112 protein-coding genes, 7 tRNA genes and 1 other RNA gene (2 of these 120 only partly in view) are annotated in these 113879 nt (G+C 54.5%); 47 read left to right on the plus strand and 73 right to left on the minus strand.

All coding sequences use genetic code 11. The features are described from left to right. A protein-coding gene (gene xylB / locus AC07WB_RS13355) for a xylulokinase (protein WP_494940652.1) crosses the window boundary here: on the minus strand, positions 1–311 show its 5' portion. It extends 1159 nt beyond the left edge of the window; 311 of the gene's 1470 nt are visible here — the first part of the coding sequence; its start codon is at positions 309–311; the stop codon falls past the left edge of the window. A gap of 10 nt (positions 312–321) precedes the next feature. Next, on the minus strand, positions 322–1716 hold the full coding sequence (dalD, locus tag AC07WB_RS13360) for a D-arabinitol 4-dehydrogenase (RefSeq protein ID WP_345828894.1): 1395 nt from the start codon (positions 1714–1716) through the stop codon (positions 322–324). 195 nt (positions 1717–1911) lie between these two features. On the opposite strand from dalD, the gene AC07WB_RS13365 reads away from it, so the two are divergent. Then, positions 1912–2859: a sugar-binding transcriptional regulator gene (locus AC07WB_RS13365; RefSeq protein ID WP_494940653.1), complete on the plus strand. Its 948-nt coding sequence runs from the start codon at positions 1912–1914 to the stop codon at positions 2857–2859. A 58-nt stretch (positions 2860–2917) separates the two neighbouring features. Here the strand turns inward: AC07WB_RS13365 and hisP are convergent, their stop codons facing one another. The 15 genes from hisP to AC07WB_RS13440 all read right to left on the minus strand — a co-directional run bounded on the left by hisP (position 2918) and on the right by AC07WB_RS13440 (position 17129). Beyond that, positions 2918–3691 carry a histidine ABC transporter ATP-binding protein HisP gene (gene hisP / locus AC07WB_RS13370; protein ID WP_097096579.1) on the minus strand — a complete coding sequence of 258 codons (774 nt, stop codon included), beginning with the start codon at positions 3689–3691 and terminating at the stop codon, positions 2918–2920. A gap of 8 nt (positions 3692–3699) precedes the next feature. Continuing rightward, complete coding sequence (locus AC07WB_RS13375) at positions 3700–4416, minus strand: ABC transporter permease (RefSeq protein ID WP_097096578.1); 717 nt, start codon at positions 4414–4416, stop codon at positions 3700–3702. After that, positions 4413–5099 carry a histidine ABC transporter permease HisQ gene (locus tag AC07WB_RS13380; protein WP_097096577.1) on the minus strand — a complete coding sequence of 229 codons (687 nt, stop codon included), beginning with the start codon at positions 5097–5099 and terminating at the stop codon, positions 4413–4415. Before AC07WB_RS13380 ends, AC07WB_RS13375 begins: the two co-directional genes overlap by 4 nt. Before the next feature lie 191 nt (positions 5100–5290). Next, positions 5291–6073: a lysine/arginine/ornithine ABC transporter substrate-binding protein ArgT gene (argT, locus tag AC07WB_RS13385; RefSeq protein ID WP_097096576.1), complete on the minus strand. Its 783-nt coding sequence runs from the start codon at positions 6071–6073 to the stop codon at positions 5291–5293. A 278-nt stretch (positions 6074–6351) separates the two neighbouring features. Beyond that, positions 6352–6921 (minus strand): UbiX family flavin prenyltransferase, encoded by a 570-nt coding sequence (locus tag AC07WB_RS13390; protein ID WP_345828892.1) that lies wholly within the window; start codon positions 6919–6921, stop codon positions 6352–6354. A gap of 116 nt (positions 6922–7037) precedes the next feature. Then, the gene (gene purF / locus AC07WB_RS13395) at positions 7038–8555 is read right to left on the minus strand and encodes an amidophosphoribosyltransferase (RefSeq protein WP_097096574.1); all 1518 of its coding nucleotides are present in this window, start codon (positions 8553–8555) and stop codon (positions 7038–7040) included. A 36-nt stretch (positions 8556–8591) separates the two neighbouring features. Beyond that, complete coding sequence (cvpA, locus tag AC07WB_RS13400; RefSeq protein ID WP_064739347.1) at positions 8592–9077, minus strand: colicin V production protein; 486 nt, start codon at positions 9075–9077, stop codon at positions 8592–8594. 251 nt (positions 9078–9328) lie between these two features. Then, positions 9329–10078, minus strand: a complete 750-nt coding sequence (dedD, locus tag AC07WB_RS13405) for a cell division protein DedD (protein WP_494940654.1) — start codon at positions 10076–10078, stop codon at positions 9329–9331. After that, the gene (gene folC / locus AC07WB_RS13410) at positions 10068–11333 is read right to left on the minus strand and encodes a bifunctional tetrahydrofolate synthase/dihydrofolate synthase (protein WP_494940655.1); all 1266 of its coding nucleotides are present in this window, start codon (positions 11331–11333) and stop codon (positions 10068–10070) included. Before folC ends, dedD begins: the two co-directional genes overlap by 11 nt. A gap of 184 nt (positions 11334–11517) precedes the next feature. Beyond that, a complete protein-coding gene (gene accD / locus AC07WB_RS13415) occupies positions 11518–12426 on the minus strand; it encodes an acetyl-CoA carboxylase, carboxyltransferase subunit beta (protein ID WP_097096571.1) in 909 nt (302 codons plus the stop codon). A 132-nt stretch (positions 12427–12558) separates the two neighbouring features. Next, a complete protein-coding gene (locus AC07WB_RS13420) occupies positions 12559–13212 on the minus strand; it encodes a DedA family protein (RefSeq protein ID WP_097096570.1) in 654 nt (217 codons plus the stop codon). A gap of 36 nt (positions 13213–13248) precedes the next feature. Further along, positions 13249–14055: a tRNA pseudouridine(38-40) synthase TruA gene (gene truA, locus AC07WB_RS13425; RefSeq protein WP_097096569.1), complete on the minus strand. Its 807-nt coding sequence runs from the start codon at positions 14053–14055 to the stop codon at positions 13249–13251. Beyond that, positions 14055–15065, minus strand: a complete 1011-nt coding sequence (locus AC07WB_RS13430) for an aspartate-semialdehyde dehydrogenase (RefSeq protein WP_007889262.1) — start codon at positions 15063–15065, stop codon at positions 14055–14057. The genes truA and AC07WB_RS13430 overlap by 1 nt, the downstream gene beginning before the upstream one ends. A gap of 102 nt (positions 15066–15167) precedes the next feature. Then, positions 15168–16292, minus strand: coding sequence for a 4-phosphoerythronate dehydrogenase PdxB (gene pdxB, locus AC07WB_RS13435; protein ID WP_494940656.1), 1125 nt, complete (start codon positions 16290–16292; stop codon positions 15168–15170). A gap of 57 nt (positions 16293–16349) precedes the next feature. Further along, the gene (locus tag AC07WB_RS13440; protein ID WP_345828883.1) at positions 16350–17129 is read right to left on the minus strand and encodes a helix-turn-helix domain-containing protein; all 780 of its coding nucleotides are present in this window, start codon (positions 17127–17129) and stop codon (positions 16350–16352) included. Positions 17130–17223: 94 nt separating this feature from the next. Between AC07WB_RS13440 and AC07WB_RS13445 the strand changes: the two genes are divergently transcribed. Beyond that, positions 17224–18129, plus strand: a complete 906-nt coding sequence (locus tag AC07WB_RS13445; protein WP_494940657.1) for a DMT family transporter — start codon at positions 17224–17226, stop codon at positions 18127–18129. 112 nt (positions 18130–18241) lie between these two features. Continuing rightward, on the plus strand, positions 18242–19273 hold the full coding sequence (flk, locus tag AC07WB_RS13450) for a flagella biosynthesis regulator Flk (RefSeq protein WP_097096565.1): 1032 nt from the start codon (positions 18242–18244) through the stop codon (positions 19271–19273). Here the strand turns inward: flk and AC07WB_RS13455 are convergent. Continuing rightward, on the minus strand, positions 19270–19713 hold the full coding sequence (locus AC07WB_RS13455; RefSeq protein WP_494940658.1) for a rhodanese-like domain-containing protein: 444 nt from the start codon (positions 19711–19713) through the stop codon (positions 19270–19272). The genes flk and AC07WB_RS13455 overlap by 4 nt on opposite strands. Positions 19714–19799: 86 nt before the next feature. Between AC07WB_RS13455 and pdxR the strand changes: the two genes are divergently transcribed. Further along, on the plus strand, positions 19800–21236 hold the full coding sequence (gene pdxR / locus AC07WB_RS13460; RefSeq protein ID WP_494940659.1) for a MocR-like pyridoxine biosynthesis transcription factor PdxR: 1437 nt from the start codon (positions 19800–19802) through the stop codon (positions 21234–21236). On the opposite strand, the gene AC07WB_RS13465 is transcribed toward pdxR, so the two are convergent. Both AC07WB_RS13465 and fabB read right to left on the minus strand, forming a co-directional pair. After that, positions 21199–22380, minus strand: coding sequence for an arabinose transporter (locus AC07WB_RS13465; RefSeq protein WP_097096562.1), 1182 nt, complete (start codon positions 22378–22380; stop codon positions 21199–21201). The genes pdxR and AC07WB_RS13465 overlap by 38 nt on opposite strands. A 273-nt stretch (positions 22381–22653) precedes the next feature. Then, positions 22654–23874: a beta-ketoacyl-ACP synthase I gene (gene fabB / locus AC07WB_RS13470; protein WP_097096561.1), complete on the minus strand. Its 1221-nt coding sequence runs from the start codon at positions 23872–23874 to the stop codon at positions 22654–22656. A gap of 155 nt (positions 23875–24029) precedes the next feature. On the opposite strand from fabB, the gene mnmC reads away from it, so the two are divergent. Continuing rightward, positions 24030–26042, plus strand: a complete 2013-nt coding sequence (gene mnmC / locus AC07WB_RS13475; protein ID WP_494940660.1) for a bifunctional tRNA (5-methylaminomethyl-2-thiouridine)(34)-methyltransferase MnmC2/FAD-dependent 5-carboxymethylaminomethyl-2-thiouridine(34) oxidoreductase MnmC1 — start codon at positions 24030–24032, stop codon at positions 26040–26042. 29 nt (positions 26043–26071) lie between these two features. Here mnmC and AC07WB_RS13480 read toward each other — a convergent pair whose 3' ends face one another. From AC07WB_RS13480 to prmB, 6 genes are all read right to left on the minus strand, one after another. Then, positions 26072–26353, minus strand: a complete 282-nt coding sequence (locus tag AC07WB_RS13480) for a YfcL family protein (protein WP_007889229.1) — start codon at positions 26351–26353, stop codon at positions 26072–26074. Positions 26354–26385: 32 nt separating this feature from the next. Continuing rightward, entirely contained in the window at positions 26386–26931 is a 546-nt protein-coding gene (locus tag AC07WB_RS13485; protein WP_097096560.1) for an elongation factor P hydroxylase, read from the minus strand. 67 nt (positions 26932–26998) lie between these two features. Then, positions 26999–27796: a sulfite exporter TauE/SafE family protein gene (locus AC07WB_RS13490; RefSeq protein WP_097096559.1), complete on the minus strand. Its 798-nt coding sequence runs from the start codon at positions 27794–27796 to the stop codon at positions 26999–27001. A 136-nt stretch (positions 27797–27932) separates the two neighbouring features. Next, positions 27933–28760 (minus strand): penicillin-insensitive murein endopeptidase, encoded by an 828-nt coding sequence (mepA, locus tag AC07WB_RS13495; RefSeq protein WP_370659794.1) that lies wholly within the window; start codon positions 28758–28760, stop codon positions 27933–27935. Between the two features lie 5 nt (positions 28761–28765). Beyond that, positions 28766–29851: a chorismate synthase gene (gene aroC / locus AC07WB_RS13500; protein ID WP_494940661.1), complete on the minus strand. Its 1086-nt coding sequence runs from the start codon at positions 29849–29851 to the stop codon at positions 28766–28768. 46 nt (positions 29852–29897) lie between these two features. After that, complete coding sequence (gene prmB, locus AC07WB_RS13505) at positions 29898–30830, minus strand: 50S ribosomal protein L3 N(5)-glutamine methyltransferase (RefSeq protein ID WP_494940662.1); 933 nt, start codon at positions 30828–30830, stop codon at positions 29898–29900. A 159-nt stretch (positions 30831–30989) separates the two neighbouring features. Between prmB and smrB the strand changes: the two genes are divergently transcribed. Beyond that, positions 30990–31538, plus strand: coding sequence for an endonuclease SmrB (smrB, locus tag AC07WB_RS13510; RefSeq protein ID WP_097096556.1), 549 nt, complete (start codon positions 30990–30992; stop codon positions 31536–31538). A gap of 46 nt (positions 31539–31584) precedes the next feature. Here the strand turns inward: smrB and sixA are convergent, their stop codons facing one another. The 4 genes from sixA to AC07WB_RS13530 form a co-directional block, all read right to left on the minus strand. Beyond that, positions 31585–32067 (minus strand): phosphohistidine phosphatase SixA, encoded by a 483-nt coding sequence (gene sixA / locus AC07WB_RS13515; RefSeq protein ID WP_494940663.1) that lies wholly within the window; start codon positions 32065–32067, stop codon positions 31585–31587. Positions 32068–32262: 195 nt separating this feature from the next. Then, on the minus strand, positions 32263–34392 hold the full coding sequence (fadJ, locus tag AC07WB_RS13520; protein ID WP_494940664.1) for a fatty acid oxidation complex subunit alpha FadJ: 2130 nt from the start codon (positions 34390–34392) through the stop codon (positions 32263–32265). Then, the gene (fadI, locus tag AC07WB_RS13525) at positions 34392–35702 is read right to left on the minus strand and encodes an acetyl-CoA C-acyltransferase FadI (RefSeq protein ID WP_494940665.1); all 1311 of its coding nucleotides are present in this window, start codon (positions 35700–35702) and stop codon (positions 34392–34394) included. Before fadI ends, fadJ begins: the two co-directional genes overlap by 1 nt. A gap of 167 nt (positions 35703–35869) precedes the next feature. Beyond that, positions 35870–36166 (minus strand): YfcZ/YiiS family protein, encoded by a 297-nt coding sequence (locus AC07WB_RS13530; protein WP_494940666.1) that lies wholly within the window; start codon positions 36164–36166, stop codon positions 35870–35872. 358 nt (positions 36167–36524) lie between these two features. Between AC07WB_RS13530 and fadL the strand changes: the two genes are divergently transcribed. Next, positions 36525–37811, plus strand: a complete 1287-nt coding sequence (gene fadL, locus AC07WB_RS13535) for a long-chain fatty acid transporter FadL (protein WP_097096552.1) — start codon at positions 36525–36527, stop codon at positions 37809–37811. A 46-nt stretch (positions 37812–37857) separates the two neighbouring features. Here the strand turns inward: fadL and mlaA are convergent, their stop codons facing one another. Genes mlaA through ccmA form a run of 10 tightly spaced genes read right to left on the minus strand, consistent with a single transcriptional unit; the run spans position 37858 to position 45613 of the window. Further along, positions 37858–38625 (minus strand): phospholipid-binding lipoprotein MlaA, encoded by a 768-nt coding sequence (gene mlaA / locus AC07WB_RS13540; protein WP_494940667.1) that lies wholly within the window; start codon positions 38623–38625, stop codon positions 37858–37860. 35 nt (positions 38626–38660) lie between these two features. Continuing rightward, positions 38661–39872: a c-type cytochrome biogenesis protein CcmI gene (ccmI, locus tag AC07WB_RS13545; RefSeq protein WP_097096550.1), complete on the minus strand. Its 1212-nt coding sequence runs from the start codon at positions 39870–39872 to the stop codon at positions 38661–38663. After that, entirely contained in the window at positions 39872–40327 is a 456-nt protein-coding gene (locus AC07WB_RS13550; protein ID WP_400456596.1) for a cytochrome c-type biogenesis protein, read from the minus strand. The genes ccmI and AC07WB_RS13550 overlap by 1 nt, the downstream gene beginning before the upstream one ends. After that, positions 40324–40881 (minus strand): DsbE family thiol:disulfide interchange protein, encoded by a 558-nt coding sequence (locus tag AC07WB_RS13555; RefSeq protein ID WP_097096548.1) that lies wholly within the window; start codon positions 40879–40881, stop codon positions 40324–40326. The genes AC07WB_RS13550 and AC07WB_RS13555 overlap by 4 nt, the downstream gene beginning before the upstream one ends. Further along, entirely contained in the window at positions 40878–42836 is a 1959-nt protein-coding gene (locus tag AC07WB_RS13560) for a heme lyase CcmF/NrfE family subunit (protein WP_494940668.1), read from the minus strand. Before AC07WB_RS13560 ends, AC07WB_RS13555 begins: the two co-directional genes overlap by 4 nt. Further along, positions 42833–43318: a cytochrome c maturation protein CcmE gene (gene ccmE, locus AC07WB_RS13565; RefSeq protein WP_097096546.1), complete on the minus strand. Its 486-nt coding sequence runs from the start codon at positions 43316–43318 to the stop codon at positions 42833–42835. Before ccmE ends, AC07WB_RS13560 begins: the two co-directional genes overlap by 4 nt. Further along, the gene (gene ccmD / locus AC07WB_RS13570) at positions 43315–43545 is read right to left on the minus strand and encodes a heme exporter protein CcmD (protein ID WP_345828859.1); all 231 of its coding nucleotides are present in this window, start codon (positions 43543–43545) and stop codon (positions 43315–43317) included. Before ccmD ends, ccmE begins: the two co-directional genes overlap by 4 nt. Then, positions 43542–44282 (minus strand): heme ABC transporter permease, encoded by a 741-nt coding sequence (locus tag AC07WB_RS13575; protein ID WP_097096544.1) that lies wholly within the window; start codon positions 44280–44282, stop codon positions 43542–43544. Before AC07WB_RS13575 ends, ccmD begins: the two co-directional genes overlap by 4 nt. A 57-nt stretch (positions 44283–44339) precedes the next feature. Further along, the gene (gene ccmB, locus AC07WB_RS13580; protein ID WP_097096543.1) at positions 44340–44999 is read right to left on the minus strand and encodes a heme exporter protein CcmB; all 660 of its coding nucleotides are present in this window, start codon (positions 44997–44999) and stop codon (positions 44340–44342) included. After that, positions 44999–45613 carry a cytochrome c biogenesis heme-transporting ATPase CcmA gene (ccmA, locus tag AC07WB_RS13585; RefSeq protein WP_345828856.1) on the minus strand — a complete coding sequence of 205 codons (615 nt, stop codon included), beginning with the start codon at positions 45611–45613 and terminating at the stop codon, positions 44999–45001. Before ccmA ends, ccmB begins: the two co-directional genes overlap by 1 nt. A 244-nt stretch (positions 45614–45857) precedes the next feature. Between ccmA and AC07WB_RS13590 the strand changes: the two genes are divergently transcribed. Together AC07WB_RS13590 and AC07WB_RS13595 are read left to right on the plus strand one after the other, a co-directional pair. Beyond that, positions 45858–46772 carry a formate/nitrite transporter family protein gene (locus AC07WB_RS13590; protein WP_097096541.1) on the plus strand — a complete coding sequence of 305 codons (915 nt, stop codon included), beginning with the start codon at positions 45858–45860 and terminating at the stop codon, positions 46770–46772. An 87-nt stretch (positions 46773–46859) separates the two neighbouring features. Next, positions 46860–46934, plus strand: a tRNA-Arg gene (locus AC07WB_RS13595). Between the two features lie 134 nt (positions 46935–47068). On the opposite strand, the gene AC07WB_RS13600 is transcribed toward AC07WB_RS13595, so the two are convergent. Continuing rightward, the gene (locus AC07WB_RS13600; protein WP_345828852.1) at positions 47069–47938 is read right to left on the minus strand and encodes a helix-turn-helix domain-containing protein; all 870 of its coding nucleotides are present in this window, start codon (positions 47936–47938) and stop codon (positions 47069–47071) included. A 181-nt stretch (positions 47939–48119) separates the two neighbouring features. On the opposite strand from AC07WB_RS13600, the gene AC07WB_RS13605 reads away from it, so the two are divergent. After that, positions 48120–49019: a DMT family transporter gene (locus AC07WB_RS13605; RefSeq protein WP_494940669.1), complete on the plus strand. Its 900-nt coding sequence runs from the start codon at positions 48120–48122 to the stop codon at positions 49017–49019. 38 nt (positions 49020–49057) lie between these two features. Here the strand turns inward: AC07WB_RS13605 and AC07WB_RS13610 are convergent, their stop codons facing one another. Beyond that, positions 49058–49297 carry a hypothetical protein gene (locus AC07WB_RS13610; RefSeq protein WP_097096538.1) on the minus strand — a complete coding sequence of 80 codons (240 nt, stop codon included), beginning with the start codon at positions 49295–49297 and terminating at the stop codon, positions 49058–49060. A gap of 269 nt (positions 49298–49566) precedes the next feature. Between AC07WB_RS13610 and AC07WB_RS13615 the strand changes: the two genes are divergently transcribed. Then, positions 49567–50784: an L-lactate MFS transporter gene (locus AC07WB_RS13615; RefSeq protein WP_097096537.1), complete on the plus strand. Its 1218-nt coding sequence runs from the start codon at positions 49567–49569 to the stop codon at positions 50782–50784. Positions 50785–51068: 284 nt separating this feature from the next. Then, positions 51069–51221 (plus strand): hypothetical protein, encoded by a 153-nt coding sequence (locus AC07WB_RS13620; protein WP_494940670.1) that lies wholly within the window; start codon positions 51069–51071, stop codon positions 51219–51221. Between the two features lie 67 nt (positions 51222–51288). On the opposite strand, the gene AC07WB_RS13625 is transcribed toward AC07WB_RS13620, so the two are convergent. From AC07WB_RS13625 to AC07WB_RS13640, 4 genes are all read right to left on the minus strand, one after another. After that, positions 51289–51570 (minus strand): putative periplasmic lipoprotein, encoded by a 282-nt coding sequence (locus tag AC07WB_RS13625; protein ID WP_097096536.1) that lies wholly within the window; start codon positions 51568–51570, stop codon positions 51289–51291. A 251-nt stretch (positions 51571–51821) separates the two neighbouring features. Further along, positions 51822–52625 (minus strand): hypothetical protein, encoded by an 804-nt coding sequence (locus AC07WB_RS13630; RefSeq protein WP_494940671.1) that lies wholly within the window; start codon positions 52623–52625, stop codon positions 51822–51824. 9 nt (positions 52626–52634) lie between these two features. Beyond that, a complete protein-coding gene (locus AC07WB_RS13635; protein ID WP_097096534.1) occupies positions 52635–53087 on the minus strand; it encodes a universal stress protein in 453 nt (150 codons plus the stop codon). A gap of 7 nt (positions 53088–53094) precedes the next feature. Further along, entirely contained in the window at positions 53095–53880 is a 786-nt protein-coding gene (locus tag AC07WB_RS13640; protein ID WP_097096533.1) for an IclR family transcriptional regulator, read from the minus strand. A 151-nt stretch (positions 53881–54031) separates the two neighbouring features. On the opposite strand from AC07WB_RS13640, the gene AC07WB_RS13645 reads away from it, so the two are divergent. The 3 genes from AC07WB_RS13645 to ypdK all read left to right on the plus strand — a co-directional run bounded on the left by AC07WB_RS13645 (position 54032) and on the right by ypdK (position 56941). Next, a complete protein-coding gene (locus AC07WB_RS13645) occupies positions 54032–55633 on the plus strand; it encodes an MFS transporter (RefSeq protein WP_494940672.1) in 1602 nt (533 codons plus the stop codon). 5 nt (positions 55634–55638) lie between these two features. After that, positions 55639–56667, plus strand: a complete 1029-nt coding sequence (locus AC07WB_RS13650; RefSeq protein ID WP_494940673.1) for an HlyD family secretion protein — start codon at positions 55639–55641, stop codon at positions 56665–56667. A 202-nt stretch (positions 56668–56869) separates the two neighbouring features. Continuing rightward, positions 56870–56941 carry a membrane protein YpdK gene (gene ypdK, locus AC07WB_RS13655; RefSeq protein ID WP_099686956.1) on the plus strand — a complete coding sequence of 24 codons (72 nt, stop codon included), beginning with the start codon at positions 56870–56872 and terminating at the stop codon, positions 56939–56941. A 41-nt stretch (positions 56942–56982) separates the two neighbouring features. Here the strand turns inward: ypdK and alaC are convergent, their stop codons facing one another. After that, positions 56983–58218, minus strand: a complete 1236-nt coding sequence (alaC, locus tag AC07WB_RS13660; protein WP_097096530.1) for an alanine transaminase — start codon at positions 58216–58218, stop codon at positions 56983–56985. Positions 58219–58336: 118 nt separating this feature from the next. Further along, a complete protein-coding gene (locus tag AC07WB_RS13665) occupies positions 58337–58861 on the minus strand; it encodes a GNAT family N-acetyltransferase (RefSeq protein ID WP_097096529.1) in 525 nt (174 codons plus the stop codon). Between the two features lie 427 nt (positions 58862–59288). Between AC07WB_RS13665 and AC07WB_RS13670 the strand changes: the two genes are divergently transcribed. Together AC07WB_RS13670 and AC07WB_RS13675 are read left to right on the plus strand one after the other, a co-directional pair. Next, on the plus strand, positions 59289–60980 hold the full coding sequence (locus AC07WB_RS13670; protein ID WP_494941073.1) for a LytS/YhcK type 5TM receptor domain-containing protein: 1692 nt from the start codon (positions 59289–59291) through the stop codon (positions 60978–60980). Further along, positions 60977–61702 (plus strand): LytR/AlgR family response regulator transcription factor, encoded by a 726-nt coding sequence (locus AC07WB_RS13675; protein ID WP_345828839.1) that lies wholly within the window; start codon positions 60977–60979, stop codon positions 61700–61702. Before AC07WB_RS13670 ends, AC07WB_RS13675 begins: the two co-directional genes overlap by 4 nt. A gap of 32 nt (positions 61703–61734) precedes the next feature. Here AC07WB_RS13675 and glk read toward each other — a convergent pair whose 3' ends face one another. Continuing rightward, positions 61735–62700 carry a glucokinase gene (gene glk, locus AC07WB_RS13680; RefSeq protein WP_097096526.1) on the minus strand — a complete coding sequence of 322 codons (966 nt, stop codon included), beginning with the start codon at positions 62698–62700 and terminating at the stop codon, positions 61735–61737. 160 nt (positions 62701–62860) lie between these two features. After that, entirely contained in the window at positions 62861–64513 is a 1653-nt protein-coding gene (locus AC07WB_RS13685) for an alpha-keto acid decarboxylase family protein (RefSeq protein WP_494940674.1), read from the minus strand. Between the two features lie 214 nt (positions 64514–64727). On the opposite strand from AC07WB_RS13685, the gene mgrA reads away from it, so the two are divergent. Together mgrA and AC07WB_RS13695 are read left to right on the plus strand one after the other, a co-directional pair. Continuing rightward, complete coding sequence (gene mgrA / locus AC07WB_RS13690; RefSeq protein WP_494940675.1) at positions 64728–65717, plus strand: L-glyceraldehyde 3-phosphate reductase; 990 nt, start codon at positions 64728–64730, stop codon at positions 65715–65717. Positions 65718–65876: 159 nt separating this feature from the next. Then, entirely contained in the window at positions 65877–66233 is a 357-nt protein-coding gene (locus AC07WB_RS13695) for a DUF2502 domain-containing protein (RefSeq protein WP_345828835.1), read from the plus strand. A gap of 45 nt (positions 66234–66278) precedes the next feature. Here AC07WB_RS13695 and AC07WB_RS13700 read toward each other — a convergent pair whose 3' ends face one another. After that, positions 66279–67520: an Nramp family divalent metal transporter gene (locus AC07WB_RS13700; RefSeq protein ID WP_097096522.1), complete on the minus strand. Its 1242-nt coding sequence runs from the start codon at positions 67518–67520 to the stop codon at positions 66279–66281. Between the two features lie 367 nt (positions 67521–67887). Here AC07WB_RS13700 and AC07WB_RS13705 point away from each other — a divergent pair, with 367 nt between their 5' ends. Continuing rightward, on the plus strand, positions 67888–69078 hold the full coding sequence (locus AC07WB_RS13705) for a NupC/NupG family nucleoside CNT transporter (protein ID WP_097096521.1): 1191 nt from the start codon (positions 67888–67890) through the stop codon (positions 69076–69078). Positions 69079–69313: 235 nt separating this feature from the next. Here the strand turns inward: AC07WB_RS13705 and AC07WB_RS13710 are convergent. After that, positions 69314–69389, minus strand: a tRNA-Ala gene (locus AC07WB_RS13710). A gap of 45 nt (positions 69390–69434) precedes the next feature. Further along, positions 69435–69510 (minus strand) — tRNA-Ala (locus tag AC07WB_RS13715). A gap of 351 nt (positions 69511–69861) precedes the next feature. On the opposite strand from AC07WB_RS13715, the gene AC07WB_RS13720 reads away from it, so the two are divergent. Continuing rightward, entirely contained in the window at positions 69862–70650 is a 789-nt protein-coding gene (locus AC07WB_RS13720; protein ID WP_097096520.1) for a formate/nitrite transporter family protein, read from the plus strand. Between the two features lie 111 nt (positions 70651–70761). Continuing rightward, positions 70762–71115, plus strand: coding sequence for a YfeC-like transcriptional regulator (locus tag AC07WB_RS13725; protein ID WP_008102134.1), 354 nt, complete (start codon positions 70762–70764; stop codon positions 71113–71115). A gap of 40 nt (positions 71116–71155) precedes the next feature. Here AC07WB_RS13725 and gltX read toward each other — a convergent pair whose 3' ends face one another. Then, positions 71156–72577 (minus strand): glutamate--tRNA ligase, encoded by a 1422-nt coding sequence (gene gltX, locus AC07WB_RS13730; RefSeq protein WP_494940676.1) that lies wholly within the window; start codon positions 72575–72577, stop codon positions 71156–71158. Positions 72578–72849: 272 nt separating this feature from the next. Between gltX and AC07WB_RS13735 the strand changes: the two genes are divergently transcribed. From AC07WB_RS13735 to AC07WB_RS13760, 6 genes are all read left to right on the plus strand, one after another. Next, positions 72850–72925: transfer RNA gene (locus AC07WB_RS13735), tRNA-Val, on the plus strand. Between the two features lie 52 nt (positions 72926–72977). Next, a tRNA-Val gene (locus tag AC07WB_RS13740) sits at positions 72978–73053 on the plus strand. 41 nt (positions 73054–73094) lie between these two features. Continuing rightward, positions 73095–73170, plus strand: a tRNA-Val gene (locus AC07WB_RS13745). Positions 73171–73174: 4 nt separating this feature from the next. Next, positions 73175–73250: transfer RNA gene (locus tag AC07WB_RS13750), tRNA-Lys, on the plus strand. A 42-nt stretch (positions 73251–73292) separates the two neighbouring features. Next, a non-coding RNA gene (locus AC07WB_RS13755) (RtT sRNA) lies at positions 73293–73429 on the plus strand. Positions 73430–73600: 171 nt separating this feature from the next. Next, entirely contained in the window at positions 73601–73933 is a 333-nt protein-coding gene (locus AC07WB_RS13760) for a FlxA-like family protein (RefSeq protein ID WP_494940677.1), read from the plus strand. Here the strand turns inward: AC07WB_RS13760 and AC07WB_RS13765 are convergent. Continuing rightward, positions 73930–74850 carry a LysR family transcriptional regulator gene (locus tag AC07WB_RS13765; RefSeq protein WP_345828828.1) on the minus strand — a complete coding sequence of 307 codons (921 nt, stop codon included), beginning with the start codon at positions 74848–74850 and terminating at the stop codon, positions 73930–73932. The genes AC07WB_RS13760 and AC07WB_RS13765 overlap by 4 nt on opposite strands. 102 nt (positions 74851–74952) lie before the next feature. Here AC07WB_RS13765 and AC07WB_RS13770 point away from each other — a divergent pair, with 102 nt between their 5' ends. Further along, positions 74953–75954, plus strand: coding sequence for a bile acid:sodium symporter family protein (locus tag AC07WB_RS13770; RefSeq protein ID WP_097096516.1), 1002 nt, complete (start codon positions 74953–74955; stop codon positions 75952–75954). A 28-nt stretch (positions 75955–75982) separates the two neighbouring features. Here the strand turns inward: AC07WB_RS13770 and AC07WB_RS13775 are convergent, their stop codons facing one another. The 3 genes from AC07WB_RS13775 to zipA all read right to left on the minus strand — a co-directional run bounded on the left by AC07WB_RS13775 (position 75983) and on the right by zipA (position 79264). Further along, a complete protein-coding gene (locus AC07WB_RS13775; RefSeq protein WP_097096515.1) occupies positions 75983–76204 on the minus strand; it encodes a DUF3820 family protein in 222 nt (73 codons plus the stop codon). Position 76205: 1 nt separating this feature from the next. Next, positions 76206–78224, minus strand: coding sequence for an NAD-dependent DNA ligase LigA (ligA, locus tag AC07WB_RS13780; protein ID WP_494940678.1), 2019 nt, complete (start codon positions 78222–78224; stop codon positions 76206–76208). A gap of 68 nt (positions 78225–78292) precedes the next feature. Then, positions 78293–79264 (minus strand): cell division protein ZipA, encoded by a 972-nt coding sequence (gene zipA, locus AC07WB_RS13785; RefSeq protein ID WP_345828822.1) that lies wholly within the window; start codon positions 79262–79264, stop codon positions 78293–78295. A 217-nt stretch (positions 79265–79481) separates the two neighbouring features. Between zipA and cysZ the strand changes: the two genes are divergently transcribed. The 5 genes from cysZ (at position 79482) to crr (ending at position 84428) form a co-directional block, all read left to right on the plus strand. Further along, complete coding sequence (gene cysZ / locus AC07WB_RS13790) at positions 79482–80240, plus strand: sulfate transporter CysZ (protein WP_097096512.1); 759 nt, start codon at positions 79482–79484, stop codon at positions 80238–80240. A 140-nt stretch (positions 80241–80380) separates the two neighbouring features. Then, positions 80381–81352, plus strand: coding sequence for a cysteine synthase A (gene cysK / locus AC07WB_RS13795; RefSeq protein WP_345828818.1), 972 nt, complete (start codon positions 80381–80383; stop codon positions 81350–81352). A gap of 388 nt (positions 81353–81740) precedes the next feature. Continuing rightward, the gene (ptsH, locus tag AC07WB_RS13800; RefSeq protein WP_007889063.1) at positions 81741–81998 is read left to right on the plus strand and encodes a phosphocarrier protein Hpr; all 258 of its coding nucleotides are present in this window, start codon (positions 81741–81743) and stop codon (positions 81996–81998) included. Between the two features lie 157 nt (positions 81999–82155). Then, complete coding sequence (gene ptsI / locus AC07WB_RS13805; protein WP_097096510.1) at positions 82156–83883, plus strand: phosphoenolpyruvate-protein phosphotransferase PtsI; 1728 nt, start codon at positions 82156–82158, stop codon at positions 83881–83883. A gap of 41 nt (positions 83884–83924) precedes the next feature. Continuing rightward, a complete protein-coding gene (crr, locus tag AC07WB_RS13810) occupies positions 83925–84428 on the plus strand; it encodes a PTS glucose transporter subunit IIA (RefSeq protein WP_097096509.1) in 504 nt (167 codons plus the stop codon). A 100-nt stretch (positions 84429–84528) separates the two neighbouring features. Here the strand turns inward: crr and AC07WB_RS13815 are convergent, their stop codons facing one another. From AC07WB_RS13815 to AC07WB_RS13865, 11 genes are all read right to left on the minus strand, one after another. Beyond that, positions 84529–85890: an ATP-binding protein gene (locus AC07WB_RS13815; RefSeq protein ID WP_097096508.1), complete on the minus strand. Its 1362-nt coding sequence runs from the start codon at positions 85888–85890 to the stop codon at positions 84529–84531. After that, positions 85887–86567 carry a response regulator transcription factor gene (locus AC07WB_RS13820; RefSeq protein ID WP_097096507.1) on the minus strand — a complete coding sequence of 227 codons (681 nt, stop codon included), beginning with the start codon at positions 86565–86567 and terminating at the stop codon, positions 85887–85889. Before AC07WB_RS13820 ends, AC07WB_RS13815 begins: the two co-directional genes overlap by 4 nt. 165 nt (positions 86568–86732) lie before the next feature. Then, positions 86733–87614, minus strand: coding sequence for a cysteine synthase CysM (cysM, locus tag AC07WB_RS13825; protein WP_345828799.1), 882 nt, complete (start codon positions 87612–87614; stop codon positions 86733–86735). Positions 87615–87685: 71 nt separating this feature from the next. Further along, positions 87686–88774: a sulfate/thiosulfate ABC transporter ATP-binding protein CysA gene (cysA, locus tag AC07WB_RS13830; protein ID WP_097096505.1), complete on the minus strand. Its 1089-nt coding sequence runs from the start codon at positions 88772–88774 to the stop codon at positions 87686–87688. Continuing rightward, positions 88764–89636, minus strand: coding sequence for a sulfate/thiosulfate ABC transporter permease CysW (cysW, locus tag AC07WB_RS13835; protein ID WP_494940679.1), 873 nt, complete (start codon positions 89634–89636; stop codon positions 88764–88766). The genes cysA and cysW overlap by 11 nt, the downstream gene beginning before the upstream one ends. Then, positions 89636–90469 (minus strand): sulfate/thiosulfate ABC transporter permease CysT, encoded by an 834-nt coding sequence (cysT, locus tag AC07WB_RS13840; RefSeq protein ID WP_097096503.1) that lies wholly within the window; start codon positions 90467–90469, stop codon positions 89636–89638. The genes cysW and cysT overlap by 1 nt, the downstream gene beginning before the upstream one ends. Further along, complete coding sequence (locus AC07WB_RS13845) at positions 90469–91485, minus strand: sulfate ABC transporter substrate-binding protein (RefSeq protein WP_494940680.1); 1017 nt, start codon at positions 91483–91485, stop codon at positions 90469–90471. Before AC07WB_RS13845 ends, cysT begins: the two co-directional genes overlap by 1 nt. A gap of 242 nt (positions 91486–91727) precedes the next feature. Then, positions 91728–92624 carry a Dyp-type peroxidase gene (locus AC07WB_RS13850; protein WP_097096501.1) on the minus strand — a complete coding sequence of 299 codons (897 nt, stop codon included), beginning with the start codon at positions 92622–92624 and terminating at the stop codon, positions 91728–91730. 98 nt (positions 92625–92722) lie between these two features. After that, positions 92723–93337 (minus strand): RpoE-regulated lipoprotein, encoded by a 615-nt coding sequence (locus tag AC07WB_RS13855; RefSeq protein WP_494940681.1) that lies wholly within the window; start codon positions 93335–93337, stop codon positions 92723–92725. Between the two features lie 63 nt (positions 93338–93400). Beyond that, on the minus strand, positions 93401–93862 hold the full coding sequence (locus AC07WB_RS13860) for a DUF2919 domain-containing protein (protein WP_097096499.1): 462 nt from the start codon (positions 93860–93862) through the stop codon (positions 93401–93403). Continuing rightward, positions 93862–94287, minus strand: coding sequence for a GNAT family acetyltransferase (locus tag AC07WB_RS13865; RefSeq protein WP_097096498.1), 426 nt, complete (start codon positions 94285–94287; stop codon positions 93862–93864). The genes AC07WB_RS13860 and AC07WB_RS13865 overlap by 1 nt, the downstream gene beginning before the upstream one ends. Before the next feature lie 211 nt (positions 94288–94498). On the opposite strand from AC07WB_RS13865, the gene amiA reads away from it, so the two are divergent. Both amiA and hemF read left to right on the plus strand, forming a co-directional pair. Beyond that, positions 94499–95356, plus strand: a complete 858-nt coding sequence (gene amiA, locus AC07WB_RS13870; RefSeq protein ID WP_097097670.1) for an N-acetylmuramoyl-L-alanine amidase AmiA — start codon at positions 94499–94501, stop codon at positions 95354–95356. A 47-nt stretch (positions 95357–95403) separates the two neighbouring features. Next, on the plus strand, positions 95404–96315 hold the full coding sequence (hemF, locus tag AC07WB_RS13875; RefSeq protein WP_494940682.1) for an oxygen-dependent coproporphyrinogen oxidase: 912 nt from the start codon (positions 95404–95406) through the stop codon (positions 96313–96315). Positions 96316–96347: 32 nt separating this feature from the next. Here the strand turns inward: hemF and maeB are convergent, their stop codons facing one another. Beyond that, on the minus strand, positions 96348–98627 hold the full coding sequence (gene maeB, locus AC07WB_RS13880) for an NADP-dependent oxaloacetate-decarboxylating malate dehydrogenase (RefSeq protein WP_494940683.1): 2280 nt from the start codon (positions 98625–98627) through the stop codon (positions 96348–96350). A gap of 342 nt (positions 98628–98969) precedes the next feature. Here maeB and tal point away from each other — a divergent pair, with 342 nt between their 5' ends. From tal to ampH, 3 genes are all read left to right on the plus strand, one after another. Further along, positions 98970–99920 (plus strand): transaldolase, encoded by a 951-nt coding sequence (gene tal, locus AC07WB_RS13885; RefSeq protein WP_097096495.1) that lies wholly within the window; start codon positions 98970–98972, stop codon positions 99918–99920. A gap of 69 nt (positions 99921–99989) precedes the next feature. Further along, positions 99990–101999: a transketolase gene (tkt, locus tag AC07WB_RS13890; protein WP_494940684.1), complete on the plus strand. Its 2010-nt coding sequence runs from the start codon at positions 99990–99992 to the stop codon at positions 101997–101999. Between the two features lie 146 nt (positions 102000–102145). Next, positions 102146–103315 carry a D-alanyl-D-alanine-carboxypeptidase/endopeptidase AmpH gene (gene ampH, locus AC07WB_RS13895; protein ID WP_097096493.1) on the plus strand — a complete coding sequence of 390 codons (1170 nt, stop codon included), beginning with the start codon at positions 102146–102148 and terminating at the stop codon, positions 103313–103315. Positions 103316–103407: 92 nt separating this feature from the next. Here the strand turns inward: ampH and AC07WB_RS13900 are convergent, their stop codons facing one another. Continuing rightward, positions 103408–104481, minus strand: a complete 1074-nt coding sequence (locus tag AC07WB_RS13900; RefSeq protein WP_097096492.1) for a DUF1176 domain-containing protein — start codon at positions 104479–104481, stop codon at positions 103408–103410. Between the two features lie 490 nt (positions 104482–104971). Here AC07WB_RS13900 and AC07WB_RS13905 point away from each other — a divergent pair, with 490 nt between their 5' ends. From AC07WB_RS13905 to AC07WB_RS13940, 8 genes are read left to right on the plus strand one after another with little or no spacing between them, the layout of a single operon-like run. Further along, entirely contained in the window at positions 104972–105802 is an 831-nt protein-coding gene (locus AC07WB_RS13905) for a DeoR/GlpR family DNA-binding transcription regulator (protein ID WP_097096491.1), read from the plus strand. Between the two features lie 12 nt (positions 105803–105814). Next, positions 105815–106798: a substrate-binding domain-containing protein gene (locus AC07WB_RS13910; protein WP_097096490.1), complete on the plus strand. Its 984-nt coding sequence runs from the start codon at positions 105815–105817 to the stop codon at positions 106796–106798. 2 nt (positions 106799–106800) lie between these two features. Further along, a complete protein-coding gene (locus AC07WB_RS13915) occupies positions 106801–108306 on the plus strand; it encodes a sugar ABC transporter ATP-binding protein (RefSeq protein ID WP_494941074.1) in 1506 nt (501 codons plus the stop codon). Next, on the plus strand, positions 108299–109288 hold the full coding sequence (locus AC07WB_RS13920; RefSeq protein WP_345828786.1) for an ABC transporter permease: 990 nt from the start codon (positions 108299–108301) through the stop codon (positions 109286–109288). The genes AC07WB_RS13915 and AC07WB_RS13920 overlap by 8 nt, the downstream gene beginning before the upstream one ends. A gap of 15 nt (positions 109289–109303) precedes the next feature. Beyond that, entirely contained in the window at positions 109304–110353 is a 1050-nt protein-coding gene (locus AC07WB_RS13925; protein ID WP_097096488.1) for an ABC transporter permease, read from the plus strand. Beyond that, complete coding sequence (gene alsE / locus AC07WB_RS13930; protein ID WP_345828784.1) at positions 110353–111045, plus strand: D-allulose 6-phosphate 3-epimerase; 693 nt, start codon at positions 110353–110355, stop codon at positions 111043–111045. The genes AC07WB_RS13925 and alsE overlap by 1 nt, the downstream gene beginning before the upstream one ends. Further along, positions 111042–111935, plus strand: coding sequence for an allose kinase (gene alsK / locus AC07WB_RS13935; RefSeq protein ID WP_494940685.1), 894 nt, complete (start codon positions 111042–111044; stop codon positions 111933–111935). Before alsE ends, alsK begins: the two co-directional genes overlap by 4 nt. After that, positions 111935–112897 (plus strand): ribokinase, encoded by a 963-nt coding sequence (locus AC07WB_RS13940; protein WP_345829859.1) that lies wholly within the window; start codon positions 111935–111937, stop codon positions 112895–112897. Before alsK ends, AC07WB_RS13940 begins: the two co-directional genes overlap by 1 nt. 96 nt (positions 112898–112993) lie before the next feature. On the opposite strand, the gene nudK is transcribed toward AC07WB_RS13940, so the two are convergent. Beyond that, positions 112994–113572 carry a GDP-mannose pyrophosphatase NudK gene (gene nudK / locus AC07WB_RS13945; protein ID WP_097096484.1) on the minus strand — a complete coding sequence of 193 codons (579 nt, stop codon included), beginning with the start codon at positions 113570–113572 and terminating at the stop codon, positions 112994–112996. Positions 113573–113719: 147 nt separating this feature from the next. Next, a protein-coding gene (napC, locus tag AC07WB_RS13950) for a cytochrome c-type protein NapC (protein WP_097096483.1) crosses the window boundary here: on the minus strand, positions 113720–113879 show its 3' end. 425 nt of this gene lie beyond the right edge of the window; the window shows 160 of its 585 coding nt (coding positions 426–585); its start codon lies off the right edge, out of view; it ends in the stop codon at positions 113720–113722.

Here is a 113879-nt window from a genome sequence, read left to right on the forward strand (position 1 = left end):
GCGCTGCGCGTGTCATTCCACAGGATGCAGGGCCGCAGTACATCCCCCTGCGCATCCAGCAGCACTGCGCCATGCATTTGGCCTGATAAACCAATGGCACGAACCTCGCTCCACGTTTGTGCCGCCTGCTGACGCAATCCAGCGATCACCTCGCCACAGGCTTGCCACCAGCGCTCAGGATCCTGCTCAGCCCAATGTGCGTGCGGACGCTGCACGTGCAGCGTGGCATGGTTAGAGGCAACGATCTCGCCCTGCGTGTTGATGAGAAGTGCCTTAAGTTCCGAGGTTCCAATATCAATGCCGAGATACATAATGCACTCCTTACACTGCGGCTAGCGCGCGTTCTGGCTGTTTTAGCCACTGCTGTAAATCGGCAACGCTGCGCGTGACCAGCGCATGGAAAGCTTTGTCCTGCGCCAGCTCGCCGAACAGCGCGCTATCGCTGAGGAACGCGTTAAGCGCATCGGCACGAGCAAACTGCTGACGCAGCGCGTCCGCTTGCAGCATGCCATCCTGATATTGATACGGCAGTGCATCGCTGGCCCAGCGCTGCAGGAACAGGAAAAATAGTGCCGGTAATACTGCGGTGGCCGCCGGCTCTGCACCGCGCTGATAGCATTCACGCAGCGTTGGCGTCACCATGCCGGGGATTTTCGACAGGCCATCGGCGCCAACGCGCTGGTTGGTGTCTTTGATGTAGGGATTGCTGAAGCGCGCCAGAACCACGTCGCGATAGTCGGCCAGATCCAGCGGGCTGGGTGACAGCGACGGCATTACGTCCTGCGTGACATAGTCATACGCCAGTTGATAAATCGCCGGCTGACGCGTGCTGTCATCAATATAATTAAGACCGATCAGCGTACCGGCCCAGGCAATCGCCGCATGCGTGGCGTTGAGGATACGAATTTTTGCCTCTTCCCACGGCAACACGGAATCGACGAGTTCAACGCCAACCTTCTCCAGCGCCGGACGACCGGCAATAAAATCATCTTCGATCACCCACTGAATAAAGGATTCAGCCATCACCGCTGCGCCGTCGTCTTTGCCGGTGACGGCTTTTACGCGCTCAGCCACATCCGGCGTAGGACGGGGTGTGATGCGATCGACCATGGTATTCGGCGAGGTCGTGTTTTCACGCACCCAATGAGCCAGAGCGTGATCGCCTTTTGCTGCAAGAAACGCGAGAAAGCCGTGACGAAAACGTTCGCCGTTATGACGTAGATTGTCGCAGTTGAGCAGCGTAACCGGAGCACCGCCGTTGGCAACACGCTGTGCGAGAATGCGCGCCAGCGCACCATAGATAGTGCGGATATCGCCTGTTACGTCGGCCTGTACATCACTCTGCGTGAGGTCAAGTTCATGTTCTGGCGTCAAGTAGTAACCCGCTTCGGTGACGGTAAAGCCAATGACCCGGGTTTCACTCTTTGCACCCTGATCAATCAGCGCGCTGATGTCGCTGTCCCACGGCAGGATTTTGCGCAGCGACGTAATGGTTTCATAGGCGCGCTCGCCTTCTGGCGTAACGGTTTCCAACACGTATTCGCCCGCTTGCGCAGAGAGTTGGTTCAGCAGCGGCGCGGCATCCTCACGGATATTACCGAGTGCAATACCCCAGCTGTCATCGCCCTGCTCACGTAATTTATGCAGGTACCATGCCTGATGCGCACGATGAAATGAGCCTGCGCCGATATGCATCCACACTGATTTACTGGTCATATTCGCCTCAAAGTAAACATTTGCCACGATTAAGGGCATTTGCCCGACGGCGTGTAGCATAGTGCCTGCGGCAAAGATCATTCTGGGAGCTGAATCACAATTAAAACTTTTGCTCGATTTTAGGGCTTTTGCTCAATTAACACTTATCCTCTCTCTCGCGTTAACATGGCATATCGTTTTTGGCGGAACAGCGTGATGAGCAGAGAAGAGAAAAAACAAGAACTGGCGGCACGCGCGGCCTGGATGTATTACGTCGCGGGCGTGACGCAGCAGGAGATTGCACGCGCGTTGGGCTTGTCGCGTCAGGTGGCGCAGCGCCTTGTCTCAAGCGCGCGTGAGATGGGTATGGTGAGCGTGAAAATTGATCATCCGGTGACGCATTGTTTGCATCTGGCACGCGAGATTCAGGATAAGTTCGGCCTGACGCTATGCCGCGTGGTGCCCTCAGCCAATCTCGACGAGGATGCCATCCAGCAGATGCTGGCGGTAGAAGGCGCTGCTGTAATGTCGCAATACATTAATGACGAGCAACCGCAGGTATTTGGCATTGGTTCCGGTAAGACATTACGTTCGATGATCGATGCATTACCTTGGGTAGAACGGCCGCAGCATCAGTGCGTATCAATGATTGGCGCAATTGCGCGGGATGATTCGGGCACACGTTACGATGTACCGCTGAAGATGGCGGAGAAAATGCAGGGCAAGTATTTCTTTATCCCGGCACCGCTGTATGCCGATACCCCCGAAGATAAGGCGATGTGGATTCAGCATCAGGTGTACCAACGCGTGACGTTGCGCGCACTGCAGGCGGATGTGGCGTTTGTTGGCATTGGTGAGGTTCAGCCCGGATGCCCGCTGCATGCCGAGGGCTTTATTACCGATACGCAAGTGGCAGCGCTTAACGCGCGCGGCGTGGTTGGCGAAATGCTCGGGCACTTTTTCAATCAGCAAGGTGAGCGCGTGTTGGGTGAAACTGATGAGCTGCTCACCAGCGTACTGTTGGAGAGCCGAACGCAGCGGCAGATTATCGGCTTTGCCGGCAGCGAGCGTAAGTATCCGGCAATACGTGCCGCACTGCAGGGTGGTTGGGTATCAGGTTTGGTGACCGATGAGGATACCGCGCTGAGATTGCTGCGGGATTGAACCGGTGCGCATACATGCGCACCTACGAAGTAGGGTCGCCATTCATGGCGACCAGGAATTACTTCAACGATCCCTTCAAGAACTGCTGCAAGCGCGGGCTTTTCGGGTTACCGAACAGCTCATCCGGCGTGCCCTGCTCTTCAATCTTACCCTGATGCAGAAAGATCACGTGATTAGAGACATGACGAGCAAACTCCATCTCGTGCGTCACCACCACCATGGTTTTGCCCTCTTCGGCCAGCTTCTGCATGATGCGCAGCACTTCGCCGACTAATTCTGGATCCAGCGCCGAGGTCGGTTCGTCAAACAGCAACACTTCTGGTTCCATCGCCAGGGCACGCGCAATGGACACACGCTGCTGCTGGCCGCCGGAGAGATGTACCGGATATTTGGCGCGCGCGCGCGCATCAATACCGACCTTATCCAGATATTTAACCGCACGCTCGCGCGCTTCTGCCTTGCTCAGTCCTAGCACCTGAATCGGCGCCTCGGTGACGTTGTCCAGCACCGTCATATGGCTCCACAGATTAAAATGCTGAAACACCATGGTCAGGCGCGTGCGCAACATGCGTAACTGTTCTTTATTGGCCACTTTCAGCTGACCATCGGTATCACGCACCAAATTGATCTGCTGATTGTTCACCGCAATCGTGCCTTCACTCGGTTTCTCGAGGAAGTTAATGCAGCGCAAGAAGGTACTTTTCCCGGAACCCGACGAGCCAATAATGCTGATCACATCGCCGGCATTAGCCTGCAGTGACACACCTTTGAGAACTTCATGTTCACCGTAACGTTTGTGCAGTTCGGTAACGCTTAATTTATTTTCAGCCATAGTAATACTCAATGCGATGAAGAGGGTTTTACGTGCGCGAGGAAGCGTTGCTCAGCTTTGCGGAACACGCTAATCAGCCCGTAAGAGATAATCAGATACAGCACCGCCGCGATGCCAAACGCGGTAAACGGCTGATAGGTCGCCGAGTTGATATCGCGCGCGATTTTTAACAGATCCGGCACCGTGGCCGTGAACGCCAGCGCAGTGGAGTGCAGCATCAGGATCACTTCATTACTGTAAGCCGGCAGCGCCGTGCGCAGAGCCGAGGGCAGAATAATGCAACGATAGAGTTTAAACGGCGAGAAGCCGTAAGCACGCGCCGCTTCGATTTCCCCATGCGGCACCGAGCGAATTGCACCGGCAAAGATTTCGGTGGTATAGGCGCAGGTATTCAGCGTGAACGCCAGCAGCGTACAGTTCAGCCCACTGCGGAAGAAGGCGTTTAGCAACTCGTTGCCTTTCACCACTTCCAGCGTGTACATCCCAGAGTAAAACACCAGTAGCTGCACATACAGCGGTGTGCCGCGGAACACATACGTGAACAACCATACCGGTGTGGAGATAAAGCGGTTGGAGGAGACGCGCGCAATCGCCAGCAATACCGCAAGAGAACCGCCGATCACAACCGAAAGAATCAATAACCACAGCGTAATTGCAATGCCGGTAAAACGATAACCATCGGTCCAGAGCAGCTGCTTCCAATACTCCTGAATAATCTCAATCATAGCTCGGCCCTTTTCACACCCACCGTGTAGCGGCGCTCAAGCCACCACAGCACGCCGTTCGACAGCGTGGTAAACACCAGATAAATCACCCCCGCCACAATCGCGAAGTAGAACGGTTGCCAGGTACTTTTGCCTGCCAGCTGCGTGGCTTTCACCACATCTTCCAGGCCCAGCAGCGAGACCAGCGCGGTCGCTTTCAGAATGACCTGCCAGTTATTGCCGATGCCCGGCAGCGCAAAACGCATCATTGCCGGGAACAGAATACGACGGAAGGTTTGCGAGCCGGTAAAGCCGAAGGCGGTGGCTGCTTCGATCTGCCCTTTCGGCACTGCCAGAAACGCACCGCGAAAGGTTTCGGTGAAATAAGCGCCGTAGATAAAACCAAGCGTGATAATACCGGCGACCATCGGGTCGATATCAAACTGGGCCAGCCCCAGCGCATCGGTCAGTGTATTAAGTGCGATCTGCAATCCGTAGAAAATCAGCAGCATCAACACCAGGTCGGGCACACCACGAATTAAGGTGGTATAGCCTTCAAACAGCATCGCCAGCGGGCGATTGCGGGAAAGTTTGGCACCAGCGCCAATCAGGCCGAGCACCACCGCCAGCAGCACCGAGCTGAGTGCCAGCTCTAGCGTCACAAGGGTGCCCTTAAGGATTACATCGGAATAGCCATACAACATGGTTCAATCCTGTCGTGAGGAAAATGTAAAATTACCGCCTAATGCAAAGACGGCACTGACCAAGACATTCGAGTCGCAGGAAGGCGGCAAGTGTATGAATTCCCCGGAGCTTATACAAGTAAGTGACCGGGATGAATACACGTTGCCAACGCTCCTGCGGCTTGAAGGGCGACGGTCAGGAGACAGGATAATTAATCGCCGTAGACATTAAAGTCGAAGTACTTTTTAGCAATCTTGTCGTAGGTACCGTCTTTACGCATCTCGCCAAAGGCTTTATCGATCGCCGCCTTCAGGTCTGCATCATCTTTACGCAAACCCATACCGGTGCCGACGCCAAAGATTTTATCGTCTTTGACCGCTGGGCCGGCAAAGGCATATTTCGCACCGACCGGCTGCTTGAGGAAGCCTTCACTCGCCTGCACTTCATCCTGGAACGCAGCATCGATACGACCGGCATTCAGATCCTGGTAGACCAGATCCTGGTTAGCGTATGGCGTAACGGTGACGCCTTTCGGCTGCCAGTACTGTTTTGCATAGGTTTCCTGCGTGGTGCCCTGCAGCAGACCGATGTTTTTGCCTTTCAGCGATTCAATGGTTGGCTGCAGCGTTGAACCTTTTGGCGCCACTAAACGCGCATTAGCCGCATACAATTTCTCTGAGAAGGCAATCTCTTCCTGACGCTTCTCGGTGATAGAGAGAGAAGAGATGATGGCGTCAATTTTCTTCGCCTTCAGCGACGGGATCAGCGCATCGAAATCACTTTCCACATAAGTACATTTAGTCTTGATACGTTTACAAATTTCGTTGGCCAGATCGATATCAAAGCCAACCAGCTGGCCCTGCGCGTTCTTGGATTCGAATGGCGGATAAGTCGGGTCAGTTCCGATGCGCAGCGTCTGTGGTACAGCAGCGAATACACTCGCGCTACTTGCCATTGCCAGCATCAGAGAAAGAGCCAAAACTCGCTTTTTCATAGGTAACCCTCAAGTGAAGTGCTTATTGTTATGTGGTGCGTGATGTGTTGGTTTGCGCTCTAAGATGTGCACGTTTCATGCCAGTTCTGCTAATCGGCTAAAGCGTAAACAGGCGCGCTAAATACTCCGCCGGTAAGCGGCGCAAGCACTTAGTTTGTGAGGGAAATATAACAGCGGTGTAAGGAAGAAAAAGCGACATTGTTAACTTTTGGTGCACAAGATGCACGAAGAGTGATCGCGCACGCGAAATTGCACACAGTCAGTGCATTAATGCACCATTATGCACCGCTCCAGCGGGTGAAAAGATCTTCCGGTAGCTCAATATCAAACTGATCCAGCACGCGATTGACGGTTTGATCGACTAACTCACTAATCGATTGTGGGCGATGATAGAACGCCGGTACGGGCGGCATAATAAGCGCACCGAGTTCAGCTGCCGTGGTCATCATGCGCAGATGCCCCAGATGCAGCGGCGTTTCGCGCACGCACAGCACCAGCTTACGCTGCTCTTTCAGCACCACATCTGCCGCGCGCGTCAGCAGGCTATCGCTGTAGCTATGCACAATACCGGAGAGCGTTTTCATCGAGCACGGCGCAATTGCCATGCCGAGTGTTTTATAGGAGCCGGAGGAGATGCTGGCGGCAATATCGCGCACGTCATGCACCACATCGGCCATCGCTTGCACCTCGCGCAGGGTGAAATCGGTTTCCAGCGCCAGCGTTTGACGCGCTGCGGGGCTGATCACTAAATGGGTTTCCACTTCCGCCAGCGGTTGCAGCACCTGCAACATGCGCACGCCGTAGATTGCGCCGCTGGCGCCGGAAATACCAATGATCAGTCGTTTCATAATTCAGCCTTGCCCGTTCAGATTGCGGCAATAATAGCGGCTACCTGAGCAAAAATACAAAAACAAACAGGGCGGGATTGCGCCCGCCCTGCCGTTACTCTGCCACAACGTGAAGCTTAGCCTTCGTTGTGCAGCTCTAAACCTTCTACTTCTGTCTGACGCGCAATGGCTTTGGAATCGTCGTTACGCAGCGACTGGAGATATTCAAGGTACTGCTGATCAACATCTTTGGTGACGTAAATGCCGTTAAATACCGAGCACTCGAACTGGGCGATATCAGGGTTTTCTTCACGCACCGCTTCGATCAGATCGTTCAGATCCTGGAAAATCAACGCATCGGCTTTAATCAGCTGACGAATCTCTTCCACTTCACGGCCGTGAGCGATGAGCTCGGTTGCGCTTGGCATATCGATTCCGTAGACGTTCGGGAAACGAATTTCCGGTGCCGCAGAAGCGAGGTAAACGCGTTTCGCACCCGCTTCGCGGGCCATCTCGATAATCTGCTCTGAGGTGGTACCGCGTACGATGGAATCATCCACCAGCAACACGTTTTTATCGCGGAACTCGGCACGGTTAGCGTTGAGCTTACGGCGCACCGCGCTGCGGCGCAGCTGCTGGCCCGGCATAATAAAGGTACGGCCAACGTAGCGGTTTTTCACGAATCCCTGGCGATAAGGCTTGTCGAGGATGCGCGCGATTTCCAGCGCGATATCGGTGGAGGTTTCGGGAATGGGAATCACCACATCGATGTCCAGATCTTCCCACTCGCGGGCAATTTTCTCACCCAGCTTGGTGCCCATGCGCACGCGCGCACTGTACACCGAGATTTTATCGAGGAATGAATCCGGACGCGCAAAGTAAACGTACTCGAACAGGCAAGGATTAGTTTTCGGGTTTTCTGCACACTGGCGGGTAGACAGCTGGCCCTGCTCGGTGATGTACACCGCTTCACCCGGCGCAACGTCACGAATGAACTCGAAGCCCAGCGTGTCGAGCGCGACACTTTCTGACGCCACCATATATTCGGTGCGGCCATCAGCGATGACGCGCTTGCCCAGCACCAGCGGACGAATACCGTTAGGATCGCGGAAGGCGACCATACCGTGCCCGATAATCATAGAAACGACCGCGTAAGCGCCGCGCACCTGCTGATGCACTGCCGCCACCGCAGCAAAAATGTTGTCGGCTTCCAGCGGGTAATGCTGAAAACGGTCCAGCTCCTGCGCGAAAATGTTCAGCAGGATTTCGGAATCTGAGGTGGTATTAACGTGACGGCGGCCCGTTTCGAACAGCTGTTTGCGCAGTTCATGCGCGTTGGTCAGGTTACCGTTGTGCGCCAACGTTATGCCATACGGGGAGTTCACGTAGAAGGGTTGCGCTTCAGAGGCGCTCGAGCTGCCTGCCGTAGGGTAGCGTACATGGCCAATCCCGATGTTGCCCTGCAGACGCTGCATGTGGCGCGCTTCGAACACATCGCTTACCAGACCGTTGGCTTTACGCAAACGGAAGCAGTTAATAGCATCGATGGTACAAATGCCGGCGGCATCCTGCCCGCGGTGCTGAAGCACCGTTAACGCGTCATAGATTGACTGGTTTACTGGCATAAAACCGGTGATACCAACAATACCGCACATATTGTCATTTCCTCATTAGCCGCACTCCCGATGGTGTCACCGGGGTAAAAAACTCGACGTGCTTTTCAGGTAATCAAAAAACCACCTGATGATGTAACTGAACTGGGGAATAAGCTGCGACTGTTGCCAGTCCGGGCTTTTGGAAAAGCCGGTGAATGTATCAAGGAAGAAAAGCATAGCAGACACTATCAGCACGCCACGCAACGCCCCGAAACAGACCCCCAACACCCTGTCGGTTCCCGACAAGCCAGTTTTCTCAACCAGCGAGCCGATCACATAGTTCACGATGGCCCCCACAATCAGGGTGGCCACGAATAACACCGCGATGGCGATGCCGTTGCGAACCAGTTCGTCGTCAAAACCTGTAAACCAGACGGCAAGGTAGGCGTAATAATGACTGGCGACAAAAAACGCGCATCCCCAGGTAACGAGAGATAAGGCTTCACGGACAAACCCACGAATCAGGCTGACCAGAGCCGAAAAACCAACTACCGCAATAATGACGTAATCAATCCAGATCATGAACTCTTCCAGCCCAGTGCTATCGCACCCCCTGCATCCAGTTCGGGGCGCATTCTAACAGAAAAAGAAAACGTTTGCGTAGGGTTTTCCGGTTCTGTATCCGTAAAAAGGGCGATGAAAAAAACTTTCCTCGCCCCGTGTGTTATCAGCAATTTAAGATACTGATATTTAATGATTTTATTTCCGCGCTTCGCTACAAAAATTTTGTAAAGCCGCGCCTTTTTCTGCTATCGGCGCGGCTTATCAGCGCCCTATCGCGCGCTATAAGGTTTCACCACCCCACCCAGACCTGAGATGCTTTGCAGCTCGCTAAGAGAACCTTGCAGCTTCGCTTTGTTAGCATCCGGACCGACATAAATGCGGGTAATTTGCCCCTGCACCGGCGATGACGGAACGGTAAAGGCGCGATAGCCGGAGAGACGCAGCTGCGCCACAATCTCGCTCACTTTCGCGGCGTTCTTTAACGCACCCAGCTGTACGACATACGCCTGCCCCGTCGGCGCAGCTGTCTCACTCTGCTTCGGCGTTTCTGCCGGTTTTGGCTGCTCAACCGGTTTCGGCTGCTCTACCGGCTTCGGCTTCGGTTGCTCCACCGGTTTTGGCTTCGGCTGTTCTACCGGCTTTGGTTTCGGCTGCTCGACCGGTTTTGGCTTCGGCTGTTCTACCGGCTTCGGTTGCACCTGCTGATGTACCGGTGGCGGCGTCACTACGCTTGGCTCGGTATTCTGCGTCGGCTGCGCGCTGCCGCTGGTGGCAGTTTTGCCGCTCGCCGGGTTCTGCACCGCGCCTGCACCTTCCGGTGGCTGTGCCGGTAAAGGCTGTGTCACCGGTGGAACCATTTCACTGTCCTGCTGGTCGTCAGGCTTCGGCACCAGCGGAATAGCGGCGAACTCTTCTTTGTAATGCTTTTTCTTACCGTCTAGCAGGCCAGGCAAGACGATGACACCAATCGCCACCAAAATGACCGTACCGACTAAGCGATTTTGAAACTTACTTGCCACTGCCGTTCTCCGCTGCCATCGATTCCATAACCTGCGCTACGGTGTGGAAAGACCCACACACCAGAATCACATCTTCAGGACGCGCCTGCTGACGCGCCGCTTGCCAGGCTGCCTCAACGTTGCTGTAAGACGTTCCATTTTTCAGATGAGCCATGAGCTCATCAGCGGTTGCACCACGCGGACCGTCAAGCGGCGCGCAGTACCAGCAATCAACCTGTGGCGCCAGCGCGGCCAGCGTACCGGCGATATCTTTGTCATGCAGCATACCGACCACCGCATGCACCTTGCCACGCAATAGCTCAGCGGCCAGACGTGAAGCCAGATAATAAGCGGCATGAGGATTGTGCGCCACATCGAGAATCACGCGCGGCGATTCGCTCACGGTCTGAAAACGACCGGGTAAAATAGCGCGTGGCAGATGCTGGCGAATGATCGCTTCACTGACGTTCAGGCCCGATGCACGCAGCGCGGTAAGCGCAGTCGCCGCATTCGGTAATGGCACCTGTGGCAACGGCAAATCGCGCAGTTCACCGTGCGCATCCTGCAACATCCAACTCTCGCCGGTCTGCTGCCACTGCCAGTCGCGATTGCGCTGCAACAGCACTGCCCCCTTCTCCGTCGCCACCTCCGCGATGGTGCCCGGCATATCGTCTTCCCCGACGATCGCCGGTTTGCCTGCACGGAACACGCCGGCTTTTTCGCGGCCGATGCTTTCGCGATCCGGCCCCAGCCAATCGGTGTGATCCAGCGCAATGCTGGTGATTACTGCGACATCAGCATCGACAATATTGGTGGCATCAAGGCGTCCGCCAAGGCCAACTTCGAGAATCACCACATCGAGATTGGCATCGCGGAACAGATTGAATGCCGACAGGGTGCCGAACTCGAAATAGGTGAGAGAAATGTCACCGCGCCCGGCTTCAATTGCGGCAAAACTGGCGCTGTGCAGCGCTTCATCCAGTTCCACACCCTGCACACGTACGCGTTCGGTATAACGCACCAGATGCGGCGAGCTGTAAACGCCCACGCGATAACCGGCGGCCAACAACAGCGTTTCCAGGGTGCGGCAGGTGGTGCCTTTACCGTTAGTACCGGCGACGGTGAAGACAAAAGGAGCGGGTTTGAGTAGATCGAGGCGTTCAGCAACGCGTTGAATACGATCCAAACCGAGTTCAATGGCCTGCGAGTGCAGATGCTCAAGATAATGAAGCCACGTGGCCAAAGGCGACGTGGCTTGAGGAAGAGAATTATCCATGTGTCCCGTTCTTAATTAATACACATCATCCTTCAAGCTGCAGCGGCGTTGGCTGCGTTCATCCACCCCGGTCACTTACTGATGTAAGCTCCCGGGGATGTATTCACTTGCCGCCTTGCTGCAGCTCGAATGATTTCGTGTAGACGGTGCATTGGAGGAAAGGAAGATTCCTTTCCGTTGCCTGTCAGGCTTCGTTGCTCTCCGGCTCAGCCACATCAGGCTGATTACCATCCTGCAGCGGTGCTGGCAGGTTCATCATTTTCGCCAGCAGGCTTGCCAGCTTAAAGCGCATTTCCGGACGACGGATGATCATGTCGATCGCGCCTTTCTCAATCAGGAACTCACTGCGCTGGAAGCCCGGCGGCAGTTTTTCGCGCACGGTCTGCTCGATAACGCGTGGACCGGCAAAGCCAATCAACGCTTTCGGTTCCGCTACGTTGAGATCGCCCAACATCGCGAAGCTGGCGGAAACGCCGCCCATGGTTGGGTCGGTCAGCACGGAGATGTACGGCAAGCCGCGCTCCTGCATTTTCGCCAGTGCAGCACTGGTTTTTGCCATCTGCATCAGCGATTGCAGCGCTTCCTGCATACGCGCACCGCCGGAAGCGGAGAAGCAAATCAGTGGGCAATTGTCTTCCAGCGCCTGCTCAACGCCACGCACAAAGCGCGCGCCAACCACGGAACCCATTGAGCCGCCCATAAAGGAGAACTCAAAAGCCACCGCCACAACGGGCATACCGTGCAGCGTACCTTTCATCGCCACCAGCGCATCTTTCTCGCCCGTGTCTTTCTGTGCAGCAACCAAACGGTCTTTGTACTTCTTTGAGTCGCGGAACTTCAACAGATCCTTCGGTTCCAGCTCGCTACCCAGCTCAACCAGCGAACCTTCATCCAGCATGCTATGCAAGCGCTCACGGGCATGCATGCGCATGTGATGGTCGCACTTCGGGCAGACCTCGAGGTTACGCTCCAGCTCGGCGCGGTACAGCACCTGCCCACAGCTATCGCACTTGGTCCACACCCCTTCCGGGATGCTGGCTTTGCGCGATGGGGTGGCAGTGCTTTTATTCAGTATGCGTTCAATCCAGCTCATTGATGACCTTTCTGTTTAATGCTGACCTGGTCCAGTCTTCTCATTGCTGCTGAAATCACCTTCAGCAGGCCGTAAATGTCGCTCATTAAACCACAACCCGTTCACGCTGTGGATAAAAATCTGGTTACGCGCTTACTGTGACTTCTGCTGACGACGGTGACGCCATACTTCAATGACGCCAGGCAGTATGGAAACCACGATGATGCCGACGATCAGCAGCTTCAGGTTCTCTTGCACCACCGGCAAGTCACCAAACAGGTAGCCAGCGTAAGAGAACAGCAGCACCCACAGCAGCGCACCCGTCACGTTAAAGAGCGCGAAGTGGCGATAAGACATATGTCCCATCCCCGCCACAAAGGGGGCAAAGGTTCGCACGATTGGTACAAAGCGCGCAAGTATAATGGTTTTGCCACCGTGGCGATCGTAAAACGCGTGGGTTTTATCCAGGTAGCTGCGACGGAAAATTTTCGAGTTCGGATTACTAAACAGCTTCTCGCCAAACAAACGACCAATTGTGTAGTTCACCGCATCACCAAGGATGGCAGCGATCACCAGCAGCGTCACCATCAGATGTACATTGAGATCGTTACCCGGCAGTGCCGCCAGCGCCCCCGCCACAAACAGCAGCGAATCGCCAGGCAGGAACGGCGTCACGACCAAACCGGTTTCACAGAACAGAATCAGGAACAGAATGGCGTAAATCCACACGCCGTACTGCGCCACCAGCTCGGCCAAATGCACATCAATATGCAGAATAAAATCGATCAAAAAGTGGATAAACTCCATATAACCACGACTCCCCTGACATCCAACAATTAAAGGTTAATCCGCGAGGAACAACGGTCCCAACGCAGGCTGAGGTAATGCAAAGTGGGATGGATAATCCACCGCCACCAGATAAAGCCCCTCGGCTTTGGCGGTCGCCGCCGCCAACTTGCGATCTTTGGCCGCCAGCAACGTTGCCATCCACTCTTCCGGCTGATTGCCCGTGCCAATTTCCATCAGGCTGCCAACAATATTGCGAACCATATGGTGCACGAACGCATTGGCTTTGATGTCGACCACCACGTACGGTCCATGACGCGAAACGTTGAGATGCATCACGTTGCGCCACGGCGTGCGTGACTGACACTGCACGGCGCGGAACGAGGTAAAATCATTCTCGCCCAGCAGCGCCTGGCCGGCACGCTGCATCTTCTCCGCATCCAATGGATGGTAATAATGGGTAATACCCTTACCAAGAATCGCTGGACGTAGCCGATGGTTATAAATCACGTAGCGATAACGCCGCGCAGTGGCGCTAAAGCGCGCATGGAACTCATCCGGCACCGCTTTCACCCAACGCACCGCGATGTCATCGGGCAGATTAGCGTTAACACCCAGCGTCCAGGCCGCATCGGCACGCGACGAGGTGGTTTCGAAATGCACCACCTGCCCGGTACCGTGCACGCCCGCATCGGTGCGGCCAGCGCAGAACACCACCACTGGATGATCCGCCACTTTCGACAGCGCTTTCTCCAGTTTTTCCTGCACGCTGCGCACTTCATTCTGCCGCTGCCAGCCGTAATAACGGCTGCCGTCATACTCAATACCCAACGCCAGCTTAAGCGTCTTACCTTCAGACAACATTAATAGAAATACTCCTGCACCAGCTTCTCGGCGGTTTTCACTGCCATCAATGCACCACCGAAGCGGATGTTATCGGCGACTGACCAGAACTGCAGCAGCTCCGGAATGCCGTAATCATTGCGCACGCAGCCAATGCTCAGCACGTCGCTGCCAGACGCATCGCCCACTTGCGTTGGGTAATCGCTCTCTTCACTCAGGTTGATATCACCGGAGCGGCCGAGTTCATCGCGCGCTTCTTCTGCCGACAACGGACGCAGATTCTCCACATGCACAATCTGCGCATTGCCATAGAACACCGGTGCCTGCACGCTGCTGACCGCAATCGGTAAACCTTCGTCCTGCAGCACTTTACGCACCTGCTCAACCACGCGACGCTCACTCTCCACGCTGCCGTTGTTGTCAGCCAGCAGCGGCAGAATGTTGAACGCCAGCTGGCGACCAAAATAGTGCTGCTCGGCAGGCACGCCGTTCAGCAAGCGCGCACTTTCACCGGCCAGACCATCAACTGCGGCTTTACCGTGGCTGGAGGCGGCAATCAGGTTGGTCACCTGCAGGCGGCTCAGACCTGCCAGATCCACCAGCGGCTTGATCGAACACAGCAGTTGGCTCACCAGGCTATCAGCCACGGTAATAATATTGCGGTTGCGATAATCCGCCAGCACCTGTGGATTCACATCCGGCACTACCAGCGGCACATCCGGTTCAAGCGCGAACAGGTCGCTGCTATCAATCACCAGACACCCCTGGCTCGCCGCTTCTTCGGCATAGCGCGCCGAGGCTTCACGTCCGGCGGTGAAAAATGCCAGCTGCACCTGCGTCCAGTCAAACTCAGCCGCGTCCTGCACCAGCACGGTACGCCCCTCAAAACGTTTGTTCTCGCCGGCGCCATTTTCACTGGCCAGCAAATACAATTCACCAACCGGGAACTGGCGTTCAGCCAGCAGTTCCAGTACAGCGTTCCCTACTGCGCCTGTTGCGCCTAAAAGCGCGATATTCCAGCCGTCAGACATGTTGGTTTACTCCAGAGATTGACACAAAAACAGAAGGCGGTGAAAACACCGCCCGTGATTTAGGAATTATCCCCCGCAAAATTGCAGGTGATTGAATTAACTTTACAAACTGGCACGGAAGCCGAGTTGATTGAGCATCGCCGCCGTCTCGGCATTGTCGCAATTTACCTGGAGCGATGACCATTCGCGACGCTCTTCGTACTGCTTGCGCAGGCGATCAAACTCGCCTGGCTTTGCTGCCACTTTGCGCAGTGGCGCGTCGTCGCGGCGCACATCATACACCAGATGTACCAGGCGTTTTAGCGTTGGCTGATCGAGCGGGCCGCGCAGCGTGATCGCACCAAATTCCGGTGCAGGCAGCAGACTGTCTAACGAGACCTGCTGCGGCTGACCGATAAAGTCGCACCAGGCTTCAAACACCTGCGTAGTGCCGCGCGCTTTACCTTCCAGCGTGTAACCGGCGATGTGCGCAGTGGCGATATCCACTTTATCCAACAGGTCGAGCGATAAGTCCGGCTCCGGCTCCCACACATCCAGCACCACGCTGAGATCGTGGCGCATCTTGAGTATTTCCAGCAGCGCGGCGTTATCCACCACCGGACCGCGACAGGCATTGATCAGAATCGTGTTGGGCTTGAGCGCCAGCAGCAGCGCCGCATCGGCCAGATGCCAGCTTTTATACGGCCCTTCTTTAAACAGCGGCGTATGGAAGGTGAGGATATCGGCCTGCGCCACCAGCTCATCCAGTGAATGGAAGGTTTCCTTATCGCCACGATCGGCGCGCGGCGGATCGCATAACAGCGTTTTCACTCCCCAGGCTTCCAGACGTTTCTGCAAGCGCCCGCCAACATTGCCCACGCCAACGATGCCCACCGTACGATCGCGCAGTTCGAAGCCATCGCGTTCCGCCAATAGCAGCAGCGCAGAGAAGACATACTCCACCACCGCAATCGCGTTACAGCCCGGCGCGGCAGAGAAACCAATGCCTGCCGCCGCCAGCGACGCATCATCAATATGGTCAGTTCCCGCGGTGGCGGTGCCGACAAACTTCACCGGCGTGCCGGACAGCAGCGCTGCATTCACTTTCGTGACCGAACGCACCATGAGCCCGCTGGCATCCTGCAGCTCAGCTTCCGGCAGCGGACGTCCCGGCACCGCTACCACGTCTCCGGTGCGGCTGAACAGTTCACGGGCATAAGGCATATTTTCATCGACGAGAATTTTCACTGCGGCGGTCCTGTCTGGTTGAGATCAACGGGGCATATTTTGGCATAAAGCCAGGGATTAACCTAACCGGCTGCGATAGCGATCCGGCGTCGTTCCGGCCTGTTGCTGGAACATCACAATCAGCGCTGAGGCTGAGCTGTAGCCCAGCTCATGAGCGATGCCCTGCACGCTGCAGCCCTGCTCAAGCAGCGCGATGGCGCGTAAAAAGCGTAAACGCTGACGCCATTCGCTGAACGACATGTTCAGCTGCTGCTGACAGCGTCGCGCTAGCGTACGCTCGGTGGTAAACACGCGCTTTGCCCATTGTGCCAGCGTGGTGTTATCACCGGGATGGGCTTCAAGCGCCCGCAGAATCGGTGCGAGGAATTTGTCATCGGACATCGGCAAATAGCTGTTGTGCACTGGCGCAATGTGCAGGCGATCCATCAGCACTTCACACAAACGCCAGTCGGCCTGCGTCTGCGGCTGCTCCAGCTCGCGGCGGGCGAAATCATTCATGATGGCGTGCACGAGGGTATCGACATGCAATAAACAGGCTTTATCCGGCATGCCACTGCAGAGATCGGCAGCGATGTTGAAGGTACGAAAACGCGCGTCGTTATGGTTATAGCTACTGTGCCGATGCCCTGCCGGGATCCAAATCGGTATATCGGCAGGCGTCAGCAGGCGTTCGCCTTCCACTTCTAACTCCAGCACGCGACAGGTGACAAATATGACCTGCCCCCAATCATGTGCGTGCATCAGATATTCGGTTTTCGCGTTAACGGCATCGTAGCGCATGAAGTAGCGCAGCAGAGGTGCATCAATCGGCGGCTGATATTCGACTTGAAGATTCATTCTGTCCGGTCACTAACAAATATTGTCCGATTTTAACTATCTAGTCTAAACCGGTCAAACGTAAACTATTCGCGATTATCTGAGGAGCTGTACTATGAATTTTTTGTTTCCGCTGATCGCGGTGCTGATTTGGTCGATCAACACTATCGTTAGCAAACTTTCGGCAGGAAGTATCGATCCTGCGGCGATCTCCTTCTATCGCTGGCTGCTGGCATTGGTGGTGTTGGCCCCGTTTTGCCTGCCGGGCGTCTGGCGTCATCGTCACACCATAAAAAGCAACGGCTGGAGACTGCTGATTCTCGGACTGCTTGGCATGGTGCTGTATCAGAGCCTCGCCTATTACGCGGCGCACAGCGTTTCGGCAGTGATGATGGGTATTCTCGGCGCCACCATTCCGCTGCTGACCATTCTGCTCAGCCTGATAGTACTGCGCCTTGCCCCCACGCGCGGCATTCTGATTGGCGGCGTGCTGTCCTTCGTGGGTTTAGTATGGCTGGTAAGTGAGGGCAATCCGGCGCAGTTGCTGAATCAACGTCTTGGTAACGGCGAGTTGATGATGCTGGCGGCATCAACCTCGTACGCGCTTTATGGCGTGTTGACTAAGCGCTGGGCGATTCCACTGCCCACCTGGCAAAGCCTCTACGTGCAGATTTTCTTTGGCGTACTGCTGCTGATTCCCGGCTTCGTGCATGCACCAGATGTATCGCTCAACGTGTATAATCTGCCGCTGGTGCTGTATGCCGGGCTATTTGCGTCAATTATCGCGCCTTTCCTGTGGATTTTAGGCGTTCAGCGCCTTGGTGCCAGTACCACCAGTCTCTTCATGAATTTTGTACCGGTTTTTACTGCGGCTATCGCCGTCTTGTTCCTGCATGAGCAGCTGCACGCTTATCACTGGATTGGTGGCGGCATGACTTTGGTGGGCGTCATTCTGGCGCAACGTTTGAAAACTCCGTTACGCAAGCCGCGTAACGTTATCCTTCCCGATCCCGCCCCCTGATTTATTATCCGGAAAGACCGTAGCCCCCGTGGATTTCCCGGGGGCTTTTGCTATCATGTGGCCTCGTTTTTCCGGCGCACCCGGATCTGACCCGTTTTTCAAGGATTCCGCCATGCAACCTCTCAGCGGTCCCGGTGTGCCCGCGGGCGATCGTTCATCTTTAACGCCAGCCACTGGCCCAGCCCGTCCTGGTGGCCCCGCCGGTGAACAACCGTTATCCCCTGCCCAGCGCACCACGCTGGAACGCCTGATTGTACGTATCATGTCACTCAGCACGCTAAAAGCCCCGGAACTGTGGGCAGGCGTGCGTCACGAAGTTGGCGTGAAAAATGAGAGTGAGCTGCAATCACGTCATTTCCCGGCGGCAGAACAGCATCTCAATGGCCGTCTGACCCAGGTACAAAACAGCCTTGCCACGCGCCAGCTGTTACAGCAGCTGCTGGAAAAATTGCCGCAGGGCAATAATCGCCAGGCAGTGAGCGACTTTATTCGTCAGCAGTTTAACCAAACGGTATTGAGCGGGTTGTCGCAGGATCAGCTGCGTCAGGTGCTGACCATGCTGCAAAACGGCCAGATGGCAATTCCGCAACCGCAGCAAACGCGATCTTCCGATCGCAGCTTGTTGCCGGCAGAGCAGCAATCGCTGAATCAACAGGTTACACGTCTTGCCGCTACTACCGGGGAATCGCCGGTGAAGCTGCTGGCCGACACCTTGAAGCTGGTAAACCTGAAAAGTGGCGATCCGATTCCATCCCGCCACTTCCCGCTGCTAACGCAATATTTGCAGGTGCGGCAGACGCTGGGTCAGCACAGCGCGCCGACCTTGCAGATGCTGGAAACCTCGCTGAAGCAACCGCTGACGCAGGATGAGCAGCGATTGCTGGAGGATTACAGCCAACAGCGTTTCCAGGCGATGCCCCATACCGTTCTAACGCCAGCGCAAACGCAGGATCTGCTGAATCTATTATTTAGCCGTCGCGCCGAAAAGCTGCACGAACAGCCGCTGGCCGATAGCGAGATGCACCCGCAGCCGATTTGGTCGCCGTTTATTCAAATCCTGCCGCAGCCGCTGGCTCAACGTCCAATGCTCACGCTGATTGTCGGACTCTTGGTGTTCACCTTCCTGCTGTGGTTACTTATCTAGCAGCCACAGTGTGCAGCGGGCGAGGCAGATGGCCATTCGCCTGCTGTCGTCCCCCATGCCATTGGATGACCGTCGCGCTTCCAGAAATCCAACCCACCCATCAGCTCTTTCACCTGAAAACCCAGCGACGCCAGCTTGAGTGCCGCTTTGGTTGAGCCGTTACAGCCAATGCCGTCGCAATAGGTGATGTAAACTTTGCTGCGATCGAGATGCGCGGTCGATGCCGCATTCATGGTGCGATGCGGGAACGAGATGGCGCTGCAAATATGCCCTGCCTGATAAACGTCCTCAGAACGTGCATCGACCACTACGATCGCGCTGATACCCTGCGCCAGATCTTGCGCTAAATCCCACGCATCGGTGTAAAAGCTCAGTTTGTGCTGCAAATACGCCACGCTTTCGTTTGCGCTGGCCGGAGCGAATTTTAAGACCGCTGACATTGCCTTCTCCCACTGTGATTTTTTCTCAGTTTACGGCAAAGTGGTCTGCATGCTGATACCACTTCTATCACCCGAATAAGACCACGATGAAGACCTCATTTTTGGCGCTATTTAGCCACCAGACCCAAGGCGGCCTGCGCGAACGGTTGTGCAATACTCTACGTCAGGCAATTGCCAACGGTCATCTGCAGCATGCGCAGCAACTGCCCGCCAGTCGCCAGCTGGCAATCGATTTATCACTGTCACGCGTTACGGTCGAGGCTGCTTATGCGCAGCTGGAAAGCGAAGGTTATCTGCAGCGCCAGGGCGGACGCGGCACGTTTGTCTCGATTCGCATGCCGCCGCCTAAGCCGAAAAGTCGGGTCGCTTGCTCACCGCGTTTTTCCCAGCGTGGTCAACAGGTGCTGGCGACTGGCGGCTGTCAGGATCCGCCGTTTCCTCACGCCTTCGCCGCCGGCTCGCCAGAGTTACGCGCTTTTCCGCATGCACAGTGGCGTCGCATCACTCATCAGGTGCAACGCTCACTGGGCAGTGGCGTAATGGGCTATGGCGACCCGCTTGGTCTGCCGTCGCTGCGCCAGGCCGTGGCGGATTATCTGGCACTGTCGCGTGGCGTGCGCTGCTCGGCAGAACAGGTGGTGATGCTCACCAGCTCACAGCAGGCGCTGCAACTGCTGGCGTTAATGTTCCTTGATGCGGGCGACGAGGTGTGGCTGGAGGAGCCGGGTTATCCCGGGGCGCGCAATGCGTTTCTCGCCGCCGGTGCGCGCTGTCGCGCCATGCCGCTGGATGCGGAAGGAGCGATGCCGCTCAGTGGTAGCGCGAAATTAGTGTATCTCACGCCCGCCCATCACTACCCAACGGGCACAGCAATGAGCCTGGCGCGCCGCCTGCACTGGCTGGCATGGGCGCGCCAGCACGATAGCTGGCTAATTGAAGATGATTACGACAGCGAATTTCACTACGAGGATCGCCCTGCTCCAGCGCTGCAAGGTGTAGAAACCGACAGTCGGGTCATCTGTCTCGGCACCTTTTCCAAAACGCTGTTTCCCTCGCTGCGTCTGGCGTGGATGGTGGTGCCGCCGCAGTTGGTCCAGGCGCTTGGGCGCGCGCGCAGCGTGATGGACGGCCACAGCGCGATGTTGCCACAGGCAATCACTGCGGAGTTTCTGCAGCAAGGCCATTTTGCCAGCCATCTACGCCTGATGCGCCAGCTATATCGCAGTCGACGTGACTGTTTACTGGAGCAGATCAATACGCGACTGCAACCCTGGCTCCAGCCGCTGCCGGCGGCAGGAGGCTTGCAGTTAACGGTGCAGTTGCTGCAGGGGGATGAAGCGCACTTAACCGAACAGGCTAAAGCGCGAGGATTACTGTTACCGCGGCTGTCACCGCTCTATGCGGGGGAAGCGCAGCAAGCGGGCTGGCTATTGGGATTTGCCGCGCTGACACCCGGTGAGATTATTAGCGCCTGCGATAAGCTGGTTACGCTGCTGTCGCACGACGCGAAAACGTCCAGGTGACCAGAATTCCCAGCGCAGCGCAGCAGGCACCCGCAACATACACGGAACCGTAACCCAGCGCCGTCGCCAGTAAGCCGGTCAATGGTCCGCTGGCGCCGTAAGCAATATCCTGAAAAGCAGAGAAGCCGCCGAGCGCGGTGCCGCGGATCTGCGGCGATACGCGCCTGATGACTTCCACACCCAGCGCCGGGAAGATCAGCGAGCAGCCGCAGCCGGTCAATGCCGCGCCAATTAGCGCCATCCAGCCGGAACTGGCCAACGCCAGCAGCAGTAATCCGGCGGTTTCCACCAGCAGCGATACCATCGCCACGCGCACGCCGCCGTGACGATCCGGCAAACCGCCAAAGAACACGCGCACCAGTACAAAGGCGCAGCCAAACGCCGTGAGCGCAAAACCGGCATTGCCCCAGTTTTCCGCCGCAAAGTAGAGCGAAGTAAAGGTACCGATGACAGCAAACCCGGTGCCCTGCAGCGCCAGCGCCAGCCCCGGCTGGAAGATGGTTTTTACCACGCTAAACAGCGATGGCCGCTCGCCGCCAACAACCGGCACTTTGCGAATCCAGCCATTGATTGCCAGCGATAGCAGCGGTAATAGCAGCGCCACTGCGCCAAGTGCGGCAAAACCGCCATGCTGATTAATTAGCAGCCCCAATGGCGCACCCGCCGCCAGCGATCCGTATATCGCCATGCCGTTCCACGACATCACCAGACCTGAACGTTTACTGCCGACCAGCCCCATGCCCCACGTCAGATTTCCGGTAAGCAGCAAACTTTCGCCAAATCCCAGCAACAGTCGCCCTAGCGCCAGCAAACCAAACTTCGCCCAAGGGGACACCGGTAATAGTGCCGCCGCCAAATAGGCCACGCCGACCAGCGCGATGGCCATCATGCCATGCTGCGTAGTGAGCTTCGCACCATGCTGATCGGCACGCCGTCCAGCAAAGCTGCGCGTTAGCAGCGTGGCAAAAAACTGAATTCCTACCGCCACGCCGACCATCAGATTACTCATGCCGAGTTGCTGATGCACATACAGCGGGATCACCGGCAGCGCCAAACCGGCAGTGAGATAGGTGAGAAATACCGCAAATGAGGTGCAGGCTAACGGCAATACTGATTGCTGCTCTGCGCTGGCAGTGGGGATCATCGGGCGGCGAACTCCTTGTCATAACCAGACACGCGCTTGCTGCCATAACAGAAACGGGATATTTGGTTCACATTTAATGGGAATTGATAATTTTGTTTCGGACGGAGAGAGAGTGTAGGCAAGCAGGAGGTGGATTGTCAAAACAACAAGGGCCGGATAACCGGCCCTTGAGATAATGCTTGCATCATTCGGTCGCCATAAATGGCGCCCCTACGAAGGCATAACGCGGTTTTCGTAGGGTGCGCATTCATGCGCACCTTGTAAAATCTGCAATTACGCTGGCAGCTTACGCATGGTTAACGTGGCGTTGGTGCCACCGAAACCAAAGCTGTTCGACATCACTGTAGTCAATGCTTTTTCGGTCGGCTTGGTCACAATGTTCAGACCTTTACCCGCTTCATCCAGCTCTTCAATATTGATGCTTGGCGCGATGAAGCCGTGCTCCAGCATCAACAAGGTGTAGATCGCTTCCTGCACGCCAGCCGCACCCAGAGAGTGGCCAGTCATCGCTTTGGTCGCAGACAGAGAGGGTGAGTTATCGCCGAATACTTCGCGAATCGCACCCAGCTCTTTCACATCACCCACTGGCGTTGAGGTGCCGTGGGTGTTGAGGTAATCGATTGGCGTATCAACACCTTGCATCGCCATCTTCATGCAGCGCACTGCGCCTTCGCCTGAAGGTGCTACCATATCTGCGCCATCGGAGGTGGCGCCGTAACCGACGATCTCAGCATAAATATGTGCGCCACGTGCCAGAGCATGTTCCAGCTCTTCTACTACCACCATACCACCGCCGCCTGCAATGACAAAACCGTCACGGTTGGCATCGTAGGTACGTGACGCTTTTTCAGGCGTTTCGTTGTATTTGGTCGACAACGCGCCCATCGCATCAAATTCACAGGCCATTTCCCAGCTCAGCTCTTCGCCGCCGCCTGCAAAAACGATGTCCTGTTTGCCCAGCTGAATCTGCTCAACGGCGTTGCCGATGCAGTGTGCTGAAGTGGCACACGCTGAGCTGATGGAGTAGTTCACGCCGTGGATTTTGAACGGGGTTGCCAGGCAAGCAGATACGCCTGAACCCATGGCTTTGGTCACTACGTAAGGACCAACGGCTTTCAGGCCGCGCGGGCCACGCATAGCGTCCGCACCAAATACCTGATAACGCGGAGAACCGCCGCCAGAACCAGCAATTAGGCCAACACGTGGGTTTTGCTGATACTGTTCGTCAGTCAGGCCTGAATCCTTAATCGCTTCAGCCATAGACAGGTAAGCGTAGATCGAGGCATCACTCATAAAACGCACGATTTTGCGATCGATGAGCCCGTTGGTATCCAGTTTGACGTTGCCCCATACGTGGCTGCGCATACCGGCATCTCTCATCTCTTCGGAGAAAGTAATACCGGAACGGCCTTCACGCAGAGAAGCCAGCACTTCTTGCTGGTTATTACCAATGCTGGAAACAATACCCAGGCCAGTAATCACTGCACGTTTCATTCAATAGTCCTCGTTCCACTCTTTTGGATTGACGTGCACTCTAGCGTACAGTTGTAAGCCGAACAAGTCCGATCAGCCATTTCGTTTTGTAAATTTGCGTCATGTCACGTCTGTCGCTAAACTCGCGCCACTGCCTGAAATATGAGCCTTTCCCCGTGAAATTTACCCCAGTAGAACATGCCCAAATAAACTGGAATGAACAGGGTACACCTGTGTCCCGAGCGTTCGGTGACGTCTATTTCTCCAACGACAATGGGCTGGAAGAGACGCGCTATGTTTTCCTTGACGGTAATCATATTCCGCACCGTTTTGCCGATCATTCGCGCGATTTATTTATCGTCGCCGAGAGCGGTTTTGGGACTGGTCTGAACTTTCTCACACTGTGGCAAGCGTTTGATCGCTTCCGCGCCGAGCATCCCACGGCCCCACTCCAGCGCCTGCACTTTATCAGCTGCGAAAAATACCCGCTGACGCACGAGGATTTGATCGCTGCGCATGCGCATTGGCCTGAGCTCCAGCCGTGGGCTGAACAGCTACAACAGCAGTGGCCGCAGGCATTGCCGGGCTGCCAGCGCGTGCTGTTTAACGGTGGCGAAGTCACGCTGGATCTCTGGCTTGGTGATATTAACGCGCTAATTCACACCTTTGATGACAGCCTTAATCGCCAGGTGGATGCGTGGTTTCTTGATGGCTTTGCCCCGGCGAAAAATCCGGAGATGTGGACGCCAGCACTGTTCGCCGCCATGGCGCGCTTAGCGCGTCCGGGCGGCACGCTCGCCACCTTTACGGCGTCTGGCTTTGTGCGCCGTGGCTTGCAGGACGCTGGTTTCACCATGCAGAAGCGCAAAGGATTTGGCCACAAACGTGAAATGCTGATCGGTGTGCTGGAACAGGCAGCTGAGCTGCCGCACAGCCAGCCGTGGTATGCACGACCGCAAGCTGCAAGCCAGGAAGTCGCGCTCATTGGCGGCGGCGTCGCCAGCGCGGTACTGGCTCTGGCACTCCTTCGCCGGGGCTGGCGCGTCACCTTATATTGTGCTGATGCTGCGCCAGCGTTGGGGGCATCCGGTAACCGTCAGGGTGCGCTCTATCCGCTGCTCAATCAGCACGATCCGGCATTGGCGACCTTTTTCCCTGCTGCCTTTGGCTTTGCTCGTCGCCTGTATGATTGGGTGCCGGTGGAGTTTGAGCATCACTGGAGCGGCGTGCTGCAGCTCGGCTGGGACAGTAAAAGTGCGGATAAAATCGCGCAGATGCTCAACATGGACCTACCGCGTGAAATCGCTTATGGCGTAAATAAAGAAGAGGCGGAAAAGCTCGCAGGTGTCGAACTGGGTTTCAGCGGCCTCTATTATCCGCAGGGTGGCTGGCTTTCCCCTTCCCAGTTAACCAGTAATTTGCTGGAGTATGCACAAACGCAAGGCCTGCGCGTTCACTGGCTGCATCAGGTAACGCAGCTTACGCGGAACAATGAAAGCTGGACGCTGCACTTTAGCGATCGGCCATCTGTGCAGCATCAGCAGGTGGTACTGGCGAATGGTCACGCCTTGCTGGATATCGAGCAAAGCAGAATGCTGCCGGCATATGCGGTAGCCGGTCAGGTGAGCCACGTGCCGACTAATGATTCGCTCGGCGAACTGCGCACCGTGCTCTGTTACGACGGCTATCTCACGCCGGTTAGTCCGAATTTCGCTACCCATTGCATTGGTGCCAGCTATCACCGCGGCGATACCACGACTGATTTCCGTGCCGATGACCAGCAAGAAAACCGTCAGCGGCTGATCAACTGCCTACCGGAAAGTGCATGGCCGCAGCAGGTAGATGTATCAGATAATCAGGCGCGCAACGGTGTGCGTTGCGCCACGCGCGATCACCTGCCGATGAGCGGCAGCGCGCCGGATTACGATGCTTTGCTCACGCAGTATGCGGATCTTCCCGCGCAGCGTTCACGCGCTGAAGCCGTGCCCGCAGCGCCAGTGCATGCAGGGTTATTTGTGCTGGGTGCGTTGGGATCGCGTGGTTTATGCAGTGCGCCGCTGGCGGCCGAAGTGCTGGCAGCGCAAATGAGCGGCGAACCCCAGCCGCTGGATGCGGCGACGCTTACGGCATTGAATCCAAATCGCTACTGGGTACGAAAATTGCTGAAGGGTAAAAAAGCGGCTCGTTAATCTGCGGGGCGAGCGATCGCCCCCACAGCTTAAGCGCTCTGACGCGCCTGCAGGAACAGATTGTCCCACATCCCCGTAACCAACGCCTGATCGCGTGGCGACAGTTCACCAGCCGCAATGGCTTTTTGCAGGCTATTGGTGACATGCGTCTGCAGCGCTTCCGGCGTATGTTCGCCGCTCAGTTCAATCTCCGCCACCGCCAGGGTCAGATGACCACGCAGATAGCCGCCAGCAAACAGCTCGTCATCGCTGGCGTGATCGACCATATCATCAATCAGGGCCAGAATGCGGGTTTCAAATTCTACGATCATCTCTTCCTCTCTTCTTATAATGCCATCGCGGATCACAGGTCTTCCGGCCAGGGAAACTGGGCCGCCGTCAACGCCGGCGTGCCGTAATAATTCATTAATGCATCGATGAAACGGGCCGGACGTGCCGGAATACCCTGCTCCAGATAAGTCATCACCTGAGCATGAACCTTACGCTGAAACGCTATGCGATCTGGCTCACAATCGCCTTCGAGATTGTCACAACTTACGTTGAAGGGAAAGCCCGCCGCAACGCAGAACAACCACTCCAGCGCCTGCGGTTTGACCTCAACGGCTTCAAACTGGCTCTGGGTTTGCGCATCACGCCCGTCCGGGCAGTACCAATAACCAAAATCAACCAGCTTGCGACGCGCTTCACCGGCAATACACCAGTGGGAAATTTCGTGCAGCCCGCTGGCGTAGTAGCCGTGGGCGAACACCACGCGATTCCACGGCGAGGTTTCATCCGCTGGAAGATAAATAGGTTCGTCGTCGCCTTTAATTAGACGCGTCTGAAAATCGTCAACGAAGCAGCCATCAAAGATGGCAATCAGCTGATCGTAATGGTGTGTTGTACTCATAATTTTTAATCTTTAAAAAAAACCGGCGCCATTGTCGCACTGGCTGCCGGTCTTGACGAGGATTGGATCACAGGGTTGCCAGCCAGGCCATGAATGCACTGCCGTGACTATCCCATAATAATTTAGCGCTCATCACCGCCGAAACCGTTACTACCATTGGGCGAATGAGCTTCTGACCGCGGCTCAGCACCAGTCTGGCGCCGAGGCGCGCGCCGATAAAGGCACCCAGCAGCATAATCACGCCAGTGCCCCACACCACTTTTCCACCGAACATAAAGAACAGCAAGCTGCCGAAATTCGAGGTGAAATTTAGGATTTTGGCGTGGGCAGTGGCTTTCGCCAAATTGAAGCCGCACAGGGTAACGAAAGCCAGCGCGTAGAAAGAACCCGCGCCCGGGCCAAAGAAGCCGTCGTAGAAACCGACGCAGCCGCCGCCCACCAGCGCATAGGGCAAACCGTGCAGACGACGTTCGCGATCCGCTTCCCCCAAACGTGGCATCAGCAGGAACCACAAACCGATGCAGATCAGTAGCAAAGGCAAGATTTGCCGCAAAACGTCCGCTTGCAGATGCTGAATCAGGATGGTGCCGCCGATTGCGCCAAGAAACGTCATGGCGATATTCAGCCACTGCTCATTTAACTTCACCGCACCGCGACGAATGAAATAGAGGCTGGCGGAGAAGGAACCGCCGACCGATTGCAGCTTATTGGTGGCTAACGCCTGAGCGGGTGAGAGCCCGGCCGCCAGCAAAGAGGGTACAGTGAGCAAGCCCCCGCCTCCGGCAATCGAGTCGATGAATGCCGCCAGCATTGCCACAAAAAACAGCACGCCGATGACCAGCGGGCTGACAACAAAAAGATCCATCAACCATCTTCCTAAATAATCTCGATAATTCAAGCTGCAGGAAGGCGGCAAGCTCGTTCATCCCCGGGAGCTTACATTAGTAAGTGACTGGGGTGGACGAGCGCAGCCAACGCACCTGCGGGTTGAAGAATCGAGGTTATAACAAATGTTTATCTAATAAAGCCTGACATGACGGCGGTAACGGCGGCGGCGTTTTCTTCACTGGCGGCGTGCTGCCAGGTTTTTTCGGCAGGAACCAGCTGTCCAGCTCGGCACCACAGCCATCACCTGGCGGCTGCGGGGCCTGCTCCTGGCACTCAAGGCTGCCTGCTGGGCAACGCAGACGCACGTGCATATGTGCGCGATGGGCAAACCACGGACGCACTTTATTCAGCCACGCACGATCGCTACCGGCATCAGCGCAAAGCTGTCTTTTAATCGCCGGATTAACGAAAATACGCGTCACTTCATCATCTTTCGCTGCCAGCTTAATCAAGCTATCAATTTGTGGCTGCCAATGGCGTGCGATCACCTGCTTATCGTCCGCAGAGACCAAATCAAGCGGCTGCGGTTTCAGCAGTTGCTGCGCACTCCAGCGCGTTTTTGGCAGTTGCAGCCAGATATCCACATCCAGACCGGTTTGATGGCTGGCGTGGCCGCTGCTAAAACGGCCGCCTGCCGCCATGCCCATATCGCCAATCAGCACCTGGCCCAGCTGCAGCTGATGAACTTGCGTACTGAGGCGCTGAATAAAGGCGATCAAGTCTGGATGGCCGAAATAGCGGCGCTGATCCTGACGCATCACCTGATAATTTGGTGAGTTCAGCGGTAGCTGCTGCGCACCAACAATACAGCCGTTGGCGAAACCGCCAATCGACTGCGGGTTGCCGGCAATCGGCTGATGGATTTGCTGCCACGGCGTCGCGGCAACGGCCGCCGCACTGCACAACAGCGCGGCACAGGTGATGAACAGACGGCGCATCATCGGGCTTACCAGCGCGGAACGTTGCTGTTAACATCACCGTTTTGCGCGCGCTGGCGCAGCAGATGATCCATTAACACAATCGCCATCATCGCTTCGGCAATCGGTACGGCGCGGATGCCGACGCAAGGATCGTGGCGACCTTTAGTGATCATCTCCACTTCTTCGCCATCGCGCGTGATGGTATTGCCCGGAACGGTAATGCTTGAGGTCGGTTTCATCGCCAGATTAGCGCTGATGGTTTGGCCGCTGCTGATGCCACCCAGAATGCCGCCCGCATGGTTGCTCTGGAAACCGTTAGCGCGGATTTCATCGCGATGCTGGCTGCCACGCTGGTTGATCACCGCGAAACCGTCGCCGATCTCCACGCCTTTTACCGCATTGATGCTCATCAGTGCATGCGCCAAATCTGCGTCCAGACGATCAAATACCGGCTCACCTAATCCCGGCGGCACGTTTTCAGCCAGCACGGTGACTTTGGCACCGATGGAATCGCCCTCTTTTTTCAACCCGCGCATCAGTTCATCCAGCGCCTCCAGCTTTGAGGCATCCGGGCAGAAAAACGGGTTCTCTTCCACGATGCTCCAGTCTTTCAGCTCACAGGCTACGTCGCCAATCTGTGCCAGATAGCCGCGCACCACAATGCCGTGCTTCATCTGCAGATACTTCTTGGCAATCGCCCCCGCGGCCACGCGCATTGCGGTTTCACGCGCGGAAGAGCGCCCGCCGCCGCGATAGTCGCGTAGGCCATATTTCTGCTCATAGGTGTAATCCGCATGGCCAGGACGGAACAGATCTTTAATTGCGCCGTAATCCTGCGAGCGCTGGTCAGTATTTTCAATCAGCAGGCCGATTGAGGTGCCGGTCGTCACGCCCTCAAACACGCCGGACAAAATTCTCACCTGATCCGGCTCGCGACGCTGGGTGGTATAGCGCGAGGTGCCGGGACGACGACGATCGAGATCGTGCTGAATATCGGCTTCGGTGAGCGGAATGCCGGGAGGCACACCGTCAACAATGCAGCCCAGCGCAATACCATGCGACTCGCCAAAAGTGGTTACGCGAAAAACTTGTCCGATGCTGTTTCCGGCCATGCTGATTCCTTGTTGCGATGTTGCGGGCGAGCGCTCGCCCTTTTATTTAGTCTTTATAGAATGAGAAATGGTGCTGTGCCGCTACGATTTGCTCACGCGTCAGCATAAATACGCCGTCACCGCCGTTATCAAACTCCAGCCAGGTAAACGGCACATCGGGATATTGATCGATCATGTGCACCATGCTGTTGCCGACTTCGCAAATTAGCACGCCCTGCTCGCTGAGATAATCTGGCACACATGCCAGAATGCGGCGTACCAGCTTCAGGCCGTCGCTACCTGCGGCAAGGCCGAGCTCCGGCTCGTGGCGATATTCATTCGGCAGATCGTCCATATCCTCCGCATCCACATACGGCGGATTGGTGACGATCAAATCGTATTTCACCGGCGGTAAGTTGCGGAACAGATCGGCGCGAATCGGCGTAACGTGGTTCAGCAAGCCATGTTCTTCAATGTTCTGCTCGGCAACGGCCAGCGCGTCAGTGGAGATATCCACCGCATCGACTTCCGCTTCCGGGAAAGCATAGGCGCAGGCTATCGCGATGCAGCCGCTGCCGGTGCACATATCAAGAATGTGATTAGGCGAATCGCCGATCAAACCGGCAAAGCGGTTTTCGATCAGTTCACCAATCGGTGAACGCGGAACCAGCACGCGCTCATCCACGTAGAACTCGTGGCCGCAGAACCAGGCTTTGTTGGTAAGATAAGCCACCGGAATGCGTTCATTGACGCGGCGAATAACGCGCTCAACGATGCGATGACGCTCGCTGGCGGTCAGACGTGCATGGCGCATATCTTCAGGAATATCCAGCGGCAACCATAGCGTTGGCAGAACCAGTTGGACTGCTTCGTCCCAGGGATTATCCGTGCCGTGGCCGTACCAAATTCCTGCCGCCGAAAAACGGCTGACTGCCCAGCGCAGCATGTCCTGAATGGTGTGCAGTTCGTTCACTGCCTCATCGACGAATATCTTGTCCACGTAGCCCTCCGCAGGCCATAAAATCAATCGGCCGATAGTGTGCCACGAAGCCGGGCAGAATTCAGCGCGGCGAGGTGAAAAAGCTGACATTTGTTAACGCTTGCGGTTAAGGTATGTCACCGACTGTTCACCCGTCTTTTCTAAATCAATCACAAAGCCATGAGTAAGAAAACGCCGCTAAGCCAGGACGATCAGGAGATGTTCCGCCAATTGATGAGTGGAACGCGCAAGCTGAAACAGGACACCATCGTGCACAAGCCGGTGGTGAAAACACGTGAAGTGCCGCTGAAACGTCTGATTTCAGAACAGGCGGATAACAGCCATTATTTCTCCGATGAGTTTCAGCCGCTGCTCTCCAGTGAAGGACCGGTTCGCTATGTGCGTGCGGATGTTAGCCACTACGAGCAGAAGAAATTACGCCGTGGCGATTACACGCCGGAGATTTTTCTCGATCTCCATGGGCTAACTCAGGTGCAAGCCAAACAGGAACTTGGTGCCTTAATCGCTGCCTGTCGTCGTGAGCATCTGTTCTGTGCCAGCGTGATGACTGGCCACGGCAAACATATCCTCAAGCAGCAAACGCCTCTGTGGCTCGCGCAACATCCGCATGTGATGGCGTTTCATCAGGCACCGAAAATGTTCGGCGGCGACGCGGCGCTGCTGGTGCTGATTGAAGTAGAAGAGTGGCAACCGCCTGAACTGCCGTAATGGCTGCGGTAGATAAGGATAGGGCCGCGATTGCGGCCCACAGAGATTAAATGGCTTTGGCCAATTTTGACGGGCTAACCTGCCACTCCAGCTTGCCTTCGCTGGCATCGGCATCAAAGTTTACACAGGCTATCGCAGAGGTAGCGAACATGGGCGGCGCTTCCTGCGGGCAAAGTTCAGAGACCAAATATCCCACCAGCGGCAGGTGAGAAATCACCAGCGCCGACTTAACGCCTTTGTGCGCCAGCGCCTGCAGATAACAGGCCACCATGCCTGGATCGCCGCCCGGCGTCAGTTCTGGCAGCACGTCCTGCCCTACCGGTAACTTCAGGGTTTCGCGTACCGTTGCGAGCGTTTGCTCGGCGCGCAAATAAGGACTCACTAATACCCGATCAATTTCTGGCGTTTTGCCATTGAGCCAGCTTGCCATCTGACGCGATTCGTCACAGCCACAAAGGGTGAGAGGACGAACGGAATCACTCGCTGCTTCCAGAGCTGCATCGCCATGACGCATGATAAAAACTTGCATAAAGCACCGCTGTTGTTTGTCGATATCGCCCGGTACCACAGCACCAGACGCTTCATTCTGCGAATGAACGGTGTGTTTTACCCCAATGGCTTCAGTATAGTCAACCGGTTGTTTATTAAATAAGCATATCTCAGAATGGTGCCGCGCTAGCCGTTGCGCGGCCACCATACTAACCCGCTGAATCTGTACGCCTATTCAAGATTGTGCAGAAGTGTAAAAATTCATTTTCTCTTCTGACAATGCGACCAGCGCCTCACTCGGCGTGAAACGATCGCCATGTTGCTGCATTAACGACCTTAATGCTTTGACGATATCGCCAATGCCGCGCTGATCCATATAGCGGAACGGCCCGCCCAGGAAGGGCGGAAAGCCGATACCAAATACGGCCGCGATATCGCCATCGCGCGCATTACGGATCACCGCCTCATCAAGACAACGTGCAGCCTCGTTCAGCATCATCAACACACAGCGTTCCGCAATCTGCGTTTCACTCTGTTTCGCCTGCGGTTTGACATGCAAAAGTGCGTAAATCGCTGCATCAGCTTTGCGTTTACCGGGCCAGCGTGAGCGCTGATAGTGATAGAAGCCCCGGTTGTTCTTCCGCCCTTTTCGCCCATCGGCCAGAATCGCGCTTGCGGCCTTGGGGGCACTAAAGCGCGACCCGTAAGCCTGCTCGAGAATTGGGCTGATTTTGCTGCCAACATCAATTCCCACTTCATCCAGCAGCTGGAGCGGCCCGACCGGGAATCCAAATTTTACCAGCGCACGATCGATATGCTCGATCGGTTCGCCTTCCTGCAAACAGCGCAGCGCTTCATTTATATAGGGTGCAAGAATACGGTTGACGTAAAAGCCAGGACGGTCAGCAACCACCACCGCCGTTTTACCCTGCTGACGCGCCAGCTGTACTGTGGTCGCCAGCGTTTGGGCCGAGGTATTGGCATGCGGAATCACCTCCACCAGCGGCATTTTGTCCACCGGGCTGAAGAAATGCAGGCCAATCACATTCTCCGGTCGCTTCGCGTTGGCAGCGATATCGCCAATCGGTAACGATGAGGTGTTGGAAGCAAAAATCGTATGCGGCTGGCAATGGCTTTCAATTTCGCTAACCATCTGCTGCTTCAGCGCCAGATCCTCAAAGACCGCTTCAATCACCAGATCGCGCTGGCTAAAGCCCTGATAATCGGTACCGCCGCTGATGCGAGCCATTTGCTGCTGACGCTCAGCCGCCTTCAGCTGACGTCGCTTCACCTTTTTACTCAGCAGCTCCCAGCTGTACTGCAATGCGTGGTTTACCCCCGCAAGATTGATGTCTTTGATGCGTACCGGCAAACCGGCCTTGAGCGCCGTCACGCTGGCAATGCCACCGCCCATCAAACCACCGCCGAGCACGCCAATCTGCTTTAGCTCGCGTGGTTCGGCACTCGCCATCGCTTCTTTCTTTAAAGCGGTTGAGGCAAAGAACAGGCTGCGCAGCGCCGCCGATTCTGGCGTCATCGCCAGTTGGCCAAAGGCGCGCGCTTCTGCCTCATGCCCGGCGCTGCTGCCCTGCTCAAGGCCAATGCGCACCACCTGTAAAATACGGTCAGCGGCAGGATAGTTGCCCTGAGTTTTATTGTTGGTCTGACGTTGCGCCAGCGCAAAGAGGATATGACGCGCAACCGGACCTTGCAGCAACCGATCGCGACGCGATAATGCTCTGCGCGCGCCTTTTCCTTTATGTACACGCGCAATTGCCGTTTCCAGCAGAATTGACTGTGGCACGGCATCATCAACAATACCGAGTTTGAGCGCCTGCCTGGCGCGCAGTTGCTTGCCGGTAAGGATCAGCGGCAGCGCCTGCTGTACGCCAATCAGTCGGGGCAGACGCTGCGTTCCACCAGAACCGGGCAATAATCCAAGCTGCACTTCCGGCAGGCCGAGGCGCGTTTTATCATCAAGTGTACAGATGCGTGCATCGCAGGCCAGCGCCAGCTCTAATCCACCGCCCAGACAGGCGCCGTGGATCGCCGCCACCACCGGAAACGGTAGCGCGGCAATCATCGCCATCACATCCTGGCCCTGCTTTGCCAGCGCTTCAGCTTCTTCAGCGGTTTGGCATTGGGCGATCATGCTGATATCCGCACCGGCAACAAAGTTGTCGCGCTTTCCGGAAATCAACACCAACCCCGCCAGCTGTTTGTGGCTACGCGCTTCATCCAGCACCGCTTTAATTTGCGGTACAAATTCCGCTTTCAGCGTGTTCATCTTCTCGCCTGGCACGTCGATGGTAATCACACCAACATGGTCGAGACGCATCTGTAAATGAAAGGCAGATTCGCTCATTATTCAGCCTCCAGAACCATTGCGGTGCCCAACCCACCCGCCGCACAGGCGGTGACTAAACCTAACCCGCCACCGCGCCGCCGCAGTTCCTGCAGCGTTTGCGTGATCATACGCGCGCCGGTAGCGGCAAACGGATGACCATAAGCAATTGAGCCGCCGAGTACGTTAAACCGCTCCTCATTCACCTCGCCTAATGCGTGAGGACGATTCAGCACCTCACGCGCAAAGCGTTCGTCACGGAACATTTTCAGGTTCGCCAGGGTTTGCGCCGCAAAGGCTTCATGCATATCAATTAGCGTGAGGTCGTTTAGCGTGATGCCGGCGCGATCCAGCGCCAGCGGCGAAGCATATGCCGGGCCGAGCAGCATATCCTGCCAGACATCAATAGCGGTAAAGGCATAGCTGCGCAGATAGCCGAGCGGTGTAATGCCCAATTCACGCGCGCGACCTTCACGCATGAGAATCACCGCCGCCGCGCCATCGGTTAACGGCGTGCTGTTGGCGGCCGTCACCGAGCCGTGGCGGCGATCAAATGCCGGGCGCAGTTTGGCGTAATCCCCTGCGCTCGCGTTAAAACGAATATTATTGTCCTGCTCGATCGGAGCTTTCCACGGCGGTACAAAGGCGGGCATGACTTCCTGCGTCAACACGCCCGATTGCCAGGCGCGTGCCGCGTGCTGATGCGAACGCAGCGCTAACGCATCCTGCTGCTCACGCGTGATGCCGTGCGATTTCGCCATCTGTTCGGCAGTATCGCCCATACGCAGCCCGGTAGAGTACTCCGCCACTGCCGGTGGTACCGGCAAGAGATCGCGTGGACGTAAGCGGCGCAAGATAGTGAGCTTCTGGCTGAAACTGCGCGCTTTGTTGAGATCGACTAACGCGCGCGCCAGGGTTTTACTCACGCCAATCGGCAGCACCGAGGAAGAGTCGGCACCTCCGGCAATGCCCGCATCGATTGTGCCAGCCATCAAGCTTTCCGCCACGTTAGCCACCGCCTGAAAACTGGTGGCGCAGGCACGGCTCACGCTGTAAGCATCGGTGTGCACGCCCAATCCGCTGCTCAGGACAATTTCACGCGCAATGTTCGGCGCTTCCGGCATCTGCACCACCTGGCCAAACACCAGCTGATCGATGATTTCCACCGGTAACTCGCTGCGCGCCATCAGTTCACTCACCACCATGCGCCCTAATTCAAGCGCAGGAATGCCGTGGAAATCCGTCGCCTGACGGGCAAAAGGGGTACGCAATCCGTGGGTTATGGCGATACGTTCGCCCTGACGCGTCAGCAGCGGCTGCGCTTTGCTCATTGCAATCACCTGTAATTTTCGACCAAGGCATCATTGCCAAACAGGTCTGACCTGATCATCAGTGTTAACTAAGTGTTGCTAAGTCGCCAATAACTAGAGGGAAAAAGTGCGAGGGAATACACGAAAATGAGTTAAGGCTGCCGAAGGGGATTCCGGCAGCGACGGGATTAGCGTAAGCCGAGCTGGAAGATCAGGGTTTCCGCCTGGCAGGCAAAAGTGAAGTCGACGCTTAAACGCACCGCGTCACCCTCTTGCGTAAACTCAGCACGAATATCGCAGGGATCGGATTCCACCTGACGCGCTTTTTCAGTCAAATGCGTGAGTATCGCATCAGCTGCATGACGATCGGCAAACACACCAGACCAACTAGCGGTGCAATCGGTATTATCCATCACGGTGCCAACATCTACACAGCAGCAGGCAGCCGTTTCGTTAGCACTACATTTATTAATGGCAGCAGTCATTATTCTCTCCTGACGATAAATCAACACAATCGGATCATTTTCTGCAGCAAAGTCTACGCCTACAGCCTTTTCACATCTATCATCAAGTCGCTAAGTGACGAATATCACACTAAAAATTGATCCAAAACAAAATTGACCGTTATGCTGAGGTTGAACCGCTAAGTTTTTGTTAAGCAGATCTGATTTTATCGATCAAATCAGAAATATTTAAAAAACAATATTGCAACAAATACACAGGTCGGACCTATACTCGTCGCACTGGTCTGATATGTCGTTTTGCCGTCAGTCCCTACAATTCGCCGCTCTTTGTTACGCGACGTAACAACGTTTAATAATAAATTTAGATGAGGTTGTGGTCATGAACCATAAAAACCTGTTTGCAAAGTCAGCTGTGGCAGCTGCAGTAACGCTCGTCTGTTCCCATGTTTACGCCGCAGGCTTTCAGCTTAATGAATTTTCAGCAATTGGTTTAGGTCGTGCTTATTCAGGTGAAGGCGCAATGGGCGATACCGCCGCATCTGCCAGCCGAAACCCAGCCACCATGGCGTTGATGGATCGTCCCTCTTTCTCCATCGGCGCGGTTTATATTGATCCCGAAGTCGATATTAGTGGTCAAAGTCCGTTGTCTGGTCGCAGCCTTGATGCGAAGAATATTGCGCCAAACCAGTGGATCCCGAATATTCACTACGTGCACCCGATTAACGATCAATGGTGGATCGGCGCCTCTGCAACCTCTAATTATGGCCTGGCAACTGAATTTAACGATGGTTATACCGCGGGCGGCTACGGCGGTAAAACCGACTTGATGACCGGCAACTTTAATATCAGTACCGCTTATCGACTTAATGAACACTTTAGCTTCGGTGTCGGTTTTGATGCGGTATATGCCAAAGCAAAAATTGAGCGTTATGCCGGTGAAGCCGGTGCATTGGCAGGACTGCCAGCGGATACTCAGGTTGCGCATTTAAAAGGTGATGAATGGGGCTACGGCTGGAACGCCGGAATCCTGTACGAAGTGGATAAAAATAACCGCTTTGGCTTTACCTATCGCTCAGAAGTAAAAGTCGACTTTGACGGTGACTATAAGAGCAACATCCCTTCCGCCTACAATGGCACGCCACAGGCGCTGGCTTTAGGTCTGCCGTATGGTACAAACGGTACCACTATCCCGGGTGCCTTGACCTTGAATCTGCCAGAGATGTGGGAAGTCTCCGGTTGGCATAAAGTTGCGCCGCAGTGGGCTGTGCATTATAGCCTGGCATACACCAGCTGGAGTCAGTTCCAAGAGCTGAAAGCCACCGGCAGCAATGGCCAGACGCTGTTCTATAAGGATGAAGGCTTCCACGATGCCTATCGAATTGCGTTGGGTACCACTTACTTCTATGACGATAACTGGACCTTCCGTACCGGTATCGCCTTTGATGACAGCCCGGTTCCTGCCGACAAGCGTTCCATCTCCATCCCCGATCAGGATCGTCTGTGGCTGAGCGCCGGTGCCTCTTACGCGTTCAATGAAGATGCGTCAGTCGATGTAGGCGTTTCTTACATGCACGGACAGAAAGTCACCGTAGAGGAAGGCCCTTACACCTTTAACTCTGAAGGTAAAGCCTGGCTTTACGGCGCGAGCTTTAACTATAAGTTCTGATGTCTCAAGAGATATGAAAAGGCGACTCATTGAGTCGCCTTTTTATTTATTGGGAGTCGATGTCTTTAAGATCGTCCTGAATCGCGCTGGCGTTCGGATTTTCTTCTGGCTTCAGCTTACCGCCGTTGGCAATAAAGTCATGGCGCTGGAAGTAAGCATTGCGAATGAAGGCGTAAGGATCTTGTTGCTGACGCAATATCGCATCAGAATCCAACAGCTGCGCACGCGTTTCAATACCTTCAAGCGTCCATTTCCCGACGGAGAGCGGCCAGCTCAGCCAGCTCAACACGGGATAGAGCGTATCGACGAAGTCACCACCATCTTCACGAACAGTGAAGCTGCCATAGGCCGGCAATTCAACGTACGGGCCGTAACCCACGCCGTAGCGTCCTAAGGTGCTACCAAAGCGATGCGGCACTTCACGTGCCAGCTCTGGGTTGGCTTTACCTGCCACGTCAATAAATCCACCCAGCCCTAACACGGTGTTAAGGAAGAAGCGGGTAAAGTGAATGCCCGCCTGACGCGGTTCCCCGACCAAAATGGCGTTGACCATGCTGGCAGGCTCCTCGAGGTTACCGAGGACATTACTTATACCGCTGCGTGCCGGTACCGGCACGTAATCACGCCAGGCCACCGCAACCGGACGCAAAACATAAGGATCCAGCACGTTATAGTTGAAGTTAAACATCTTGCGGTTAAAGCCTTCCAACGGATCGCTGCGTTGTGCAGGTTCCGTCGTGTCGGCCGGCTTTGAGCTGGCACAACCCACCAGCAGTAAACTGGCCAACGCCAAACCGGTCAGGCGGTTATTCATTCTTCTCTCCCTGTGCGGATCAGTAAGGTATCGCTTCAGGGCTGCTGTTGATTAATTTCCACAGCCAGTTGCTGATGACCATCCCAGGGTGTGACCGCGCTTAACCCAAACCAGTCACCAGACTGTGGATTAGCACTGCCGTCGCGCGAAATGCGCACCCTGACCTGCACCTGATGCTGCGCCGAAAGTAGGCGATCGGGCATCATGGCATTGCTGTCATCAAGCGTAAGCGATAACGGGAAGTGGCTCAGCGGTAACCGCTTCACAGCCACAGGCACCGGTGAAACACCGTCAGACACAGAAATATACATCACTCCGCCTTGCGGTAACATTTTTTCTGCCTGCGGCGTCAAACTCACCGTTAATGCCAGGCTGCTATTTTGCTGTCCTGCATCGGTTTTCGCTTGTTCAATGCTGCGTTCGATCATGGTGATGCGACGATCGCCTGGCGGTAACAGTTTCAACATCACCTGCCAGGCACCAATCGCCTCGTTATACTGCTGCTGCTCAAAGGCGTTAAACGCCAGCAGGCTCAAGGTACGCACATCGCTGTGATCGCGCTTGAGTAGCTCTTTGAGCATCAGACTGGCCTGACGATTATCCTGCGGATCGCTGGATCGCGTCAGCACTTCAGCGTAATCCTGCTGCAGCTCGAGATTGTCAGGTGCCAGCTGCAACGCATGCTCAAACGCCTGGCCCGCATCGGTCGCGTTATTCAGTACCATGCCCAGTCGCCCTAACATCGCCCAATCGTTAAGGTTGTTGGCATCACTTTGCAGTGCATTACGCAAGCCTAGCTGTAAGCGGGCCAACTCTTCCATCGTCAACGGCTGCGCATTGGGATCCATCACGCGAGCACGCAACACGGGATACGCCTGCTGCACGCTGACAAAGGCCGTCTGCTGGGCCAGGCCGCCGGTTTTCAGATACATACCCAGTGACACCACCAGCAGCATAATGACGCCCGGCAGCAATACCCAGCGGCTGCTGTGGTGAATATGAGCAGCATCCTGCTGTGGAATATCAGTTAATAGCGTTTGTTGTAGCTCGCGTACCATTTCCGGTCGCTCAGCCACAACCCCCTCTTCTTCATCCCGCTCCAGCTCGCGCAGACGCTGTTGATAGAAGTCGGTATTGAGGCGATCGCGGTCGCCCGTGCTGACTTCACGTTGACGCCAGCCTGCATACAGAAACAGCGCGATTGCTGCCAGCAACAAAATAATCAGGGTAATCCAGAATCCAGTCATTACGGCTTCCCGTCACGCTTGAGTAACGCCGCAAGGCGCTGTTGTTCATCGTCGTCCAGCTCGCTACGCGTTTTGCCGCGGCGATTACGCAGAACAATAATTGCGGCCCCTAATACCACGAACAGCGCCGGCCCCACCCATAAAATCAAGGTGGATGGCGTAACTGGCGGTTCGTAGGTCACGAAGTTGCCGTAGCGCGCCACCATGTAATCAATGATCTGCTGACGATTTTCACCCTGCTTCATCAGCTCGTAGACCTTGAGGCGCATATCTGCGGCGATCATCGCGTTAGAGTCGGCAATGCTGTTGTTCTGGCATTTCGGGCAACGCAACGAGGCGGTGAGTTCGCGGTATTGCTCTTCCTGCTGTACCGAATCGAACTGATAAGTATCGATTGCCGCCCACAGGCTGGTACTGAGAACAATGCCCGCCACTAAAAGAAGCAGTCGTTTCATGCGCCCGCCTCCTGGTTATATTTGTCCCATAGCGGTTTCACTTCTTCGAGCCAAACGCGATCGTTCATGTCGCCCGCGTGGCGATAGCGAATAATACCTTTGCCGTCGATCAGGAAAGTTTCCGGCGCGCCGTAAACGCCCAGATCCAAGCCCAGCATGCCGTCGCCATCATAGAGACTCAGTGCATAAGGATTCCCCAGGGTGTTCAACCAGGTTACCGCTTTGCTGCGATCGTCTTTATAGTTCAGGCCAACCACACGGATGCCTTTTTCCGCCAGCGTATTGAGGTATTGATGCTCCGCGCGGCAGGTTGGGCACCAGGTCGCCCAGACATTTAGCAGAATCGGCTTACCATCGGTCAGCACATGCTGGTCATAGATTTTACCTGGCTTATCGAGCGCTTCGAGTTTAAACACCGGCACAGGTTTGCCGATCAGCGCCGATTCGAGGCGCGTAGGATCATCGCCATTGGCGTTGCGCGACAGCTGCCAGAGCAGCGCCGCCGCCAGCAGTAAAAACAGGACTAGCGGGATAAAAAGGATTTTTTTGTTCATACCAGCTCCTCGCGCTCTGCTTTTTTACGCGAGCGATAACGGGGATCGAACAGGCAGAACAGGCCGCCCACCGCCATAAACACGCCGCCGTACCAGATCCAGCGAACAAAAGGTTTGTAGTAGATACGCACTGCCCATGAACCGTCATCCAGCTCTTCACCGAGCGCCGCATAAAGATCGCGCGTGAAACCGCCGCTGATGGCCGCTTCGGTCATCATGGTGCGTGCCGCCGCGTAAAAGCGTTTTTCTGCCTGCATCACCGCTTCCGGCTTGCCGTTGCGCGTCACTTCAATGATGGCTTCACCACCGCTGTAGTTCGGGCCCTGCAGGTTGCGCACACCGTGGAAAGTAAAGTGATAGTTGTGGATGTCGACACTATCGCCGGCTTTCATACGCACATCACGCTCAACGCTGTATTGGGTGCTAAAAGCGATACCCACCACCGTGACCGCCACGCCAAGATGGCCCAGCACCATGCCCCAATGGCTGCGCGAGAGATGACGCAATCCTTTGAAGAAGGAGTGGCGATGCGTTGCGCGCTCGTGCAGCTCCATCAGCGTCAGCATGATCACCCAGATCGACATCAGCAGGCCGATGACCGTCATCGCTTCGATGCGATCCTGCAACAGCCACGGCAGTGCGATGGACAAAATCAGCGTTACCAGCAGACCAACTCCAAGACGCTTCCACAACTTCTGCGGCTGATCGCGGCGCCAGCGTACCAGCGGGCCAATGCCCAGCATCAGCGCAAACGGCGCCATCAGCCAGGTGAACATGGTATTAAAGAAAGGTTCGCCAACGGAGATACTGCCCAAGCCTAACTGTTTATGCACCAGCGGCAAAAGTGTACCCAGCAGGACCACCAGCATCGCCGCGATCAGTAGTACGTTGTTGCCTAACAGGAAGGATTCGCGCGACCAGGCTTCACTCTGCACGCGGCTGCGCACCTGGCCACCTTTTAACGCATATAGTAGCAGCGAGCTGCCAATCACAATCACCAGGAACGCGAGGATAAACATGCCGCGCGCCGGGTCAGAGGCGAATGAGTGCACTGAAACCAGCACGCCGGAACGCACAAGGAAGGTGCCAAGCAGGCTTAAAGAGAACGCAGTAATCGCCAGTAACACCGTCCACGACTTAAAGCTACCGCGCTTTTCGGTGACGGCCAGTGAATGCATCAGCGCCGTGCCGGCCAGCCACGGCATAAAGGAGGCGTTTTCTACCGGATCCCAGAACCACCAGCCGCCCCAGCCAAGCTCGTAATAGGCCCAGGCAGAACCGAGCACGATACCAATGGTTAAAAACACCCATGCGGCAGTGGTCCACGGACGTGACCAGCGCGCCCATGCGGTATCCAGGCGCCCCGCCATCAGTGAAGCAATGGCGAAAGCGAACGCGACTGAGAAACCAACATACCCCATATACAACAGGGGCGGATGGAAGATCAGCCCGATATCCTGCAACATCGGATTGAGATCGCGTCCATCGATCGGGAAGTTCGGCAAGGTGCGCGTAAACGGATTCGAAGTAAGAATGATAAACAGCAGGAAGCCCAGATTAATCATGCCCATTACCGCCAGCACGCGCGCCAGCGCATCCTGCGGCATACCGCGGCTGAAAATCGCCACCGCTAAAGTCCAGGTGCTTAGCAACAATACCCACAACAACAGAGAACCTTCATGCGCCCCCCAGGTTGCTGCGATACGATAGTAAACCGGCAGCAGAGTATTGGAGTTGGTGGCGACATAGCCCACGGTAAAATCATTCACCACAAAGGCGTGCACGAGCACCAGGAATGAAGCCGCGACACAGATAAACAAACCCCACGTCAGCGGGCGAGCCATCGCCATTAAACGTGCATCCTGACGCGCCGCGCCCCAGAGCGGATAAACACTCAGCAGTAGCGCCAGGCCGAGCGCCAGACACAGTAAGAAGCTACCGATTTCCGGCATCATGATTGCGCTCCCGCCTGTTGATAAGCGGACGCGGGTCCGGTGTGATTCTTCTTCATCGCATCTTCAATTTCAGGTGGCGTATATTTTTCATCATGCTTCGCCAGCACTTCTTTGGCATTCACCAGGTTGCCCTCTTCCAGTACCCCCTGCGCGACCACGCCCTGCCCTTCGCGGAACAGGTCCGGCAAGATGCCTTCGTAACTGACATTCACCACGCCGTTGGCGTCATACAGTTTGAATGAGACGGCGAGGGTTTTCGCATCGCGCTTAACGCTACCTGGCATCACCATGCCACCAATGCGCAGGCGCTGGCCCGGCTCGGGCTTCTGATGATCTTCGCCCTTGCCGTAGAGAATTTCGCTCGGGGTATAAAACAGGTCGATGTTGGAACGCAGCGCGTACATTACCAGCGACGTTGCCAGGCCCAGCCCGATCAACACCGCTATCGCCACATACAGGCGATTACGACGACGGATATTCAAACGGATTCTCCTGCTTCATTGGCCGTTTTTTTCGATTTGGCGGCGCGAATACGGCGCTCCCTGGATTGACGCTGGCGAATTTCTGCCAGCATTCGGCGGCGAAAGAGCACGGTGTGCAGCACCAGGCCGAAGAGTGGAATCAACGTGAGAATGACGGCCAGCCAGACGTAAAACGCATAGCCGCCCATGGCGAAGAAATCGCTGAGTGATGCGAAGGCTGGCGTCATGATTTGCCCCCTCCCTGCGCAACATCAATCGCCCACGGACGATGGCGCTCGGTAAAGAGGATCAGATTACGCAGGCGCATCAGCGTTAAGGCGCCGAACACCAGCAAGTAACCAAGAATTGACCAGCGCAGCGGCGTACGCATACTGGGATCGATGGCCTGCTGGAGAATGCCCGATGAGCCCTGATGCAGGGTGTTCCACCACTGAACCGAGAAGTGAATGATCGGCAGATTGACCACACCAACCAGAATTAAAATCCCTGCGGCACGACCGGCAGTGCGGCGGTCGTCAAACGAGTGGTAGAGCGCGATGACACCCATATAAAGGAACAGCAATACCAGCTCAGATGTCAGGCGTGCATCCCAGATCCACCAGGTACCCCACATCGGTTTGCCCCAGGCGGAACCGGTGACCAACGCGATAAAGGTAAATACAGCGCCGATCGGCGCCATCGCGGCCGAGACCAGATCAGCCATCTTCATCTGCCACACCAGGCCGATAAAGGCCGCGATCGCCATTGACGCATATACGCCCATTGACCACATCGCAGCCGGCACGTGAATGTACATAATTCGGAAGCTGTTGCCCTGCTGATAATCCGCCGGAGCAAAGCCGAAGCCCCATATCCAACCGAGTAACAGCGTGCCAACACCCAGCACCGCGAACCAGGGAATCAAGCGACCGCATAGCTGGTAAAGCCGCTCAGGCTTTGCCCACTGGTGTAACCATTTCCACATTTTGCATTGCTCACAATAAAAAGAATTCAGATTTCGGCCGCTCTGGGGCGACACGAATTAATGCAGACTAATACGCAAGGCCGCAGCCGTCGCAAACGGCGACAAGGTTGCGCTCACGGCCAGCATTGCGCCCAGAATCGCCAGATAACCCCCGATCGGTAATCCCATGCTGGCCGCATCAATCGCTGCGCTGGCAAAAATCAAAACCGGTATCGATAACGGCAACACCAGCAGACTGAGTAACACCCCACCGCGTCGTAGTCCGACCGTCAATCCGGTGCCAATCGCACCCAGAAAGCTCAGCGTTGGGGTGCCAAGTAACAGCGTCAGCGCCATCGCGCGCCAGCCAGAGAAATCCAGCGAGAGTAATAAGGCGGCCAGCGGCGATAATAAAATTAAAGGCAGGCCGGTAATTAACCAGTGAGCAATCACTTTGCCCAGCACAGTAAGCGGCAGCGGCGTTGGCAGCAGGAGTAATTGCTCAAGCGAACCATCAAGAAAATCATCGCGGAACAGCCGCTCAAGCGCCAGCAGCGAGGCCAGTAAGGCAGCAACCCATGCTACGCCCGGCGCAATACGCGCCAGTTGTTGCGGCTCTGGTCCAATACCTAATGGAAACAGCGTGATAACAATCAGGAAAAACCACAGCGGATTAATTACCTCAGCGCCGCTGCGGAAGGCGATTTTTAATTCGCGCTGAATGACCCGGCCTAACATCAAGCCCACTCCGAAGTAAGGCGAATTTTACGCACGCGATCCCGATTACCGGGGAGATCCTGATGCGTGGTGAGAATCACCGCACCACCGTTATCGGCATGAGCAGCGAAACGCGCCATTAATTTTTCCACGCCACCTTTATCAATGGCGGTAAGCGGTTCGTCGAGGATCCACACCGATGCCGGGCTGAGCCACAGTCGGGCCAGTGCCACGCGTCGCTGCTGCCCTGCGGAGAGTTGCGCTACCGGCACCTCTTCAAACCCCAGTAAATCAACCTGTTCAAGGGCATCAAAGATCGCGTTTTCATTGCTGCTACCGTGCCAGAAATGCAGATTCTCTAATGGAGAAAGTACCGATTTCACGCCAGGATGATGGCCGATATACAGCAGGTTTTGTTGCCATATTTCGCGCTGCTGGCGGATTGGCTGTGTTTGCCACAGTACTTCACCTTCTTCCGCGCGGCTTAATCCGGCCAGCAAGCGCAGCAGTGACGTTTTGCCAGCCCCGTTCGGCCCTTCGATTTGCACAATGTCGCGCGGTTGCACCCGGAAGCTCAATCCGTGAAACAAGGTTCGCTCATCACGAACGCATGAGAGATTAATGACTTCGAGCATAAGAAGGGAGAATCACGGCAATGAATGAGGCGGGGATAATACCACAATGAATCTGTGGGCCGAAGCCTGTGAGCCCGTCACCCCTTACCCCAAATGAGGTATTCATGCGCATCAGATCAATGAATCGCTCAAAAATCCATCTCAGTTAAAACTTCGTTACTCTTATTTTGAATCTTCGTAACAAAATACCCTTGCTAAAACCAACTACGCTTATTACGCATTGGCATTATCACCAGGGGAAAACATGAAACATTCACCATCGATTTCAAACAGTGACAACGATGTAGAGAGTGATGAAAAAGATCAAGGCAAGGAGATTGAAGTCGATGAAGATGCTCTGCCCTCGCAGGCCGCGGCGATTCATGAAGAGATTCGCCAGGATGGGGAAAAAGAGTTAGAACGCGATGGTATGGCGCTGCTGTGGTCTGCCGTGGCCGCGGGATTGTCGATGAGCGCATCCTTGATGGCAAAAGGCATTTTTCAGGTCCATTTGAAAGGCGTACCCGGCGCATTTTTACTGGAGAACCTGGGATATACCTTTGGTTTTGTCATCGTGATAATGGCGCGTCAGCAGCTGTTTACCGAGAATACCGTAACTGCCGTTTTACCCGTGATGCACAAACCCACCGGCAGCAACTTTGCTCTGCTGTTGCGCCTGTGGGGCGTGGTGCTGGTCGGCAATTTAATCGGTACCGCATTGGGCGCATTAGCCTTCAATCATATGCCGATTTTTGACGATGCTACCCGCCAGGCCTTTACCGCTATCAGCGAAAAAGTGATGGTAAACCCACCAAGCGAAATGTTCGCTAATGCGGTTATTTCCGGCTGGATTATCGCCACCATGGTATGGATGTTCCCCTATGCGGGCGCGGCAAAAATTGTGGTAATTGTCATGATGACCTGGCTGGTTGCGCTCGGAGACTTAGCGCATATCGTGGTGGGCTCCGTTGAGGTGCTGTATCTGGTGTTTGCCGGTACGCTGCCCTGGTATGAATTCTTTTGGCCTTTTGCGCTGCCCACGCTGCTCGGCAATATCACCGGCGGTACGCTTATTTTTGCTTTGATCAGCCATGCGCAGATTCGTAATGACATGAGTGAAGCGGCAAAAGCGAAAGCGCGTGCGGAACAGAAGCGGAAAAAGAAGCAAAAACAGGTGTGAGGTTGGCCTTATATTGTTGATAGATTGAGCGATCAACCTTCGCGTAGTTAAAATTAACCGCGTGGTGCGTTATACTGCGCGCCCGGCGTCTCCTTAGTTAAATGGATATAACGAGCCCCTCCTAAGGGCTAGTTGCAGGTTCGATTCCTGCAGGGGACACCAGTTAATTGCCGTTCTCCCTCTTAAATCAGCCCTCTCGCTACGGCAAGCGTTCATGCATCCGTGCTTATTATTCTCGCCACAACTCATTTTGTTTGCTGGTTAATCGCCTCAAGCCGATCGCTTTTAGTGCCCTATTAGCCCTGATCTTGCCGCCATGCCGAAGGCGTAACGCCATGCAGTTGACGGAAGCGGTTACTGAAGTGACTTGATGAGTGGAAACCGCATCGCAACGCGATTTCCGTTAGCGGTAGACGGCTAAATTTCAGCAGCTGCAAAGCGGCATCCATGCGGCGACGCATGACGTATTGATGCGGCGCTTCGCCGACGCTACTACGGAACATACGGGCAAAATGGTATTCGCTCAATGCAGCCTCAGAGGCTAATTGCGCCAGTGTTAAAGGTTGTTCGAGCTGCGCGTCGATATAAGCCATTATCCGTCGCAGTACCGCAGGGGCGAGGCCACCGCGCACCTGCGGCGTATGCCACTGCACATCACTGTAGCGCTGTAACAGATGCGTCATCAATAACGTTGAGGTACTGCTCAGCATCAACTGATTGGCTGGCTGCTGCCAGTCGGTGCTTAACAGAAAGTGGCGATAGAGCTGCGTGATGCGATCGTCAGCGGCAAATACCTTTTCATGCAAATTGAGTTGTGATGGGCTGCGATCCCAAATTTGCTCACCCAGATGGCGGAGATGCTCATCGGTACAGTAAAGATGAACAAAGGAGAGATCGGCACGGATATCCCACACCGATTCTACGCCGCCGGGCATCAGGCAAAAGCGATCTGGTCCACCGCCGTTGCGCCAGCCGTGCTGAGTTTTATGCCATGTTTCATAGCCGTCGGCGGTATACAAGCTCAGCGTATGGTGATTGCTGAGGTTAGTGACGCGATCGCCGCTGTTAAACCATGCCGCCAGCTTGATACCGCTCGAAAGCTGTACGCTATCGCGCAGTTGCGCTTTATGCCGCTGTAGCATGTTAAAGGTCTGATAATCGGCCATGGTTTACTATCGCTCGCAGTTGATTAGCGCACAGTGTACGGATCTCAGCAGACAGAGAACAGGCCACGGCAGGACAAGGAAAGAAAAAGCGCAAGATTTTGCAATTGTCTCGCAAAAGCGTGCAAGCCGACGATGAGCATTCGCGCCACACTGCGGGCCAGTTCTTGCCGGAGAGTTTGTGATGAATTTAATGTTGTATCTTGCCGTTGTGATGATTTGGGGCACTACCTGGATCGCCATTTTCTTGCAGCAGGAAGCGGCTGAAACGCCGGTATTGGTGGCGGTGTTTTGGCGGTTTTTACTGGCTTCACTGGTGATGTTGGCGATATTAAAACTGATGCGCCGCCTGCGCGCGCTCGATAAGCGCGATCACCTCTTTTGCCTGCTACAAGGCTGCTGTGTGTTTGGCTTTAACTTTGTCTGCTTCTACCATGCAGCGGCGTGGATTAGCAGCGGACTGGAGTCGGTCATCTTCTCAATGGCAGTACTTTACAACGCACTCAACAGCTGGATTTTCTTTCGTCAACGCCCTTCGTTTCGTCTACTGCCTGCCGCGGTTCTTGGCCTTGGCGGCATTGTCGCGCTGTTCTGGAATGATATTCAGGCTGCGCATCCCGCCCCGCAACTGTTGTGGGGTGTGGGTTTGAGTGCGCTTGGTACCCTTGGTTTCTCATTCGGAAATATGATTTCCCTGCGTCATCAGCGTCGGCAGCGTGATGTGCTCACCACCAACAGCTATGCCATGCTTTACGGCGCGTTGGTGATGGCTGCATTGGCATTACTTAACGGCGACTCGCTGGCTCCAGCGCTGTACGTCCAGTGGCTATCCGCCATGGGCTATCTGGCGATATTCGGTTCAGTGTTGGGATTTGGCGCTTACTTCACGCTGGTGGGTCGTATCGGTGCCAGCCAGGCAGCGTATAGCACGCTACTCTTCCCGTTGGTAGCGCTCACGCTCTCAACCCTTTATGAGGGGTATCATTGGCACAGTAATGCCATTATAGGCTTAGTCATGATTTTGGCGGGCAATATGGTGATGTTTGTACGCTGGCCTACGCCGAGGCGCTTGCGCCCGGCATGAAAAACGAGAGCGGGCATTGCGCCCGCTCTTTTGTTCCTCTAGCGCCAGCCCTGAACGCCGATATTGAGCTGGTGAGGTTTAGTGATGGCTTTCCTGGCAATCCAGTAAAGCAGGACGCGTTCATCGTCTTTGTCGCGGTCGGCCATTGCCAGTAATTTCAGCGACAATGTGGATTTATTCACTGGTTGATGCTCATCGCTTAACTCGATCACCGCCTGACCGATAATGCAGCAAACCTCATCCTCGCTCGACGTGGATTCATATGCTCGGTCTTTCATATTTCCTCCTCTTGAATGAATTTTAAGCCTGGCAAACATCGCCAGCTTTGCAGGCAATATAGCGCCAAAGATACACCTGCTTACACATGGTTACCCGCAGCAATCGCTACGCTTGAAATGACATCACGATCTGTCATCGCAATGTCATTCATACCCGTTTCGCTGCATTTCATTCCCTTGTCTTGTCTCTTCGCGCCAATGCCCACCCCGCACGCGCGAAGGCACTTTATTATCGCCTCAGATTCCGCATTCTCGAATGAGAGACAAAAATGAAAACAGCAACCAACGCGAATTACCAACGTACTCGCATACTTACTCTAATCGGCACCATTATCACTCAGTTCGCTTTGGGCTCGGTTTACACCTGGAGCCTGTTTAACGGTCAGCTGGCACAGAAACTGGATGCGCCTATCAGCCAGGTGGCCTTCTCGTTCGGATTGCTCAGTCTTGGCCTGGCAATCGCATCATCACTGGCCGGGAAGTTGCAAGAACGTTTTGGCGTGCGCAACGTAACCATCGGCGCAGGTATTCTCATGGCGTTAGGGTTCTGGCTGACAGCTCATGCCGACAATCTGATGATGCTGTACCTCAGCGCCGGTATCCTGGTTGGACTCGCAGATGGTGCCGGTTATTTGATGACACTATCAAACTGCGTGAAATGGTTCCCTGAGCGCAAAGGACTGATTTCTGCCTGCTCTATTGGTGCATACGGATTAGGAAGTCTTGGTTTCAAATTTATTTGCGGTGCGCTGCTCAGTACTCAAGGCCTCGAAAACACCTTCATGATTTGGGGTGTCCTGGCCATGAGTATGATCATTTTCGGTGCGCTGATGATGCGTGATGCGCCCATGCAGAAAAGTGGTGGCAACGCGCTGCTTGAGGCAAAAGATTATACCCTCGCACAGTCGATGCGCTTACCGCAGTATTGGATGCTGGCGCTGATGTTCCTGACGGCTTGCATGAGCGGTTTGTACGTCATTGGCGTGGCGAAAGATATCGGCGAAGGCATGGTGCATCTTAGCGCGCAGACAGCAGCGAATGCGGTGACGGTGATTGCAATAGCCAATCTCAGTGGTCGTCTTATTCTTGGTGTGCTTTCGGACAAAATGGCGCGTATTCGTGTGATTACGCTCGCGCAGATTGTCTCCCTAGCAGGTATGAGTATTCTGCTGTTCACTCACATGAATGAAACCACCTTCTTCCTGTCATTAGCCTGCGTCGCCTTTAGCTTTGGCGGTACCATCACCGTATTCCCGTCACTGGTGAGCGATTTCTTTGGGCTCAATAACCTGACCAAGAACTATGGCTTAATCTACCTCGGCTTCGGTATCGGCAGCGTACTGGGTTCTTTGGTCGCCTCCGCGTTCGGTGGTTTTACCGTTACCTTTAGCCTGATTATGACCTTGCTGGTGATTTCACTGGTGCTGTCGCTCAGCATCCGTCTGCCAAATCGTCAAACCGTGGCAGAACCTTTATTGAATAATTAACCCTATCGGACTGCCGCTTTATTCGGCGGCAGTCATTCTCTTCACCATTTATCCAGAATACACTTTTATTAAGACCCGCTATTATTCACCCTTGCCTTTCGGAATAATCGCGTTATTATTATCAGGCATTCGGTCTATTCCGATTGGTTTATTTTAGCGCCCGCCATTTTTAGCATTTAATTGACACACTCCGTAATACATCCAGTAATAACTCTACATTTCCTGCATCTTCACTCCACTATTCCACTGTAATCTGGCGTCATTGGAACAGAGGAGGACTCTCCATGAAAAAGCTCATTAAGGTTGCGTCAGTGGTAGCCATTATGACGATGTTAAGTGGCTGTATTATCGATCACGGTCGCGGCGGCCCTGGCTGGGGCCATAACGGAGGTGGAGGCTGGCATCATGGGCATGGCGGTTATGGACACCGCAGATAGTTGGGCAAAGCACACACAGCAAATAATAAGAAAATGAAAAGGGCGGGAATTATCCCGCCCTATTTTTTTAGCTTTTTACCGCATAATTGCATTGATACCAGGCTTTCTTTAATCCGGGCAAATGGCTTTTTTGCGCAGGCAATGATTCCACTTTGTCAAAACCCCGCTGACTACAATAATTTGCCAGGTCAATTTCCATGGCATCTTTATTAAGCTTTTGCGGATCGTAGCGATACTGTACGGTATTTGAGCTGATATCTTCATCCACGCGCTCAAATCCTCCCGGCTTGCTGACACTGCACCCGGCCAACATAAAAAGCGCCAAAGCGCTAACAAACACTTTTTTCATTAGGATGTCCTCTCAAGCGTCGCAGTCTAAAATGCAACGCCGCGCTCATCTATAGGAGTAAAGCGCGAAATGTCTGGTTACTGCGAAGTTTTTGCCAATCAAATCAATAAAACCAAACGGTTTTGCTTATCACACCACCGGTGCGATGATGCCCTCAGACAAAACGACGTCTGCACCACACCAGGTGATTACATAAAAATGATACGGAAAGTGACCTTTATGCCCGCGCTGAGCGGGCTTTTTTTTGCCCGCTAACCGGTAAGGCTGACCATCTTACGCAAAAGATTGGCGGCCTGTTTGTCAGGCAATGCGAGAATGCCGTTATAGAGATCGATCGACATCGCACACATCGCATCGCGATCGACGGCAGTATCAGCAGGCATATTGAGTTGTTGCAGCCTATCGCCCCACTTGCCATACAACTTCTCCACGACGCTTTGCAGATCGCGCTGCGCTGCAGCCTGATCTAGCGGCTGTTCCTGACCGGTGCTCTGCTGAAGCAAGGTTTCAAGTGCCTGAGCGTCTCGCTGATTCAATTCGGGCGACAGCACCTGTTGCAGGTTAACGCCGCCATTCACCTGGGGATAGAGGAAGCGGAAGCAGCGCTGTGGTTCCTGCTGTTGCAGCGCCTGCATCTCTTCAACCGACACGCGCACGTAGTTGAGAATTGCCGTATCGGGAGCACGCGTAAGGCGCTGATTCACCAGATCCATCAGCCAACCACGCATATCGCCCAGAGCCTGATCGGCGGGTACGCCTTCCAGCCGCTTATGCAGCAGCTCGCGATTCAGCAGCTGCCACAGCGCGGGTTCCTGAATTTTTAGCAGGCGATAACCGGGCGCGAGGCTGAGCTGTGTCGCGACGTCAGAGACTAACGCCTGCCGCTCCTGTCGCGGATGTAGCCAACTGAACCACAGCAAATTCGCCAGAACGAGCGGCAGCAGAAACAGCAGCACCCCTTGCCAAACGCTTAGCGAGGTGGTGCGCACCAGCAAAATGATAATGATCGCCAGCAGCACGAAAGCGGCAAGCGTAATAGGAAAAAGCGAGAGCATCGAACGGCGTTAATCCTTACGAACATCAATTAAAACCGGGCAATTGGCGCGCTCAATAACCGCCGCGCTAACCGACCCTTTCAACAGGCGGTTAAACGGCGACAGATGACGCCGTCCCATGATAATCATGCTGGCTTGCAAGAGAGACGATTGCGCAACAATGGTTTCCGCCGCTTCGCCTGCCAGAATTAACCCTTTGGCGGTGACGCCCGCTCGCAGCAAAGGGGCTAACGCATGACGCACCACCATTTCGGCGGTGTTTTGCTCATCTTTCGCCGCGACAAAATCATCAGGATCTTCACCCGCGTCAATCTCAATCGGCTGATTACATGAGGAATAAGCAGGATCGACGCAGCACAGTACTGTGACCTGAGCCTGTTGTGCCAATGCCTGTTCAATGGTCAACGCAATCACTTTCTCCGCCACCGGTGAGTTATCGATGGCCATCAGCAAGGTTTTCATCAGTTGGTTATCCTTCCACAGCGGTCATTTTGCCAATTTCACGAATCAAGGCATCTTTGCATTTGATGATTTGCTCACGATAGTGCGCTTCGTGTTTATGAAAACGCGCGCTCGGAACCAGCAGCGAAATGGAGAATCGACCAAATAGCGTGTCGATGGCAACCGCCATGGTTGAAACGCCCTCCAGCGTTTCACCGCGGTCGATCGCCAGTCCGCTGCTGCGCACTTCCGCAATCAATGCCAACAATTGTGGCAGCGTTTTCACCGTCATCTCGGTCAACTCTTTATAAGCTTCCCCCATCATCACGCGCACATCATCATCGCTTTCCAGCGCCAGCAACGCGCGGCCACCTGAAGTGCTATACAGCGGCAGATTCAAACCGATGCGCGGCACCACGCGTAGTTCACGCGATGCGACAACATAGTGCACGATGGATAACTGCGTTCCGTTAGCGCGCGAAAGCGAGACCGTTTCATTTATCTCTGATGAAAGTTGCTCGAGGAAGGGCCGTACAATATCCACCACGTCGCTGTGTACGCTGGAGATGAGTTTAAGCAACGCAGGCCCGAGGCGTAAACCGCCCGCTCCACTGCTGCGCACCAGCTGCGCACTATCCAGTGCGGCGACGATGCGCTGCACCGTGGAGCGCGGCAAATCAACCACCTGTGCGATTTCACCCAAACTCATGCCGCCAGGATGCTCACCCAGCGCATTTAAAATTTTTGCCGCACGTGCGATGACCTGAATACCACCCGCTTTTTCATCCTCACGGCTTGAGGGACGTTCAACCATTTATCTCTTCCTTTTTGGCCTGCCCTACTCTAGCGCGAATGATCGCACTTTTACACCCTGTATCACATTGCAATACAGCATATCGATATGTAATATGCCGCCTGTATCACATTGCAATACACTGCATCAACATTATAACGAGAAGCCTGCTATGAACGCCCAGCCCACTGCGGCTCCGGTGCCCCATCCATTTACCCTACGCCTGGCGCTGGGACTGGTTGGCGTGCTGATCGCCGCCCTCACTTCAGGATTGAACGATCGCGTCACCGATATCGCGTTAGCCGACATCCGCGCCGCTATCGGCATCAGCTACGACCAGGGAAGCTGGATCATTTCCGCCTACCAGGCCGCTGAAGTGGCGGCAATGATGATTGCGCCCTGGCTAGCCGTCACCTTTTCACTGCGACGCTTTGCGCTCTGCGTCTCTGCAGGCTTTATGCTCAGCGGCCTGCTGCTGCCATTAATGCCTAACGCGCCACTGTTTATTGCGCTGCGCGTGGTGCAAGGTTTGTTTGGTGGTGCGCTGCCCCCAATGCTGATGACCGTCGCGCTGCGCTTCCTGCCGCCGCCAATCAAACTTTATGGTTTAGCGGGCTATGCGCTGACCGCGACTTTTGGTCCGAATATGGCGGCCTCGCTGGCAGCGTTCTGGACCGATGAGGTCAGCTGGCTGTTTGTATTCTGGCAAGTTGTTCCCGCCATGCTCATCGCCATGCTGCTGATTGGCTGGGGCTTGCCGCAGGATCCGCTGCGCCTTGAGCGTTTCAAACAGATCGATCTTTTCGGCATGATTACCGGCTGCAGCGGCATGGCGCTGTTAATTTTGGCACTGACGCAGGGCGAGCGGCTCGACTGGCTCGAATCGCCGTTATTCTGCGCCCTATTATTCAGCGCGCTGGCGTTGCTGACTGTTTTCTTTATTAATGAATGGTTTCACCCGCTGCCGCTGTTCAAATTGCAAATGCTGGGCAGGCGCAACCTCGCGCATGGGCTGCTGGTGCTGGCAGGCGTGCTGATTCTTTCCCTGTCGGGTTCAGCGCTGCCTTCGGCCTATCTGGCGCAGGTGCAGGGTTTTCGCACGCTGCAATTTGCACCGCTGGCGTTAACCATTGGCTTACCGCAGTTGCTCATAGCGCCGTTCCTTGCCGCACTGCTGAATATTCGTTGGGTCGATTGCCGTTGGATGCTCACGGCGGGCGTCGCGCTACTGGTGACGTCCTGCTTGCTGGGCATGCACATTACCACCGACTGGGCACGCCAGAATTTCTGGCTGATTCAGATTCTGCAGGCTTTCGGTCAGCCAATGGTGATTTTACCGGTGTTGATGAGCGCCACCAGCGTGGTCGCACCGCCGGAAGGCCCTTTTGCTTCAGCGATGTTCAATACCGTGCGCGGCTTCTCCAGCATCGCGGCTGGTACGCTGGTTGAATGGTTTATCAGCCACCGCGAACAGTTTCACTCCAATGTGCTGATCAATAACGCCACCGGCCGCGCATGGCTGATGACCGTCCCTGACAGCACGCAGTCCAGCAGCAGTTTCCCCCTGCTGCCTGACGGTAGTGCCAGCAGCGCAGAAAACCTGAGCGGCTTTGCCACCTTACTGAAACACCAGGCGATGGTGCTGAGCCTGAGCGATTGCTATCAGATGCTGATTGCATTCGCCGCCCTGCTTTTACTGTTAACCGCCTGGCTGCCAAAACGCGTCTGGCCGCCACAAACGCTGATTCAACCTATAACGACGACGTCGGGATAATTGCTATGCAAGCTTTTGCTATGAAAAGAACGGTGCTGTTAAGCGCCTTGTTACTGGTGCTGTTGGCGATAGCCTTTTTTGTCTGGTCCATCATGACCGGCAACGATCGCCGCACCACCGATGCTTACGTTAATGCCGATTACACGCTGGTTGCACCGAAAGTTTCCGGCTATATCGCCAGCGTCAATGTGCAGGATAACCAGCGGGTTAAGGCTGGGGAATTGCTGGCGACGCTCGACGATCGCGATTACCGCGTGGCGCTTGAAACCGCGCAGGCCAATTTGCAGGTTAGCGAGGCGAAACGCCTGAGCAGCCAGGCGCAGCTTGAACAGCAACAATCCACTATTGAGCAGGCGAAAGCGACCGTGGCGGCAAATCAGGCTTCCGCCCAGTACGCTGGACAAAGCGCCGCACGTTACAACCAGCTGTATAAAAATGGCACCATTGCGGCAGACGACCAGCAAAAAGCCAGTTCGACACAGCGTTCGGCATCCGCCACCGTCCGTCAAAGCGAAGCCGCGTTAGCGTCTGCGATTAAGCAGGTTGGCGTGCTGCAGGCAGCCGTACGACAGGCGGAAGCGGATGTCACCGCCGCGCAGGCTAGCGTCGATCAGGCAAAGCTAAACCTTTCCTACACGCGCATTACGGCGCCAGTCGATGGCATGGTGGGTCAGCGTTCGGTGCGTCTGGGCGCCTATGTCAGCGCCGGTACGCGCTTGCTGGCCGTTGTTCCGTTACAGCAAACCTATATCACCGCCAATTATCTGGAAACGCAGTTGGCAGATGTGCAGCAAGGACAAACGGTGAAGGTTAAGATTGATGCGTTGCCGGGTAAGATTTTTACCGGTCGCGTTGATAGCATTGCACCGGCAACCGGCGCGACCTTTTCGGCGATTGCACCGGACAACGCCACCGGCAATTACACTAAAGTCGTCCAGCGTCTTCCGGTGAAAATCGTGCTGGATGCCAACCAGGCTGACCTGGCCAAACTGCGTGTTGGCATGTCGGCAATACCGGAAATTGAAGCGCGATGAAAATGTGAGCAACTTCTCAGAAGCGCGCTATTTATTTTCCGCAAAATTCCGCGTAAATTAACGCTCGATCCTGTTCTGGGCTTGCCTGGAGCGACCTGAGAAGAAAGCGTGTAGCGGTTATGAACTCCACCTTTCTCTTATTCTGTTCGGGTTACGCGGGTTTGGGATCGCCCGCTGGGTAGCCGCTCAGAGGAGTTGTTTTGTGAGATACGCTTTGATGGGAATTTCTTTCTTCCTGTTGCTTTGGGTCGGTACCTTCGTACTGATGCTGTAGAGCAGCCAGGCGGGGCGACGCGCAGTCGCCCCACTCAGCGCTTATTCCTCTTCTTCCAGTGCTTTCACCGTTCCTGGCAAAATGCCGTCGGCGCGGAACATCGCTTTAATGCCACGCACCGCCTGACGGATACGATCGCTGTTTTCAATAAGCGCAAAACGCACGTGAGTATCACCATAATCCCCAAAACCGATGCCCGGAGAGACGCACACTTTGGCTTCCTGCAGCAATAATTTAGCAAACTCCAGCGAGCCAAGATGCGCGTAGTGATCGGGGATTTTTGCCCAGACGTACATCGATGCCTTGGGCAAATCGACCATCCAGCCCGCTTCATGTAAGCCCTTCACTAACACATCGCGACGGCGTTTATACTGCTCGGCGATGTCGCGCACGCACTGCTGATCGCCTTCCAGCGCTGCAATCGCGGCCACCTGCAGTGGCGTAAACGTGCCGTAATCGTGATAGCTCTTAATACGTGCCAGCGCCGCAACCAGCTCTTTATTACCGACCATAAAGCCAATACGCCAGCCCGCCATGTTGTAGCTTTTCGACAGGGTAAAGAATTCCACAGCCACATCGCGCGCGCCTGGCACCTGCATAATCGACGGTGCTTTCCAACCATCATAGGTAATGTCGGCATAGGCGAGATCGTGGATGACCAGCACGTTGTACTGCTTCGCCAGCGCAATAACGCGCTCGAAGAAATCCAGCTCAACGCATTGTGAAGTAGGATTCGAAGGGAAGCCGAGGATCATCATTTTCGGCTTCGGATAGCTTTCACGGATCGCGCGCTCCAGCTCGTTGAAGAAATCAACGCCTGCCACCAGCGGTACAGAACGTACCTGCGCACCGGCAATCACCGCGCCGTAAATATGAATGGGATAGCTCGGGTTCGGCACCAGCACGGTGTCGCCGTGATCGAGTGTGGCCAGCATTAAGTGTGCCAGGCCCTCTTTGGAACCGATGGTGACAATCGCTTCTGATTCCGGATCGATTTCAACCTGATAGCGATCGGCGTACCAGCGCGAAATTGCGCGACGTAAACGCGGAATACCTTTCGAGGTTGAATAACCGTGCGTGTCTTCTCGCTGCGCCACCTGGCAAAGTTTTTCGACGATATGCGGCGGCGTTGGGCCATCTGGATTACCCATCGAAAAATCGATGATGTCTTCACCGCGCCGACGCGCAGCCATCTTCAATTCAGCGGTAATGTTAAAAACATACGGGGGAAGGCGTTCAATACGCGAGAAACGACGGGGTGTGCTGTTATCAGCCATGATGTCCTCTGGATTACGTAAGCGCCCGGACCGTCCGAGCGACGTGGGTCATTGTGTTGACCGCACCAAGAACATAACGCGCTGATAACAAGATTGTCGAGAGCAGAATAAAATAATTTTAATTATTTGGATTGAGGCGGCCAAACACCCAATCGCTTACCCATTGGCCGTTTAGCAGATAATTATCCCGTAACGTTCCCTCCAGGGCGAAACCATTCTTCTCGAGAATGCGTCGCGACGGCCAATTCCCCTCAATGACCATCGCTTTCAGCTTATGAAATTCTGCCTGGAGCAGAAAGGTACAGAGGGCATCCAGCGCCTCGCTGCCAAAACCGAGACCGGTAAACCGATCGCGCAGCATATAGCCCACTTCGGCCTGCCGATAGGGATGCCACTCCGCGCTACAGCCAAACAGGCCAATGGGTTCGTCCGTTTCTCTGATTCGTGCTACCAGACACAGCATGTGGAAACTACTCGCCTGCCACGGCGCAAGTCGCTCGTTAAAGCGCTGACGAATATCGTTTTCATCAGGAATTTCACTCACCCAGGTCATGGTTGCGGCATCCTCATGCACCGCTTTGAAAATCTGCCAGTCTTCCGGTTGCAGCCGACTAAGGGATAAACGTGGGGTGAGTAATTGCATGGCTGAGCTCCGCTTTTTTGCATACGGCAACATAGCAAACCGACCTGCTGACAACCAGCGATCGGCGCACGGTTTCGCTAATCCTCTTTTTACTACTCAACTTTTCCTCTTTTTACCGGGATTGCCTGGTCGCCATGAATGGCGTAATGCTCGTCAGTTAAGCGTGAATCGGTCACCATGAATGGTGACCCTACGTGAATATCGCCGGGTTTTCGTAGGGTGCGCATTCATGCGCACCTGCATAAACAGGCATTTTTTTGCTTAAGTGAGCGGCATTACGCCATGAATGGCGACCGAAGCGGCATAAATTGATCCTGGCTACGAGAAAGGTCTGTAGATTGTCGTGGTGCTGGCGGATCGCGATCACATTTTTTATCATACCTTTTTCTTTCCTGCCTGAGAGATGCCCTTGCTTTCCCACTTCGACATGCTGCTGGCGGTGTTTGACCGTGCGGCGCTGATGCTGATTTGCCTGTTCTTCCTCACGCGCACACGTGTGTTTCGTCAACTGCTGCAAAAAGATGAGCATTCAGTGCGTGAAAAGGTGGTAGTAACGGCCATTTTCTCGCTGTTCGCGCTGTTCAGCACCTGGTCCGGCATTAATGTCGACGGCTCGCTGCTTAATGTACGCGTGATTGCGGTGATGTCCGGCGGCATCCTATTTGGTCCCTGGGTGGGCATCGCCACCGGCTTAATTGCCGGCGTCCATCGCTATCTGATTGATATGGATGGCATTACAGCCATACCCTGTTTGATCACCAGCATTATTGCTGGAGTGGCTTCAGGCATGATCAATCAGCGCGTTAGTAAAGAGCAACGCTGGCGTGCCGGGATTATCGGCGGCATGCTGTGTGAAAGTTTGACCATGCTGCTAATTGTACTGTGGGCCAAGCCCATGGCGCTGGGTCTTACCATTGTTTATGAAATTGCTATGCCGATGATCCTCGGCGCATCAAGTATTGGTTTGATTGTGCTGCTGGTACAAAGCGTCGAAGGTGAAAGAGAGGCGATTGCTGCACGTCAGGCTAAGCTGGCATTGGAAATCGCCAACAAAACACTGCCGCTGTTCCGTCAGGTTGATAGCCAGTCGATGCATAAAGTATGCGATATCATTCGTACCGACATTCATGCCGATGCGGTCGCCATCACCGATAACAAACAGATTTTAGCCTACGTTGGCTACGGCGAGCAGAACTATCACAACGGTGACGATGCGATTAGCCCCACCACCGCGCAGGCGATCTCCAGCGGCAAAATCATCATTAAGAATAACGATGAGGCGCACCGTACCAAAGATATTCACTCGATGCTGGTTATTCCCCTTTGGGAAAAAGGGGAAGTGACCGGGACCTTAAAAATCTATTATCGTCGCGCACATCGCATCACCGGTTCGTTAAAAGAGATGGCGATTGGGCTTTCGCAAATTATCTCAACGCAGCTGGAAGTGTCACGCGCTGAGCAGCTACGCGAGATGGCAAACAAGGCTGAATTACGCGCGTTGCAAAGTAAAATTAACCCGCATTTCCTGTTTAACGCTCTCAACGCTATCTCATCCTCGATTCGCCTCAATCCAGATACGGCGCGCCAGCTGGTGATTAATTTGTCACGTTATTTACGCTACAACCTCGAACTCAACGATGATGAACTTATCGATATCAAGAAAGAGCTGTGGCAGGTAAAGGATTATATCGCCATTGAACAGGCGCGCTTCGGCGATAAGTTGACGATGATTTATGACGTGGATGAGGATCTCCATTTCACGCTGCCAAGCCTGCTAATTCAGCCACTGGTGGAGAATGCCATCGTGCACGGTATTCAGCCTTGTCGCGGCAAGGGCGTAGTAACGCTGAGCGTGAAAGATTTGGGCGACCAGGTCCGCGTGGCGGTGCGCGATACGGGCGCAGGGATCAGTGATGATGTGATGAACCGCGTGGCACGTAATGAGATGCCCGGCAACAAAATTGGCCTGTTAAATGTCCATCATCGGGTGAAATTACTCTCCGGACAGGGTTTGAGCATTAGTCGCCATAATCCCGGGACAGAAATCGCCTTTACCCTGAGCAAAAATGGTCAGCTGCTCCCTGCTCCGTTACGTCATACCATGGAAACCTCTGCGTGAAAGCCATCATCGTTGAAGACGAGTTTCTCGCCCAGCAGGAGTTGAGCTGGATGATTCAGCAGCACAGTAACATCAGCGTTGAAGCCTGCTTTGATGATGGGCTCGAAGTGCTGAAGTACCTGCAAAATCATCGGGTAGATGTCATTTTCCTCGACATCAATATTCCGTCGCTCGATGGCATGCTGCTGGCGCAAAACATCAATCAGTTTGCCCATAAGCCGCTGATTGTGTTTATCACTGCATGGAAAGAACATGCGGTAGAAGCGTTTGAGCTGGACGCCTTTGACTACATTCTTAAGCCGTATCACGAATCACGTATCGTGACGATGCTGAGTAAGCTTGAAGCCAGCGTACAGCAGCAATCTCAGCCTAATAACCCCTCGGCCAGCACCCCGCAAACCGTCAATCTGATCAAAGATGAGCGCATTATCGTCACCGATATCAACGAGATCTACTATGTTGAGGCTCACGAGAAGCTAACGTTTGTTTATACGCGGCGCGAGGCTTATGTGATGTCGATGGTGATCAGTGAATTCTGTAGCCGTTTGCCTGAGCAGCAGTTCTTCCGCTGCCACCGCTCTTATTGCGTTAATCTCAGCAAAATACGCGAGATCGAACCCTGGTTTAACAATACTTATTTGGTGAAGTTACGTGATTTGGATGCGCAGGTGCCGGTGAGTCGCAGCAAGGTGAAAGCCTTTCGGCAGTTGATGAGGTTATAAGGCGAACGGCAGACGCCGCTCGCCCCAACGAATTACAGCTCGCGACCCAGCACCTGACGCAGATGCGCCCCGGCACCCAGCAAGCCCGGCTGATCGTGAGTGATCATATATACCGGAATATCGACCAGATAATCGCGGAAACGGCCTTTATCTTCAAACGCTGCACGGAAGCCGGAAGCTTTGAAGAAATCGAGGAAGCGCGGCACGATACCGCCGGCAATATAGACGCCGCCAAAGGTGCCAAGGTTCAACGCCAGGTTACCGCCAAAGCGGCCCATGATGACGCAGAACAGCGACAGCGCGCGACGGCAATCGATGCACGTATCTTTCAACGCACGCTCGGTCACATCTTTTGGTTTAAGATTTTCGGGTTCGCGCTCATCAGACTTGACGATGGCACGGTACAGATTGACCAATCCCGCACCGGAAAGCACGCGTTCAGCCGAAACATGGCCAATTTCCGCGCGTAACACCTCAAGAATGTCACTCTCTTCTTCACTGTTTGGCGCGAAGTCGACGTGACCGCCCTCGCCCGGCAAACTGATCCAACGTTTATCTACATGAACCAGATGACTCACGCCGAGGCCGGTGCCTGCACCATAGATGGCGATAGGTTTACCTTCAACCGGCGTCTTGCCACCAAACTGAATCACTTCCTTTTCGCTCAGCATTGGAATCGCCATTGATACCGCAGTGAAATCATTGATGATTTCCAGGCTTTCCAGCGCCAGATTCTGCTTCATTACTTTGGTCGAAAACGCCCAATCGTGATTGGTCATTTCCACCCAATCGCCGGTGATCGGACAGGCAATGGCGATGCAGGCATGTTTGATGTCCTGCTTTTGCTCGTCGAGATAATGACGGATCACCGCTTCGAGATTGTCGTAGTCTGATGTTGAAAAGGTTTCGGCTTGCGAAATTGTGCCAGTTTCCACCTCACACAATGCGAGGCGGGCATTGGTGCCGCCCACATCGCCGACCAGGGCGTATGTTGTCATTCTTCTGCTGCTCCGCTTGGGTCATAAACAATTGCAGGACACTATAAAAGCCTGCCAATAAAACAACAACGCCCACCTGCACGATGGGCGTAATCCATTCAACGATGCTGCACAGCCTACCGATCCCCTGCCTCACTGCACAGCGGCAACTTTCCGAATTTTAGCGGCTATTGCGCTGGTGCAACGCGGCGGTCACCTTACGCAGCAGCGGCGGTAAGTCCTGTTTATCCATCACCACTTCTACCAGCGACAGGCGGCGATTAAGCATTAATTGCGCCATCACCGCCTCAAGTTGAGCCGTTTCGCTGACGCGCCAGCTCTGCGCCGCGCACTGTACACTCATTGCGTGGGGCAATGCGGTCCAGTTCCACTGGGCGATGTCGTTGTAACGCTGTTCGGCGCCGTGAATTGCTCGCTCAACCGTATAGCCATCATTATTCAGGAGGAAGATGATCGGTTGTTGACCATCGCGCTGCATCGAGCCCAATTCCTGAATCGTCAACTGCGCTGAGCCATCCCCGATAATCAGAATCACACGACGATCGGGCTGTGCGGTTTGCGCACCAAAGGTGGCAGGTAAAGTATAGCCAATCGACCCCCATAACGGCTGCACCAACAATTGCGCATCTACCGGTAAGCGCAGCGCCGCGGCACCAAATGCGGCAGTACCTTGATCGGCAAGGATAATATCACCCGGCAGCAGAAAGCGCTGCATCGCCTGCCAGAAAGCGTTCTGACTGATTAGCGCCGCATCGATTTGCTCATTTTCTTCACACTGCATACCCTCTGCGAGTCGCCAGTGCGCGCAGTGTCGCTGATAAATCGGCACTAATGCAGCCAGCGCCTGTGCCATCGTTAGCGGCGCAAACACCTCGCCAGCGACCTTGGCCTGAAACGGCTGCAGATCGATGACGCGTTCGGCAGGCAGATTTTGTGTGAAGCCGGCGGTTAAGGTGTCGGTAAAACGCACGCCGACGCACAGCGTTACGTCGGTGTCCTCAATCGCCTGACGTACGTGGTCGCTGCTGCCTTCTGCTGCGTAAGTGCCAACGTAGCCTGGCTGCTGCTCATTCAGCACGCCTTTGCCCATTAATAAGGTGGCCGCCGGAATCGCGCGCAGCTGCCGCAGCGTTTCGAGCTGTGGCTGCAGCTGCCAGCGCGAGGCGAGGAAATCCGCCAGCAGCGCGACCCGCTGCGCCGGTGCCAGCAAGCGTTCTGCCGCATCGGCAAACGCGGCGGCCACCTGCTGCTGCTGGTCAGAAACGACGTTTATTGCGCTGGGCATCACAACATCGCTTGCTGCCACATCCACCGCCAGTAACAAGTAGCCCGGACGATGCTGCTCTAGCGCCTCGGCGATCACCCGATCAATCTCGGCCACCGCATTTTCCGCCGTTAACACCGCAGAGGCGACGCTCACTTCCTGCGCCATGCGGAGAAAATGGCCAAAATCGCCGTCACCGAGTGAATGATGCACGCAATCCCCTTGCTGCTGCGCCTGACTCGCTGGCGCGCCAACGATATGAATCACCGGCACATATTCGGCGTAGCTGCCAGCAATACCGTTGATAGCACTTAATTCGCCGACGCCAAAGGTCGTCAGCAGCGCCGCTGCGCCGTTGCAGCGACCGTAGCCATCTGCCGCATAGGCCGCATTGAGTTCATTCGCACAACCTACCCAGGTAATTTCCGGGTGCGCAATCACGCTATCGAGAAATTGCAGGTTGTAATCACCCGGCACGCCGAACAAATGACGAATGCCGGATTGCTGTAAACGGTGCAGTAAATAATCGCCAACATTGAAGGTTTTCATCGACAGCTCCTTGTTAAGGGGATGATCAGGAGTATTAGCGATGTGGCTGAATTGGCGAGGTTTTCACCATCGCGATGCGGGGATTTGTGGCAAGCATTCGTTACGACGACAGATAATTCTGTAAATTGCGATCTTCGGCGCGTTTCACCTAAGTGTAAACGCATACACTGCTATGCTGATGTCACTTTCTCCCCTATTGAGACAGGAACGCTGCATGACTGCTTTTCCCCATCCTGAACGTTATCAACAGATGCAATATCGTCGCAGTGGCCGTAGCGGCCTGAAGTTACCGGCTATTTCGCTGGGGCTATGGCACAACTTTGGCGACAGTACCCGCGTCGATAATAGCCGTGAACTGTTGCGACACGCCTTTGATCGCGGCATTACTCATTTCGATCTGGCCAACAATTACGGCCCGCCTCCGGGATCGGCAGAATCTAACTTCGGTCGCATTCTGCGCGAGGATTTTCAAGGGCTACGCGATGAGTTGGTGATCTCGACGAAAGCGGGTTACACCATGTGGGATGGCCCTTATGGCGATTGGGGTTCACGCAAATATTTGATTTCCAGTCTCGATCAGAGCCTTAAACGTATGGGGCTGGAGTATGTGGATATTTTCTATCATCACCGTCCCGATCCCGAAACCCCGCTGGAAGAAACCATGCGCGCGCTCGATCAGGTGGTGCGTCAGGGCAAAGCGCTGTACGCCGCCATATCGAACTATCCAGCGGACAAAGCCGCTGAAGCAATTGCGATTCTGCGCGATCTCGGTACGCCATGCCTGATTCATCAGCCGCGTTATTCCCTGTTTGAGCGCACGCCGGAACAGGGTTTGCTGGATGTGCTAGGCGATAACGGCGTTGGCTGCATTGCCTTCTCACCGCTGGCGGGTGGCGTATTAACTGACCGCTATTTGCAGGGTATTCCAGAAGATTCGCGTATCGCGAGCGGCAGTAAGTTCCTGAGTGAAAGCCAATTGACACAAGAGAAGATGGAAAAAGTGCGTCAGTTGCAGGCCATTGCTCAGCAGCGTGGCCAAAAGCTGGCGCAAACGGCATTAAGCTGGGTATTGCGCGATGCGCGGGTGACCTCGGTGCTAATCGGTGCCAGCAAAACCGCGCAAATTGATGATGCCGTGGAGATGTTAAGTCAGCCAGCGCTGAGCTCGGATGAAATTAAAGCTATCGATAATATCTTAGTGTAAACGCTTACTCGCCCGGCTTTTGCCGGGTGTTTTCTGTAGCAGAAAATTCTCCAAAGATGTACCGCCACGTTTTTTCGGATTGATTCTCAAGGTATGGCTGGTCCGATGTGGCAAAATAGCGCAACGGTAGCAGTAATAAGCCGCCGAAAAGGAGAATTTATGAAACGTGCCATTTTATTTGCCGCCTTGCTGGCATCTCTATCCCCGCTGGCGTCGCACACAGCAGAAGCCAATAGTGCCACCATCAATTTAGCTCCGGGTGTTACGCTACATCTCGGCGATCGCGACCGACATGGCAATTACTGGGACGGCGGTCGCTGGCGCGAACCGCGCTGGTGGAACGACCGTTATCAGTACAACGATCATCGCTGGTGGCGTCATGAAGAGTGGAAACGTCACCGCGCTTATGAACGTGAGCGCGAACGTCGCTGGCATGAACGCGAACGTCGTGAACACTGGCGTCACGATCATCGCCATGACGATCGCCGTGGCCATCACGATCATCACCATCATTAAAAGAAAAATCCCGCTTAATTGCGGGATTTTTCTTTTATCTGCGTCTTACCAGCCGAGCGCCTCACCCACTAACAAGTAAAGATTTAGTGCGATCACCAACACCACAATCAGCCGCCCGGCATTCTGCATCAGGCGCGAGTTAACCATTGCGTCGCCCATTAACTCCCGATTTCCGGTGAATGACAGCAGCGGAATCAGCGCCAGCGCGATACCAAAACTCAGCAATACCTGGCTCATCACCAGAATACGCGTAGGATCCCATCCCGCCCAAATCACAATAAATGAGGGCAGCATGGTGATAGTACGACGGAACCACAATGGAATGTGGAAGCGGATAAAGCCCTGCATCACCACTTGTCCCGCCAGCGTACCGACCACGGTAGATGAAAGACCGGCAGCGACCAGGCTCAGGCCGAAGACAATAGCCGCAGCCTGACCAAGCAGCGGCTGCAGCGTGAGATATGCCTGGTCGAGATCGACAATGCTCGAATGGCCGCTGAAGTGAAACGCTGCTGCGGCCGTCGCCATCATCGCCAGATTAACAAAGCCCGCAATGGTCATCGCGATCGCCACATCCAGCTTAGTGGAGGAGTAGCGTTCCGCTTTACTGCCTTTATTACCGTGCTGCGTCAGCGCCGAGTGCAGATAAATCACGTGCGGCATAATAGTGGCGCCCAATACCCCAGCGGCAAGGAAAACCGCATCTGAAGTCGGTAACGTGGGTAATGCCATCCCAACAACTAACTCGCTGACCTTGGGCTGGGAGAAAAACAGCTCAACAATATAGGCGGCCGCCACAAACAGTAATAGACCGCCAATCACCAGTTCCAGCGGCTTTTGGCCACGACTCTGCAGCATCAAAATCAGATAAGTAGCAATTCCGGTTAATACCGCGCCTTGCAGAAGCGATATCCCTAATAACAGTTTGAAACCGAGCGCTGCACCGATGAATTCCGCGAGATCGGTTGCCATTGCGATGATCTCCGCCTGCACCCAATAGAACCACACCGCCGGGCGCGGGAAGCGATCGCGAATGTGTTCAGCCAGATTTTTGCCGGTGGCAATCCCCAGCTTGGCAGACATGAGCTGAATCAACATCGCCATGACATTAGCCCACACCACCACCCATAACAGCTTATAGCCGTAAGCGGCGCCGGCCTGAATATTGGTTGCGAAGTTACCGGGATCGATATAACCAATGGCCGCGATAAACGCGGGACCCAGCAGGGCGAGCTTGATCTTTCTGGCTCCGCGAGCGGCGCGCTCTACGGTGCGGCTTTCTAACATAGTTTGACCCTGTCTTAATGCATGTGACCCGAGCAGCTTAAGCGGTCAGCAAGGCAAGTGAAATTTGATTATAGTTATTGTATTAATAGATAGTGCTATGAAGTATAGCCATTGCTATACCTTTAGGTAAAGCGTGTTCTCGTCAAAAAAGTGGCAACGGAATTGACTCTACTCCTGGGTCATTTTATAGACAATGTTTTTGTGGATATTTCTTGTGAATGATTTGTAACCGGGTTGTGAGCGATGAGACTTATCTGAGAAATAACGCGATAGCGATTACTTATAATGTGGTTTTGATCTCGTTTTTAAGTAACGCGTTACATAGAATACGCAGCAAAATACAACCCTCCTCAAATTTGGAGCCGACATGTCCCATGTTTTGCATTTTATTTTAGCACTAGTGGTGGTAGCCGTGCTGGCCTTGCTGGTCAGTCACGATCGTAAAAGCATTCGCGTTCGCTACATCGTTCAACTTTTAGTGATCGAAGTGCTGCTGGCCTGGTTCTTCCTTAACTCATCCGTTGGCCTCGGCTTTGTACAAGGCTTCGCGGGTGTGTTTGATCATCTGCTTAAATATGCGGCCGAAGGCACCAACTTTGTATTCGGCAACATGAATGAGAAAGGCCTCGCCTTCTTCTTCCTGAATGTTCTCTGCCCAATTGTCTTCATCTCAGCGTTGATCGGTATTTTGCAACATTTCCGTATATTGCCATGGGTCATTCGCGGCATTGGTACCGTGCTGTCAAAGGTCAACGGTATGGGCAAACTGGAATCCTTTAACGCCGTAAGCTCTCTGATTTTGGGACAGTCAGAAAACTTCATCGCCTATAAGGATATCCTCGGCAAAATGTCACAGCGCCGCATGTACACCATGGCAGCGACCGCGATGTCGACCGTTTCCATGTCGATTGTCGGCGCGTACATGACCATGCTGCAGCCGAAATATGTGGTAGCTGCGCTGGTTCTGAACATGTTCAGCACCTTTATTGTCTTGTCGCTTATCAACCCATACCGCGTGGATAGCGAAGAAGATCTGCAGTTGCAGGATCTGCATAAGGGTCAAAGCTTCTTCGAAATGCTGGGCGAATATATCCTCGCCGGTTTCAAAGTTGCGATTATTGTGGCCGCAATGCTGATTGGTTTCATCGCGCTGATTTCCGGCCTGAACGCACTGTTCGATTTGATCTTCGGTATCAGCTTCCAGGGCGTGTTGGGCTATGTGTTCTATCCATTCGCCTGGGTGATGGGTGTGCCTTCGCACGAAGCGCTGCAGGTTGGCAGCATCATGGCAACGAAACTGGTTTCCAACGAATTCGTGGCGATGATGGACCTGCAGAAAATCGCCGGTCAACTCTCGCCGCATGCGGAAGGTATCTTGTCAGTGTTCCTCGTTTCCTTTGCTAACTTCTCCTCAATCGGGATTGTGGCGGGTGCGATTAAAGGTTTGCACGAAGAGCAAGGTAATGTGGTTTCACGCTTCGGCCTGAAACTGCTGTACGGCTCAACGCTGGTGAGCGTGCTGTCTGCAGCCATTGCCGGTCTGGTGTTGGCCTTCTGATCGTCAGGGCGGGCTTCGGCTCGCCCTTCTCATCTTAATTGTTCAATCGGTTCTATCCCGCATCGTCCCTGCTTTCCCCTGCAATCACCCGCCTCATCGCTGAAGGTAAAACCTTTGTATGACAATGAATTTGCGCTGTTACAGCCTGCGCATTTGAGAAACGACAAAACCGCACAATAGATTGTGCTGCTCTAGATTGCTGGTTTTTTGAATGTGTTCAGAACGAACAGAGATTTGGTGGAGATAAGCGGGATCGAACCGCTGACCTCTTGCATGCCATGCAAGCGCTCTCCCAGCTGAGCTATACCCCCACATCTGGAAATCATTTTTCGGTCAAACCGTTGGGAAGGTTTGTTTGGTGGAGATAAGCGGGATCGAACCGCTGACCTCTTGCATGCCATGCAAGCGCTCTCCCAGCTGAGCTATACCCCCGAACCGAAAAACTGCCGAGTAAACTCGACGGACGGCATAATATGAAACCGCCTCTTGAGTGTCAACGTCAAATTCTCGTTCTGTGTTCGATCGCTGAAAAAGGCGTCAACCCCACGCTATCATAGCCTTTTTTCAGGGTGCGCCGCCTTTCTGAGCCCGCTCCCACTCTTCTATTTGGCAACGACCTGGCATTACATCGTTAAACTTTAGTTAAAGATGTTAGGAACAGTCTTGTTTTCGTTAATGGTGCGTGTGAAACTTAGCGCGCTAATTAACCGGTCATCCTTCCAGGGTCTTTCTCTTTATGACCGGCCAGCAATATCCCTTTGTTCAATAAAAGAAAAGTGAATTATGTCGCTGCATACCCCAAAAGAGATCGCCCAACTGGCGATTCAAGCTGGCGTAGCTAAAAGCCGCCTGCCTATCTCCACCTTGTTAATTCTTGGCTTTATGGCCGGAGCATTTATCGCCACCGGTTTTCTGCTCGACCTGCATGTTATTAATCAACTCCCGGCAGAATGGGGCTCATTCGGCGTATTGCTGGGTGCCGCCGTATTCCCGGTCGGTTTGATTATGACAGTGTTGGCCGGAGGCGAACTGCTCACCGGAAATATGATGACCCTGCCGATTGCCTGGTTCGCGCGCCGAATCAGTGGCTTTAGCGTGCTACGTAACTGGTTTTGGGTAACCATTGCTAATTTCATCGGCAGCGTAGCGGTCGCCTGGTTTTTTGGTCACATGCTGGGGATGACTGAGGGTGATTACCTGAAGAAAACCGTGGCAATTGCCCACGCCAAAGTGAATGCCGATTTCCTGCATGCCTTCATCTCCGGCATTGGCTGCAACTGGCTGGTGTGTCTGGCCGTTTGGCTCGCCTTCGCCAGCAAAGACGTGGTGGGTAAGATCTTTGGCATGTGGTTCCCGGTGATGGCTTTCGTGGCGATTGGCTTCCAGCACGTTGTCGCTAACATGTTTATTGTGCCGGCCGCAATTTTCGCAGGCCAACTGAGCTGGGCTGAATTTGCGCCAAACGTTATTGCCGTATTTCTTGGTAACGGTGTTGGCGGCGCAGTATTTGTTGGTCTCACCTATTTCATCGCTTTCCGTCCAGAAAGCGCCGCGGTTAGCGAAGCGCAATAATAGAAATATGCCTTTTGTTGTAGAGCAGAAGGCATTTTCTGCCTAGGTTACTTCTCCCCGTTACGTTTTGTTGTAATATGTATAGCTAATGTATTTAACAGGGACAGCATCGTGAAAAAGGAATGGCTTACCCCCGAGGAGCTCGCGCTGGAAACGGGCTACAGTCGGCAAACGGTGAATAAATGGATCAAGCGTGAAAACTGGACAACCACGCCGAAACCCGGTGTTCAGGGTGGTAAAGCGCGATTGATTCATATTGATGAACGCGTAAAAAGCTTTGTTCAATCTACCCGCCACGCGAACGAACCGGCGGCTAATTACGGTGCACAACAAAATACGTTACCTGCGTTATTAATAAATTCTGTCCAGCAAATGACAGCGGCGGAGCAGGAACAATTTGCGGCGTTGTTATTACGGGAAGGGATTCGCGGCGTACTGGAAAGGCTGGGAATTCAGGAAGAATAAAAAAGCCGGAAGCACATGCTTCCGGCTTTTTCATATCAGGTTATGCGTTTGCTTCACGCTCAGCGATGAACGCCAGCGCTTTCTCAATTCGCGCTACGCTACGGCTACGACCAATCGCCTCTACCGTGACATCCAACGCGGGAGACTGACCCGCACCGGTAACGGCTACGCGCAGCGGCATACCGACTTTGCCCATGCCCAGCTCAAGCTCATCTGCCGCCGCCTGAATCGCATGGTGCACATTCTCGGCATTCCAGCTGCTGTCGCTAATGGCCGCCAATTTATCGCGCACCACTTCCAGCGGCTGACGCGCAACGGGACGCAGATGCTTCTTCGCGGCATCCGCATCAAAGGCTTCAAACTCTTCATAAAAGTAACGGCAAGAGGCAGCGATCTCAACCAGCGTTTTGCAGCGTTCGCCGAGCAGCGTCACCAGCTTCGCCAGTTCCGGCCCCGTGCGGGTATCAATCTTCTGCTGCTCAATGTGCCACTGCAGCTGTGTAGCAACATATTCCGGCGGCAGCGTATTAATGTAGTGATGGTTCAGCCACTGCAGCTTTTCCGTGTTGAAAGCACTGGCGGATTTGCTCACTGCATCAAGGGTGAACAGCTCAGCCATTTCCGCCACGCTAAATATTTCCTGATCGCCGTGTGACCAGCCGAGGCGCACCAGATAGTTGAGCAGTGCTTCTGGCAGGTAGCCGTCATCGCGATACTGCATCACGCCAACTGCACCATGACGCTTAGACAATTTCTTGCTGTCATCACCGAGGATCATTGATACGTGCGCGTAGGTTGGCACTTCTGCACCAATCGCTTTCAGGATGTTGATCTGGCGTGGCGTGTTGTTGATATGGTCTTCGCCACGGATCACGTGGGTGATGCCCATATCCCAGTCATCCACGACAACACAGAAGTTGTAGGTTGGTGAACCGTCGGTGCGACGAATGATCAGGTCATCCAGTTCCTGGTTGCTGAATTCGATCGGACCACGAATCTGGTCATCAAAGATAACCGAGCCTTCCTGAGGATTGCGGAAGCGCACTACGCACGGCTCATCTGCGTCGTGATGTTCATGGCTATCGCGGCAACGTCCGTCGTAGCGCGGCTTTTCACCTTTTTCCATCTGCTCTTCACGCAGCGCGTCTAAACGCTCTTTGCTGCAATAGCATTTATAGGCAGTGCCCGCTTCCAGCATGTCGTCGATCACCGCGTTATAGCGATCAAAACGTTTGGTCTGATAATACGGACCTTCATCCCAGTTGAGGCTCAGCCAGTTCATACCGTCCATAATGGCTTCGATGGCTTCCGGTGTGGATCGCTCCAGATCGGTATCTTCGATACGCAAAACAAATTCGCCCTTGTTATGGCGAGCATAGAGCCAGGAGTAAAGAGCAGTACGTGCACCGCCCACATGCAGATAGCCGGTAGGGCTGGGTGCGAAGCGAGTTTTGATTTTCATTCAGCATTGCCTTAAATGCGCAGGTTTCATTGTCTGGATGACAAAAAAACGGGTTAACGCGAAAAACAGTGCGCATATTCTAGCAGGTGAGGATGATTCCTCAATGATTGTCGCGGCGGCATCCCGGTTTGCTGAACGCTTTTCTGCTAATAAAACCAGCACATTGGCTAAAAGCCCTTCACGATGATTATTTTTAAAGCGAACGCACATTTAAGTTTTAAAAAGCGTTGACTCACTTTAAAGGATCCCTATAATGCGACTCCACACAGCGGGGGTGATTAGCTCAGTTGGTAGAGCATCTCCCTTACAAGGAGGGGGTCGGCGGTTCGAGCCCGTCATCACCCACCACTCTTAAATGAAGATTTTTGAGTTGGCCCGCAGTGAACAAGAGATAAGATATGGGTGATTAGCTCAGTTGGTAGAGCATCTCCCTTACAAGGAGGGGGTCGGCGGTTCGAGCCCGTCATCACCCACCATATCTCAGTTGAAAAACGCTCTTGTTAAGCAGTACCGAAGTGGGTGATTAGCTCAGTTGGTAGAGCATCTCCCTTACAAGGAGGGGGTCGGCGGTTCGAGCCCGTCATCACCCACCACTTCGGGTCGTTAGCTCAGTTGGTAGAGCAGTTGACTTTTAATCAATTGGTCGCAGGTTCGAATCCTGCACGACCCACCAATTTAGAGAAAAGCGCCTTTTGGCGCTTTTTTCGTTTCTGCGCTCAGAAGGTTAGCGTGCAGGGTGAGAACCTGCTGCAGGTTCGACTGAATCGCCGGGAGCGATTCAGGCTGATGCGTAAGCATCACCCGAAGGGCGAGGCCCAGGATGGGCCGAGGCATATCCTGCACGACCCACCAATTCAGAGAAAAGCGCCTATTGGCGCTTTTTTCGTTTCTGCGCTCAGAAGGTTAGCTTCCTCTTAAGCGTTCAATCCCTACAAAACCTTTTCGCAAGCTTAACACTCCCTACCCTCAAGTCGCCTCCGCCTTTGACCGATAACGATAATGGTCTATTGCAAGGAGAAAACGATGTCTTCTATATCAAGCGTTAGTAGTATCAGCACGGCGAGCAGCGGCGGCGGTTCGACTTCGGAAATCGCCAGTCTAAACAAACAGATTCAAAGTATTACCAAACAGCTGAAAGATCTTTCCAGCGACGATACGCTCACCGATGAGCAAAAATCTGAACAGGAACAGATGCTGCAATCACAGATTCAAATGATTGAAGCGCAAATCGCGCAAATTGAGCAGCAGCAAGCAGAAAAGGCACAGCAGCAGCAGGAAGCACAACAGCCTGCTGCGATGAAAGCGGATGGCATTAATCGCCCAACCGATACCAATCAGATTAACGTTTACGTTTAAAACGCTGGTTTAACTATGCGTTGTTGCGTCAGCAGAGCGGCCTGCTGACGCACCTCTTGCCAGATCGCTTCCGCTGCAGGCGTCAGAGAGCGGTTTTTTCGCTTAATCAGCATCAGGCTGCGATTTATTTCCGGGTAGAGTCTTCGCACCCTGAGTTTGCATCCGGAAGGTAACGGCAGCGCCAGCGCTGGCAGAATACTGATGCCAATTCCCGCTTCTACCATCGGATAGAGAGTGGCGGGATGGCCTATCTCTTGCACCACATTCACACTTAACGCCAGCTGTTGTAGCGCCGCATCAACCAGCACGCGGCTACCAGAAGCATAATCCTGCAGCACCATGCTGCGTCCCGCCAACATCGACCACTCTGCTTGCTCAATCTGCGCCAGCTCATCGTTCTCATGACAGAGCAGTAAAAAAGGTTCCTGAAGAATCTCTTCGCTATCGAAATCGGTATCATTAAGCGGGCCGATGACGATACCAAAATCGACCTCCGCATTGCGCACGCTTTGCAGCACCCATTGCTGCACTCGATCGTGCAGTATGACGCGAATATCGGGATAGCGCTGCTGGCTGCTGGCCAAACATTGTGGCATCAGGTGCGCCGAAGGCGTCTGGCTGGCGGCAACGCGCACCGTACCACTGCGCTGTTCGCCGTAACTCCGCACATCCAGCACCGTGGTATTTAACTCTTCCAGCAAGCGTTTTAGTCGAGAAGCCAGCTGCTGCCCCGCTTCGGTCAAGATCACTTCACGCGTAGTACGATCCAGCAATCGCACGCCCATCTCAGCTTCCAGCTCTTTGATACTGTGGCTAACGGCCGACTGACTGAGGCCAATGGCTTGCCCCGCCAGGCTGAAGCTACCGTGATGCGCCACCGCAACGAAGGTGCGCAACTGACGCAGGGTATAATTCATCGATTCCACTCATAGATTGATGCAATAAATCAATTTTATTTCTAAACGCGGCTAGCGCACAATCAGCACCATCATTTTTTTAAATTTAACCGGATTTTAACAATGGGATTTTTACGCCTCGATCCGATGATGGTAAAACTCATCATCACCGTACTTCTCGCCAGCTTCTTCCCGGCCAAAGGCGGGTTTGTCGAATTCTTTGAATACCTAACGACCGCCGCCATCGCCCTGCTGTTCTTTATGCATGGTGCCAAATTGTCGCGCGAGAAGATCATTGCCGGCAGTAGCCACTGGCGTTTGCATTTGTGGATCATGTGCAGCACTTTTGTCATTTTCCCGATTCTGGGTCTGCTGATTGTCTGGTGGCATCCGGTTAATGTCAGCCCTGAGATTTACACCGGCTTCATCTATCTGTGCATTCTGCCCGCGACCGTGCAGTCATCTATCGCCTTCACCTCCATGGCCGGCGGTAACGTTGCCGCCGCGGTGTGCGCGGCTTCCGCATCCAGCCTACTCGGCGTGTTTGTTTCGCCGCTGCTGGTGAATCTGGTGATGAATGTTCACAGCGACGCGCCCAGCAATGGCCTGGAACAGATTGGTAAAATCATGCTGCAGCTGCTGGTGCCATTTGTGGTTGGCCATCTGTCGCGCCGCTGGATTGGCGCCTGGGTTGAGAAACATCGCAGCCTGATAGGTAAAACCGATCAAACTTCCATTCTGCTGGTCGTCTATTCCGCCTTTAGTGAAGCGGTAGTGAATGGCATTTGGCATCGCGTTGGCGTTGATACCTTGCTGTGGATTCTGGTGGGAAGTGTGCTGGTGCTGTTTATTGCGCTAGCCATTAACCTCGGCGCATCGCGTTTGTTCGGCTTCAGCCGTGCAGATGAAATTGTGGTGCTGTTTTGTGGTTCGAAAAAGAGCCTCGCCAACGGTGTCCCGATGGCCAACATTCTATTCCCGGCTAGCTCGGTGGGGATCATCGTGCTGCCACTGATGATCTTCCATCAGGTCCAGCTCATGGTATGTTCTTTCATTGCCCAGCGTTATAAAGCCGGTAATGAAAAGAGGCTGGCGCAGCAGCAGGTAGACGTTCAGAAATCTTAAATAAAACGGCCCGCAAATGCGGGCCGTTTTACTCTTCGCTGCGTTTGAGCGGTTTGACCAGACCTTCAAGTCCTTCGCTCTTAATGACTAACGTCAGCTGCATCAGATCGCCTAACTTACCAGCCGGGAATTCGTCTTTACGCGCGAACCACAGTAAATACTCTTCCGGCACGTCAATCAGCACCCTGCCCTTATACTTGCCGAACGGCATCACAGTATTCGCGATTTCTACCAGCTGCTGTTTATCCACGTCAGGCTCCAAGCAGGCGAATCATTTCCGCTTCATCAATGACCGGAATGCCAAGCTCTTGCGCCTTCGCCAGTTTAGAACCCGCCGCTTCACCAGCAATCAGTAAATCGGTTTTCTTCGATACGCTGCCGCTGACTTTCGCGCCCAGTGCAATCAGCCGCTCTTTGGCATCATCGCGGTTCATTACTGACAGAGACCCGGTGAGTACCACGGTCTTGCCGGCAAACGGGCTATCAATCTCTTCGATGTTAACCACTTCAACCTGCGGCCAATGCACGCCGATCTCTTCGGTAAGCTCGCGGATTACTGCACGATTACTCTCTTCATCCATAAAGTTACGCACGTGGGTAGCGACGACTTTGCCCACATCCTGCACTTCAATCAGCGCATCGAGATCGGCATTCATCACTTTTTCCAGTTCACCAAAGTGATTTGCAAGATTGGCGGCGGTGGCTTCACCCACTTCACGAATACCAAGCGCATACAGGAAACGCGCTAAAGTAGTGGATTTGGCTTTCTCCAGCGCATCGACCACATTCTGTGCCGATTTCGGCCCCATGCGATCGAGGCCAGTTAGTTTACCGGCAGTAAGACGGAACAGATCGGCTGGCGTTGAGACATAATCTTTTTCCACCAGCTGATCGATGATTTTATCACCCATGCCGTCCACATCCATCGCGCGACGTGAGACGAAGTGTTTAAGCGCTTCTTTACGCTGTGCACCGCAAATCAGGCCACCGGTGCAACGCGTGACCACTTCGCCTTCCACCCGCTCAACGTCTGAACCACAGACCGGACAATGACTTGGGAAAACAATTTCTCGCGTTTCATCAGGGCGTTCAGATTCCACTACGTTAACCACCTGCGGAATCACATCGCCAGCGCGGCGAATGACCACTTTGTCGCCAATGCGTAACCCCAGCCGGGCTATTTCATCGGCATTGTGCAGCGTCGCGTTACTGACCACGACACCAGCAACCTGCACCGGCTCAAGACGCGCGACGGGTGTGATTGCCCCCGTTCGGCCCACCTGGAATTCAACATCACGTACGAAGGTCATCTGTTCCTGCGCCGGGAATTTGAACGCCACTGCCCAGCGCGGGGCTCGCGCCACAAATCCCAGTTGCTCCTGCAGTGCCTGAGAATCAACCTTGATGACGACACCATCTATATCGAAACCAAGCGAAGGACGCTCCTGCTCAATCTGGCGATAAAACGCCAGCACCTCATCGGCGCTATGTGCGAGGCGGATACGATCGGTAACCGGTAATCCCCACGCTTTAAATTGCTGCAGGCGCTGCCAATGGCTGGCTGGCATCTCTCCGCCCTCCAGTAAGCCGAAACCATAGCAGAAGAAAGTCAGCGGACGTTTGGCAGTAATGCGTGGGTCAAGCTGGCGCAGCGAACCTGCTGCAGCATTACGTGGATTAGCGAAAACTTTACCGCCGGTGCGACGCGCTTCTTCGTTGAGTTTTTCAAAGCCGCTTTCGGTGATAAACACTTCACCACGCACTTCCACGCGTGCAGGGATGTTATCGCCATGCAGCCGCAGCGGAATGGCATGGATAGTGCGCACGTTGGCGGTAATGTTCTCGCCGGTTGTGCCATCACCACGCGTTGCCGCGCGTACCAGCAGTCCATCCTCATACAATAAACTCACCGCCAGACCATCAAGCTTGAGTTCACAGCAATAGGTGAGATCGTCGCTGCTTTTAAGGCGATCCTGCACACGTTTGTTGAAAGCCAGGAAGCCTGCTTCATCAAACGTGTTATCCAGAGACAACATCGGTACTTCGTGCCGCACCTGCTCAAAAGCCGCTAGCGGCGCGGCGCCCACGCGCTGCGTCGGTGAATCAGGCGTAATCAATTCAGGATGCGCACTTTCCAGCTCACGCAGCTGTACCATTAATCGGTCATATTCTGCGTCTGGAATTTCCGGTGTATCCATCACGTGATAGAGATATTCGTGATGATGTAGCGTGGTGCGCAGCGCAGTAATTTGCTCCTGAACCGATTTCATAGTCTCTTATCCGATAAAAAACCCCCGACATGCGGGGGTTGTATTTAGTTTGAGTCAATTAGCGGCGATTAACCGATAACTTCGCGAATACGCGTTTTGTAGGTTTCCAGCTTCTGCGGCGTCATCATGCGACGCTCATCATCCAGCACCACGCCACCAACATCATCCGCAATACGCTGTGCCGATTGCAGCATCAGCTTAAAGTTCTGATTCGCATCTCCGTATGACGGTACCATCATAAAGATAGAGATGCCCGGCGTGGAGAAATTCCCCATCTCATCCGGATCAAAGGATCCAGGCTTGACCATATTCGCCAGGCTAAACAGCACCGGGCCGCTTCCTGCTGGGCTCAGATGACGATGGAAAATATTCATTTCACCAAACTGGAAGCCAGCCTGCAGAATACCTTGCAGCAGAGCTTCACCGTTCAGTTCGCCTCCGGTATGTGCAGCGACGTGCAGCACCAAGACCGCTTCTTTTTTACTTCCCGGTGCAGCAGCCTGCTTAGGCGCCTCTTGCGGCTGCGCTACCGGAGTTTCATGTGCAAGCTCTGGCTCATCTTCCGCAGCCAGAAATTCCGGCGCAGGCTGCGTGGCTGCTAGCGGTTCATTATCCAGCAGCGGATCGGATTGAATGGGTTGCGGTACTGGAGCGGGCTTCGACACCGGGGCTTGCGGTGCGGCAGGCTTACGAGCTTCCGGCTCATTATCCAGCAGTGGATCGCCTAATAATGGATCGGATTGATGTGCAGCCGGCTGACGCACAGGTTCAGGCGCACGCGGCGCGCTCACCGGACGCGGCGTAAACTCGGGCTCTTCATCAGCATCACGATGACGGCGTACGCGGACTTCGCCGACGCCATCATCATCTTCGCTCAGCAGATCTTCATCGGCTTCTTCGCGCTGTTTCAGACGTTTGTGCGGGCGATCACGAAACACGGAGGAGCGCTCTTTACGGCTGGTCCACAGTCCATGAAGGAGTAGCGCTATTATGGCGATCGCGCCAACAACGATTAATATCAGACGCAAATCCTGCATCATTGTATTCTCTGTTGTTCCAATACCTTGCCACCACGGCAAACTTTATCCTCTAACTGTATTTGCCCAGCTAAACAAGTGCAAGTCTGTGCAGTATTTTCTGACAAATTAGATAGCTGCCCCACGCTTTTTTGCTGTTTTTTCGCACAAAGCACGCCTGTAACCGATAAAAAGCCAGGTTATGATGTCCACGCCGCCATATTTAGGAGAAAGGCTTGCTATGCCCGCTGTGAATTCGGTCTCAACATTTAATGGTGTTCATTACTTTGCCGAAGGATGGAAACTGGTGCGTCTGCCAGGCATTCGTCGCTATGTCATTATCCCACTTATCATCAACATTCTGCTGCTTGGCGGCGCCTTTATCTGGTTGTTTCAGCGCCTGGGTCAGTGGATCCCTGCGTTAATGTCACATATCCCCGACTGGTTACAGTGGCTCAGCTATCTGCTGTGGCCGCTTTCGGTGATTTCGATCGTGTTGGTGTTCAGCTATTTCTTCTCTACGATAGCCAATTTGATTGCCGCGCCATTTTGCGGTCTGCTCGCTGAACAGCTTGAAGGTCGTTTGACCGGAAAACCGCTGCCGGATAGCGGCTGGATGGGCATGATTAAGGATGTTCCGCGCATCATGAAGCGGGAGTTGCAGAAGCTCGGTTACTATTTGCCGCGCGCATTTGGCTTGCTGCTGCTCCACTTTATCCCCGGTTTTGGACAAACTGTGGCGCCAGTTCTATGGTTTTTATTCAGTGCCTGGATGTTATCAGTGCAGTATTGCGACTATCCGTTTGATAACCACAAAGTGAGTTTTCAGCAGATGCGCCACGCATTGCGACAGCACAAGACGGCAAATATGCAATTTGGCGCGCTCGTCAGCCTGTTTACTATGATTCCGATTATCAATCTGGCGATCCTGCCTGTTGCCGTATGCGGTGCAACGGCGATGTGGGTTGATCGATATCGACAGCAACACGCGCGCCACTAAAGCGTTAAATTGCCTTATGCTTTTTTGCTTAAGGCTTATGGTTGTGCGCTATATAGATATACGATTTCTTTCCTTCCGCACATCGGAAGAAAAGGTATGCTCTGAGGGTTCCCAATATTTCATACAGTTAAGGACGAGCTATGAGTAAGATCTATGAAGACAACTCTCTGACAATTGGTCATACGCCGCTGGTTCGACTGAACCGCATCGGTAACGGCCGCATTCTGGCTAAGGTCGAGTCACGTAACCCGAGCTTCAGCATCAAATGCCGTATCGGTGCCAATATGATTTGGGACGCGGAAAAACGCGGTATTTTGAAGCCGGGCGTTGAGCTGGTTGAACCGACCAGCGGCAACACCGGTATTGCCCTGGCTTACGTGGCGGCTGCGCGCGGTTACAAGCTGACGCTGACGATGCCGGAGACTATGTCAATTGAGCGTCGCAAGCTGCTGAAAGCACTAGGCGCGAATCTGGTGCTCACTGAAGGCCCAAAAGGCATGAAAGGTGCCATTGCGAAAGCCGAAGAGATTGTAGCCAGCGATCCCGATAAATATGTGCTGTTACAGCAATTCAGCAATCCAGCGAATCCAGAAATCCACGAGAAAACTACCGGACCAGAAATCTGGGAAGATACCGATGGTGAGGTGGACGTATTTATCGCCGGCGTCGGCACTGGTGGCACACTGACTGGCGTAAGCCGCTACATCAAAAATACCAAAGGCAAGAAAGACCTGATTACCGTTGCGGTTGAACCAACCGATTCTCCGGTCATTGCTCAGGCGTTGGCTGGCGAAGAGATAAAACCTGGCCCGCATAAAATTCAGGGTATTGGTGCTGGCTTCATTCCTGGCAACCTTGATCTGAAACTGATCGATCGCGTGGTGGCGATCACCAATGAAGAAGCCATCAGCACGGCACGCCAGTTAATGGAAGAAGAAGGGATTTTGGCGGGAATATCGTCAGGCGCTGCTGTGGCAGCCGCCCTTAAGCTGCAGGAAGACGAAGCCTTCGCCAATAAGAATATTGTGGTGATCCTGCCCTCCTCGGGCGAACGTTATTTAAGTACCGCACTGTTTGCCGATCTCTTCACCGAGAAAGAACTGCAGCAATGATGTACAAAGTCTGAAACTGATGAAAAAAGCACCCGCATGGGTGCTTTTTTGTGGCGCAGATCTCACTTTTATCACCAGACAGATTGCTTTCAGTGATAGGGCTCTGGTATTTAAGCTTCCAATTATTTCGGTGCCTGAAATTAATCTGCCTTTGAAGTGGATCAAGCTGAATCGATTTACTGATTTGGCTAAACGGCGAATCACGGCATAATGAGAAGAGTGACGAATCAGTGCGGTTTTTGATCTTTCCAGGTTAATGACCTACTTATTCAAGCGCATTTTTTGGTCAGCTTTATGCCATACCAGCGCACCTATACAGGCTAAAGTTACGGCTCCAGGCTAGACTTTAGATCCATAACACCAAACCTGATAAAGTTGGGGAAATAGAATGTTCCAGCAAGAAGTTACCATTACCGCACCTAACGGCCTTCATACCCGTCCTGCAGCTCAGTTCGTTAAAGAAGCCAAGGCTTTCCAGTCAGAAATCACTGTGACTTCCAACGGCAAATCGGCCAGCGCGAAAAGCCTGTTCAAACTGCAGACTTTGGGTCTGACTCAGGGTACGGTTGTTACGCTGTCTGCCGAAGGTGAAGACGAGCAGCAAGCGGTTGAGCACCTGGTTAAGCTGATGGCTGAGCTGGAGTAACCGGCTCAGTTCGCGACAAAACCGACCCCTTTGCCCCATTGAGTGCAAATATCTTGATCGCGGACAACCTGTCCGCGTTCTTGCTTCCTTAGAGTACTGCTCCGCGACAGTGGCGACGCATTGGGTCAATGAGCCATCGTGATTAAAAGGTAGGGTTATGATTTCAGGCATTTTAGCATCACCGGGTATCGCTTTCGGCAACGCACTCCTGCTGAAAGAAGATGAGATCGTCATCAGTCGTAAAAAAATTACCGACGATCAGGTTGAGCAGGAAGTTCAGCGCTTCCTCGATGGACGCAGCAAAGCTGCTACACAGCTCGAAGCCATTCGCATTAAAGCCGGTGAAACCTTCGGTGAAGAGAAAGCTGCGATCTTTGAAGGTCACATCATGCTGCTCGAAGACGAAGAGCTTGAGCAGGAAATCATCGACCTCATCAAGAAAGATCACGCTACTGCTGACGCTGCCGCACATTCTGTGGTTGAAGGCCAGGCCGTTGCGCTGGAAGAGCTGGATGACGAATACCTGAAAGAGCGCGCCGCTGACGTGCGTGATATCGGTAAGCGTCTGCTGCAGAACATTCTTGGACTGCACATCGTCGATCTGAGCGCGATTGCTGAAGAATCTATTCTGGTGGCCAAAGATTTAACGCCGTCAGAAACCGCACAGCTGAACCTGAAAAAGGTGCTGGGCTTTATTACCGATCTGGGTGGACGTACCTCTCACACCTCGATCATGGCGCGTTCGCTTGAGCTACCAGCGATTGTTGGTACCGGCAACGTGACTGCCACTGTTAAAAACGGCGATTTCCTGATTCTGGATGGCGTAAACAACAAGGTTTACGTCAATCCTACTGAAGAAGTACAGGAAGAACTGAAAGCCATCCAGACACAGTATCTGTCTGAGAAACATGAGCTAGCAAAACTGAAAGATCTGCCAGCGATTACGCTGGACGGCCATCAGGTTGAGGTCTGTGCCAACATCGGTACAGTACGTGACGTAGCAGGTGCAGAGCGTAACGGCGCGGAAGGCGTAGGCTTATACCGCACTGAATTCCTGTTTATGGACCGTGATTCATTGCCAACTGAAGAAGAGCAGTTCCAGGCTTACAAAGCGGTAGCTGAAGCAGTCGGTTCACAAGCGGTTATCGTGCGTACCATGGACATCGGTGGCGACAAAGATCTGCCTTACATGAACCTGCCGAAAGAGGACAACCCGTTCCTCGGCTGGCGCGCCATCCGTATCGCGATGGACCGTAAAGAGATCCTGCATGCGCAGCTGCGCGCTATTCTGCGTGCCTCCTCTTTCGGCAAACTGCGCATCATGTTCCCAATGATTATTTCAGTAGAAGAAGTTCGCATCCTGAAAGGCGAGCTGGAGCTGCTGAAAACGCAATTGCGTGAAGAAGGCAAATCCTTTGATGAGACCATTGAAGTGGGCATCATGGTAGAAACGCCAGCTTCCGCAGTGATTGCTCGCCATCTGGCGAAAGAAGTCGACTTCTTTAGTATTGGGACAAATGACCTGACGCAGTATACTCTGGCGGTCGATCGTGGTAATGATTTGATTTCACACCTCTATAACCCAATGTCACCGTCTGTTCTCGGTCTCATTAAGCAAGTGATCGATGCATCACATGCCGAAGGGAAATGGACCGGCATGTGTGGTGAGCTGGCTGGTGATGAACGTGCTACACTACTGTTACTGGGAATGGGGCTGGATGAATTCAGCATGAGCGCCATTTCAATCCCAAGCATCAAGAAGATTATTCGTAATACTAATTTCGAAGATGCGAAGGCATTGGCGGAGCAGGCTCTGGATCAACCGACAGCGGATGATTTAATGAATTTAGTTAACAAATTCATTAAAGAAAAAACGCTCTGCTGATCCACGGACGCTAGCCTCAAATTACTGCTTAGGAGAAGATCATGGGTTTGTTTTCTAAACTTTTTGGCGAAAAATCAGAGAGCGCGTCAGGCACTATTGATATCGTTGCGCCTCTGTCAGGCGAAATCGTAAATATCGAAGACGTACCTGATGTGGTATTCGCTGAGAAAATCGTGGGTGACGGTATCGCAATCAAACCAACCGGTAACAAAATGGTTGCTCCGGTTGATGGTACTATCGGCAAGATTTTCGAAACTAACCACGCATTTTCAATCGAGTCTGATAATGGTATCGAGCTGTTCGTTCACTTCGGTATCGACACGGTTGAGCTTAAAGGTGAAGGTTTCAAACGCATCGCTGAAGAAGGCCAGAAGGTCAAGAAAGGCGACGTGGTGATCGAGTTTGATCTGGCACTGCTGGAAGAGAAAGCGAAATCGACGCTGACGCCGGTTGTGATCTCGAATATGGACGAAATTAAAGAGCTCATCAAACTCTCCGGTCAGGTAACGGTAGGCGAGACGCCGGTTATCCGCATCAAGAAGTAAGCTTCGGCTGATTCGTGATAATAAAAAAACGGCACCCACTGGGTGCCGTTTTTGTTTTACAGCCGCAACAATGCAATGCGATCGCTAATACCAGACGAAATCACTGCTGCTTCCAGCGCGGCAGCCTTAACGTCAACTCCAATCCCCCTTCCGGGCGATTGACCGCCTTAACTTCACCGTGATGTGCCAGAATCACTTTCCGGACAATCGATAGCCCTAAACCGTAACCTTTGCCCATCAAGGGCGAATTCACGCGCACAAAGGGATCGAAGATGCTCGACAGCTTCTCATCATCCACTCCGGGCCCCTGATCGCGCACGCTGATCGCCAGCCACTGATTTTCCGCCTGTAGACTCACATTGATATGCTGCCCTTTATGCGAAAAACGCAGCGCATTGCGCAGCACATTCTCTACGCCACGCCGAATCAACTCGGCATTACCGTGCACGGTATAATCCGCATTTTCATCAACCTGGAAATCAACTTTCACACCGGGGATCTGAGCCTCATAGCGAACGTCGGTGACCACCGCGTGCAACAGGCCGGTGAGGTCGAAATATTGCTCGCCCGGCATGCTCTCATGTTCGGCTCGCGACAGCGTCAACAGCTCGCCAATCATCTTATCCAGACGGCGCGCTTCTTCATCAATGCGGTTGAGCGAGGATTCCACCGAGGCTGGCGTTTGACGCGCAAGGCCGGTCGCCAGTTGTAGACGCGCCAACGGTGAGCGCAGCTCGTGCGAAATATCGTGCAGCAGCTCTTCACGCGCTTTCACCAACGTATCAAGCCGCTCGACCATCGCATCGAAATCTTGTGCAACATTTGAAAGCTCGTCATGGCGCTTACGCATCACCGGATAGAGGCGCACCGACAGATCACCGCTGGACACGCGCGCAAAGCCCTCTCGCAGCTGACGCATAGGGCGTGTCAGGTTCCATGCCAGCAGCAGGCTGAACAGTAATCCCAGCGCACCGGCAAAGGTAAACATCGGCTCCGGGATATTGAGGATACGTCGCGGACGGCCACCGCCCATCGAACTGTCTTCGCGCAGCCCCTTCACGTCATAGCGCAGTTCGTATTGCTTGCCATCCTGCCCTTTCACCCAACGCACAATCACATCAGGGAAAGGTCCATGAAACGGGGCACTAAAGGTTTCAGGCGGCGCATTACCAGGCATCGCGACGGGTTTATCATGCTGAATAACGGAGAAAAATTGACGATCGTTAGGTTCCCAATCCGCCATCATATCGTCCAGCGAACTTAAGCCACCGCGTTCCAGTACCGAAACCGCCGATGCCATTTGCAGATTAACGATGCGTCGAATAGCGACGATCTCCGGTGGCTCGTGGCGATTACCCGATAACGTAAAGCCAAGCCACAGCAGCTGGCTGATAATGACAAACACAATCCAGAAGCCCAGCAAAATCTTCCAGAACATGCGGCCGCGATAGCTGTGTTTCATCGAATGCGGTAACCAATACTGCGCACGGTTTCAATATTGACGCTGTCAGCCGTTAACGCTGCCAGCTTTTGGCGAATGTTGCTGATATGCACATCCACGCTGCGATCGTACGCTTCACGTGGGCGACCAAGGCCTTTTTCCGATAGCTCATCTTTCGATACCACGCGATCCGGCGCACGCAGCAACAGATCCAGCAAATTAAACTCGGATGCGGTGAGATCAAATGCTTTGCCCTGCCATTCAGTAATCCGCGTAGCCGGATTGAGGCTCAAATCACCCCAGCGCAGCAGCTCTTTCTTATCGGGCACCGGAGCCTGATCTTCAAAGCGGCGCAGTACCGCGCGCAAACGAGCCACCAGTTCACGCGGATAGCACGGTTTTGGCATGTAATCGTCTGCGCCCATTTCGAGACCAATCACGCGATCGATGTTGTCTCCTTTGGCCGTCAACATAATCACCGGTAAGCGGCTGTTCTGACGCACCTGCCGCAGCACATCAATGCCGCTCATATCGGGCAGCATGATGTCGAGAATCATCGCGGTATAGTTGCCGGATAACGCACCTTCCACGCCAGCGTGACCGGTTAAAACCAGTTGTGTTTCAAAACCTTCCGCAATCAGGTATTGGCTCAACATGGTGCCGAGTTCTACATCATCATCAACAAGCAGAATTTTCATCTTTATCTCTCGTACAAAATTGCCGCTATTTTGTCCTGAGTTCATTACGAACGCAGCCGGTTTTACGCGATCCTTACAGACGATTATTACGGAGACTATAGACAAGAATGGCCTGTGCGCACCATTAGGGTAGGCACAGGCCAGATAAAATGCGGGAATAATGACTCAGTGGAAAACGCCAGTGGAGAGATAACGATCGCCGCGATCGCACACAATCGCGACCACCACGCTGCCAGGTTGAGCTGCAGCAATACGCAATGCGCCCGCTACCGCACCGCCAGAACTGACGCCACAAAAAATACCTTCACGCTGAGCCAGCGCTCGCATTGTCTCTTCGGCTTCACGCTGCGTCATATCAATCACCTGATCCACCAGTTCCGGACGAAAGATACCGGGCAGATAAGCTTCCGGCCAGCGACGAATACCGGGAATGCTACTGCCCTCTTGCGGCTGCAGGCCAATCACCTGCACCGTCGGCGCAAACTCTTTAAGGTAACGTCCCACGCCGGTAATCGTGCCGGTAGTGCCCATGCTGGAGACAAAATGCGTCATGCGCCCATGAGTTTGCTGCCAGATTTCCGGGCCGGTGGTGAGATAGTGTCCTAGCGGATTATCGGGATTGTTGAACTGATCCAGCACGCGACCCTCGCCGCGATCGGCCATCGCCTGTGCCCGATCCCGCGCCCCTTCCATGCCCTGCTCACGCGTCACCAGCAGCAATTCAGCACCGTAGGCGCGCATCGCATCCTGACGTTCCTGGCTCATGTTATCGGGCATCAGCAAACGCAGCTTGTAGCCTTTCATCGCCGCAATCATCGCCAGCGCAATGCCCGTGTTACCGCTGGTCGCTTCGATTAAGGTATCACCCGGTTTAATCTCACCGCGCAGCTCCGCCTGATGAATCATCGACCAGGCCGCACGGTCTTTCACCGAGCCGGCTGGATTGTTGCCTTCCAGCTTTAGCCAGATTTCGCTGCCGTTGTCAGGCGTCAGGCGCTGCAACTTAATCAACGGCGTATTGCCGATGGTATTTTCCAGTGTGGTCACGTTTGATTCCAGACGAAAGAGAGGCAAATAATTCGGGCGGGAAAGTCCCGCCCGAAGGAGTGTCAAAAATATCAGGCGCTCTCGGCAAAGGCAACCGGGCTTAGCGGCGTAGTGCCATGATAGATGCGGGCCTGTTGCAGGCCGACAAACAAGCGTTCACCGCGAATCGGCGCAGTATGATCGCCATCGAACACCACGGAGAAGACGTCGCCCTGCCAGCCACTTGGCTGCACGACCAGCTGCCAGAAGTGGCCGCGCGGGCTAATTTCCAGCACCTGCACCGGCAGCGGTGTTTCCAGGCTACTCTGGCGTGAAATATCAATTTCCCATGGACGCAGGAACAGCTCGACTTCGCCCTGATGTGCAGGCGTATAGCCCAGCGGCCAGCGATGTGCGGCAACGTGGAACTGCGAACCATGCACTTCACCATTAAAGCGGTTCACTTCACCGAGAAACTCCAGCACAAAGCGAGTAGCCGGATCGCGCCACACGTCATCAGGCGTACCCACCTGTTCGATATTGCCCTGGCTCATCACCACCACGGTGTCGGCCACTTCCATCGCCTCTTCCTGATCGTGGGTGACGAACACGCTGGTAAACTTCAACTCTTCGTGCAGTTGACGCAGCCAACGGCGCAGCTCTTTACGCACCTGCGCATCCAGCGCACCAAACGGTTCATCCAGCAGCAGAATTTGCGGCTCGACCGCCAGCGCACGTGCCAGTGCCACACGCTGCTTTTGGCCGCCCGAAAGCTGTGCCGGGAAACGATTTGCCAGATGGCCCAGCTGCACCATCTCCAGCAGACGCGTTACGCGCTTTTTGATCTCTGCCGCATTCGGCCGTTCACGGCGCGGCAGTACGGTCAAACCAAAAGCAATGTTGTCGAATACCGTCATGTGACGGAACAGCGCGTAATGCTGGAAGACGAAGCCGACCTGGCGATCGCGCGCATGGATGCGGCTCACGTCTTTGCCATTAAAATGGATCTGGCCGCTGTTCTGATGTTCCAGCCCGGCGATAATGCGCAGCAGCGTGGTTTTCCCGGAACCGGACGGTCCCAGCAGCGCCACCATCTTGCCGGAAGGAATATCCAGAGAGATGTCGTTCAGTACCGACGTGCGGTCAAACGCTTTGTTAATTTGTTTAATCTCAATGCTCACGATTTTCCTCCTGTAGGCGCTTCTGCTGATGCTCTAATCGCCACTGCACCACGCTTTTCAGAAACAGCGTCACAATTGCCATCAGGGTCAGCAGCGCGGCGGCGGTAAAGGCGCCCACGGTGTTGTAATCCTGATGCAGTAATTCAACCTGAAGCGGCAAGGTATAGGTTTCGCCGCGTATCGATCCCGAAACCACCGAGACCGCACCAAACTCACCAATCGCACGTGCGTTAGTCAGCACCACGCCGTACATCAGTGCCCAGCGGATGTTCGGCAGCGTCACGCGGCGGAACATCTGCCAGCCGGATGCGCCAAGCAGCACCGCCGCCTCGTCTTCGTGGCTACCCTGGCTGAGCATCACCGGCACCAATTCGCGCACCACAAACGGGCAGGTAACGAAGATGGTGGCCAGCACCATGCCGGGCCAGGAGAACATAATCTGGATATTGTGTGCATCCAGCCAGCCACCTGCCGTGCCGTTAACGCCCCAGAACAGCAGATACATCAAGCCAGCAACCACCGGCGACACGGCAAAGGGGATATCAAAAAGTGTCAGCAGCAGTTGGCGACCCGGAAAGGTAAAACGCGTCACCAGCCACGCCAGCAGCGTACCGAACACCATATTCACCGGCACGGTAATCAGCGCCACTAAGAGGGTCAGCCAGATGGCGTGCAGCATGTCGCCATCTTTCAGGTTAGTCAGTGAAGCCACTAAGCCCTGATTAAGCGCTTCCCAAAAGATGGACACCATCGGCACCACCAGCAGCAGCAGGGAAACCAGCGCGCCGATGCCAATCAGCAGCCACTTGCCCCAGTTAATGGGCTGGCGATCGGCGTGATTGAGGTGTGAAATCTCCGCCATCAGTGGCCTCCTAAGCGACGGCCAAAGCGGCTCTGCAGGGTGTTGATCGCAAACAGCAGCAGCAGAGAAGCCGCCATAATCACTGAAGCAATCGCGCTCGCTGCCGGGTAATCGAACTCCTGCAGGCGGACAAAAATCATCAACGACGTCACTTCCGTTTTCCAGGCAATGTTACCGGCGATAAAGATCACCGCACCAAACTCGCCAATGCTGCGGGTAAACGACAGCGCGGTACCCGCCAGTAAAGCCGGTGCGACTTCAGGCAGCACTACGCGCCGGAAACTCTGCCAGCGCGTAGCGCCAAGAGTTTCTGCGGCTTCTTCATATTCCGGTCCTAACTCTTCCAGCACTGGCTGCACGGTACGCACCACAAATGGGATGCTGGTGAAGGCCATGGCGACGGCGATGCCGAGCCAGGTGTAAGAAACTTTGATATCAAAATGCGCCAGCCACTGACCGTACCAGCCGTTTACCGAAAACAGGCCCGCCAGCGTCAACCCCGCGACTGCGGTGGGTAATGCAAACGGCAGGTCCATCAAGCCATCCAGCAGCGTGCGGCCCGGGAAGCGATAGCGCGTCAAAATCCACGCCATCAGCATGCCAAATACCGCATTGAACAGTGATGCCACCCCCGCCGCCAGAATCGTCACTTTATACGCGGCGATCAGCTGCGGATGCGTAATCACATCCCAATATTGCGTCAGCGTCATCTGCGACAGTTGCATCAGTAACGCGCTGATCGGCAGCAGCAGAATCAGGCAGGTGAACAACAGGCTGGTGCCAAGGCTCAAGCCAAAGCCAGGCAAGACTCGTTTTTGCGCCAGCGCGAACATTATCCGCGCCCCGCTGCCAGTAATTTGTCCAGCTCACCGTCTGAACCAAAATGGACTTTCATCACGTTATCCCAGCCGCCAAAGGCATCGTTGACGTTGAACAGTTTGGTCTGCGGGAAGCGGTCTTTCTGCTGCGCCATCAGCTGTGGGTTATTTACGCGATAGTAATAGCTGGTGATGATTTTCTGCGCCTCAGGCGTGTAGAGATAATTCAGATAGGCTTTAGCGGCATCAGCGGTGCCATTGTGTTCGACATTTTTGTCGACCCACGCCACCGGGAATTCCGCCAGAATATTCGTTTCCGGTACGATCACTTCATACTGATCTTTACCGTACTGATTGCGGATATTATTCACTTCCGATTCAAAGCTTACCAGCACATCACCTAAGCCGCGCTCGGCAAAGGTGGTCGTTGCGCCACGACCGCCGGTATCAAACACCTCGACGTTCTTCAAAAATTTTGTCATGAAGGCTTCAGTTTTGGCTTTATCTTTACCATCAGCCTGATCGGCAGCGCCCCACGCGGCAAGATAGGTATAGCGTCCGTTGCCTGACGTTTTAGGATTAGGGAAGATCAGCTTCACGTTGTCGCGAGCCAGATCGGCCCAGCTGTGAATCTGCTTTGGGTTACCTTTACGCACCAGAAATGCCATGGTGGAGTAAAACGGCGAGCTGTTGTTGGGTAAACGTTGTTGCCAGTCAGCCGGAATCAGCTGGCCTTTGTCATGCAGCACCTGCACATCCGTTACCTGATTGTAGGTCACCACATCAGCGCGCAGACCTTGCAGAATCGCCAGCGCCTGCTTGGAAGAACCGGCATGCGATTGCTTGATCGTCAACTTGTCATTGGGATGCGCAGCGTCCCACTGCTTTTCAAAGGGCGCATTCAGGGCTACGAACAGTTCGCGTGAAACATCATATGAACTGTTGAGCAACTCGGTCGCCTGCGCCGCACTCGCGATACTCAGCGAGAGCGCGATACCGCCAAGCCATTTTTTCGAAATCGGAAGTGTCATGCTGCACCCTGAAAGACGGCCATTACGCCAATGTCATTAGATGCAGTCAGTGTATTTATAACTCAGGAGAAAGCTGTAACGGTTTTATATATCGTTTAGGGATTTCAAAGTTTAAAAAAGCATAAGACGGCGGGAGAGTTTATGCAGCGGATGGGATTGAACCGGGTTAAACAGGTCGCCATAAATGGCGACACCACAATGCGAGATTTCGTAGGGGCGCCATTTATGGCGCCCTACCTTAATCAAATCGCGTGCAACGCCGCCAGCGACGGCGCAAAAAAGTAGCTACCGCTGACCGGCTTAGTGAAGCGCAGCATGGCATCCATTTTGCCGTCGCGCTCGCCGAACATGCTCAGCAACTGCTGCTCAATGTTATACAGTCGATGACAGTAGGAAATGAAGTACAAGCCGTGCTTACCGCTGGCGCTGCCGTAAGGCAGACTTTGACGCAGAATCTTCAGGCCCTTGCCCTGTTCTTTCAGATCGACACGGCTGAGATGTGAAGTCTCCGGACGTTGATCGCCCGGTAGCTCTTCATTGGTCGCTTTAGTACGCCCAATGATCGCTTCCTGCTTTTCTACCGCCAGACGATTCCACAGTTGGAGATTGTGCTCCCAGCGCTGAGTAAACACATAGCTGCCGCCAGCATCCGGACCTTCACCAATAATCGCTACCTGTTGGCGCGCCTCGCCCTGTGGGTTTTCCGTGCCGTCAACAAAGCCGGAAAGGTCACGATCTTCTATCCAACGGAAACCGTGCGTCTCTTCTTCAATATTAACGGCATCCGCAAAGGCGCCGATGGCAGCCTGCGCCAGCGCGAAATTCACGTCATGCCGCTGTGATTGAATGTGGATCAGCACATCGCGTTGGGTCGCAGGCGCAATACCTTTCCCCAACGGCGCGAAAGGTTTGAGCTCTGGCGCGGAGGCGCTGCCCTGTAGATCGCGCCACAGCGCATCACCAAAAGCGATCACCGCGCCTAATCCAGCCTGACTGAATTGGGATTGCAGCGCATTGAGCTGCTTTAAGAAGGATTTGCTGCCCTGACGTAGCGCATCAAGATCGCCCGTAACGCGGGCTTCGAGCCAAATGGCGAATCGGCGGTGTTCCAGCAGGATACCGCTCTGAAACTGAGACATGAATGTGCTCTCCGGCATGAAGGTTAGACGGTATTTTTTCGCCCGTATCATACCGGAAAGCCGCGCACTCAGTGTGCGTTTACGCAACTTTTAATCGATTAACGCTGCCAGACGATCTTACTGATTTTCCAGCTTTTTAGGGTATCGTCAGATGGCATCAAACCTTCAGGGCCATGCCATTCACCGCTGTAGACAAAGAAAATATGCTGGCTGCCCGGTGCACGGCATTCAACATCATGCGCATCCAAACCCGAAGCCATTTTGCAGTTATTAAACGCTTTGCTGAATTTTTCACTGAACAGGTCGCCAATCTTGCTGCCGTCTGTCGCTTTAGCATCGGCATCCTGCACTTCAATACGCTCAACGCTGGTAGTGCCGTTAATCACCAATTTGACGTTGTCGCCATCCAGCGCCTGCCAGAAATCGACCACCTGACCATTCTGCGTGCGCATGCCCTGACGCAGTTTATAATCGCCGTTTAGCGCTTTATTGATGGCCTCCTCCGACATCGCCGTGGTGCTTGTCAGGCCCGCCACGCCTTGTTCGGTCACCTCAAGCGATCCGCCAAACCAGCCCAATGGATTTAGCGCAGACCAGTGATAGCTGAGTGGATTGTACCAATGGCTTTCGCTCGCGCTGGTAGAAGAACCCGAACTGGCGCAGCCAGCCAGAACCATGCTGCTAACCAGCAGTGCGTGACGAACAACTTTCATGAAAACTCCTTGATCTGCTAAGCCGATTGGCGTGCCTGTTGGAGTCACAAACCGGCAAAAAGTTTACTCGACGTGCTGATGCTCTGGTAGAAAGCAGTCGCGTAGCCGCCGTTGGGTTTGCAGCCAGAACAAGGCGAGCAAATCGAAAAGCGTCAATAACAGCGGCAGCGGTGAGTCGGGAAACGCCCCCTGCAGCAAGCTGGAGCCTTGCCACAGCAGGCTTATCAGCAGCGACGCACTCAATACGTGACGCCAGCTTTGCCACAGACGCGGCCAGCGCTGACGATAGCCCGTCAACAACAAACCGATGGCCGCCGGGATGCCTAATGCCAGTCCCAGCCAGAAGCTTTGGCGATCGGGATAGAACAGCGCCAGCAAATCGTTGCCCTGCTGGCGAGAGGCGCCCGCCATCACCAGCAGCAGCCAGGTGCGCGCCTGCAATAACAGAATCAGCCAAAAAAGAAATGGCAGCCGCAGCTGCCCTTTCGCATCGTACTCTTCAGGAAGGTATTTCAAACCGATCATTAATACTCACGATCTTCAATTAAACGCTTGCCCAGCAGCAACGCGTCCACCGGCTCGTAATCCAGCTTCTCATAAAATGCCACCACCTGATCGTTCTCTTCGCGCACCATCAAATTGATTTTTGGACAGCCGCGCGCGATCAGCTTCTTCTCCAGACGATTCATCAACGCATTGGCAAAACCACGCCCCTGATAATCGGGATGTACCGCCAGATAGTAGACAGAACCGCGGTGACCGTCATAGCCGCCCATCAGCGTACCGACTACTTCACCGCCGACTTCCGCCACCAGAAACAGTTCCGGGTCGTGGTTCATTTTGCGTTCAATATCCAGCTCCGGATCGTTCCAGGGGCGTAACAAATCGCAACGCTCCCAGAGCGTGATCACTTCTTCAAAATCTTCCTGGCGGAAAGAACGGATTTCCATCGGCGTTACCCTGCTGTTAGGCACAATTCGCTGATTATCACGCATTCTTTGCCAGGCGCAACCCTCAGGCGACACAACGGTGCAAAAAAAGCGCGACATTTCTGTTAGTCAGTTGCAATAGAAAGTAAACGCTTGAAATAGTTACGAGGTCGCCGCCTGGGCATTGTTACGCTATAACATTGGGCAGGATTTACCTGTCATGGACCCGTTAATGAAGAAGATTTCACTGCTTAAGCGCCTTACCAACCGTCGCCAACTGATTCTTTCCGGTTTAGCGCTGGCGGTGTTGTCGCCGCGCGCCGTGCAGGCAACGGAAGAGAACAGCACTCTGCGCGTCAACTCGCGCCATACGCCACCGAAACCCGCCGCTAATGGCAAACGTATCGTGATGATCGATCCCGGTCACGGCGGCATTGATTCCGGCGCGGTGGGTGAAGAAGGCTCCGAAGAGAAACATATCGTTCTTGCCATCGCCAATACCGTGAAAACGTTGCTGCAATCGCATCCGCGCATCGAAGTCCGCCTGACGCGCGAAAGCGACCACTTTATTCCGCTTTATCAGCGTGTTGAGATCGCTCACCAGCATGGCGCCAATCTGTTTATGTCGATTCACGCCGACGGCTATACCAGCCCGGACGCCAACGGCGCGTCGGTGTTTGCGCTCTCCAACCGCGGAGCCAGCAGTGCAATGGCGCGCTACCTGTCGCAGCGTGAAAACGATGCTGACAAAGTGGGCGGCGCCGAAGTGCAGGATAAAGATCATTACCTCAACCAGATTCTGTTCGATCTGGTGCAGACCGACACCATCCGTAACAGCCTGACGCTCGGCAAGCACGTGCTGGATCAGATCCGCCCGGTGCATCATCTGCACAGCCAGCACACCGAGCAGGCGGCTTTTGCCGTGCTGAAATCGCCGTCGATTCCTTCGGTATTGGTTGAAACCTCCTTTATTACCAATCCGCGCGAAGAGCAGCTGCTCGGCACCCAGGCATTTCGGCAGAAAATCGCCAGCGCTATTGCCGATGGCATCTCCCGTTACTTTGATGAGGTCGATCGTCGCGAAGCCTAGCTTTTTCCTGTGATAGAATCGCGGCAAATTTCCGGAACGAGTAACTGATGAGCAATCCCGATATTTCCCGCGTCAAAGCCTTTTTGCTGGCGCTGCAGGATGATATTTGCGCCCAATTAGCGGCGGAAGATGGCAAGGCGAGCTTTGCTGAAGATGAGTGGCAGCGCCCCGGCGGCGGCGGCGGACGCAGCCGCGTGTTGCGTAATGGTGCGGTATTTGAACAAGCGGGCGTGAACTTTTCACATGTGCATGGCGACCAAATGCCGGCCTCCGCCACCGCGCATCGCCCCGAGTTGGCGGGTCGCAGCTTTGAAGCAATGGGCGTGTCGCTGGTGGTGCATCCGGAAAGCCCTTACGTCCCCACCAGCCACGCCAACGTGCGCTTTTTTATTGCAGAAAAACCAGGTGCCGATCCCGTTTGGTGGTTCGGCGGCGGATTCGATCTCACGCCCTATTACGGTTTCGAAGAGGATGCGCTGCACTGGCATCAAACCGCCCACGATCTGTGCCAGCCGTTTGGCGAGGATATCTATCCACGCTACAAAAAATGGTGTGACGATTACTTCTACCTCAAGCATCGCGACGAGCAGCGCGGCATCGGTGGGCTGTTTTATGACGACCTGAACACGCCGGATTTCGACTATTGCTTCGATTTTATGCAAGCGGTGGGCAACGGTTTCTCTCAGGCCTATCTGCCGATTGTGGCGAAGCGCAAAGCGTTGCCGTGGGGCGATCGCGAGCGCCAGTTCCAGCTCTATCGTCGCGGTCGCTATGTAGAATTCAATCTGGTATGGGATCGCGGTACGCTGTTTGGCCTGCAAACCGGCGGCCGCACCGAATCCATTTTGATGTCGATGCCGCCGCTGGTGCGCTGGGAATATGATTATCAACCGGAAGCCAACTCTCCCGAAGGCGCGTTATACCGCGATTTTTTGCCGGTGAAGGATTGGTTGGCATAACTCGTCAGGTCGCCATTAATGGCGACCTGGTTTCACAACGGTTCGGTCTGCGCCTCTACTACCGCTAACGCCACCATATTCACAATACGCCGCACCGAGGCAATACGCGTCAACACATGTACCGGCTTGCTGATTCCCATCAACACTGGCCCCACGGTGACCCCTTCTGAACAGGAGACGCGCAGCAGGTTGTAGCTGATGCGCGCCGCTTCTACGTTGGGCATAATCAGCAAATTGGCGGTGCCCTTTAGCGGGCTATCCGGCATCAGTTCGCGGCGAATGCTCTCCACCAGCGCGGCATCTCCGTGCATCTCACCATCAATCTCTAAATCCGGCGCACGTTGCTGGATCAGCGCCAGCATTTCGCGCATTTTACGTGCGCCCGGCGCGTTGGACGTACCAAAGCTGGAGTGTGACAGCAGCGCCACGCGCGGCTCAATCCCAAAGCGCCGCACGGTTTCCGCCGCCAGCAGCGTAATATCCGCCAGCTGCTCGGCGCTGGGATCTTCATTAACGTAAGTGTCAGCGATAAAAGTGTTACCGCTCGGCAGCAGCAATGCATTCATCGCGCCCGCTACCTTCACGTCATCGCGCAGGCCAAACACTTTCTCCACCACATCGTAGTGTTCCTGGTAATCGCCGATGGTGCCGCAGATCAGCGCGTCGGCTTCTCCACGATGGACCATAATTGCACCAATCAGCGTCGGATTACCGATCACCGCACGCTGGGCGGTTTCCGGCGTTACGCCGCGCCGTTTCATGATTTGGTAATACTCGTTCCAGTACTCTTTGAAGCGCGGATCGGACTCGTTATTAACGATCTCAAAATCCTTACCCGCTTCGATTTTTAATCCCTGCTTTTGCAGGCGCATGGCGATCACGTTGGGACGGCCAATCAGAATCGGCTTCGCCAGCCCGAGCGTCACCAGCTCCTGCGTGGCGTGCAGCACGCGCACCTCCTCCCCTTCCGCCATCACCACGCGTTTCGGATCTTTGCGCGCCTGCGAGAAGATCGGCTTCATAAACAGGTTGGTTTTGTAGACGAACTCGGTGAGCTTCTCACGGTAGGCATCAAAATCGTCGATGGGCCGCGTAGCCACGCCAGATTCCATCGCCGCTTTTGCCACCGCTGGCGCAATCTGCACAATCAATCGCGGATCAAAAGGTTTAGGAATCAGGTATTCCGGACCGAAACTCAAGTCTTGATCGTCATACGCTGAGGCCACCACATCGCTCTGCTCCGCCTGCGCTAACGCCGCTATCGCATGCACCGCCGCCAGCTTCATCTCTTCGTTAATGGCCGTAGCGCCCACGTCCAGCGCGCCGCGGAAGATAAACGGGAAACACAGCACGTTGTTTACCTGATTAGGGAAATCAGAGCGCCCGGTGCAGATAATGGCGTCAGGTCGTACCTGCTTCGCCAGCGGCGGCATAATTTCCGGTTCAGGATTGGCGAGTGCCAGAATCAGCGGATCCTGCGCCATCTTTTGCACCATCTCCGGCGTCAGCGCTTTAGGGCCGGAACAGCCGAGGAAAATATCCGCGCCGCCAATCACCTCATCCAGCGTGCGTGCGCCGCTGTCGGCAACCGCATATTCAGCTTTGGTCGGCGTCATGTTGGGCTCGCGATGACGATAGATCACCCCTTTGGAATCACACACCACAATGTTGTGCTTCTGCATGCCGAGCGCCACCAGCAGATTAAGGCAGGCGATGGCCGAGGCGCCCGCACCGGATACCACCAGCCGCACATCGCTAATGGCTTTTTTGACGATGGTTAAGCCGTTAAGCACTGCGGCGGTGCAGATAATCGCCGTGCCGTGCTGATCGTCGTGAAACACCGGAATCTGCATGCGCTGGCGCAACTGCTGCTCAATATAAAAACACTCCGGCGCTTTGATATCTTCCAGGTTGATGCCGCCAAAGGTCGGCTCCAGCGCGGCGATGACTTCAATCAGCTTGTCGGGATCGTGCTCATCAATTTCGATATCGAACACATCGATGCCAGCGAACTTTTTAAACAGCACGCCCTTGCCTTCCATTACCGGCTTACTCGCCAGCGCGCCAATGTTGCCGAGCCCCAGCACCGCGGTGCCGTTGGAGATCACCGCCACCAGATTGCCACGTGCGGTGTATTTGCCCGCGGCCAGCGGATCGGCGGCGATTTCCAGACAGGGCGCAGCTACGCCCGGCGAGTAGGCCAGCGCCAAATCACGCTGCGTTGCTAAAGGTTTGGTGGGTGAAACCTGAATTTTTCCGGGGGTGGGATATTGGTGAAAATCGAGAGCGCTTTGTTTGAGTTGATCGTCCATTAGGCATCCTGTGGCGCAGCTAAATGAGCGTTCAGTATAGGAATCTGTGCAGCAAAAGAGGGTGAAGGCGCTCAAAGAACGCGCAGTCTGAAAGGCACGGATTGCTACCGCTTCGCCTGCGGCTTTGCCACAGCCTGCTATTCTTAGTGATGGCAAAAAGCGTAGCTGAACCGATTAAGGCCCGTCCTCCTTTCACTATCGCACCTCTTAAGCGCCACGACGGCACAATCAGAGAAAACGCATTTTCTTCGTGCAACGTCTGTAGCACTGTGTTGGACCACTACTTAACAGGAATGGGTGCAGCACGTTTGCCCACATTATTGCTAATCAAGGAGTTAAGCGATGAACCAGCTAGATGCATTAAAACAGTACACCACCGTGGTGGCTGACAGTGGCGACATTGAATCTATTCGCAATTATCACCCACAAGACGCGACCACCAACCCATCATTGATCCTGAAAGCCGCCGGTCTCGAGGGTTACAAGCACCTGATTGATGACGCCATCGACTACGCAAAAAAACAGGGCGGCAGCAAAGAGACGCAAATTATCAACGCCAGCGATAAAGTGGCGATTAATCTCGGTATGGAAATTCTGAAAAGCGTGCCGGGCCGTGTTTCGACCGAAGTGGATGCGCGCCTCTCCTTCGATCGTGGCATGTGTGTCACCAAAGCCGAGAAGCTGGTGCGTCTGTACGAAGAGCACGGTATCGATCGCTCACGCATTCTGATCAAACTGGCCTCCACCTGGGAGGGCATCAAAGCCGCCGAGGAGCTGGAGAAAAATGGTATTCAGTGCAACCTGACGCTGCTGTTCTCGTTCGCCCAGGCGCGCGCCTGTGCCGAAGCCGGTGTGTTCCTGATTTCACCGTTCGTTGGCCGTATTTACGACTGGTACAACTCACGCAAACCTATCGATCCGTATGTGGTGGATGAAGATCCAGGCGTGAAATCTGTGCGTCGTATCTACGATTACTACAAAAAGCACCGTTACAGCACCGTCATTATGGGCGCCAGCTTCCGTAAAGTGGAACAGATCCTGGCGCTTGCCGGCTGCGATCGCCTGACCATTTCGCCAAATCTGCTGGAAGAGCTGGCCAACAGCGACGCGCCACTGGAACGCAAGCTGGAGCCATCAACCGAAGGCTTCCATCAGCCGGCTTCACTGTCAGAAGCGGAATTCCGTTGGGAACATAATCAGGATCCGATGGCGGTTGAAAAACTGTCAGACGGCATCCGTCAGTTCGCCATCGACCAACAGAAGCTGGAAGACGTCCTCTCGTCACGTCTGTAACCCGCAATCACTCTTATGGCGGATGGGCAGCGGCTCATCCGCTATCGCCAAATCACAAGGGAGAACCTTATGTCTTCACGCAGAGAGTTGGCTAACGCGATTCGTGCACTCAGCATGGATGCGGTTCAAAAAGCAAATTCCGGCCACCCCGGCATGCCAATGGGCATGGCAGATATCGCCGAAGTGTTATGGCGCGATGTCCTGAAGCACAATCCGAACAACCCGGCCTGGGCCGATCGTGACCGCTTTATCCTCTCCAACGGTCACGGCTCAATGCTGCTCTACAGCTTGCTGCATCTCACAGGCTACGATCTGCCGATGGAAGAGCTGAAAAATTTCCGTCAGCTGCATTCAAAAACCCCCGGTCACCCGGAAATTGGTTACACGCCAGGCGTGGAAACCACCACCGGGCCGCTGGGCCAGGGCTTAGCCAATGCGGTCGGTTTGGCGATTGCTGAACGTACGCTGGCGGCGCAGTTTAACCGTCCTGGCCATGACATCGTTGACCATCACACCTACGTGTTTATGGGCGATGGCTGTTTGATGGAAGGTATTTCGCACGAAGTCAGCTCGCTGGCCGGCACGCTCGGCCTTGGTAAACTGATTGGCTTCTACGATCACAACGGTATTTCCATCGATGGTGAAACCGAAGGTTGGTTCACCGATGACACCCACAAACGCTTCGAAGCCTATAACTGGCATGTGATCGGCAGCGCAGAAGGCATCGACGGCCACGATTCAGAAGCCATTGCTGCCGCAATTAAAGAAGCGCAAAGCGTCACCGATAAACCGTCGCTGATTATCTGCCGCACCACCATTGGCTTCGGCTCGCCGAATAAAGCCGGTAAAGAGGAGTCGCACGGCGCGGCGCTGGGCGAAGAAGAAGTGGCGCTGACGCGGCAGAAACTGGGCTGGCACTATCCACCGTTTGAGATCCCGAAAGAGATTTATCAGCAGTGGGATGCTAGAGAAGCGGGCGCACAGCGTGAGAAATCCTGGGATGAGAAATTTGCCGCGTATAAAGAGGCACATCCCGAGCTGGCACAAGAGTTTAGCCGTCGTCTGAACGGTGAAATGCCAGCCAACTGGAACAGCGAAGTACAGAAGTTTGTTGAAGAGCTACAGGCTAATCCGCAAAAAATCGCCAGCCGTAAAGCATCGCAAAATACGCTGGAAGTGTTTGGTAAGCTGCTGCCGGAATTCCTTGGCGGTTCTGCCGACCTGGCGCCAAGTAACCTCACCATTTGGTCGGGCTCGAAATCGATCAAAGAGGATACTGCCGGTAACTACATTCACTACGGCGTGCGTGAGTTTGGTATGACGGCAATCGGTAACGGTATCGCCCATCACGGCGGCTTCGTGCCTTATACCGCCACCTTCCTGATGTTCGTTGAGTACGCGCGTAATGCGGTGCGCATGGCGGCGTTGATGAAAGCGCGTCAGGTATTGGTGTATACGCATGACTCGATCGGCCTCGGAGAAGATGGTCCCACGCACCAGCCGGTTGAGCAAATTGCCAGCCTGCGCGTCACGCCAAACCTTAGCCTGTGGCGTCCGTGCGATCAGGTGGAAACCGCCGTCGCGTGGAAAGCCGCCGTTGAGCGCCATCACGGCCCAACGGCGCTGATTCTGTCGCGTCAAAACCTGCTGCAGCCGGAACGCAGCCAGGAACAGGTGGCGAATATCGCGCGCGGTGGCTATGTGCTGAAAGACAGCGACGGTGCGCCAGAAGCGATCATCATCGCCACCGGTTCAGAGATCGAAATCGCGTTGGGCGCAGCGGAGAAGCTGACCGCTGGCGGCCATAAAATTCGCGTGGTTTCACTACCAAGCACCGACGTGTTTGATAAGCAGGATGCTGCCTATCGCGAATCGGTACTGCCATCCGGCGTGAAAGCGCGCGTGGCGGTGGAAGCCGGTATCGCCGATTACTGGTACAAGTATGTCGGTCTGGACGGCGCGATTGTCGGCATGACCACCTTCGGTGAGTCTGCACCAGCTGGCAAACTGTTCCCGGAATTTGGCTTCACCGTCGAGAACATCGTCAGCCACACCGAAGCCTTACTCAAGCCGCACTGATTGATTTGGCCCTGCGTCTTTTTGGCGTAAGGGCCATTTTTTGATCACAGCCTGATACAGAAAAAAATCCGCTCTGCCCTCTTCACGCCTCGCACAAACTGATTACTATAAGCTTTCCTCCGATTCTGATAGCGGACGCTTTCCCGTTGAAAAAACGTACCCCTTTTTTACTGGCCTTAATGGTTTCAGTGCTTCCATTAAAAAGCATGGCGCAGTCGTCGCCCGATCCGTTACTGGCTTCACAGATTGTTGATCGCTACGCCGAGCACATTTTCTATGGCAGCGGTGCCACCGGTATGGCGCTGGTGGCTATTGATGGTAACCAGCGCGTTTTCGCCAGCTTTGGTGACACGCGTCCCGGCAATAACGTGCGTCCACAGCCTGATTCCGTCATTCGTATCGCCTCACTAAGCAAGTTAATGACCAGCGAAGTGATGGTGAAAATGGCCGAGCGTGGCCAGATTCGTCTTGACGATCCGCTGAGCAAATATGCCCCACCCGGCGCGCGCGTGCCGAGCTATAACGGACAACCGATTCGCCTGATTAACCTGTCCACGCACACCAGCGGGCTGCCGCGCGAGCAGCCGGGCGGCAAACCGCATCGTCCGGTGTTTGTCTGGCCAACCAAATCCGATCGCTGGCAGTGGCTGAGCGGTGCCGAACTGAAAGCGACGCCCGGCTCGCGCGCGGCGTATTCCAATCTCGGCTTCGATCTGCTGAGTGATGCGCTGGCCAAGGCGGCAGGCACGCCGTATCCGGCGCTATTGCAGCAGTTAGTGACACGTCCGCTCGGTATGAAAGACACCACTTTTACGCCATCACCGGATCAGTGCCAGCGCCTGATGGTGGCGGAAAAAGGCGCCAGCCCGTGTAACAACACGCTGGCGGCCATCGGCAGCGGTGGCGTTTACTCAACGCCAGACGATATGGGGCGCTGGATGCAGCAGTTCCTCAATTCCGCCGTGAATCACCGCACGCCACAAATCGATCGCCTGCAAACCCTGATTTACCGCCGTGACCAATTAACCAAAGTAGAAGGTATGGATGTGCCGGGGCGCGCGGATGCGCTGGGCATGGGCTGGGTATATATGGGACCGAAGGAGGGGCGTCCGGGGATTATTCAGAAAACCGGCGGCGGCGGCGGCTTCATCACCTATATGGCGATGGTGCCGCAACACAACGTAGGCGTCTTTGTGGTGGTGACGCGTTCACCGCTCACGCGTTTCACCCCGATGAGCGATGGCGTCAACAATATGCTGACCGAACTGGTGGGGAATCAGTCCGGTTCACCTATGACAGTAAAAGCCATCCGCTGATGAGTGCCACAGATCGTAGCGGCGCAATTCATTGCGCGATAAATCGCGCCGCTACGGAATGTGCGATGATTGAATTCTGTGCATGACCGATCTCAACGCGATTGCACTGCATTCTGCGATTGGCTAACCCACAAGGTTGGCCAGTCATCACTGCTGTGCCATGCATCACAGGTTTTCTCCTCCGCATATTCCGCCAGCACAAACTCGTTGCCGTCAAATTGCCAGCGCGTTGCCACACCGCAATCTCCCAAGCCACGCCCTTTACTGAAGGTGTAGAGCAAGCCATTGCTGGCATCGAACTCCGCATTGACTAACTCCAGCTGATTATCGCTGCGGGAAGCGGGGGTGAATGGCAACGTTAAGCTCAGACCGCGCGCCACATAAGGCGCGCTACGCGTCACTTCAAATGCCAAATCGATAACGTTATAAGCGCCGGTTTCGCAGCTGACCAGCAGCAGCGCTTTGCTGTCGGTGAGCGGTGAGACACTCACTTCGCGCCGCAGCGGATCGAGCGAGCAGTTATCGGTATTTACGCGCCAGGTGCCGTAATCAATCAATCCGCTGGTCTCTTCCTGAGTCAACGGCGCAGGCGGCGGCAACGGCGTTGGGAGCAGCGGCAGTAGCGGCTGCGGCGGCACGTCCCACTGCACGCGATCGCCGCGTTTCACCCATGCGCTGGCACCGTTCACCCTGCCCTGCACATCATCCATCAACAGCAGCGCTGCCTTCATACCGCTGAGCGGAATGGTGGCATTAGCCTTGTAAGTTAATTGCAGATTTTGTGCATCCAGCGTTTGAGCCAGAAACTCGTCAATAGCGATGGCATTGCTGGTCGCGAGATGGTGAGGTTCTACCGTCCAGTGTTTCAGATCGGGCGTTAAACGGCGCTGATCGAGCAGCAGGTTATCTTTTAGCGGACCGCCCGGTAGCTCACCGCTGTAGGCGCTGCCGTAATCGATACGCAGCAGTGGACGATCGTTAACGCCAGCATGACGCGAGAGTGTCATCACCAGGCCGTTATCGCCGGGAAAACTGCGCGCCACGCAAAAAGCCGCATTGTTACAGGTTAGCTGCCAGTCAGAAAACGACTTTTGCAACGGTTCGGCCTGTACGCACGCGACAAAGAGGAAGGGCAATAAAAGCAGTAACTTCATCCAATACGACATTAAAAAAATCGGTCCCCAAATTCCTGGAAAGAAAATGATAGCGCAACGGGAACGCTGTCAGCAGGCCTAAACTGTGAGCCGGCCCTAAAAGCGGGGTTAACTGCTGCAAAAGCAGTCACCCTATGTCGATCGGGTACGGGATAACGCGATATCTCCATCATCCTTTTCGCACGATTAGTACTCAATCGGATTCGTCGGACAAATGATGCACCATCACAAAACGGTCAAATACACATAAACGGTCACAAGCGGTCATGGTAGCTTTATTTGCCATGGTTGGCATTCAACGCGCGTAGATAGCCAATTAAGCCATATGACGCTTATTGTTGTGACTCGTGTCACTTATTTTTGATAACCAGACATCTCATTTACATAAAAAGCAGATCCAAATCACTCTACTGGGGTCAGGCATTTTGACGACTGCGGACTCGTGCGCAGCCCACACTTTCCTGCGGCACTATCCAGTAATTTATAACCATCGGAGGGAGTCATGTTGCCGATTGAAAGACAGCAGCGAATTATTGATGAATTAAATTTAAATGGTCGGGTCATTGTCGCTGAATTAGTCACGTTATGTCAGGTTTCACAAGAAACTATTCGTCGTGATTTAACTCAGCTGGAGAAACGTGGTCTGTTACAGCGCAGCCACGGAGGTGCGGTACCAGCAAAAAGACAGGCCGCCAACATTCAGGGAAATACAAGAGGTGTTAACGAGTATGATTTATCTTTCCGCCAGCGGGTAAATGAAAACGTCGATGCAAAGATGGTTATCGCCAAACGTGCACTCGATTTCATTAGCCCAGGGGATTGTATATTACTCGATAGCAGCACCACTTGCTGGTATTTAGCGCGACAGCTTCCGGATATTGAATTAACGGTGTTAACCAATTCAATCCGAATAGTGCAAACCCTTGCAGCACGCGGCAGCATCCGCACTATCTGCCTGGGTGGAGAATATTCAGACCGTTATGAAGATTTCCACGGCGTCGTCGCTGAGCAGCCGCTCAGGGAATTTCAGATTAATAAGATCTTTTTTTCCTGTAGCAGTTTAGGCAATGACGGTTATTTACGTGAAGGTAACGAAAACAACGCACATTTAAAACAACAGATGTTATTAGCAGCGGAAAGAAAGCATCTGCTGCTTGACGGAAGTAAATTCCTGCGGCCCTCATTCGCGCGTATTTGCCATTATCGCGATGTGGACTTCCTTATTACTGACCAATTAAAAGACAAAGAGCTGGAACAAGAATTAGCCTGGAACGGCGTCAATATTATTGATTGCTCCCAGCGCAGCCATTCTATGCAGCTAATAAAAAATTAAATCGGAGTCTTTATGAAAAAACATCTTATCGCCTGTTCCTTACTCGCCCTGTTCGCTGCCACCGGCGCACACGCCGCTGACAAATTACGCATGGGCATCGTGGTGAAAATTGGCGGTATTCCGTGGTTCAACGCCATGGAAGCGGGCATTAAGAGTGAAGCAGCCAAACGTGGCATTGACGCGTGGATGGTCGGTCCAACTGCCGCCGATCCGGCTTTGCAGGTGCGTGCGATTGAAGATTTGATTGCGCAGAAGGTCGACATCATTGGCGTGGTGCCGAATGACCCGAAAGTGCTGGAGCCGGTGCTGAAACGCGCGCGTGATGCCGGTATTGAGGTGATTACCCATGAATCACCGGATCAGAAAGGCGCGAACTGGGATTTCGAACTGGTGGATGCGTCAACGCACGGCATCAATCACATGAAAGCGCTAGCGCAATGCATGCACGAGGAAGGCAAATACGCCATGTATGTCGGCAGCCTGACGGTGCCGCTGCATCAACAGTGGACCGATGCCGCACTGAATTACCAGAAAGCGCATTATCCAAAAATGCAGATGGTTACCGACAAATTTGGCGTCGGCGAATCGCTGGACGACTCCATTCGCACCACCAACGAATTGATGTCTAAGTACCCGGATCTGAAGGGCATTATGGCCTTCGGTTCACAAGGTCCAATTGGTGCCGGCCGTGCGGTGATGAACCGCAACAAGATTGACCAGGTATGCGTGATCGGTGCCTTCAGCCCTGGCCAGGGCGCATCGCTGGTGCAGCGCGGTGCCATCAAAGGCGGCTACATCTGGAACCCACAGACCGCTGGCGAAGTGTTTGTGCGTATCGCTGACATGATGCAGAAGAAAGAGCCCATCACCGACGGAATGACCATTGAGGGTTTAGGCAAAGTGAAAGTTGACGAGGCGACCCACACCATCCTCGGCAACAACACCGAAAGCCTGGACAAAGAGAATCTGCCAAAACTGGTGAAAATGGGGCTGTAATGATGAATGAGGTGATCCCACAGACGCTGATTGCGCTCGATAACCTGTCGAAAACCTTTGGTGGTAACCGCGCACTGAGCGATATCTCGCTGACCTTGCTGGCTGGCGAAGTGCACTGTCTCGCTGGCACCAACGGCTGTGGCAAGAGCACCTTAATCAAAGTCATCTCCGGGGTGCATGCCCCGGATAGCGGCAGCCGCATTGCCCTTGGTGATGGGCAAACCTTTCCGCGTCTGACCACCCGTCAGGCGCGTGACTTCGGCATCCAGGTGATTTACCAGGATCTGTCGCTGTTCCCCAATCTCAGCGTGGCGGAGAACATCGCCTTCGAGCATAACCTGAATAGCCTGCTCGGCTGGCATCGCAAAGCCAAACTGCGTACCACCGCGCAGCGCATCATTGATGAACTGAAGTTCGAACTCGATCTCGACGAGAAAGTGTCGTCGCTATCGATTGCGCAGCGCCAGCAGGTGGCGATTTGCCGGGCGCTGGTGGCAGATGCGCGGCTGGTGATTATGGACGAGCCAACGGCATCATTAACGCGTACCGAAGTGAATCAGCTGCTGCGCACCGTGCGTTATCTGAAGGATAAAAACATCTGCGTGGTGTTTGTCAGCCATCGCCTGGATGAAGTACTGGAGATCTCTGACCGCGTCACGGTCATCCGCGACGGGCGCAAAATGGGCTGCTGGCCCGCCAAAGAGATGACGCCGCACCATCTCACCGAACTGATGACCGGCCTGAAGCTGGACTATCAGCTAAAAACGCCGACCCGCAATGACGATCGCCTGCTTCTCGAAGTCGAGAAACTGACGCGCGCGGGCCAGTATCACGACGTTAATTTCAAACTCTATCAGGGCGAAGTGCTCGGCCTGTGCGGCCTGCTCGGCTCCGGCCGCACCGAACTGGCATTGTCACTGTTTGGCATGACCAAACCGGACAGCGGCAAAATCTGGCTCGACAGTAAACCGGTGCGCTTCCGTGGCCATGAAGATGCGATCAAAGCCGGGATCGGTTACGTCTCCGAAGATCGTCTCACCCTCGGTTTGGTACAGCAGCAATCGGTGGCCGACAACATGGTGCTGCCGATCCTCGACAAGCTGCAGAACCGTTTTCACATCATTGATGAATACCGCAAGAACAAGCTGATTTTGCAGTGGATTCAGCAGCTCGGCGTGCGCGTTGCCGATCCCAATCTGGCGATCTCCACGCTTTCCGGCGGCAACCAGCAAAAAATTGTGCTGGCGAAATGGGTGCTGACCCAGCCGCGCATTTTGATTCTCGATTCGCCGACCGTGGGCGTGGATGTCGGCGCCAAAGCCAGCATCTATCAGCTGATTCATGCGCTGGCGAAGGAAGGTCTTTCGATCATTCTGATTTCCGACGAAGTGCCCGAGGTTTGGTACAACTGCGACCGCATCCTGCACTTCCGTGATGGCACCGTACATGCCGAATACCAACCCGATACCGTTGAGCAACACCAGCTGGCGGAGGTGATCAATGCCTGATTTTTCTCGTTTACGCCCGCACTCCAGCCAGGGCTGGCTCGCCTGGGTGCTGCTGGCTTTCATCCTGTTCTTCTCGATGGCCAGCGACCAGTTCCTGACGGTGCAAAACCTGCTGGATTTGGCGGAAAGTTATGCCGTGACAGGTATTTTCGCGCTCGGCCTGTTTGTGGTGCTGGTGACCGGCGGCATCGATATCTCCTTCGCGGCGGTGGCGTCGGTAGTGCAATACCTGATCGCCTCGCTGTTTGTGCAGTTCCAGTTTGATAACGCCGTGCTCAGCATCGTGCTGGCGGTGGTATGCGGCACGCTGTTTGGCGTCATCAACGCCCTGCTGATTACCACGCTGCGCGTGGTGTCGATCATCATCACCATCAGCATGCAATCGCTGCTGTTTGGACTGCTAATGTGGGCGACCGGCGGCAAAAGCCTCTACTCGCTGCCGGATTGGTGGATCACCCTGCGCAGCGTGCTGCCGTTCACGTGGCAGGGCAACAGTTTTCAGGTTGGCCTACCGCTGGTGACCATGCTGGTGATTGCCGGATTGACCGCACTGCTGCTGAACAAGACCAATCTTGGTCGCCAGCTGTATGCAGTCGGCGGCGATGCGGAATCGGCAAGGCGTATCGGGATTCGCGTGGGCCTGATTCATATTTTCGCCTACGGCTGGCTCGGTGCGATGGCGGCGATTGGCGGATTAGTGCAGGTCTATCGCATGGGTGAAGTGGTGCCGAACGCGCTGGTCGGCGGCGAGCTAGATGTGCTGGCCGCCACCGTTCTAGGCGGTGCCAGCCTGATGGGCGGCAAAGGTACGGTCAGCGGCACGCTGATGGGCGTCTTTCTTATCGCCATCCTGAAGAACGGCCTGAATCTGATTGGCGTCTCCAACTACTTCATGAACATCGTGGTAGGCGGCGTGATCATGGTGGCTATCGCCGTGACTCACTACAAAAAACGTAAAGAAACTGACGTCAGTTTCGTCTGACCGAAGGGGCAAAATATGAAATCACTCTCTGCTCTGCGTCCGGACGGCACCAATATCGGCCTGATGCTGCTGATTGCACTGGCGCTGGCGCTGTTCACCGTGATGTTGCCGGGGCGCTTTCTCACCGATTCAACCTTTATGAGTATGGCGTTCCAGCTGCCTGAACTCGGCCTGCTAACGCTGGCAATGTTTATCGCCATTCTCAGCGGCGGGCTTAATCTGGCGATCATCGCCACCGCCAACCTGACGGCGCTGTTTATCGCCTGGACGCTGATGAGCGCCCTGCCCGCCGATGCGGGTACCGGCATGCAGCTACTGTGGCTGGTGATTGCGATCATCGGCGCAATGCTGATTGCGGCGGTGATCGGCGTGATAACCGGTGTGATGGTGACGCGTATCGGCGCACATCCGATTCTGGTGACGCTGGCCACGATGATGACGCTGAACGGTATCGGCATCTGGCTGACCAAAGGGGCGGCCGTCAGTGGAATGCCTTCGGTGGTGCAGGCGCTGGGTTCCAATACGCTGCTCGGCGTGCCGCTACCGCTGTGGGTATTCCTGATTGCCGCCGCGCTGCTGGCGCTGTTCCTCGGCAAAACCCGCGCCGGTAAATGCATCTACATGGGCGGCAGCAACATCAACGCCACCTGGTTCAGCGGCATTAATACCCATCGTATGGTGATTCTGGTGTACGTCATTTCCAGCCTGCTGTGCGTGTTAGCCGGATTGATCATGATGGCGCGCTTTAACTCGGCGCGTATGGGCTACGGCGACGCTTACCTGCTGCTCACAGTGCTGGCAATCATCCTTGGCGGCACCGATCCCAACGGCGGTTTTGGCCGCGTCACCGGCGTGGTGCTGGCGCTGATCGCGCTGCAAGTGCTCTCCACCGGTTTCAATCTGATGAATATCAGCCAGCACGTCAGCCTGGCGATGTGGGGCGCGGTGCTGATTGTGGTGCTGGCCTTCAAACACTTTAAAACCCGTTTTAACGAACATCGTGCCGTCAGACTCAGCAAGCTGGCCGCGGCACTTAACCCTTTGACCGAAAAAAAGGAAGTATGATGCGTATTCAAGTCTCCCCGTCGTTGATGTGTATGAATCTGATGGAGATCAAGCACCAGCTCGCCGTGCTGGACTCCCGCGCAGACTTTCTTCATATCGATATTATGGATGGCCACTACGTGAAAAATATCACGCTGTCGCCGTTCTTTATTGAGCAGATCCGCCCGTTCACCAAGGTGGCGCTGGATGTCCATTTGATGGTCGAGCAGCCCACCGATTTCATCGAAGTGATTGCCAAAGCGGGCGCCGATTACATCTGCCCGCACGCCGAAACCATCAACCGCGATGCGTTCCGCGTGATCAATCTGATCCGCAGCTTCGGCAAGAAAGTCGGCGTGGTGCTAAACCCGGCTACGCCGGTCTCGTTTATCCATCACTACATTCATCTGGTCGACAAGATCACCGTGATGACGGTCGATCCTGGCTATGCCGGACAGCCGTTTATTCCGGAAATGGTGCAGAAGGTACAGGAGCTGAAAGCGCTGAAGCAGGCCAACGGCTATAAATACCTGATTGAAATTGACGGTTCCTGCAACACCCGCACCTACCACACGCTGGTCGGCGCGGGCGCCGAAGTGCTGATTGTCGGGACGTCTGGCCTGTTCAATATTCACGACGATTTGGAAACCGCCTGGAATATGATGCGCGAAAGCATTGATGAGGCTCAGGGATTGGCGCAGGTGTCGGCATGATACAACGCTGGCTCGGTATCGACATTGGCGGCACCGGCACACGTCTGCAACTGATGGAAGAAGGTCGCATATGGTCGAGCTTCCGCAAGGTGCCGACGGCCAGCTGGGCGCAGCAGCCCGATGCGTTAACCGCATTGGGTCAGTTAATCAGTGAAACCTTAGAGCAGCAGCCGGTCAGCGGCGTGATGCTCGGTTTACCCGGCATTCTCAGTCGCGATCGTCAGCAGGTGATTTCGCTGCCGTTTATTCAGGCTCTGGATCGTCAGCCCGTTGCTGCCATGCTCGCCGCGCGCCTTGGCGTGCCGGTGGCGATGGATAAAGATGTTAACCATCTGATGATGTGGGATTTGCTGCAGCTGGAGCAAATCCCAGACAACGCCGTGGGCTTGTATCCTGGAACTGGCATGGGCAACAGTTTGTGGATCAACGGCCAGTTTTATCACGGTCAACACGGTGGCGCCGGCGAACTTGGCCATGTGCCGATTGCCGGTAACGATCTGCCCTGCCCGTGTGGCAATCACGGCTGCGCAGAAACGGTCACCTCAGGCCACTGGCTGAACCGCTGGGCGGCCGCTAACGTGCCAGAAACCGGCATGTCGGCGCTGTTTAGCCAGCACCGCGACCATCCGGAATTGCAGGCTTTTGTGCAGCGGCTGGCGCAGCTCATTGCTACTGAGATGAACATTCTCGATCCGGAATACCTGATTCTTGGCGGCGGTGTGTTGGCAATGGCTGACTTCCCGCTGGCGCAATTGCGTAGCCAGATTCAGCAGCATTTACGACCGCCCGCCACACGCGATGGCCTGAAGATCGTGTTTAGCCAATCCACCGACCACACCGGTTGCCGCGGGGCCTGTTTAGCTGCAGAACGTCTGTTCAGGAGTGCATGATGAAAGGAAAAGTGTGTGTGTTTGGCTCGTTTAACCTCGATGTGGTGGCGGTGATGAACCGCTTCCCGATGCCCGGCGAATCGCTCACCGCCCATAACAGCATGATGGGGCCAGGCGGCAAAGGCGCGAACCAAGCCACGGCCGCATTGCGTGCCGGGGCTCGCGTGCACTACATCGGTAAAATTGGCAATGACGACTTCGGCATGTTTGCCCGCCGCCATCTGGAAAAAACCGGCTTCGATGCGATCACCTTGTTTACCTGCAAAGAGAAACCCACCGGCAACGCGCTGATTTACGTTGCGGGTGACGATGCTGAGAACATGATTTCGGTCTATCCTGGCGCCAACACTACCGTCACCGCCGCCGAAGTGACGCGCTGTCAGCCCACCGTTGCCGCCGCGGATATTTTGCTGGTGCAGCTGGAGAACAACCTCAGCGCCATTCAGCGCATGATCGATAACGCTCGTGCTGGCGGCACTTTTGTGATTATGAATCCGGCACCGTGGCAGAAAGTGAGTGATGCGCTGCTGGCGAAAGTGGATCTGCTAACGCCGAACAGCACCGAAGCGATGCAGCTCAGCGGCGTGAAAGTGACCGACTTCGCCAGCGCGCAGCGCGCGGCAGAGGTGCTGCACCGCAAAGGCGCGCGTCAGGTGATCATCACGCTGGGAACCTCTGGCGCCTTGCTGTCGGTTGCAGGCCAAGCACCGCTGCGCATTCCCCTGTTCCCGGCGCAGCCGCTGGATACCACCGGCGCGGGCGATGCGTTTAATGGTGCATTAGCGGCCCGTCTGGCTTCCGGTGACGAACTGACACAGGCGGCGCTGTTTGCCGCGGCCTATGCTTCACTGTGCGTGGAGCGTTCTGGTGCAGCGCACTCGATGCCTTCGTATGCCGAAGCGCTGGCAAGATTGCAGGCGTATCCGGAATGTGTCCCGGAAACGTTGGGAGAGTGTGTTTGATGTCGTGCGGTGAATGACCGGGTCGCCATGAATGGCGACCCTACGATTAAAACGCGCACGCTGTAAGGTCGCCATTCATGGCGACCTGGCCGAAATTTACGCCTGCAACCAACCGGCGATCTGCGCGTGCTGCAGCAGCATAATGGCTTTACCGTCGCGGATGCGGCCATCTTTCACCATCATCAACGCTTCCGGGAAACTCAGCTCCAGCACGGTAATCTCCTCATCCTCAACGCCGCCGCCTGTCGTGGCGCGCTGCGCATCGGTATATTCTGCCGCAAAGAAGTGAATCAGTTCCGTTACGCCGCCCGGTGACATATAGGCTTCGAAAATCTTCTCTACTTTCCCCACCTGGTAGCCGGTCTCTTCAATCGCTTCTTTACGAATGCAATCTTCCGGCGAATCGTCATCCAGTAATCCTGCACAGGTTTCAATCAGCTCGCCGCTGGTATTGCCATTGACATAGGTGGCGATGCGGAACTGACGAACCAGCAGAACGCTATTCTTTTCAGTGTTATACAGCAGGATGGTCGCACCATTACCGCGGTCGTAAACTTCGCGTTTATGGCGTACGACTTCGCCATTGTTGCGGGTGAGTTCGTAGGTGTAGTTGCGCAGCACAAACCAGTTTTCTGATAGCAACTTATCTTTGATGATGTTGATCTTTAACGACATAGCCGCTCCACTGCTCATTTGAGGGAGCCTGAGATAATAGGCCGAAGCGGCGGGGAAAACTATCTGAATTGTGAAGTTGGGACGTTTGATAAAAACCAGGTCGCCATAAATGGCGACCCTACGTTTTAGGCCTGCACGGTTTACCTATCAAAAACCGTTTGGTTGCTCTTTCATATCCGGCAAATGGTGCGCAATGCCTTTGTGGCAATCGATACAGGTTTTTCCCTCTTCAATGGCCTTGCTGTGCATCTTCGCCGCCACGGTTTTCTGCGCGGTGAAATCCATATAATCGAAGTTGTGACAGTTT

The organism is Pantoea sp. GW821-FHT03E06 (genome assembly GCF_059420725.1).

Excerpts from the sequence above, each read along its gene's own strand:
- dalD (WP_345828894.1), bottom strand. The coding sequence starts at position 1,716 with ATGACCAGTAAATCAGTGTGGATGCATATCGGCGCAGGCTCATTTCAT.
- AC07WB_RS13365 (WP_494940653.1), top strand. The coding sequence starts at position 1,912 with ATGAGCAGAGAAGAGAAAAAACAAGAACTGGCGGCACGCGCGGCCTGG.
- hisP (WP_097096579.1), bottom strand. The coding sequence starts at position 3,691 with ATGGCTGAAAATAAATTAAGCGTTACCGAACTGCACAAACGTTACGGT.
- AC07WB_RS13375 (WP_097096578.1), bottom strand. The coding sequence starts at position 4,416 with ATGATTGAGATTATTCAGGAGTATTGGAAGCAGCTGCTCTGGACCGAT.
- AC07WB_RS13380 (WP_097096577.1), bottom strand. The coding sequence starts at position 5,099 with ATGTTGTATGGCTATTCCGATGTAATCCTTAAGGGCACCCTTGTGACG.
- argT (WP_097096576.1), bottom strand. The coding sequence starts at position 6,073 with ATGAAAAAGCGAGTTTTGGCTCTTTCTCTGATGCTGGCAATGGCAAGT.
- AC07WB_RS13390 (WP_345828892.1), bottom strand. The coding sequence starts at position 6,921 with ATGAAACGACTGATCATTGGTATTTCCGGCGCCAGCGGCGCAATCTAC.
- purF (WP_097096574.1), bottom strand. The coding sequence starts at position 8,555 with ATGTGCGGTATTGTTGGTATCACCGGTTTTATGCCAGTAAACCAGTCA.
- cvpA (WP_064739347.1), bottom strand. The coding sequence starts at position 9,077 with ATGATCTGGATTGATTACGTCATTATTGCGGTAGTTGGTTTTTCGGCT.
- folC (WP_494940655.1), bottom strand. The coding sequence starts at position 11,333 with ATGGATAATTCTCTTCCTCAAGCCACGTCGCCTTTGGCCACGTGGCTT.
- accD (WP_097096571.1), bottom strand. The coding sequence starts at position 12,426 with ATGAGCTGGATTGAACGCATACTGAATAAAAGCACTGCCACCCCATCG.
- AC07WB_RS13420 (WP_097096570.1), bottom strand. The coding sequence starts at position 13,212 with ATGGAGTTTATCCACTTTTTGATCGATTTTATTCTGCATATTGATGTG.
- truA (WP_097096569.1), bottom strand. The coding sequence starts at position 14,055 with ATGTTGTCTGAAGGTAAGACGCTTAAGCTGGCGTTGGGTATTGAGTAT.
- AC07WB_RS13430 (WP_007889262.1), bottom strand. The coding sequence starts at position 15,065 with ATGTCTGACGGCTGGAATATCGCGCTTTTAGGCGCAACAGGCGCAGTA.
- AC07WB_RS13440 (WP_345828883.1), bottom strand. The coding sequence starts at position 17,129 with ATGAATCTTCAAGTCGAATATCAGCCGCCGATTGATGCACCTCTGCTG.
- AC07WB_RS13445 (WP_494940657.1), top strand. The coding sequence starts at position 17,224 with ATGAATTTTTTGTTTCCGCTGATCGCGGTGCTGATTTGGTCGATCAAC.
- flk (WP_097096565.1), top strand. The coding sequence starts at position 18,242 with ATGCAACCTCTCAGCGGTCCCGGTGTGCCCGCGGGCGATCGTTCATCT.
- AC07WB_RS13455 (WP_494940658.1), bottom strand. The coding sequence starts at position 19,713 with ATGTCAGCGGTCTTAAAATTCGCTCCGGCCAGCGCAAACGAAAGCGTG.
- pdxR (WP_494940659.1), top strand. The coding sequence starts at position 19,800 with ATGAAGACCTCATTTTTGGCGCTATTTAGCCACCAGACCCAAGGCGGC.
- AC07WB_RS13465 (WP_097096562.1), bottom strand. The coding sequence starts at position 22,380 with ATGATCCCCACTGCCAGCGCAGAGCAGCAATCAGTATTGCCGTTAGCC.
- fabB (WP_097096561.1), bottom strand. The coding sequence starts at position 23,874 with ATGAAACGTGCAGTGATTACTGGCCTGGGTATTGTTTCCAGCATTGGT.
- AC07WB_RS13480 (WP_007889229.1), bottom strand. The coding sequence starts at position 26,353 with ATGATCGTAGAATTTGAAACCCGCATTCTGGCCCTGATTGATGATATG.
- AC07WB_RS13485 (WP_097096560.1), bottom strand. The coding sequence starts at position 26,931 with ATGAGTACAACACACCATTACGATCAGCTGATTGCCATCTTTGATGGC.
- AC07WB_RS13490 (WP_097096559.1), bottom strand. The coding sequence starts at position 27,796 with ATGGATCTTTTTGTTGTCAGCCCGCTGGTCATCGGCGTGCTGTTTTTT.
- mepA (WP_370659794.1), bottom strand. The coding sequence starts at position 28,760 with ATGATGCGCCGTCTGTTCATCACCTGTGCCGCGCTGTTGTGCAGTGCG.
- aroC (WP_494940661.1), bottom strand. The coding sequence starts at position 29,851 with ATGGCCGGAAACAGCATCGGACAAGTTTTTCGCGTAACCACTTTTGGC.
- smrB (WP_097096556.1), top strand. The coding sequence starts at position 30,990 with ATGAGTAAGAAAACGCCGCTAAGCCAGGACGATCAGGAGATGTTCCGC.
- sixA (WP_494940663.1), bottom strand. The coding sequence starts at position 32,067 with ATGCAAGTTTTTATCATGCGTCATGGCGATGCAGCTCTGGAAGCAGCG.
- fadJ (WP_494940664.1), bottom strand. The coding sequence starts at position 34,392 with ATGAGCGAATCTGCCTTTCATTTACAGATGCGTCTCGACCATGTTGGT.
- fadI (WP_494940665.1), bottom strand. The coding sequence starts at position 35,702 with ATGAGCAAAGCGCAGCCGCTGCTGACGCGTCAGGGCGAACGTATCGCC.
- AC07WB_RS13530 (WP_494940666.1), bottom strand. The coding sequence starts at position 36,166 with ATGACTGCTGCCATTAATAAATGTAGTGCTAACGAAACGGCTGCCTGC.
- fadL (WP_097096552.1), top strand. The coding sequence starts at position 36,525 with ATGAACCATAAAAACCTGTTTGCAAAGTCAGCTGTGGCAGCTGCAGTA.
- mlaA (WP_494940667.1), bottom strand. The coding sequence starts at position 38,625 with ATGAATAACCGCCTGACCGGTTTGGCGTTGGCCAGTTTACTGCTGGTG.
- ccmI (WP_097096550.1), bottom strand. The coding sequence starts at position 39,872 with ATGACTGGATTCTGGATTACCCTGATTATTTTGTTGCTGGCAGCAATC.
- AC07WB_RS13550 (WP_400456596.1), bottom strand. The coding sequence starts at position 40,327 with ATGAAACGACTGCTTCTTTTAGTGGCGGGCATTGTTCTCAGTACCAGC.
- AC07WB_RS13555 (WP_097096548.1), bottom strand. The coding sequence starts at position 40,881 with ATGAACAAAAAAATCCTTTTTATCCCGCTAGTCCTGTTTTTACTGCTG.
- AC07WB_RS13560 (WP_494940668.1), bottom strand. The coding sequence starts at position 42,836 with ATGATGCCGGAAATCGGTAGCTTCTTACTGTGTCTGGCGCTCGGCCTG.
- ccmD (WP_345828859.1), bottom strand. The coding sequence starts at position 43,545 with ATGACGCCAGCCTTCGCATCACTCAGCGATTTCTTCGCCATGGGCGGC.
- AC07WB_RS13575 (WP_097096544.1), bottom strand. The coding sequence starts at position 44,282 with ATGTGGAAATGGTTACACCAGTGGGCAAAGCCTGAGCGGCTTTACCAG.
- ccmB (WP_097096543.1), bottom strand. The coding sequence starts at position 44,999 with ATGTTAGGCCGGGTCATTCAGCGCGAATTAAAAATCGCCTTCCGCAGC.
- ccmA (WP_345828856.1), bottom strand. The coding sequence starts at position 45,613 with ATGCTCGAAGTCATTAATCTCTCATGCGTTCGTGATGAGCGAACCTTG.
- AC07WB_RS13590 (WP_097096541.1), top strand. The coding sequence starts at position 45,858 with ATGAAACATTCACCATCGATTTCAAACAGTGACAACGATGTAGAGAGT.
- AC07WB_RS13600 (WP_345828852.1), bottom strand. The coding sequence starts at position 47,938 with ATGGCCGATTATCAGACCTTTAACATGCTACAGCGGCATAAAGCGCAA.
- AC07WB_RS13605 (WP_494940669.1), top strand. The coding sequence starts at position 48,120 with ATGAATTTAATGTTGTATCTTGCCGTTGTGATGATTTGGGGCACTACC.
- AC07WB_RS13610 (WP_097096538.1), bottom strand. The coding sequence starts at position 49,297 with ATGAAAGACCGAGCATATGAATCCACGTCGAGCGAGGATGAGGTTTGC.
- AC07WB_RS13615 (WP_097096537.1), top strand. The coding sequence starts at position 49,567 with ATGAAAACAGCAACCAACGCGAATTACCAACGTACTCGCATACTTACT.
- AC07WB_RS13620 (WP_494940670.1), top strand. The coding sequence starts at position 51,069 with ATGAAAAAGCTCATTAAGGTTGCGTCAGTGGTAGCCATTATGACGATG.
- AC07WB_RS13625 (WP_097096536.1), bottom strand. The coding sequence starts at position 51,570 with ATGAAAAAAGTGTTTGTTAGCGCTTTGGCGCTTTTTATGTTGGCCGGG.
- AC07WB_RS13630 (WP_494940671.1), bottom strand. The coding sequence starts at position 52,625 with ATGCTCTCGCTTTTTCCTATTACGCTTGCCGCTTTCGTGCTGCTGGCG.
- AC07WB_RS13635 (WP_097096534.1), bottom strand. The coding sequence starts at position 53,087 with ATGAAAACCTTGCTGATGGCCATCGATAACTCACCGGTGGCGGAGAAA.
- AC07WB_RS13640 (WP_097096533.1), bottom strand. The coding sequence starts at position 53,880 with ATGGTTGAACGTCCCTCAAGCCGTGAGGATGAAAAAGCGGGTGGTATT.
- AC07WB_RS13645 (WP_494940672.1), top strand. The coding sequence starts at position 54,032 with ATGAACGCCCAGCCCACTGCGGCTCCGGTGCCCCATCCATTTACCCTA.
- AC07WB_RS13650 (WP_494940673.1), top strand. The coding sequence starts at position 55,639 with ATGCAAGCTTTTGCTATGAAAAGAACGGTGCTGTTAAGCGCCTTGTTA.
- alaC (WP_097096530.1), bottom strand. The coding sequence starts at position 58,218 with ATGGCTGATAACAGCACACCCCGTCGTTTCTCGCGTATTGAACGCCTT.
- AC07WB_RS13665 (WP_097096529.1), bottom strand. The coding sequence starts at position 58,861 with ATGCAATTACTCACCCCACGTTTATCCCTTAGTCGGCTGCAACCGGAA.
- AC07WB_RS13670 (WP_494941073.1), top strand. The coding sequence starts at position 59,289 with ATGCTGCTGGCGGTGTTTGACCGTGCGGCGCTGATGCTGATTTGCCTG.
- glk (WP_097096526.1), bottom strand. The coding sequence starts at position 62,700 with ATGACAACATACGCCCTGGTCGGCGATGTGGGCGGCACCAATGCCCGC.
- AC07WB_RS13685 (WP_494940674.1), bottom strand. The coding sequence starts at position 64,513 with ATGAAAACCTTCAATGTTGGCGATTATTTACTGCACCGTTTACAGCAA.
- mgrA (WP_494940675.1), top strand. The coding sequence starts at position 64,728 with ATGACTGCTTTTCCCCATCCTGAACGTTATCAACAGATGCAATATCGT.
- AC07WB_RS13695 (WP_345828835.1), top strand. The coding sequence starts at position 65,877 with ATGAAACGTGCCATTTTATTTGCCGCCTTGCTGGCATCTCTATCCCCG.
- AC07WB_RS13700 (WP_097096522.1), bottom strand. The coding sequence starts at position 67,520 with ATGTTAGAAAGCCGCACCGTAGAGCGCGCCGCTCGCGGAGCCAGAAAG.
- AC07WB_RS13705 (WP_097096521.1), top strand. The coding sequence starts at position 67,888 with ATGTCCCATGTTTTGCATTTTATTTTAGCACTAGTGGTGGTAGCCGTG.
- AC07WB_RS13720 (WP_097096520.1), top strand. The coding sequence starts at position 69,862 with ATGTCGCTGCATACCCCAAAAGAGATCGCCCAACTGGCGATTCAAGCT.
- gltX (WP_494940676.1), bottom strand. The coding sequence starts at position 72,577 with ATGAAAATCAAAACTCGCTTCGCACCCAGCCCTACCGGCTATCTGCAT.
- AC07WB_RS13760 (WP_494940677.1), top strand. The coding sequence starts at position 73,601 with ATGTCTTCTATATCAAGCGTTAGTAGTATCAGCACGGCGAGCAGCGGC.
- AC07WB_RS13765 (WP_345828828.1), bottom strand. The coding sequence starts at position 74,850 with ATGAATTATACCCTGCGTCAGTTGCGCACCTTCGTTGCGGTGGCGCAT.
- AC07WB_RS13770 (WP_097096516.1), top strand. The coding sequence starts at position 74,953 with ATGGGATTTTTACGCCTCGATCCGATGATGGTAAAACTCATCATCACC.
- ligA (WP_494940678.1), bottom strand. The coding sequence starts at position 78,224 with ATGAAATCGGTTCAGGAGCAAATTACTGCGCTGCGCACCACGCTACAT.
- zipA (WP_345828822.1), bottom strand. The coding sequence starts at position 79,264 with ATGATGCAGGATTTGCGTCTGATATTAATCGTTGTTGGCGCGATCGCC.
- cysZ (WP_097096512.1), top strand. The coding sequence starts at position 79,482 with ATGCCCGCTGTGAATTCGGTCTCAACATTTAATGGTGTTCATTACTTT.
- cysK (WP_345828818.1), top strand. The coding sequence starts at position 80,381 with ATGAGTAAGATCTATGAAGACAACTCTCTGACAATTGGTCATACGCCG.
- ptsH (WP_007889063.1), top strand. The coding sequence starts at position 81,741 with ATGTTCCAGCAAGAAGTTACCATTACCGCACCTAACGGCCTTCATACC.
- ptsI (WP_097096510.1), top strand. The coding sequence starts at position 82,156 with ATGATTTCAGGCATTTTAGCATCACCGGGTATCGCTTTCGGCAACGCA.
- crr (WP_097096509.1), top strand. The coding sequence starts at position 83,925 with ATGGGTTTGTTTTCTAAACTTTTTGGCGAAAAATCAGAGAGCGCGTCA.
- AC07WB_RS13815 (WP_097096508.1), bottom strand. The coding sequence starts at position 85,890 with ATGAAACACAGCTATCGCGGCCGCATGTTCTGGAAGATTTTGCTGGGC.
- AC07WB_RS13820 (WP_097096507.1), bottom strand. The coding sequence starts at position 86,567 with ATGAAAATTCTGCTTGTTGATGATGATGTAGAACTCGGCACCATGTTG.
- cysW (WP_494940679.1), bottom strand. The coding sequence starts at position 89,636 with ATGGCGGAGATTTCACACCTCAATCACGCCGATCGCCAGCCCATTAAC.
- cysT (WP_097096503.1), bottom strand. The coding sequence starts at position 90,469 with ATGTTCGCGCTGGCGCAAAAACGAGTCTTGCCTGGCTTTGGCTTGAGC.
- AC07WB_RS13845 (WP_494940680.1), bottom strand. The coding sequence starts at position 91,485 with ATGACACTTCCGATTTCGAAAAAATGGCTTGGCGGTATCGCGCTCTCG.
- AC07WB_RS13850 (WP_097096501.1), bottom strand. The coding sequence starts at position 92,624 with ATGTCTCAGTTTCAGAGCGGTATCCTGCTGGAACACCGCCGATTCGCC.
- AC07WB_RS13855 (WP_494940681.1), bottom strand. The coding sequence starts at position 93,337 with ATGAAAGTTGTTCGTCACGCACTGCTGGTTAGCAGCATGGTTCTGGCT.
- AC07WB_RS13860 (WP_097096499.1), bottom strand. The coding sequence starts at position 93,862 with ATGATCGGTTTGAAATACCTTCCTGAAGAGTACGATGCGAAAGGGCAG.
- AC07WB_RS13865 (WP_097096498.1), bottom strand. The coding sequence starts at position 94,287 with ATGGAAATCCGTTCTTTCCGCCAGGAAGATTTTGAAGAAGTGATCACG.
- amiA (WP_097097670.1), top strand. The coding sequence starts at position 94,499 with ATGAAGAAGATTTCACTGCTTAAGCGCCTTACCAACCGTCGCCAACTG.
- hemF (WP_494940682.1), top strand. The coding sequence starts at position 95,404 with ATGAGCAATCCCGATATTTCCCGCGTCAAAGCCTTTTTGCTGGCGCTG.
- maeB (WP_494940683.1), bottom strand. The coding sequence starts at position 98,627 with ATGGACGATCAACTCAAACAAAGCGCTCTCGATTTTCACCAATATCCC.
- tal (WP_097096495.1), top strand. The coding sequence starts at position 98,970 with ATGAACCAGCTAGATGCATTAAAACAGTACACCACCGTGGTGGCTGAC.
- tkt (WP_494940684.1), top strand. The coding sequence starts at position 99,990 with ATGTCTTCACGCAGAGAGTTGGCTAACGCGATTCGTGCACTCAGCATG.
- AC07WB_RS13900 (WP_097096492.1), bottom strand. The coding sequence starts at position 104,481 with ATGTCGTATTGGATGAAGTTACTGCTTTTATTGCCCTTCCTCTTTGTC.
- AC07WB_RS13905 (WP_097096491.1), top strand. The coding sequence starts at position 104,972 with ATGTTGCCGATTGAAAGACAGCAGCGAATTATTGATGAATTAAATTTA.
- AC07WB_RS13910 (WP_097096490.1), top strand. The coding sequence starts at position 105,815 with ATGAAAAAACATCTTATCGCCTGTTCCTTACTCGCCCTGTTCGCTGCC.
- AC07WB_RS13915 (WP_494941074.1), top strand. The coding sequence starts at position 106,801 with ATGAATGAGGTGATCCCACAGACGCTGATTGCGCTCGATAACCTGTCG.
- AC07WB_RS13920 (WP_345828786.1), top strand. The coding sequence starts at position 108,299 with ATGCCTGATTTTTCTCGTTTACGCCCGCACTCCAGCCAGGGCTGGCTC.
- AC07WB_RS13925 (WP_097096488.1), top strand. The coding sequence starts at position 109,304 with ATGAAATCACTCTCTGCTCTGCGTCCGGACGGCACCAATATCGGCCTG.
- alsE (WP_345828784.1), top strand. The coding sequence starts at position 110,353 with ATGCGTATTCAAGTCTCCCCGTCGTTGATGTGTATGAATCTGATGGAG.
- alsK (WP_494940685.1), top strand. The coding sequence starts at position 111,042 with ATGATACAACGCTGGCTCGGTATCGACATTGGCGGCACCGGCACACGT.
- AC07WB_RS13940 (WP_345829859.1), top strand. The coding sequence starts at position 111,935 with ATGAAAGGAAAAGTGTGTGTGTTTGGCTCGTTTAACCTCGATGTGGTG.
- nudK (WP_097096484.1), bottom strand. The coding sequence starts at position 113,572 with ATGTCGTTAAAGATCAACATCATCAAAGATAAGTTGCTATCAGAAAAC.